The sequence below is a fragment of the Thermosynechococcus sp. NK55a genome (genome assembly GCF_000505665.1).
Lineage (GTDB): Bacteria > Cyanobacteriota > Cyanobacteriia > Thermosynechococcales > Thermosynechococcaceae > Thermosynechococcus.
Window position 1 is genome coordinate 2,267,481 of record NC_023033.1, and the last position, 115,343, is coordinate 2,382,823.

104 protein-coding genes and 2 pseudogenes (2 of these 106 cut by a window edge) are annotated in these 115,343 nt (G+C 53.8%); 49 read left to right on the forward strand and 57 right to left on the reverse strand.

Going from position 1 to position 115,343, the window contains the following annotated elements:
• Positions 1–593: the 3' portion of a serine O-acetyltransferase gene (gene cysE, locus NK55_RS11025; RefSeq protein WP_024125781.1), read on the forward strand. It extends 148 nt beyond the left edge of the window; 593 of the gene's 741 nt are visible here — the last part of the coding sequence; its start codon lies off the left edge, out of view; it ends in the stop codon at positions 591–593.
• On the opposite strand, the gene NK55_RS11030 is transcribed toward cysE, so the two are convergent.
• From NK55_RS11030 to NK55_RS11070, 9 genes are all read right to left on the reverse strand, one after another.
• The gene (locus tag NK55_RS11030) at positions 590–1,108 is read right to left on the reverse strand and encodes a DciA family protein (protein ID WP_024125782.1); all 519 of its coding nucleotides are present in this window, start codon (positions 1,106–1,108) and stop codon (positions 590–592) included. The two genes, cysE and NK55_RS11030, sit on opposite strands and share 4 nt — an antisense overlap.
• A 16-nt stretch (positions 1,109–1,124) precedes the next feature.
• Entirely contained in the window at positions 1,125–2,015 is an 891-nt protein-coding gene (locus tag NK55_RS11035; protein ID WP_024125783.1) for a PRC-barrel domain-containing protein, read from the reverse strand.
• 148 nt (positions 2,016–2,163) lie between these two features.
• Complete coding sequence (locus NK55_RS11040; RefSeq protein ID WP_024125784.1) at positions 2,164–2,634, reverse strand: allophycocyanin subunit alpha; 471 nt, start codon at positions 2,632–2,634, stop codon at positions 2,164–2,166.
• A gap of 49 nt (positions 2,635–2,683) precedes the next feature.
• Positions 2,684–3,157, reverse strand: a complete 474-nt coding sequence (locus tag NK55_RS11045) for an allophycocyanin subunit beta (protein ID WP_024125785.1) — start codon at positions 3,155–3,157, stop codon at positions 2,684–2,686.
• Positions 3,158–3,202: 45 nt separating this feature from the next.
• Positions 3,203–3,889, reverse strand: coding sequence for a V4R domain-containing protein (locus tag NK55_RS11050; RefSeq protein ID WP_024125786.1), 687 nt, complete (start codon positions 3,887–3,889; stop codon positions 3,203–3,205).
• Between the two features lie 161 nt (positions 3,890–4,050).
• On the reverse strand, positions 4,051–6,117 hold the full coding sequence (gene ligA / locus NK55_RS11055; RefSeq protein WP_024125787.1) for an NAD-dependent DNA ligase LigA: 2,067 nt from the start codon (positions 6,115–6,117) through the stop codon (positions 4,051–4,053).
• Positions 6,118–6,122: 5 nt separating this feature from the next.
• A complete protein-coding gene (locus NK55_RS11060; protein ID WP_024125788.1) occupies positions 6,123–7,046 on the reverse strand; it encodes an NAD(+) kinase in 924 nt (307 codons plus the stop codon).
• Positions 7,047–7,054: 8 nt separating this feature from the next.
• Positions 7,055–8,047: an NAD(P)H-binding protein gene (locus NK55_RS11065; RefSeq protein ID WP_024125789.1), complete on the reverse strand. Its 993-nt coding sequence runs from the start codon at positions 8,045–8,047 to the stop codon at positions 7,055–7,057.
• 105 nt (positions 8,048–8,152) lie between these two features.
• On the reverse strand, positions 8,153–8,680 hold the full coding sequence (locus NK55_RS11070; protein ID WP_051372852.1) for a pentapeptide repeat-containing protein: 528 nt from the start codon (positions 8,678–8,680) through the stop codon (positions 8,153–8,155).
• 48 nt (positions 8,681–8,728) lie between these two features.
• On the opposite strand from NK55_RS11070, the gene aat reads away from it, so the two are divergent.
• The 4 genes from aat (at position 8,729) to NK55_RS11090 (ending at position 11,290) form a co-directional block, all read left to right on the forward strand.
• Positions 8,729–9,319 carry a leucyl/phenylalanyl-tRNA--protein transferase gene (gene aat, locus NK55_RS11075; RefSeq protein WP_024125791.1) on the forward strand — a complete coding sequence of 197 codons (591 nt, stop codon included), beginning with the start codon at positions 8,729–8,731 and terminating at the stop codon, positions 9,317–9,319.
• A gap of 174 nt (positions 9,320–9,493) precedes the next feature.
• Entirely contained in the window at positions 9,494–10,369 is an 876-nt protein-coding gene (locus tag NK55_RS11080; protein WP_024125792.1) for a YgcG family protein, read from the forward strand.
• Positions 10,370–10,424: 55 nt separating this feature from the next.
• Complete coding sequence (locus NK55_RS11085; protein WP_024125793.1) at positions 10,425–10,943, forward strand: hypothetical protein; 519 nt, start codon at positions 10,425–10,427, stop codon at positions 10,941–10,943.
• Between the two features lie 86 nt (positions 10,944–11,029).
• Positions 11,030–11,290: a YkvA family protein gene (locus tag NK55_RS11090; RefSeq protein ID WP_024125794.1), complete on the forward strand. Its 261-nt coding sequence runs from the start codon at positions 11,030–11,032 to the stop codon at positions 11,288–11,290.
• 3 nt (positions 11,291–11,293) lie between these two features.
• Here NK55_RS11090 and NK55_RS11095 read toward each other — a convergent pair whose 3' ends face one another.
• The 5 genes from NK55_RS11095 to NK55_RS11115 are packed head-to-tail and all read right to left on the reverse strand — an operon-like array spanning position 11,294 to position 14,867.
• The gene (locus NK55_RS11095; protein WP_024125795.1) at positions 11,294–11,563 is read right to left on the reverse strand and encodes a hypothetical protein; all 270 of its coding nucleotides are present in this window, start codon (positions 11,561–11,563) and stop codon (positions 11,294–11,296) included.
• A 2-nt stretch (positions 11,564–11,565) separates the two neighbouring features.
• Entirely contained in the window at positions 11,566–12,003 is a 438-nt protein-coding gene (locus NK55_RS11100) for a M48 family metallopeptidase (RefSeq protein WP_024125796.1), read from the reverse strand.
• A 12-nt stretch (positions 12,004–12,015) separates the two neighbouring features.
• On the reverse strand, positions 12,016–12,369 hold the full coding sequence (locus NK55_RS11105; protein WP_041429286.1) for an iron-sulfur cluster assembly accessory protein: 354 nt from the start codon (positions 12,367–12,369) through the stop codon (positions 12,016–12,018).
• A 40-nt stretch (positions 12,370–12,409) separates the two neighbouring features.
• A complete protein-coding gene (gene lpdA / locus NK55_RS11110; protein ID WP_024125798.1) occupies positions 12,410–13,846 on the reverse strand; it encodes a dihydrolipoyl dehydrogenase in 1,437 nt (478 codons plus the stop codon).
• Positions 13,847–13,904: 58 nt separating this feature from the next.
• Positions 13,905–14,867 (reverse strand): DUF362 domain-containing protein, encoded by a 963-nt coding sequence (locus NK55_RS11115; RefSeq protein WP_024125799.1) that lies wholly within the window; start codon positions 14,865–14,867, stop codon positions 13,905–13,907.
• 144 nt (positions 14,868–15,011) lie between these two features.
• Between NK55_RS11115 and NK55_RS11120 the strand changes: the two genes are divergently transcribed.
• Positions 15,012–15,416 carry a hypothetical protein gene (locus NK55_RS11120; RefSeq protein WP_024125800.1) on the forward strand — a complete coding sequence of 135 codons (405 nt, stop codon included), beginning with the start codon at positions 15,012–15,014 and terminating at the stop codon, positions 15,414–15,416.
• Here NK55_RS11120 and NK55_RS11125 read toward each other — a convergent pair.
• The gene (locus NK55_RS11125; RefSeq protein ID WP_024125801.1) at positions 15,390–16,847 is read right to left on the reverse strand and encodes a site-2 protease family protein; all 1,458 of its coding nucleotides are present in this window, start codon (positions 16,845–16,847) and stop codon (positions 15,390–15,392) included. The genes NK55_RS11120 and NK55_RS11125 overlap by 27 nt on opposite strands.
• Here NK55_RS11125 and NK55_RS11130 point away from each other — a divergent pair.
• Complete coding sequence (locus NK55_RS11130) at positions 16,846–17,520, forward strand: MBL fold metallo-hydrolase (RefSeq protein WP_024125802.1); 675 nt, start codon at positions 16,846–16,848, stop codon at positions 17,518–17,520. The genes NK55_RS11125 and NK55_RS11130 overlap by 2 nt on opposite strands.
• 243 nt (positions 17,521–17,763) lie before the next feature.
• Positions 17,764–18,201, forward strand: a complete 438-nt coding sequence (locus NK55_RS11135) for an Hsp20/alpha crystallin family protein (RefSeq protein ID WP_024125803.1) — start codon at positions 17,764–17,766, stop codon at positions 18,199–18,201.
• A gap of 100 nt (positions 18,202–18,301) precedes the next feature.
• Here NK55_RS11135 and grxD read toward each other — a convergent pair whose 3' ends face one another.
• The 3 genes from grxD to NK55_RS12550 form a co-directional block, all read right to left on the reverse strand.
• Entirely contained in the window at positions 18,302–18,625 is a 324-nt protein-coding gene (grxD, locus tag NK55_RS11140; protein ID WP_024125804.1) for a Grx4 family monothiol glutaredoxin, read from the reverse strand.
• 48 nt (positions 18,626–18,673) lie between these two features.
• Entirely contained in the window at positions 18,674–18,925 is a 252-nt protein-coding gene (locus tag NK55_RS11145; RefSeq protein WP_024125805.1) for a BolA family protein, read from the reverse strand.
• 69 nt (positions 18,926–18,994) lie between these two features.
• Positions 18,995–22,099, reverse strand: coding sequence for a response regulator (locus tag NK55_RS12550; protein WP_024125806.1), 3,105 nt, complete (start codon positions 22,097–22,099; stop codon positions 18,995–18,997).
• Between the two features lie 121 nt (positions 22,100–22,220).
• Here NK55_RS12550 and petG point away from each other — a divergent pair, with 121 nt between their 5' ends.
• Together petG and der are read left to right on the forward strand one after the other, a co-directional pair.
• The gene (gene petG / locus NK55_RS11155; RefSeq protein WP_011056721.1) at positions 22,221–22,334 is read left to right on the forward strand and encodes a cytochrome b6-f complex subunit V; all 114 of its coding nucleotides are present in this window, start codon (positions 22,221–22,223) and stop codon (positions 22,332–22,334) included.
• Between the two features lie 41 nt (positions 22,335–22,375).
• On the forward strand, positions 22,376–23,725 hold the full coding sequence (gene der / locus NK55_RS11160; RefSeq protein ID WP_024125807.1) for a ribosome biogenesis GTPase Der: 1,350 nt from the start codon (positions 22,376–22,378) through the stop codon (positions 23,723–23,725).
• Here der and NK55_RS11165 read toward each other — a convergent pair.
• Genes NK55_RS11165 through NK55_RS11175 form a run of 3 tightly spaced genes read right to left on the reverse strand, consistent with a single transcriptional unit; the run spans position 23,722 to position 26,140 of the window.
• The gene (locus NK55_RS11165; protein ID WP_051372903.1) at positions 23,722–24,903 is read right to left on the reverse strand and encodes an ABC transporter substrate-binding protein; all 1,182 of its coding nucleotides are present in this window, start codon (positions 24,901–24,903) and stop codon (positions 23,722–23,724) included. The genes der and NK55_RS11165 overlap by 4 nt on opposite strands.
• Before the next feature lie 24 nt (positions 24,904–24,927).
• Positions 24,928–25,446: an acetolactate synthase small subunit gene (ilvN, locus tag NK55_RS11170; RefSeq protein WP_011056724.1), complete on the reverse strand. Its 519-nt coding sequence runs from the start codon at positions 25,444–25,446 to the stop codon at positions 24,928–24,930.
• Positions 25,447–25,495: 49 nt separating this feature from the next.
• Complete coding sequence (locus NK55_RS11175; protein ID WP_024125809.1) at positions 25,496–26,140, reverse strand: J domain-containing protein; 645 nt, start codon at positions 26,138–26,140, stop codon at positions 25,496–25,498.
• A 69-nt stretch (positions 26,141–26,209) separates the two neighbouring features.
• Between NK55_RS11175 and NK55_RS11180 the strand changes: the two genes are divergently transcribed.
• Genes NK55_RS11180 through NK55_RS11190 form a run of 3 tightly spaced genes read left to right on the forward strand, consistent with a single transcriptional unit; the run spans position 26,210 to position 27,904 of the window.
• The gene (locus NK55_RS11180; RefSeq protein ID WP_024125810.1) at positions 26,210–26,761 is read left to right on the forward strand and encodes a shikimate kinase; all 552 of its coding nucleotides are present in this window, start codon (positions 26,210–26,212) and stop codon (positions 26,759–26,761) included.
• Positions 26,755–27,312: a DUF4126 domain-containing protein gene (locus NK55_RS11185; RefSeq protein WP_024125811.1), complete on the forward strand. Its 558-nt coding sequence runs from the start codon at positions 26,755–26,757 to the stop codon at positions 27,310–27,312. The genes NK55_RS11180 and NK55_RS11185 overlap by 7 nt, the downstream gene beginning before the upstream one ends.
• A gap of 43 nt (positions 27,313–27,355) precedes the next feature.
• Positions 27,356–27,904: a pentapeptide repeat-containing protein gene (locus tag NK55_RS11190; RefSeq protein ID WP_024125812.1), complete on the forward strand. Its 549-nt coding sequence runs from the start codon at positions 27,356–27,358 to the stop codon at positions 27,902–27,904.
• On the opposite strand, the gene msrA is transcribed toward NK55_RS11190, so the two are convergent.
• The 5 genes from msrA to NK55_RS11215 form a co-directional block, all read right to left on the reverse strand.
• Positions 27,901–28,560, reverse strand: a complete 660-nt coding sequence (msrA, locus tag NK55_RS11195; protein ID WP_024125813.1) for a peptide-methionine (S)-S-oxide reductase MsrA — start codon at positions 28,558–28,560, stop codon at positions 27,901–27,903. The two genes, NK55_RS11190 and msrA, sit on opposite strands and share 4 nt — an antisense overlap.
• Positions 28,561–28,648: 88 nt before the next feature.
• A complete protein-coding gene (locus tag NK55_RS11200; RefSeq protein ID WP_024125814.1) occupies positions 28,649–29,218 on the reverse strand; it encodes a DUF4340 domain-containing protein in 570 nt (189 codons plus the stop codon).
• 41 nt (positions 29,219–29,259) lie between these two features.
• The gene (gene acs, locus NK55_RS11205) at positions 29,260–31,230 is read right to left on the reverse strand and encodes an acetate--CoA ligase (RefSeq protein WP_024125815.1); all 1,971 of its coding nucleotides are present in this window, start codon (positions 31,228–31,230) and stop codon (positions 29,260–29,262) included.
• Between the two features lie 60 nt (positions 31,231–31,290).
• Positions 31,291–31,767 carry a DUF2214 family protein gene (locus NK55_RS11210; RefSeq protein ID WP_024125816.1) on the reverse strand — a complete coding sequence of 159 codons (477 nt, stop codon included), beginning with the start codon at positions 31,765–31,767 and terminating at the stop codon, positions 31,291–31,293.
• 105 nt (positions 31,768–31,872) lie between these two features.
• A complete protein-coding gene (locus NK55_RS11215) occupies positions 31,873–32,226 on the reverse strand; it encodes a hypothetical protein (RefSeq protein ID WP_024125817.1) in 354 nt (117 codons plus the stop codon).
• Between the two features lie 189 nt (positions 32,227–32,415).
• On the opposite strand from NK55_RS11215, the pseudogene NK55_RS14175 reads away from it, so the two are divergent.
• A pseudogene (locus NK55_RS14175) lies at positions 32,416–32,610 on the forward strand (ATP-binding cassette domain-containing protein); the annotation flags it as partial.
• 129 nt (positions 32,611–32,739) lie between these two features.
• Here the strand turns inward: NK55_RS14175 and NK55_RS11225 are convergent.
• Positions 32,740–33,750, reverse strand: coding sequence for an FkbM family methyltransferase (locus NK55_RS11225; RefSeq protein ID WP_024125819.1), 1,011 nt, complete (start codon positions 33,748–33,750; stop codon positions 32,740–32,742).
• Between the two features lie 176 nt (positions 33,751–33,926).
• Here NK55_RS11225 and NK55_RS11230 point away from each other — a divergent pair, with 176 nt between their 5' ends.
• Complete coding sequence (locus NK55_RS11230; protein ID WP_024125820.1) at positions 33,927–35,279, forward strand: AAA-associated domain-containing protein; 1,353 nt, start codon at positions 33,927–33,929, stop codon at positions 35,277–35,279.
• Positions 35,280–35,286: 7 nt separating this feature from the next.
• On the opposite strand, the gene NK55_RS11235 is transcribed toward NK55_RS11230, so the two are convergent.
• Complete coding sequence (locus tag NK55_RS11235; protein ID WP_024125821.1) at positions 35,287–35,631, reverse strand: carboxymuconolactone decarboxylase family protein; 345 nt, start codon at positions 35,629–35,631, stop codon at positions 35,287–35,289.
• 150 nt (positions 35,632–35,781) lie between these two features.
• Here NK55_RS11235 and NK55_RS11240 point away from each other — a divergent pair, with 150 nt between their 5' ends.
• Complete coding sequence (locus tag NK55_RS11240) at positions 35,782–36,966, forward strand: hypothetical protein (protein ID WP_041429289.1); 1,185 nt, start codon at positions 35,782–35,784, stop codon at positions 36,964–36,966.
• 2 nt (positions 36,967–36,968) lie between these two features.
• Here NK55_RS11240 and NK55_RS11245 read toward each other — a convergent pair whose 3' ends face one another.
• On the reverse strand, positions 36,969–37,775 hold the full coding sequence (locus tag NK55_RS11245) for a 7-carboxy-7-deazaguanine synthase QueE (RefSeq protein WP_225871812.1): 807 nt from the start codon (positions 37,773–37,775) through the stop codon (positions 36,969–36,971).
• 94 nt (positions 37,776–37,869) lie between these two features.
• Between NK55_RS11245 and NK55_RS11250 the strand changes: the two genes are divergently transcribed.
• The 3 genes from NK55_RS11250 to coaE all read left to right on the forward strand — a co-directional run bounded on the left by NK55_RS11250 (position 37,870) and on the right by coaE (position 40,057).
• Positions 37,870–38,793 carry a DUF928 domain-containing protein gene (locus tag NK55_RS11250; protein ID WP_024125824.1) on the forward strand — a complete coding sequence of 308 codons (924 nt, stop codon included), beginning with the start codon at positions 37,870–37,872 and terminating at the stop codon, positions 38,791–38,793.
• A gap of 99 nt (positions 38,794–38,892) precedes the next feature.
• On the forward strand, positions 38,893–39,453 hold the full coding sequence (locus tag NK55_RS11255) for an FxLYD domain-containing protein (protein ID WP_024125825.1): 561 nt from the start codon (positions 38,893–38,895) through the stop codon (positions 39,451–39,453).
• Positions 39,446–40,057 carry a dephospho-CoA kinase gene (gene coaE / locus NK55_RS11260; RefSeq protein WP_024125826.1) on the forward strand — a complete coding sequence of 204 codons (612 nt, stop codon included), beginning with the start codon at positions 39,446–39,448 and terminating at the stop codon, positions 40,055–40,057. The genes NK55_RS11255 and coaE overlap by 8 nt, the downstream gene beginning before the upstream one ends.
• Here coaE and NK55_RS11265 read toward each other — a convergent pair.
• Positions 40,028–42,220: an ATP-binding protein gene (locus NK55_RS11265; RefSeq protein ID WP_024125827.1), complete on the reverse strand. Its 2,193-nt coding sequence runs from the start codon at positions 42,218–42,220 to the stop codon at positions 40,028–40,030. The genes coaE and NK55_RS11265 overlap by 30 nt on opposite strands.
• 157 nt (positions 42,221–42,377) lie before the next feature.
• Here NK55_RS11265 and cobN point away from each other — a divergent pair, with 157 nt between their 5' ends.
• Positions 42,378–46,061 (forward strand): cobaltochelatase subunit CobN, encoded by a 3,684-nt coding sequence (cobN, locus tag NK55_RS11270; RefSeq protein ID WP_024125828.1) that lies wholly within the window; start codon positions 42,378–42,380, stop codon positions 46,059–46,061.
• Here cobN and NK55_RS11275 read toward each other — a convergent pair.
• On the reverse strand, positions 46,058–46,600 hold the full coding sequence (locus NK55_RS11275) for a biotin transporter BioY (RefSeq protein WP_081711829.1): 543 nt from the start codon (positions 46,598–46,600) through the stop codon (positions 46,058–46,060). The genes cobN and NK55_RS11275 overlap by 4 nt on opposite strands.
• Before the next feature lie 74 nt (positions 46,601–46,674).
• Complete coding sequence (locus NK55_RS12555) at positions 46,675–47,043, reverse strand: FHA domain-containing protein (protein ID WP_024125830.1); 369 nt, start codon at positions 47,041–47,043, stop codon at positions 46,675–46,677.
• A 299-nt stretch (positions 47,044–47,342) separates the two neighbouring features.
• On the opposite strand from NK55_RS12555, the gene NK55_RS11285 reads away from it, so the two are divergent.
• The 9 genes from NK55_RS11285 (at position 47,343) to NK55_RS12560 (ending at position 61,095) form a co-directional block, all read left to right on the forward strand.
• The gene (locus NK55_RS11285; RefSeq protein WP_024125831.1) at positions 47,343–48,647 is read left to right on the forward strand and encodes an HlyD family secretion protein; all 1,305 of its coding nucleotides are present in this window, start codon (positions 47,343–47,345) and stop codon (positions 48,645–48,647) included.
• A 175-nt stretch (positions 48,648–48,822) separates the two neighbouring features.
• Positions 48,823–50,658: an NAD(P)H-quinone oxidoreductase subunit F gene (locus tag NK55_RS11290; protein ID WP_024125832.1), complete on the forward strand. Its 1,836-nt coding sequence runs from the start codon at positions 48,823–48,825 to the stop codon at positions 50,656–50,658.
• A 27-nt stretch (positions 50,659–50,685) separates the two neighbouring features.
• Positions 50,686–52,164, forward strand: a complete 1,479-nt coding sequence (locus NK55_RS11295; RefSeq protein ID WP_024125833.1) for an NADH-quinone oxidoreductase subunit M — start codon at positions 50,686–50,688, stop codon at positions 52,162–52,164.
• Positions 52,165–52,175: 11 nt separating this feature from the next.
• Positions 52,176–53,489 (forward strand): CO2 hydration protein, encoded by a 1,314-nt coding sequence (locus tag NK55_RS11300; protein ID WP_024125834.1) that lies wholly within the window; start codon positions 52,176–52,178, stop codon positions 53,487–53,489.
• A gap of 113 nt (positions 53,490–53,602) precedes the next feature.
• Positions 53,603–53,866 carry a glutaredoxin 3 gene (gene grxC / locus NK55_RS11305; RefSeq protein ID WP_024125835.1) on the forward strand — a complete coding sequence of 88 codons (264 nt, stop codon included), beginning with the start codon at positions 53,603–53,605 and terminating at the stop codon, positions 53,864–53,866.
• The gene (gshB, locus tag NK55_RS11310; protein ID WP_024125836.1) at positions 53,866–54,822 is read left to right on the forward strand and encodes a glutathione synthase; all 957 of its coding nucleotides are present in this window, start codon (positions 53,866–53,868) and stop codon (positions 54,820–54,822) included. Before grxC ends, gshB begins: the two co-directional genes overlap by 1 nt.
• A gap of 447 nt (positions 54,823–55,269) precedes the next feature.
• Positions 55,270–56,673 carry a 3-isopropylmalate dehydratase large subunit gene (gene leuC / locus NK55_RS11315; RefSeq protein WP_024125837.1) on the forward strand — a complete coding sequence of 468 codons (1,404 nt, stop codon included), beginning with the start codon at positions 55,270–55,272 and terminating at the stop codon, positions 56,671–56,673.
• A gap of 153 nt (positions 56,674–56,826) precedes the next feature.
• Positions 56,827–57,228, forward strand: a complete 402-nt coding sequence (locus tag NK55_RS11320) for a hypothetical protein (protein ID WP_024125838.1) — start codon at positions 56,827–56,829, stop codon at positions 57,226–57,228.
• A 132-nt stretch (positions 57,229–57,360) separates the two neighbouring features.
• On the forward strand, positions 57,361–61,095 hold the full coding sequence (locus NK55_RS12560) for an EAL domain-containing protein (RefSeq protein WP_024125839.1): 3,735 nt from the start codon (positions 57,361–57,363) through the stop codon (positions 61,093–61,095).
• Here NK55_RS12560 and NK55_RS11330 read toward each other — a convergent pair.
• From NK55_RS11330 to NK55_RS11350, 5 genes are all read right to left on the reverse strand, one after another.
• The gene (locus NK55_RS11330) at positions 61,092–61,541 is read right to left on the reverse strand and encodes a hypothetical protein (RefSeq protein WP_041429293.1); all 450 of its coding nucleotides are present in this window, start codon (positions 61,539–61,541) and stop codon (positions 61,092–61,094) included. The two genes, NK55_RS12560 and NK55_RS11330, sit on opposite strands and share 4 nt — an antisense overlap.
• A gap of 8 nt (positions 61,542–61,549) precedes the next feature.
• Positions 61,550–62,719, reverse strand: coding sequence for a cysteine desulfurase family protein (locus NK55_RS11335; protein WP_024125841.1), 1,170 nt, complete (start codon positions 62,717–62,719; stop codon positions 61,550–61,552).
• A 167-nt stretch (positions 62,720–62,886) separates the two neighbouring features.
• Complete coding sequence (locus tag NK55_RS14330) at positions 62,887–63,252, reverse strand: winged helix-turn-helix domain-containing protein (RefSeq protein ID WP_051372854.1); 366 nt, start codon at positions 63,250–63,252, stop codon at positions 62,887–62,889.
• A gap of 56 nt (positions 63,253–63,308) precedes the next feature.
• Positions 63,309–64,505, reverse strand: a complete 1,197-nt coding sequence (locus NK55_RS11345) for a ribonuclease Z (protein WP_398507776.1) — start codon at positions 64,503–64,505, stop codon at positions 63,309–63,311.
• A gap of 35 nt (positions 64,506–64,540) precedes the next feature.
• Positions 64,541–65,188, reverse strand: a complete 648-nt coding sequence (locus NK55_RS11350) for a DUF3386 domain-containing protein (protein WP_024125843.1) — start codon at positions 65,186–65,188, stop codon at positions 64,541–64,543.
• 162 nt (positions 65,189–65,350) lie between these two features.
• Between NK55_RS11350 and NK55_RS11355 the strand changes: the two genes are divergently transcribed.
• Positions 65,351–65,884: a P-loop NTPase family protein gene (locus NK55_RS11355; protein WP_024125844.1), complete on the forward strand. Its 534-nt coding sequence runs from the start codon at positions 65,351–65,353 to the stop codon at positions 65,882–65,884.
• A gap of 16 nt (positions 65,885–65,900) precedes the next feature.
• On the opposite strand, the gene NK55_RS11360 is transcribed toward NK55_RS11355, so the two are convergent.
• The 6 genes from NK55_RS11360 to NK55_RS11385 all read right to left on the reverse strand — a co-directional run bounded on the left by NK55_RS11360 (position 65,901) and on the right by NK55_RS11385 (position 71,731).
• Positions 65,901–66,773: an alpha/beta fold hydrolase gene (locus NK55_RS11360; protein ID WP_041429295.1), complete on the reverse strand. Its 873-nt coding sequence runs from the start codon at positions 66,771–66,773 to the stop codon at positions 65,901–65,903.
• Positions 66,774–66,938: 165 nt separating this feature from the next.
• Positions 66,939–67,136, reverse strand: a complete 198-nt coding sequence (locus NK55_RS11365; protein WP_024125846.1) for a hypothetical protein — start codon at positions 67,134–67,136, stop codon at positions 66,939–66,941.
• 131 nt (positions 67,137–67,267) lie between these two features.
• A complete protein-coding gene (locus NK55_RS11370) occupies positions 67,268–68,080 on the reverse strand; it encodes a carbon-nitrogen hydrolase family protein (protein WP_024125847.1) in 813 nt (270 codons plus the stop codon).
• Positions 68,081–68,140: 60 nt separating this feature from the next.
• Positions 68,141–68,326, reverse strand: a complete 186-nt coding sequence (locus NK55_RS11375; protein WP_024125848.1) for a hypothetical protein — start codon at positions 68,324–68,326, stop codon at positions 68,141–68,143.
• A gap of 469 nt (positions 68,327–68,795) precedes the next feature.
• The gene (gene queA / locus NK55_RS11380) at positions 68,796–69,860 is read right to left on the reverse strand and encodes a tRNA preQ1(34) S-adenosylmethionine ribosyltransferase-isomerase QueA (protein WP_024125849.1); all 1,065 of its coding nucleotides are present in this window, start codon (positions 69,858–69,860) and stop codon (positions 68,796–68,798) included.
• Entirely contained in the window at positions 69,860–71,731 is a 1,872-nt protein-coding gene (locus NK55_RS11385; protein ID WP_024125850.1) for a PP2C family serine/threonine-protein phosphatase, read from the reverse strand. Before NK55_RS11385 ends, queA begins: the two co-directional genes overlap by 1 nt.
• 343 nt (positions 71,732–72,074) lie before the next feature.
• Between NK55_RS11385 and NK55_RS12565 the strand changes: the two genes are divergently transcribed.
• A complete protein-coding gene (locus tag NK55_RS12565) occupies positions 72,075–74,393 on the forward strand; it encodes a diguanylate cyclase domain-containing protein (RefSeq protein WP_024125851.1) in 2,319 nt (772 codons plus the stop codon).
• Here the strand turns inward: NK55_RS12565 and NK55_RS11395 are convergent.
• Positions 74,388–75,650, reverse strand: coding sequence for a PAS domain-containing sensor histidine kinase (locus NK55_RS11395; protein WP_024125852.1), 1,263 nt, complete (start codon positions 75,648–75,650; stop codon positions 74,388–74,390). The two genes, NK55_RS12565 and NK55_RS11395, sit on opposite strands and share 6 nt — an antisense overlap.
• Positions 75,651–75,707: 57 nt before the next feature.
• Between NK55_RS11395 and NK55_RS11400 the strand changes: the two genes are divergently transcribed.
• From NK55_RS11400 to NK55_RS11415, 4 genes are read left to right on the forward strand one after another with little or no spacing between them, the layout of a single operon-like run.
• Positions 75,708–77,438, forward strand: a complete 1,731-nt coding sequence (locus tag NK55_RS11400; protein ID WP_024125853.1) for an ABC transporter ATP-binding protein — start codon at positions 75,708–75,710, stop codon at positions 77,436–77,438.
• Complete coding sequence (locus NK55_RS11405) at positions 77,439–78,299, forward strand: 3'(2'),5'-bisphosphate nucleotidase CysQ (protein WP_024125854.1); 861 nt, start codon at positions 77,439–77,441, stop codon at positions 78,297–78,299.
• A gap of 28 nt (positions 78,300–78,327) precedes the next feature.
• Complete coding sequence (ftsY, locus tag NK55_RS11410) at positions 78,328–79,707, forward strand: signal recognition particle-docking protein FtsY (protein ID WP_024125855.1); 1,380 nt, start codon at positions 78,328–78,330, stop codon at positions 79,705–79,707.
• Positions 79,704–80,885 (forward strand): LL-diaminopimelate aminotransferase, encoded by a 1,182-nt coding sequence (locus NK55_RS11415; protein ID WP_024125856.1) that lies wholly within the window; start codon positions 79,704–79,706, stop codon positions 80,883–80,885. The genes ftsY and NK55_RS11415 overlap by 4 nt, the downstream gene beginning before the upstream one ends.
• Positions 80,886–80,889: 4 nt before the next feature.
• Here the strand turns inward: NK55_RS11415 and NK55_RS13330 are convergent, their stop codons facing one another.
• From NK55_RS13330 to NK55_RS11430, 4 genes are read right to left on the reverse strand one after another with little or no spacing between them, the layout of a single operon-like run.
• Positions 80,890–81,051 (reverse strand): hypothetical protein, encoded by a 162-nt coding sequence (locus tag NK55_RS13330; RefSeq protein WP_024125857.1) that lies wholly within the window; start codon positions 81,049–81,051, stop codon positions 80,890–80,892.
• A gap of 11 nt (positions 81,052–81,062) precedes the next feature.
• Positions 81,063–81,767, reverse strand: coding sequence for a 3-oxoacyl-ACP reductase FabG (gene fabG / locus NK55_RS11420; RefSeq protein ID WP_024125858.1), 705 nt, complete (start codon positions 81,765–81,767; stop codon positions 81,063–81,065).
• Positions 81,764–82,474: a M15 family metallopeptidase gene (locus NK55_RS11425; RefSeq protein WP_024125859.1), complete on the reverse strand. Its 711-nt coding sequence runs from the start codon at positions 82,472–82,474 to the stop codon at positions 81,764–81,766. The genes fabG and NK55_RS11425 overlap by 4 nt, the downstream gene beginning before the upstream one ends.
• Positions 82,475–82,514: 40 nt before the next feature.
• The gene (locus NK55_RS11430; protein WP_024125860.1) at positions 82,515–84,623 is read right to left on the reverse strand and encodes a transglycosylase SLT domain-containing protein; all 2,109 of its coding nucleotides are present in this window, start codon (positions 84,621–84,623) and stop codon (positions 82,515–82,517) included.
• 160 nt (positions 84,624–84,783) lie between these two features.
• On the opposite strand from NK55_RS11430, the gene NK55_RS11435 reads away from it, so the two are divergent.
• The 5 genes from NK55_RS11435 to mreD all read left to right on the forward strand — a co-directional run bounded on the left by NK55_RS11435 (position 84,784) and on the right by mreD (position 87,959).
• On the forward strand, positions 84,784–85,032 hold the full coding sequence (locus NK55_RS11435; RefSeq protein ID WP_024125861.1) for a hypothetical protein: 249 nt from the start codon (positions 84,784–84,786) through the stop codon (positions 85,030–85,032).
• Positions 85,033–85,084: 52 nt separating this feature from the next.
• The gene (locus tag NK55_RS11440) at positions 85,085–85,444 is read left to right on the forward strand and encodes a YtxH domain-containing protein (RefSeq protein ID WP_051372855.1); all 360 of its coding nucleotides are present in this window, start codon (positions 85,085–85,087) and stop codon (positions 85,442–85,444) included.
• A gap of 195 nt (positions 85,445–85,639) precedes the next feature.
• Positions 85,640–86,680, forward strand: a complete 1,041-nt coding sequence (locus tag NK55_RS11445; protein WP_024125862.1) for a rod shape-determining protein — start codon at positions 85,640–85,642, stop codon at positions 86,678–86,680.
• A gap of 12 nt (positions 86,681–86,692) precedes the next feature.
• Positions 86,693–87,457: a rod shape-determining protein MreC gene (mreC, locus tag NK55_RS11450; protein WP_024125863.1), complete on the forward strand. Its 765-nt coding sequence runs from the start codon at positions 86,693–86,695 to the stop codon at positions 87,455–87,457.
• Entirely contained in the window at positions 87,423–87,959 is a 537-nt protein-coding gene (gene mreD / locus NK55_RS11455) for a rod shape-determining protein MreD (protein ID WP_024125864.1), read from the forward strand. Before mreC ends, mreD begins: the two co-directional genes overlap by 35 nt.
• A gap of 76 nt (positions 87,960–88,035) precedes the next feature.
• Here the strand turns inward: mreD and NK55_RS11460 are convergent, their stop codons facing one another.
• Positions 88,036–88,560, reverse strand: a complete 525-nt coding sequence (locus NK55_RS11460) for an alpha/beta hydrolase (RefSeq protein ID WP_024125865.1) — start codon at positions 88,558–88,560, stop codon at positions 88,036–88,038.
• A gap of 141 nt (positions 88,561–88,701) precedes the next feature.
• On the opposite strand from NK55_RS11460, the gene rlmD reads away from it, so the two are divergent.
• Positions 88,702–90,051 (forward strand): 23S rRNA (uracil(1939)-C(5))-methyltransferase RlmD, encoded by a 1,350-nt coding sequence (rlmD, locus tag NK55_RS11465; RefSeq protein WP_024125866.1) that lies wholly within the window; start codon positions 88,702–88,704, stop codon positions 90,049–90,051.
• On the opposite strand, the gene NK55_RS12570 is transcribed toward rlmD, so the two are convergent.
• The 6 genes from NK55_RS12570 to NK55_RS11495 form a co-directional block, all read right to left on the reverse strand.
• Entirely contained in the window at positions 90,034–90,696 is a 663-nt protein-coding gene (locus NK55_RS12570; protein WP_024125867.1) for a carboxysome structural protein CcmN, read from the reverse strand. The genes rlmD and NK55_RS12570 overlap by 18 nt on opposite strands.
• A gap of 21 nt (positions 90,697–90,717) precedes the next feature.
• Entirely contained in the window at positions 90,718–92,676 is a 1,959-nt protein-coding gene (locus tag NK55_RS11475; protein ID WP_024125868.1) for a ribulose bisphosphate carboxylase small subunit, read from the reverse strand.
• An 18-nt stretch (positions 92,677–92,694) separates the two neighbouring features.
• Positions 92,695–92,994, reverse strand: a complete 300-nt coding sequence (locus NK55_RS11480) for a EutN/CcmL family microcompartment protein (RefSeq protein ID WP_041429302.1) — start codon at positions 92,992–92,994, stop codon at positions 92,695–92,697.
• Positions 92,994–93,335 carry a carbon dioxide-concentrating mechanism protein CcmK gene (locus tag NK55_RS11485; RefSeq protein ID WP_011056790.1) on the reverse strand — a complete coding sequence of 114 codons (342 nt, stop codon included), beginning with the start codon at positions 93,333–93,335 and terminating at the stop codon, positions 92,994–92,996. The genes NK55_RS11480 and NK55_RS11485 overlap by 1 nt, the downstream gene beginning before the upstream one ends.
• A gap of 96 nt (positions 93,336–93,431) precedes the next feature.
• A complete protein-coding gene (locus NK55_RS11490; RefSeq protein ID WP_011056791.1) occupies positions 93,432–93,740 on the reverse strand; it encodes a carbon dioxide-concentrating mechanism protein CcmK in 309 nt (102 codons plus the stop codon).
• A gap of 410 nt (positions 93,741–94,150) precedes the next feature.
• On the reverse strand, positions 94,151–96,355 hold the full coding sequence (locus NK55_RS11495; RefSeq protein WP_041429921.1) for an argonaute PAZ domain-containing protein: 2,205 nt from the start codon (positions 96,353–96,355) through the stop codon (positions 94,151–94,153).
• Positions 96,356–96,491: 136 nt separating this feature from the next.
• On the opposite strand from NK55_RS11495, the gene NK55_RS12575 reads away from it, so the two are divergent.
• On the forward strand, positions 96,492–97,544 hold the full coding sequence (locus tag NK55_RS12575) for an energy transducer TonB (protein WP_051372856.1): 1,053 nt from the start codon (positions 96,492–96,494) through the stop codon (positions 97,542–97,544).
• Here NK55_RS12575 and NK55_RS11505 read toward each other — a convergent pair.
• Complete coding sequence (locus NK55_RS11505; protein ID WP_024125871.1) at positions 97,518–99,452, reverse strand: AarF/ABC1/UbiB kinase family protein; 1,935 nt, start codon at positions 99,450–99,452, stop codon at positions 97,518–97,520. The genes NK55_RS12575 and NK55_RS11505 overlap by 27 nt on opposite strands.
• 62 nt (positions 99,453–99,514) lie before the next feature.
• On the opposite strand from NK55_RS11505, the gene rfbD reads away from it, so the two are divergent.
• The 7 genes and pseudogenes from rfbD to NK55_RS11540 form a co-directional block, all read left to right on the forward strand.
• Positions 99,515–100,408: a dTDP-4-dehydrorhamnose reductase gene (gene rfbD, locus NK55_RS11510; protein ID WP_024125872.1), complete on the forward strand. Its 894-nt coding sequence runs from the start codon at positions 99,515–99,517 to the stop codon at positions 100,406–100,408.
• A 517-nt stretch (positions 100,409–100,925) separates the two neighbouring features.
• On the forward strand, positions 100,926–101,834 hold the full coding sequence (locus tag NK55_RS11515; RefSeq protein WP_024125873.1) for a restriction endonuclease: 909 nt from the start codon (positions 100,926–100,928) through the stop codon (positions 101,832–101,834).
• A gap of 168 nt (positions 101,835–102,002) precedes the next feature.
• On the forward strand, positions 102,003–104,903 hold the full coding sequence (locus NK55_RS11520; protein ID WP_024125874.1) for an SNF2-related protein: 2,901 nt from the start codon (positions 102,003–102,005) through the stop codon (positions 104,901–104,903).
• On the forward strand, positions 104,900–108,076 hold the full coding sequence (locus NK55_RS11525; protein ID WP_024125875.1) for a site-specific DNA-methyltransferase: 3,177 nt from the start codon (positions 104,900–104,902) through the stop codon (positions 108,074–108,076). The genes NK55_RS11520 and NK55_RS11525 overlap by 4 nt, the downstream gene beginning before the upstream one ends.
• Before the next feature lie 73 nt (positions 108,077–108,149).
• Positions 108,150–108,500 (forward strand): four helix bundle protein, encoded by a 351-nt coding sequence (locus tag NK55_RS11530; RefSeq protein WP_255325265.1) that lies wholly within the window; start codon positions 108,150–108,152, stop codon positions 108,498–108,500.
• 71 nt (positions 108,501–108,571) lie between these two features.
• Entirely contained in the window at positions 108,572–111,802 is a 3,231-nt protein-coding gene (locus tag NK55_RS11535) for a DEAD/DEAH box helicase family protein (RefSeq protein ID WP_255325266.1), read from the forward strand.
• A 219-nt stretch (positions 111,803–112,021) separates the two neighbouring features.
• Positions 112,022–112,390 (forward strand): annotated as a pseudogene (locus tag NK55_RS11540) (type III restriction endonuclease subunit R); the annotation flags it as partial.
• 15 nt (positions 112,391–112,405) lie between these two features.
• Here NK55_RS11540 and mfd read toward each other — a convergent pair.
• Positions 112,406–115,343, reverse strand: the 3' portion of a protein-coding gene (gene mfd, locus NK55_RS11545) for a transcription-repair coupling factor (RefSeq protein ID WP_024125878.1). Its footprint extends 503 nt past the window's final position; the window shows 2,938 of its 3,441 coding nt (coding positions 504–3,441); the start codon falls outside the window, past its right edge; it ends in the stop codon at positions 112,406–112,408.

Below are 115,343 nucleotides of genomic sequence, written 5' to 3' on the forward strand. Positions count from 1 at the left end.
CCTTTATCCCTCGGTTTATTTCCCACATTGCCCGCCTCCTCACAGGGATTGAAATTCACCCCGGCGCCACGATTGGCAAGGGGGTTTTCATTGATCATGGCATGGGGGTCGTCATTGGTGAGACAGCGGTTGTGGGTGACTATTGTTTGATTTATCAGGGGGTCACCCTGGGGGGGACAGGTAAAGAAACCGGCAAGCGCCACCCCACCCTTGGTGAAAATGTGGTTGTTGGTGCCGGGGCAAAGGTGTTGGGCAATCTCACAATTGGGAACAATGTGCGCATTGGCGCAGGGTCGGTGGTGCTGCGGGATGTGCCTTCAGATTGTACGGTGGTGGGGATTCCCGGGCGGATTGTCTATCGTGCAGGAGCTAAAATTGCCCCCTTGGAACACGGTCAACTGCCTGACTCTGAGGCGGAAGCCATTCGCTATCTGTTGGATCGCATTGAACTCCTAGAGCAACAGGTGCAAGCCCTGCAACAGCAGGAAAAGGTGCCTGCCCTGGTTCAAGGACATTTACAAGCATCCCAAGGGCAAGCCTGTCGCCTCAGCGATCGCCCCATTGAAGAGTTTCTCAACGGCGCTGGTATTTAGGCTGACCGCGCATAACACAGCCCACAGACTCCCCAGCGCTGCAATTCTTTGACTGGTGTAGGGCACTGACAGCGGGGGCACAGAGGATAGTCTCGCGATCGCTGGCAGACTTGGACTTGCCACCGTTGAAAGGCCTCCTGGGGAGTGGCTGCAGGAGCCACATTGGGAAGATTTCCTACTTTCGGTAAGGCCTCAGGGCGGGCGATCGCCGGGCGTGGGGGGCGCCAGTCTCGATGAGAGAAGCGAATATCCCTGAGGCTAATGCCTAGGGTCTGCTGAATTTTAGCCCTCAGGGGCGATCGCGAGAACGTCAAATGATGTGCCCAAGTACTACTGGCAACTGCCACGAACAAAACCCCTTCAGCGGTGAGTTCCAGTGGTACAGTGTGCTCAGCCACAATCGCTCCCACAAGCTCTGACCAATGCGCCAAGATACGCAAGAAATGGTGTGGCTGTTGCCATTCAGGAGCCTGCTGCCATTGCTGAAGTACTGTGGCCAGTAGGGTATAGGCCATTGCGGACTATTCCCGACTATTCGTGATCGTATTCCTCTTGCTTTTGCCGCTGCTCAAGGCGAATCGGTTGCTGTTCTGCCCAGGGATCGGCCGTGGGTTCTGACTCGGGCAGTTCTACGGGCATGGCTTGAGCTGGAGGTTTAGCTTGGCGCGGCCGCTCTTCGTACTCATACTCATACTCCTCCTCGTACTCCACATACTCAGGCTGGCGCCGGCGTCGCCGCGGAGGGGTTTCCCACTCGACTTCGTCGTAATCGCTGCGGCTGCGTTGGGGAGGATAGACGGGCGATCGCGCCCCTGAGGGCAGTTGATTACTGCTCGGTGTCACAGGTTGATAGTACTCGTCCTCGTCATTTTCCCAGGGGGGTGCCCCCAAGCCAACCCGTTCTAAGAGTCCCACGGTCAATTGCCGCAGGCGGGTTTCTGCCCCTTCAAACACAATAATGCGATCAGGTCCAGTGCTGACAATTTCCTCAATGGGCAACTCGTAGGTGCTGATCAGTTGGGCCGGAATCCAAGGGAAGCCAATGGAAGCCAAAATCAGATCCGTAATGTCACCCGTTTCTGGATCAAACTTAAAGCCCCGTACCTTACCCAGCACTTCGCCGGTTTCCGTCACAATCTCACTATCAATCAGTGTGCTGTAGTTGTAGGTATTAAGAGCCTCGGTGACATCATCATCGTGCTCAACGAGAATGACATCGCCAATTTGGCGAATACTGTCGAGAAGAATGTAGCGTTGCTCCCCGGTAAAGAGGGTATTGCGTACCCCCAAGGCCACCACTTGCCGCTGGTCGATATCGACCCAAACTTGATTAATGACGCCTAACTTCCGACCAGTATCACGGGTAATTACCTGTGTACCGATCAAATCTGCCCGTTGCAGCAACTGCGTCGATATGGTCATGCCTTTGTGTATCCCAATGAATCTTAGTAATACTATAGCGGCGAATACCAATGGTACGCCAAAGGCGATCGCAGGAGTAATCAGTTCCCCAGTGCAATCGGTGCTTCTAGGCTAGCGCATTTTTGCCCCACGGCTCAGTTGAGCTAGCCTATTCCCCAAGAATGGACTGGGTGAGGCTCATCACAGGTTGCATTAAAGGTGCTTCCTCGCTAGAGAGAGCTTGATTGACCACCTGAGGCAGGACTTGGTACGTTACCTGCGCTGCCTTCTCATCCCTGAAGGCTTTAATAATCGTGCGGTACCACAGCAAAAAACCCTCCCGCAGGGCATTCAAATCCCCAAATAACATCGCGGTTGCCCCTAGGCGAAGTACATGCCGGCGATCGCGCCGACACACGGCTGAATAGTCTTGATTGCCCTTACGGAAAATGTAGGGATTTCTAGCTCGCAGTTGCCGCTCTACTTCATCAAGGATTTTCTCCTCGGCATCCCGGATTTTTTCATAGGCACTAATGCGCTGCTCTACTGTGGCTAGATAATTTTTCAGAAACTCCAGCTCCTGGGCACTGGCATAGCGACCATCCGTCTCAAGGCTGAGCTTTTCCAGTTGACGTAGCATCTTTGGGCACCCAGTTCTAAACTTAACTTAATATTGCTAGTTATTGCGATTATTGTGCCAAAATCGAACTGCTGAGAGCAAGGACAGGCTCCATGACCTGTTGCTCTTGCGGCGTGAGTAGTTGTTTCATCAAACTTGGCAAGTACTTGCCGTAGGTGGAAGAGGAGGTCTGTTCGTAGTTAAAGGATTTGACAATGGTGCGGTACCAGAGCAGGAAGTTATCCCGTAGCAAATCCAACTCGGAAAAGAGCATTGCCGCAGCGCACAGGCGAATTGTATCCACCAAGTCACGACGGCAGATTTCCGAGCGCTCGCCATTGACGAAATGGAAACAGCGGGGATTTTCTGCCTTTTGCATAGATTGAATTTTATCCGCCATCATTTCCGCCTCAGCACGGATTTTTTCGTAGGCACTGATGCGAATCTCCACCGAAGCCAGATAATCCTGCAGAAAATTTAACTCCTCAGGACGGGCATAGCGACCATCGGCCACAACGGTTAGGTGATTCAACTGACGGAACATAGGGCAACCCTCGCTAGAAAATAAATGAACGCACTCTCCTATCGCCTATCGTTTCACCAGCTCCCCTTGGCGCAGGCGTTTTTCAATATCCCGTGCCGTAGCTCCTTCGTTTTGCCAGAAGGCAGCAGCATCAATGCGATCCTGTTTACCGACAAGGAACTTACAGTAGGTTTCCCCCATGGCGTAGCACTGCAGCTCAATGCAACCCAGGGGCTTTTGAATCAATCCCGAAAAGAAGCCCGCAAATAGACCAGCATAGATATAGCAGACCGGTTTGCCCACATCCCCCAGGGTGCGTGCTACCACGGAGTCAAAGATATTGATGAACATAAAACCATTCTTTTGCTCCGTGAGATCCACTTCCCAGTTCCCCCAACCTAGGGTTGTAAAGGGCCACCACCAAGCCTCTAGAATAAATGTTAAAGTGGCCTTCCGTAGCTCCCGCTGGTACTCCTGCTCAAAGTGTTGCTTAAAGACAACTGCATCGCGCTTGCCCCACTCTTCGCCAATTTTGTACATGACGAGGGTAGCGGCAGCGCCAACTTCCTCTTCGAGACCTTCCACTAGACCAATAACGAAGTCTTCTGTTGCTAAGGTAATCCGCTGATCATACCAGTCGGTAATGCTGCCCCGTTGGCTATCAAATTGGAGATAGTCCCGCAGGCTATAGTGATTGGTGCGGCTTGGATGGATTTGGTGTAACTGATGCTGATAGCCCTGACCAGTCGTCATAGCATTAGCACTTCCAGCAGGTCGAGACGGCGTGACAGAAACCATAGATCAGCGAATTGCCCCCTATTGTGCTTTAACGTAACGTTAGGTACTAAGCAGCCACATTTTTTAGGCTAAAAGATTTTTCAGAATCGTGACTCCGTACTCCCACTGATTTTTGTCTAACGACACATTTCTATAAGTTCTGTTTCATTGATGCAGGGGATGCCCAATTCTTGAGCACGTCGCAATTTACTCCCTGCTTTTTCGCCCACCACCAGATAATCCGTTTGCCGACTTACACTCTCACTCACTTGGCCGCCGTGCTTTTGGATCAGGGCTTTTGCTTGCTCACGGGTGAGGGTGGCTAGGGTGCCGGTAATCACAAAGCGTTTGCCATCGAGGGATTTCTCTGTAGTCGGGGTAGTTGGCGCAGGCGGAAGTGCTGCAGCCAGTTGCAGTCCCAACCCCTTCAGATCAGCAATTAGAGCCTGGTGATCAGGGTCTTGGAACCACTCCTGAATCGCTTGGGCAATTTCCTCACCAATGCCATAGACCCCACACAGATCAGCGACGGTGGCCGTGGCTAGTTCCTCAACAGACTTGAATCGAGCGGCCAGCATTTGGGCATTGACACTCCCCACATGGCGAATGCCTAAGCCATAGAGCACCGTGCACGGTTGTTGTTTCGAGTCGGCGATCGCCTGCAACAATTTATCAGCGGACTTTTGACCCATGCGCTCGAGGCTCAACAGTTGTGCTGCCGTCAGACGATAGAGATCCGCAGGGGTGCGCACCAATTCCTTCGTCACCAATTGCTGTACCAGCTTTTCCCCTAAGCCTTGAATATCCAGGGCATCCCGACTTGCCCAGTGCAGGATCTGGCCCCGCACGATCGCTGGACACCGAGGATTGACACAGCGACTCACCGCCTCATTGGCAGGACGCACAACTGGCTGGTGGCATTCGGGACAAGCAGTGGGCATTGTAAAGGGTTGAGCCGTTGGCGGTCGCAATTCAGGAAACACCCGCACAATCTCTGGAATGATTTCCCCTGCTTTGTGGATCACGACCTTATCGCCAATGTGCAAATCCAATTCAGTAATGTAGTCTGCATTGTGCAACGTTGCCCGTGATACAGTAGTACCTGCTAATTGCACCGGCACCAGTTCAGCCACGGGAGTAAGGGCCCCTGTGCGTCCCACCTGAACCGTAATTCCCAGCACATCCGTAATAGCCTGCTCCGGTTCGTACTTCCAAGCAATAGAACCTCGGGGAAACTTTTGCGTAAACCCAAGGGCCTGTTGCAGCTCTAAGTCATTGAGCTTGACCACAATGCCATCGGTCAGATAGGGCAGTTGATGGCGTGCGGTTTGCCAGTAATCATAGTAGGCTTTCACGGCCTCTAGGTCAGGGCAGTCGGCATTGTGGGGATTGACCCGAAAGCCAAGGTGTTGCAGCGCATAGAGCACTTGCCGCTGCGATTGAGGTTCCCCTGCTTGGTTCTCCCCCAAGGGAACGCTACCCCCTTCAGGCAAATGCAGGGCATAGGCAAAGAAGTCTAATTGGCGTTGGGCAACAATGCGGGGGTCCAGTTGACGCAGGGTACCGGCTGCGGCATTGCGGGGATTGGCAAAGGGGGACTCCCCCTGGGCTTGGCGTTCTTGGTTTAGTTGATGGAATCGCTCCAAAGGCAAAAAGGCTTCCCCGCGAACTTCAACGACAGGGGGTGGATTTTCAAGGGCTAATCGCAGGGGAATGGTGCGAATTGTGCGCACATTGCTGGTAATATCCTCACCGCGTTGGCCATCGCCCCGCGTTGCTCCCCGCACAAGTAAACCGTTTTCATAGCTTAAGGCAAGAGCCACACCATCCATTTTGAGTTCGCAGACATATTCGGCTGGGGGGAGTGGTTCCTCTTGCCGTAGGGTGCGCCAATAGCGCTGCCAGCGTTCCTGCCACGCCACCATATCGGCAAAGGTAAAGGCATTTTCAAGGCTATAGAGGGGAATGCGATGGCTGACACTCTCGAATTGACTGACAGGCGCTTCACCGATCCGTTGGGTAGGACTGTCGGGGGTAATGTACTCGGGATGAGCGGCCTCTAGTTCCTGAAGCTCCCGATAGAGTTGGTCATAGACCTCATCTTCCATGATCGGCTGATCCAGGGCGTAGTAGGCGTAGCTCGCACGCTGAAGCAGGCGCCGCAGTTGTTGAATCCGTTCAGCTGGGGGTTCCTTCAAGACCATTTGCCCTATGAATCTGTACTATTCCTGGCGCGTGGCTTGGCCACATGGGGCAGTCCCCAGCCCAGTTTTTGTTGCAGCACATGGAAGAATTCTGGCGCCCGCAGGCGAATAAAGCGGGCACGGTAGGGGGCACGTTGCACAAAAACCTGATCCTCTGGCTGAATGTAGCAACCTGCATTGCCATCCACCACAAGAATCAGATGCTTGAAGGGGTTCGCTGGATAGATCCACACCGGTTCGCTGTTGGAAAAGACAAGGGCACGGGAGGCTAAAGAGTGCGGACAAATGGGCACTAATTGCAAAGCTGCCACGCCGGGGGTAATCACGGGACCCCCTGCCGAGAGGGCATAGGCCGTAGAACCCGTGGGGGTAGAGAGAATCAGACCATCGGCAGCAATATCAACGCGGGCATGGGCACCCACATCCACTTCAAAGTGGCACATTCCCGTCAGGGGTTCTTTGTGGATCACCATTTCATTGAGGGAGAGGGCTTCCCAAATGACGGTTTGATCCCGCAGGACTTGAACCGTGAGCATTGTGCGATCTTCAATCGTGTAGTCGCCGCGTAGCACTTGATCCAGGGCCGGTTCTAGATCGGCCACGTAGCCTTCGGTGAGAAAACCCAAGTGTCCAGTGTTGATGGTGAGCAGGGGAATCTCGCAGGGAGCCAACTGCCGAAAGGCAGAAAGCACAGTGCCATCGCCGCCAAGAACAACCGCAAAGGCCATGGAAGCATCAAAGCCGGGGGGCACCAGTTGATCAATAGGGGTATGGCAGACGGGACTATCGGGACGGGAATAGCCAAGAATGCCACCAATTCCCGTAGCCATGTGTACTTCCCAGTCCTGAAGTTCTAAGATTCGGCGGACATGGGCAGCCAACTCGACTGCGAGGGGTTTGCCTTCGTTGTAGATGATCCCCGCCTTCACAGCAACTCCTAGGGGGTGGACTTAAAGGGACTGCGTTTTTTGCGTCCAGATTTTTTCTGTTTGGCTTTTTCGTAATCCAATTCTTTGAGTTTACGCAGAATTCGGGTGAAATAGTCCTGTAAATAGTCCTCAAGGGTCAGGGTTTCCTTGGGATCGAGATCAAAGGTGCGATAGACGTCCTCCATCGGGGCATCGAAAACTTGACCACTGGCAATCACTTCCGTAAAGGCTAGGCGATCGCTAATGTTCCATGTCCACTGAAACCACTGGGTGGCCTGCCGTGCCGCTCGCAAGACGCCAATGGGCAAGCGGGTAATTTTTGCCTGCTGTCCTGAGAGGTGTTCACACAGCTTAATAATTTCATCCGCTGTCCAAGCGCGGGTGCCCGCCAAGTCAAAGGTTTTGCCATAGGTGGCAGGCCGATCAATGGCGCGCACTGCAAATTTGGCCACGTCCTGAGTATCCATGTAGGCAATGGCGGTGGACTCTCCCAAAACCCAAATGGATTGATTTTCCAGAATCGGGATCGCATATTGGCCAATTAAGCCCTGAAAGAAACCGCAGGGACGCAGAATCGTGTAGTTTAGCCCCGATTCGCGCAAGAAGTCTTCGGTACAGTGTTTGATTTGCATCAGCGGCACCTGGGGATAATCCTGCGCCCTCATAATTGAGAAAAAGATCAGGTGTTCAATATCAGCGGCTTGGGCAGCCTGAATCAAGTTGACTTTGCCTTGCCAGTCCACTGCTGCAATGGTCAGCGTATCGGTGGGACGAGTGGCAGAGGCATCAATGACTACTGAGGGTTTGGCGTACTTCAGTGCTTCAAGAATACTGTCGGCGGCACAGAGGTTTCCCTGAAGAATCGTGGCGCCCCACTCCCGCAGAAACGTGGCTTTGGCTGGACTGCGGACAAAACAATACACATGATGTCCTTCATCGAGGGCACGGCGCACAATTTGCCGCCCTAGGGTACCCGTACCGCCAACAATAAAAACGTTCATGAAAAACTCTAGTCATAAATCTTAACTTTTGTAATACTTTATCAGAATTCCCGACAGAGGCGATCGCCCTTGGGGATCATTCTCCCTTGAGCAAACGAAGACGGATTAAGGGGCAAAGTCTTCACAGTGGAGCGTTTCCCATGTTTTGCGCCCCGTTACGGGATTGGTGCCACTGGCAACCTTGCAGAGTTTGCGTTGGGCGTCTTCCCGCAGTTCTACATCGGTAAAGTCAGCACCGGTGATAATGGCATCGTCAAAGTTGGTATTAAAGGCAAAGGCGCCCTCAAGAATGGCATTGGTGAGGTTGGCCTTAGTCAGCCGCGCCGTGTCCAATGTAGCGTAGCGCAGATCAGCACCTTCGAGGTTAGCTGTTTCCATGTTGGCACCAAAGAAGCTCACCCCCTGGAGATTGGTGTGGCTGAGGTTGCTGTGGAAGAGATTCGCTTTGGTGAATTCCGACCCCCGCAGATCCCGTCCGGAAAAGTCCATATTGATCAGGGCTTCTTTCGTATAATCTTCGGCGATCGCTCCTGTGGGGGTGAGCAAAATCCACAGGATGGCCAATAGCAGTGCTACAGACCAGCGCCAGTAGCGGCTAATCGTGGTCATGACAGCCGAGGATAAGAGTAGCATAGGCAACACTAGAGCTAATGCGAAGTGTCTATTGTTTAGATTATCAGTATGGAGATTTCTAAGGCGGACTGGGTACGCAATACCTTTATTGATGATGGCTATGCCAGGGGCTACTTTCTCATGGGGAGGAACAATCACCTGGGGTGGTACACCAGCCGCCAACGAGCCCTAATTCCCTTGGATGAGCGGTTTCGCTATCCCACCTCACTGCGACGGGTGCTCAATCAAAATCGCTTTCAAGTGGCGATTAACCGAGATTTTCGTGCTGTGGTTGAGGGGTGCGCCGATCGCCCGATAACATGGATGACGCCCCGTCTCAAGGAAGTGTACCATCTGCTTTACGCCACGGGTTGGGCGGTGAGTTTTGAAACGTGGCAGGGGAATGAACTCGCAGGGGGTATTCTCGGTATTGTTATTGGCGGTGCATTTATTGGCGAGTCCATGTTCTATCGCATCCCCGACGGCTCAAAAGTGGCGATGGTAAAACTGGTGGAACATCTGCGGCAGCGGGGCTTTTTACTGTTTGATGCTCAACTGCAAAATCCTCATCTTGAGCGCTTTGGGGCATATGTTGTCAGCGCTAGCAAGTATCGGCAGCTATTGGCACAGGCCATTCGTAAGCCCTGTCAATTTCTCTAATGCTTTGAGGCAAGTGCCTGCCTCAGAAATCTATCAAAAACAATTAATCTTTTTTAAACTAAAGTTAATTATAAATTACTCATCAAGGGGGGCATTTTGTGAGTTTTTTTAAAATTTTTGACGAGAAAAGCTCCACTGCTAAACTCTCATCTAAGAAGTATTCCTCTCAAAAAGATGATAACTCTGCGTCGGCAAAAGCCCCTTCTTTTTTTGCTGCTTTCTCTGGTCAGCGGTCTGATTGTCAGCTTTGCTCCATCCCCTGTCCAGGCCTACGTGAATTTCCCGGCCTTGCCGGATACCTATGTTAACGATCTGGCGCAGGTTTTAGATGACTCCCAGCGAGAGCAGGTGCGTTCGCAACTTCAGACCTTTCATCAGCGCACCAATCAACAGGTACTTCTAGTCACTATTAATTCCTATCGGGAGCACAGCAACCAACACGCCAGTTTCGAGGCGTTTGCGATGGAGTTGTTTAATCATCGAGGGGTGGGTAGCCGTTGGCGCAACGATGGTGTGATGCTCTTAGTGGCTCCGGGCGATCGCAAAGTGCGCATTCAATTGGGCAGTGCCTACGGCAGGGATTGGAATTCCCGTATGCAAGCAGTGATTGACAACTACATGCTGCCGGATTTTCGTCGTGGCCAATTGGCGCAGGGGATCATCAACGGTGTGGGCGCCTTACTCAATACATTGCAGACCGACGGGCTAACAAATGCCGCTAGCGGTGTTCCGGCAATTGACCTGTCCAGTTTTCTTAAGTCTTTTTCTGTTCCCCTTCTGCTGCTGTTTATTGGAACTTTCTGCTTTCTTTATCCGATCTTAAGCTTAAGGCTTTTTTTCAAAATTTTCGCGTTCAACTCTGTGCAATCAGGCGATCGCTCTCGCTCCTCCTATCACAATGACGACGATGATCGCTACCACACTTACACCAGCGATGACACTTACTCCAGCTATGAGGGAGTGACAGTTCCTCGAGTAGTAGTGATGAAGGCGGGCGCTCCTCTGGCGGTGGTGCCGAGGGCAGTTGGTAAACTAATTGCCCCCTACTAGAAATGGCGATCAAGATGCTAAAATAGCGTCGTTCCGTAGCACATGAGAGACGCTCTTGACGCAGGCGACAAATCTTCCGGGCATTGATTCCCCCCAAATTGATGAGTTCTTGCAGGAATTAGCGACAATCCAAGACTCTGGCCCTAAACGGATTGCGCTCCTTGGCTCGCGTCATGTCCCCATTACCCATCAGCACCTTATTGAAATGATGAGCTATGCCCTTGTGCTGGCTGGGAATCGCCTGATGACCTCAGGTGCGGTTGGAACCAATGCGGCGGCGATTCGGGGGGCAATGCGGGCAGACCCCAATTTGTTGACGGTGATCTTGCCCCAAAGTCTAGAACGCCAGCCTCGGGAATCCCGCCAACAGCTGGATAAGGTGATGCACTTGGTGGAGAAACCTGAAAATGATCACCTCCCCCTTGCAGAAGCCAGCTCCCTCTGCAATCAGGAGATTATTTCCCGCTGTCAGCAACTGATTTGCTTTGCTTTCCACGATAGCCACACACTACTGCAAACCTGTGAACTAGCGGAAGAGCAGCACAAGGTGGTCACGCTCTTTTACTTTGATTAACTTTGATTAACTAAGGACGGTTTTCCCGACCTAGGGCAATTGCGTCCCTATGCCAGAATAGGGGCAGGATTCAAGGTTGATACTCCATGAGCGGCTTCTACAACTGGTATCGGAAGCTGTTGCGGCATCCTAAGTATCGCTGGTTCATCATTGCCGCGAGCTTGATCTATTTGCTGAGTCCTCTGGATATTTCCCCAGATTTAGTGCCGATCGTTGGCCAGCTGGATGATGTCACGGTTCTGGTCATCCTTGCCAGTGAGCTAACGCAATTGTTGGTGGAGCGCATTAAAAGCCGGCGATCGCCCAACATCACCACAACAGTAGATGTGGAAGCAGAACAGGTTTAAGGATCAATCCCGCGATCGCAAGTCACTGCCGACAGAGCGCAGCAGCCAGCGGTTTTGCACATAGCTGCGGACACCGCTAATCAGTGCCGCCGCCATCAGTAGACCAATGGCGGGCATAAAGAGGGGTTGCCATAGACGCAGCCAGAGATCAAACCCCAAGGGAAGCTCAAAGGACCGACCAGCCAGGGCAATCACAAACCAGCCAAAACTGGCCAGCACAAAGAAGGTATCGGCGACCAACAGCCAATTGATCATATCCCGCAGCCGTACCATGATTACCCCCCCAGTACCCATTGTTTGACACGGGCAAGGCTCTCCCAATCGGGTTTGCGCTTCAGGCCGTCGGCAAAGTTATCGATGACCTCTTGGCGCAGCTCAGCCACAGCGGCAACAACGGTTTGCGCCAATTCAATGTGGGGACGAACGCCCTTTTGTCCGGTTTCTAGCATTGCCACCGCCAGGTTAATGCGCGCTTGCGGGTCTTCGGGGTTGAGCTTGACCGCTTTTTGGGCAGCCTTTAGGGCAGATTGGGGCTTGTCATCCAGAAGGTAGAGCCACGCCAAGCACGTCCAAGCGGCGCTACTTTTTTGAGCACGCTGGCAAATCTCTTTGAAACTGGGAATTAACTCTGAGGCAGGTGCTCCTTCTTTGTAGCGGGCGATCGCTGCCTCAAATTGACGTTCAACGTCGCTCACAAACTGAGATGGGGTCAAGGGCAGGACTCCTTAGGCAGAAAATGAGGTACCACAGCCACAGGTTTGGGTGGCATTGGGATTCATAAACTTAAAGCCACCACCAATAAGGGCGTTGCTGTAGTCCAACACCAAGCCATAGATGTAGAGCATACTCTTGGGATCGGAGACCACCTTGAAGCCATCATAGTCAAAGACTTCATCATCGGCACGAATATTGGCGGGGTCTTCAAAGTCCATCGTGTAGGACATCCCTGAGCAGCCACCCCCCTTGACGCCCACCCGCAAACACAGGTCTTTACCGTGTTTATCGCGGAGCTCAAGCACATGCTTGAGGGCAGCTTCGGTCATCATGATTCCCCTAGCGGGTTGTGTGGCCTGTGTCATCACCCACTCCTAAAAGACTCCAAACTTTATCGTAGCAAGTTCAGCGGTGGGTCACCATCTCGTGGGCACGCTTGAAGGCTTCGTCAAGTACCTCCGAGAGGGTGGGATGAGTGTGGACATTGAAGGCCAAGTGGCTCACCGTCTGGCGATCGCGAATGGCATTAGCCGCCTCTTGAATTAAATCCGAGGCATGGAGACCAAAGATATGCGCCCCCAGTAGCTCGCCAGTATCAGCGCGGAAGATCACCTTGGCTAGGCCATCGGTTTCGGTTTCCGCCAGGGCCTTGGAGTTGCCCTTGAAGTAGGTGCGTGCCACCTGCACCTCAAAGCCTTCTTTTTCCCCTAGCTCACGGGCTTGGGGTTCCGTCAAGCCGACAAAGCTCATTTCTGGGTGGGTAAAGGCCGCCGCAGGAATACTGCGATAGTCCACTTGGCGAGGCCGTCCGACAATTGTTTCAACAACGGCAATCCCCTGTGCCGAAGCGGCGTGGGCCAGCATCATTTTCCCCGTGGCATCACCGATCGCCCACAAATGGGGGACGGGTTTCCCTTTTTTCGTTACTGCCAAATACTCATTGACGGGGATAAAGCCACGCTTATCGGTGGTCACACCCACACTCTCTAGGCCAATGTCTTGGGTAGCGGGAATGCGACCGGTGGCCACAAGGCAGGCATCCACTTCGAGGACATCCACGACTTCTTGTGTTTTCGCATCTGCGAGTTCAATAACCACCGGGCTACCGGGGATGACACGCTTGGCTAGGGTGCCGCTGTAGGTTTCAATATCGCGCGCCGCAATCAAAATCCGCTGTGCCTGTTTGGCAATATCTGGATCAAAGGTGGGCATCAGTTGATCTAGGGCCTCAATCATTGTCACTTCGCTGCCGAGGGCCGTGTAAATATCGGCAAATTCTAGACCAATGTAGCCGCTGCCAATAATGGCCACCCACTGCGGCAACCAATCCAGCTTAATGGCATCGTCACTGGTATAAACCGTCTTACCATCTACCTCCACACCGGGGGGCACCCAAGGCACTGATCCCGTAGCAATGATAATGTCCTTGGCGGTTACGATTTTTTCCCCTGTGGGCGTGGTGATGCTCACTTTTTGGGAACCGGCTACTTTCCCTCGGCCAATGAGCGTATCCACACCGAGACGCTTGAGACTATTGGTGAGATCACTGCGGATCTTTTGAACTAAGTTGGCGGCATGGGCAGCGACGCCGGCGCGATCCACATTTACCTGCCCCAGTTGAATCCCCAAGGCTTGCCAGTGGCTGGCTTGGCGTAGTTCCCGTACCCGTCCGGCTGCCGCCAGGAGTGCCTTTGAGGGAATGCAACCGCGATTGACGCAGGTGCCCCCCATGTCTGCTGCTTCCACTATTGCTGTTTTTAGTCCAACACTGACGGCATGGAGAGCAGCCCCATGCCCCCCGACACCAGCACCAATAATGATGAGATCGTAGTCAAAGCTCAAGGACGCTTCTCCCCAACTGCATTCCCTTAGCTTATCAAAGGGCGTCCCCCCTGAGAACTTAGGCCTTTTGGCTATAGGCAGTTAGGGGTTCTTTGATCCAGCGAATATAGAGATGTTTGAATGTGGATTTGAGAACGCGGGGGGCGCCAAAGTCAATGGGCATCATTTGCTGCGGCAGTTGCCAATCGCGAATTGTTAATTCGTGGGGCTGTGCCAAGGGAAACTCAATCTCACTAAGTTCGTAGTTGTAGCCGAGGGCGGTGGCAGCGCGTTGGGTGGGAATGCGCTCAGGGTCAACATTCAGGATAGCCACAAAGGCGCGATCGAGGGCAAAAACGTCGCGACTGGCACCCAAAACATGCAGTGGTCGTGGCGTTCCACCACTGGGGCCATTGCCTTCATGGCCAATAATGCCATCCATAATTGTGAGGTCGGGGGCGATCGCCCGCGCCGTTTCCACGAGCATACGGCCAAAGCGATCGGCATCCTTACCCGCTTCCATGTGCCACCATGCCTTCATTTTGCCCGGGACACAGCCAAAGAGATTCTTCACCCCGAGGGTGAGGGTCAGTTGCACGTGGGATTTGACCTTGGGCAGGTTAATGACGACATCGGCGGCCATCGCTTCTTTGCTTAGGCGCAGGTGAGCAAATTCGGGATTGTCGGTGGCGTAGCGATCGCCATGGAATTCAATGACGGGCAAATTTAATTCTTGAATATAGGGCAGGTAGCCATTGCTGCGGGCGACCCCCAATGCGGAGCCAAAGGCGGGTCCATCCCCTAGAAAAGGTCTGCCACCGGCGGCTTGCACCATTTTGGCGACGCAATAGACCAGTTCAGGACGGGTAACACATTCCTGCTTTGGCCGTGCCCCCGTGAGTAAGTTGGGCTTGAGGAGCACGCGATCGCCCGGTTGAACAATTGCCGCCATTCCCCCCAAGGGCGCTAGGAGTTCCTCAAGGGAGGCACTGAGATGGTCAAGGTCATAGGAGGTTGCTCGCAGTAAGCTCACACGTGGCATTAGAGGTTCCTCATGGCTTGGCAGTCTTTCCCCACAGTGTGCCACAAAGCATCATAGAGAGACATCCTGTAGCCACCCCCCCGACCCACCTCAATCCCCAGGTGAAAATGAAAAAATAGCCAGAAAATACGATAAGGAGGATAGATGCCCCCCAGGGAGCGATCGCGAATGCCCCAAGGCCTTGAATCAGAATTTCGGCAGCAGGTGGATCGCCTGCATCGCTTGACCGTTGTCATGCGCTGGAGTGTGGTGCTCTTTCTTTGGCTGACTGTCGGCACATGGAGTCTTTGGGGCTTCCGTTATGAAATGAGCCTCATGCGTGAGCATTTTACGTGGGCAGCGCTGCGCTATGGCATTCTTTTCAATCGGCTGCCGGCGATCGGTTTGGCCCTGTGTATTGGCACGACCCTGAGCGTTCTGTACTGGCAGACCCGCAACATTTTCTGGGGCAGATCCCCGCGGTGGCAGCAACGTCTAGAAAAACAAGTCTTGCGCATTCGTCAGCAGGGGCAACGTCATCCCCTATGGCATTGGGTGTGTCGGCAGTAGCAGCGCTGCAAGGGGCGCTGGCACCGGGAAAATAATGAGCAATAGCAACACCAGTGCCATCAGGCCAAGGGCATCGCGCCAGTTGTCCAATTCACTGACATCATTGAGGGCAGGTTCATCAAAAGCGGGCATAAAGAACAGGATCAGTGCCCAAACAAAGAGCCACGGTTGAATAAACGAGAGAATCAGCACCAGTAAACGGCTAACTTGGCCAATGACTGCCCCCGTTCGATGGCCGTAGATTGCATGAACAATGTGACCTCCATCCAATTGACCCACAGGCATCAGGTTCAAAGCCGTCACTACCAAACCCAGCACCCCCGCCACTGCCATCGGATGCAGGTGTAGCGCACTGTTACTCTTGAGGGTGGCGCCAAAAATGGCTTTAGCAATCAGGGCCAAGAGAATCGAAATACGTGGACTCAACACTTGGGGATTGAGGGACTGCTCCGAAGCATTGGCAGGCAGTTGCACCACCTCGGACTGCTGTAACCCCCAAACTAGAATTGGTAGCGTCACGATCAACCCAGCAATAGGACCCGCAATACTAATGTCGAAGAGGGCACGGCGATGGGGAACAGGCGATCTCATCTGGATAAAGGCCCCCAGTGTGCCCATGGCAAAGGGCAGAGGAATAAAGTAGGGCAGCGTTGCCTTCACGCCGTAATACCATGCAGTGGCAAAGTGTCCCAGTTCATGGATGCCCAAAATCAACAGCAGACTCACGCTGTAGGGCAACCCCTGCCAGAGCAAACTGGGATTGAGCCGCAGTTCCGCCGCTGTCAGATCAGGCGCCACAAGTGCCAAGCCAGCAACGGTGGTGGTGAGAAAGGTTAAGGCCAGAAGGCCAAGGCTGAGACCAGGACGAAAAAGCTGTTGGGGCTGGGGCAGGCGATCGCGGGGAATCAGGGCAAAAAAAGGCTTATTACTCAAACCCATTTGAAACATGACCAGAAAGCGATCGCCAAAGCGTTGGGCAATATTGCGCTCCACTGTTTCATAGACTTGGTTGGCATCACCGCGCATTTGCCCACGGCAGATCACCGCCTGTGGACGATACTCAATTTGCTGCAGATAGTACATTCCCCAAGGGAAACAGCTCTGCAATTGCGTTTCTTCCTCCTGATTGAGGAGCTTGCCATTGTCCGTCAGTGGTGGTGGCGGGGGTGTGGGTGGCGCAGCCGGTAAGAAGGACTGGCCTCGGCGCAAGAGCACAAGGTAGAGCACCGAACTGGTGACAAAGATCAGGATCAGCCATCCCGAAGGTACAGGTGTATTCCCCAACAGCAGCAGCCAACCTGCAATAAAAAAGGCCGGCAACATCAGCACTAGCCACAGGAGCCACCAAGGGGTTTGACTGACACGGGCAGCACTCTGGCGGACAATAAAGACCAAGATTAAACCCAATACAATAAGGGAAATCCATGTCATGATTTGGATACCTGTGGCTCAACAACAGAAACTGCCCCGCCTTGTATTACCGAGGGTCTATGGGTTTCCACCCAACCGCGAGACACTGGGAGGTACTGCTTATCTCATTGTAGAAAATGATGGCAATACCCTTATTGATGCGCCCTTTTGGACAGACACAACTCAGGATTGGCTCAGGGCCCAGGGGGGCGTTCAGCGCCTTATCCTTACCCATCGCGGGGCGATCGCCCGCGTCAGGGAAATTCAGCACACCTTCAACTGCGAAGTGATCATCCATGAGCAGGAGGCGTATCTGCTGCCCCAAGTGACGGTAACCCCGTTTAACCACCATCTAGCTATCGGTGAAACCCTCGAAATTCTCTGGACACCTGGTCACTCCCCCGGCAGTGCCTGTGTCTATTGGTCTTGCCAAGGGGGCGTTCTCTTTACAGGTCGTCACCTACTCCCTACCCCTACGGGAGAACTCGCACCGATTAAAACGGCTACCACCTTCCACTGGCCCCGTCAACTGCGCAGCGTTGAAGCATTAAAAGCCTTCTGTCGGCAGAAGTGCTTAAGTTATCTGTGTCCGGGGGCAAATATAGGTTTTCTGCGGGGGACGCTGGCGATCGCCAACGCCCAAGCCGTCCTGCAAGGACTCTCAGTTGATAACCTTCTTTCTAACAAATTTTAATGTTTTCTTAATTTCCTCTCCAGAGTAATTTTCAGCACCCCGGGTTCGGAAATAGGAACTGGGAGAGATCGTTAAACCCCACTTGTATCAAGACTTCCATGCTCTATAGTGAAGGTAGCCAGAGGGAATCAGCCCAAGTCACCAGCAAAAGCAGTACAAGCAAATTTGGTTGTTGGTGCTGTTCTCTCTGTCAACCATCCCGTGGGCAATCTAAAACCTTAAGGAGTACAGGAGGATAAGCGTATGGCACTCGTTCGTTGGGAACCGTTCCGCGAAATTGATGCAATTCAACGCCAAATGAACCGTCTATTCGATGAATTGATTCCCTTGACGGAGCGGCGCAGTGATCTTAGTTTTCTGCCCGCCGCAGAACTGGAAGAAACCCCTGAAGCCCTTTTCTTGAAAGTAGAGCTTCCGGGGATGGATCCCAAAGACATTGACGTTCAAGTTACAGCTGAAGCGGTTTCCATTAGTGGCGAACGCAAATCTGAAACCAAAACTGAAACAGAGGGCATGAAACGTACAGAATTCCGCTATGGCAAATTCCAACGGGTCATTCCTCTGCCAGTTCGGATTCAAAACACCGATGTCAAAGCCGAATACAAAGATGGTATCCTGCGCCTGACCCTGCCGAAAGCGGAAGAAGAGAAAAACCGCGTCGTCAAAGTGAGCCTTGCCTAATCCGCCCCTTTGAGGCCGAACAGTCAAGGTTGTTGAACAAATGATGACGATCCCCCAGCAATGGGGGATTTTTTTGAGCGTCAGTGAATGGCAGAAAAAATTATGAAGCTAAAGCCACCTCAACCAGTTGTTGCAATTCACCACTTTGGTATAGCTCAATGAGAATATCGGAGCCACCAATAAACTCGCCGTTGATAAACACTTGGGGAATCGTTGGCCAGTTGGAATACTCCTTAATCCCTTGACGAATCTCAAAATCCTCAAGGACATCCACTGTTTCATAGGGGACGCCGAGGGCATTCAAAATTTGCACCGCATTGTTAGAAAAACCGCATTGGGGCATCAGCTTGCTCCCCTTCATGAAAACAATGATCTTGTTGCTCTTGACAAGGTTATCAATTTTGGCATGGAGTTCGGGTGTCATCGTTCGCTTTCCCTCTTAAGTTGACAAGTTACAAAATTGCATTCTAAATCACTGACGTTGTGCCCATTGTTGGGGAGTATAGGTCTTCAGGGCAAGGGCGTGGAGTTCATTGCTGGCCATGAGATCCTTGAGGCTGCTATAGACCAATTGGTGCTGCTGCACCAGTCCCTTGCCCTCAAAGGCGGCGGAGACCACTACCGCTTCGTAATGATCGCCACCCCCCGTCAAATCCTGTACTTGAACAAAGGCATCGGGCAAGCTGGATTGAATTAAGGTGGTCAGTTGTTCAGGAGTAACCATAGATCATTATTTATTTTTGCTGGAGGCGACAACCCTCTGAGTCTATCTTTTTTAGTGTATCGCTAGATGTTAAGTTGTTGGGGTCTGAAGGGGCTGACACTGGCGAAGGGCACGCACCAATTCCTCAAGGTGAATAGGCTTGCTCACATAATCGTCCATGCCTGCATCGAGACAAAGCTGGCGATCGCTCTCCATGGCATTGGCGGTCATGGCAATAATTCGCGGACGGGGTTTCTTGAGCCCTTGAAACAGTTGAGTCACTTCTCGGGTAGCCGTAATGCCATCCATCTCCGGCATTTGCATATCCATCAAGATTACATCGTAGGGCTGCCGCTGCACCGCATCCAGGACCTCCAAGCCGTTGGCCGCAATATCACCGCGATAGCCCAACTTTTCCAAAATCCGCAACGCCACCATCTGGTTGACCTTGTTATCTTCAGCCACCAGAATGCGCAGGGGCGGTAATTCGGTTTTTAGCTGTTCAAAGGATGGCGCTGTGGCTGGTTTGGAGGATACGGCTTTCTGCTTTTCGCAAAATAAATTATTCAGGGCATTGTACAGTGTCGATTGTTTCACGGGCTTGCTGATCAGGCTAGAGAATAGGGTCTTCTCTGACTCCGTGAGGGTATTTCCCAAGGAAGTGAGAAGGATCAGGGGCAATTGACCGTAGGCTGTGCGAATTTGGCGAGCGAGGGCAAGCCCATCCATCTCAGGCATCTGTAGGTCTAGAATAGCTACATCCGGTACCCCTTGTTGTTGGAGAAGCGTAAGGGCACTGGCCCCACTATCGGCCACCAGGGGGTGCATGTTCCATTTTTTGGTTTGTAGCGCTAGAATTTGGCGATTGGTCGCATTATCGTCGACAATAAGAACGCGGCGGTTTGCAAGGTGGCAAGTGTCATTAACTGCCTCTGGTGCCGACTTCGGATTGAGCAAAAACCGCACCGTAAAGTAAAAAACTGATCCGCTCTCGGGTATTGGAATTGACTCATAGGCCGCCGGGGGTGTTCCGCCTACGGTGAGGGGTTCTCCCGCCTTTTTGCTTTCTACCCAAATTTGCCCCCCCATCCGCTCCACAAGGCGTTGGCAGATGACTAAACCTAGTCCAGTGCCGCCATACTGACGAGTGGTGGAGGCATCCACTTGGCTAAAGGGCTTGAAAAGGCGATTCATGCCGGCTGGAGAAATACCGATCCCTGTATCCTGAATGGCAAATAAGTAGGAGTAATATGAGGGCATAAATTCATACTGACTCATCGGTGTTGGCATTGCCTTCACGTAGAGTGTGACATTGCCTTTTTGGGTAAACTTGATGGCATTGCCGATGAGATTGACAAGTACCTGTCGCAGCCGTCCCATATCGCCAATGACAGTGCAGGGCACCCCTGCATCAATGTCGGCAGCAAGTTCCACCTCACGTTCGGCGGCACGACTTGCCAATAGATCGAGGACTTCTTCAACGCAAGTGCACAGATTAAAGGGATAGCTCTCCAGCTCCAACTTACCCGACTCAATTTTCGAGAAATCGAGAATATCGTTGATTACCGCCAGCAGAGCATCCCCACTGAGGCGAATGGTATTGACAAACTCCTGTTGTTGGGGATTGAGGGGGGTGTCGAGCAGCAGTCCGGTCAGACCAATGATGGCGTTCATGGGGGTGCGAATTTCATGGCTCATGGTGGCCAAAAACTCGCTCTTGGCACGGCTGGCTTCCTCGGCAGCTTGGCGCGCTGTTTCTAGGAGCTTTTGCTGCTCCATCATTTGGGAGATATCTTCCCAGGTACCGACAAAACTATCTGTGGCGCTGCTTTGCTGGAGGGGAATGATGCGGGCGTTAATCCAGTGACTGCTGCTATCGTGATGGACAATTCGAAATTTCTCATGGAAAGGTACTCTTTGCTGCTGGCATGTTGCCCAGGCTTTCAAGACGCGATCGCGATCCTCAGGATGGAGACGTTCTATCCACCGCTGTTGAGCTTCCTCTAGGCTGTGAACCTGCAACAGTTGCAGTAGCCTCTGGTTAAGAAACGTGGGTTGTCCTTGGGCATCCAGGGTAAAAATCCCCACAGGTGCCATTTCACTGACACTGCGAAAGCGGGCGTTACTGGTTTCCAGTAGCTTCTGTAAGCTCCGTTTGCGTTGGCGATCGCGGGCTATGAGTAGGACAGCTACGGCGGCCAAGAGACAGAGTGCAGTAAAGGAGAGCAAGAAGTCGCGATTTAAGCGCTCCAGGTATAACTCTATGGAGCTGTTGGGTACGAATCCAATCAACCACCAACGAATGTTACTTTGGAGGCGAGATGAATGCGCTGCGCTCTCAGCAGAGACAGAGTCCTCCTTCAACGGAGAAAAACTTTGATAGACAAATAAGCCATCGGCGCTAAACAGGCTGCCCCTCGACTGATGTTGCATTTGCTGCCACAGAAGGGGGTACTGCTGGCGGACAGTGAACTGCCGTCGCTCAGGAAAATGAAATCCCCACTGCTCGCGAATATCTTCCCCAAGAAGCCAATAGCCCTGATTGTTTGCGAGCAGGCACAACCCTCCTTGGGTGTTACATATCCCAAGCAGCGCCTCGAAAAGATGGTTGACTTGGTAACGGAGAAGGAGCACTCCCTTGCGTGTGGACTGGTGGTACAGAGGTACCCCCACATACACCACCGGCAACGGAAAACGCAGGCTTTCGGTCTCTATAATGTCCACAGGGGAGACAAACACTTGATCAGGAGCTAATTCCCGAAGGAGAGGCCAGTAGGGGGGAGTGGCTTGCAGCGGAGAGCGGGGGGTAATCTGGGGCATTGCCCTCCACTGAAAACGGATTCTGCCCCTGCTATCCAGCACATAAAGGAGATCGTAATACTTCTTAAAGTGATGCCACTGCTCCACTGTGTCCTGTGCTTCTTGATCTATGTCCTCCCTCTGTTCCCTAGCGGTGCTATCAACTAACTCGTGCCAGAGATGAAGGCTGGCCAACACCTTGAGATCATTTACAGTATCGCCGAAGGTATTCGCCAGCATCAAGTTAATATTCTCTAGTTTACTTTCTTGTTCTACTCGAAGCTCCTTGAGAAGCGCCTGCCGTTCGCTAAAGTAAAGTGGTGTCAAAAGAGCAGCTATTGCTGCGGTTGTCGGCAAAAGAAGCTGAAGGAGGGAGAGCAAAGGAAAGCGAAACATGAAGATTCTCACCCGCGGTGACGATTCTTTGAAGAGGAAACTGCCGATGCAACACTTATCAAAACAATTATCAAATAGTGTATCGTGGGGAATGAAGTGATGGTTGAGTTCCGATCGAGCGATGATTGAACCTTTACTATGTGGGATTGTTTTAGGGCTGATTCCAGTGACGTTGGCAGGGCTATTCTTTGCTGCCTACCAACAATACAAGCGGGGCAGCCAGCTTGAACTCTAGGGCATTGCCCAAAACACGATTTGCGAAGACCACTCCTGACTATGGCTTTGCCGATTGTTGCTGTCGTTGGCCGCCCCAATGTGGGCAAATCAACCTTTGTGAACCGCCTAGCCGGCGAACGGGATGCCATTGTCCACGATGAGCCGGGAGTAACTCGCGATCGCACCTACCGACCGGCTTTTTGGCAAGATCGGGAATTTTTGGTCGTGGATACCGGGGGCTTAGTGTTTGATGATGATAGTGACTTTTTGCCCCTGATTCGTCAGCAGGCAGAGCTTGCCCTGCAGGAGGCCACGGCAGCGATTTTTGTAGTAGATGGTCAAGCAGGGCCTACGGCGCTCGACTATGAGATTGCGGCGTGGTTGCGCCAGCTTCCTGTACCCATTTTAGTGGCGGTGAATAAATGCGAGTCGCGCCAAATGGGTCAAGTACAGGCGGCGGAGTTTTGGTCCCTGGGGCTGGGAGAACCCTACCCGATTTCTAGTATCCACGGCAGCGGTACGGGGGAGTTGCTGGATCAATTGATTACCTACTTGCCATCGGGGGAAACGCTTCCCGAGGCGCCGGAGATTCAGGTGGCCATTGCAGGGCGTCCCAATGTGGGTAAATCTAGCTTGCTCAATGCCCTAATTGGGAGCGATCGCGCCATTGTCAGTCCGATTTCAGGTACCACCCGCGACGCCATTGACACAGTGATTGAACACGAGGGCACCCAGTACCGCTTCATTGATACCGCTGGTATTCGGAAACGGACTCATGTGGCCTATGGGCCCGAGATGTTTAGTGTCCATCGTGCCTTTAAGGCCATTCACCGCTCCGACGTGGTGCTGTTGGTGTTGGATGCCCTTGAAGACATTACCGAACAGGATCAACGCTTGGCAGGGCACATCGCCGATCAGGGGCGGGCCTGTGTGCTGATTGTGAACAAGTGGGATGCCGTCCCCGACAAAGATACCTATACCATTAACGCTTATCGCGATCGCCTATATCAGCGGTTGCATTTTCTGGAGTGGGCAGATGCCCTTTTTGTCAGTGCCCATACGGGTCAACGCCTTGACAAAATTTTTGCGGCGGTGGATGCGGCGGTTGAACAACACCGTCGCCGCGTCAGTACAGCAGTGGTGAATGAAGTCATTCAAGAAGCCCTACGCTGGCATACTCCCCCCGCCACTCGCCAAGGCCGCCAAGGGAAAATCTACTACGCTACCCAAGTCGCCACCCAGCCGCCAACATTTGCGATTTTTGTCAACGATGCCAAACTCTTCAAGGATAACTATCGCCGCTACATTGAGAGCCAAATTCGTCAGCAGCTAGGATTTCGGGGTACCCCAATTCGCCTCCTTTGGCGGAGCAAGAAACCTCGTGAAGCTGCTGAGTTGGTTGCCCATTAGGGCTGTCGTTCAACTTTTTTCACCAAGCTAAATTTTCCGCTTTGGCCATCATCACTCATCTCAATCTGACCGACGTAAAAGAAGCGTTGCAGCACCTCTCCCTCAGGTGTAAAGCGAATTTCTCCAAGGGGGGTTTCATAGACTCCCTTGAGAATCTCTTGGTTCAAGGCCTGACGCAAATCTGCAAGGGGCAATTCCGACACGTTCTTTTCTTGGGAAAGGCGCGCTAAGGAGTCCGCAAAGACCTGAACCGCCGTAAAGGCTTGGGCACTGAACTGAGAGGGGACTTGGCCATATTTGGCTTCAAAGGCGTTGCGGAACTTGACGTTCATCGGATCGGGGTTTTCGGAATTATAGGCCTGCGCCACCAGAACCCCATTACAGAGACGACGACAGACAGGGAGGATGTTGACGGTATTGACGCCATTGCCCCCCAAAATTAACCCTTGGTAGCCCAGTTCCCGCAGTTGACGAATGAGGTTACCGCCGTCCGCCGCTAGGCCAGAGATGACAATTAAGTCCGGTTTGACACTGAGGGTGGCATTGATTTGGGCTTGGAAATTTGTATCAGTGGTTTGGGTTTGCTGGACACTCACCAGTTCAAGCTTGGGATGCTCACGAATGGCTTTTTGAAAAATCTCGGTTTCTGACCGACTAAAGGCATCATCTTGGGCAAAGAAGACAGCCACTCGGCGAATGTTGGGGTTAATCTCAAGGGCCGCTTGAATCGCCGTGGGCGCCACCACCTCCACCCCTGCGGAGACGCGACTAATGAAGGCACCAATTTCAGGAATGCCACGGGCTGTATTGGAGGGAGCGACAACCGGTACCCCCGCTTGCTCGGCAATGGGATCGGCACTAAAGGCTTGCTGCGAGAGGGTAGGGCCGACAATACCAATCACGCGATCGCCATTGATCAAGGTTTGAAAAACATTCACTGCGCCGGCCTCATCACTGCCGGTATCCTGAATCACCAGCCGCAGGGTCTGCTCCTTGATTTGGCCTGATTGATTAAAAAATTCGGCGGCGACTCGCACCCCCTGGAGTTGCTCTTGGCCGTAGAGAGCCGCATTACCCGTTTGGGCGAGGGCAACCCCAAGGGGCAATGCATTCTTGTTTGCTGAGGGAGACTCGGTTGCCGTACAACTGCTGAGGGCGATCGCCCCCAATGCAAGCATTAACCAGGGATACTTCACCGCCAATTAGACCCGTGCTTCCAAGGACTTCAGGTATTCTGTATTCACCCCAGACTCGCGCACAAGGGCAATTTTACCGGTGCGGGCAATTTCGCGAATCCCAAATTTATTCAGCATTTGTACTAGGGCAACCATTTTGCCAGGGTCACCGGAGACCTCGATGATTAGTGAATCGTCGGACACATCCACCACCTTAGCGCGGAAAATTTGCACCAGTTCCAAAATTTCAGAGCGGGTACTGGCGGTGGCATTCACCTTCAGGAGCATCAGTTCCCGTTCTACACAGGGAATTGTGGTAATATCCTGCACCTTGAGGACGTTGATCAGCTTGTAGAGTTGCTTGGTCAACTGCTCAATGACAGCATCATCTCCAGGCACCACCATCGTAATACGGGAGATGCCAATTTGCTCTGCCGGTCCTACCGCCAAGCTCTCGATGTTAAAGCCACGCCGCGCAAATAGACCGGCAATGCGAGTGAGGACACCCGCCTCATCTTCCACCAAAACCGATAGGGTATGTTTCATAACTGGGATTGAATCTGGCTGCCGTGCTGGGATGCTGATTCTCTTTAGTTTAGCGGACAAGCCGACACTCTGCGAAGAGGCGGTGGGCAATGCGAAAGAGTTCCTGCCCTGTATGCAGATAGCGATCGTCGTAACTGTGGCTAAATTGCTCTAGCTCGTCGAGACCATCCACCAGTTGATTCAAACAGTAATAGAGGTGGGCTGCCACCTTGGCGACAGCTGCGGGGTTGGGTTGGGCTTGAAATGTATAGCGGGCACGGGTAAGGGCGCGGCGACAGTCCTGCAAGTAGGTGAGGAACTGATCCATGAGGTCATCATCAAAGGGATCGGCAGCGAGGGCATCAATCTGCGGGGGGAGCGATCGCAAGACCGCGTCAATAATCTGAGTCACGGGCTTGTAGGTGAGTGCCAGCCATTGTCCTAGCTCGCGATCGGCAGCTTGGAAACCCCGAACATCGAGCCTAGCGTCTTTGGGGTGGACACGGTACTGGGCATCATAGGCTTGCCGAGACTGCTCATCCCCCAAGATTTCATAGGCGGCGTTAATGGCAGCCATTCGCTCGTGGCTGGAGCGATCGCTGGGGTGGTAGTCGGGGTGATACTGCTTTACTAAGCGCCGATAGGCGGCCTTAATCTCGGCTTGGGTGGCAGTAACGGCCACCTGTAGGGTCACGTAGGGATTGGGCTGGGGCATGGAAATTGTGGGCAGACCTCTATATTTAGGTTAAAGTGCTGATTTGGCGGTGTCGAGAAATGGTTATCTATGGAACTGCAAGAACGCCTTGGGGGAGCCAATATCTATCTTGTGGGCATGATGGGTGCCGGTAAAACCACCACGGGTCGCATCCTGGCACAACGCTTGGGCTACGGTTTTGTGGATACCGATGCTGTGATTACGGAGTTTTGCCAACGACCGATTCGCGAGATCTTTGCCCAAGAGGGGGAGCCTGCCTTTCGCAAGTTAGAACAACAGGTCCTAGCACAAGTCTCTAGTTACCATCACTTGGTGGTGGCCACAGGTGGCGGCATTGTCCTTAACCCGATGAACTGGAGCTATCTGCATCACGGTATTGTGGTCTGGCTTCATGTCCCCCTTGCGGTGCTCTGTCAACGCCTGCGCCAAGATCAAGAGCGGCCCCTACTGCAGGAACAACCCCTTGAGGAACGCTTGAGTGAACTGCTGCAAGCGCGTCAATACCTCTATGCTCAGGCAGATTTAGAGCTAAGGATCACGGTGGAAGATACCCCGGAAACAGTGTGCGATCGCCTGTTGGAAACGCTACCCCATATCTTGAAACCAATGGAACCATGCTAGAGGTTTTGGCCATTCTTTCAGCGGCAGCAGCAGGGGGACTACGCCTGGCACTTCCCCTCCTGTTGATAGGTCTATTGCAGGGGGAACAACTCTGGTCACAGGTACCTTTGTTGCGCCATTGTTCCCCCTATTGGGTAGTTGGTGTGCTGGCTGCTTGGTCGTTCCTGGAGATCTTTCTTTCTGGGAACCTCTGGGGCTACCGCTTCATTATCCTTGTGCAACTGTGCTTTAGCCCCCTTGTGGGTGCCCTCCTTGGCATGACCGTGGCAACAGCAACAGATACACCCCAGTGGCTCATTGGTACCTTTAGTGGTCTTTTTGCCTTTGTGTTGCAATTGGTGCAGGTGGGCTGGTTTTATCGCCTAGGGAAGCTACCCCGTTGGGTCATTGTCGGGCAGGATATCCTGTGTGTGCTGTTAGTTTTATTTGCCCTGAGGGCACCCAAGCAGGGCGGGTTGATTGCCTTACTCCTGTTGTGGTTGGCCGTTCGCAGTGCTAAGGATTGGCAGCAACGACATCGGTACTCCCGTCGCCGCAGGTTAAATTCTTAGCACTTGTGCTAGAGTCTCTCTAGCGTGGCAGGAGGAGGTGGATGTGAAGCGACAGGTATTCATCGCAACAGCAATGATGAGTGGGGCGATCGCTAGCCATACCGCCTTTGCCATGCCTTCCCCCATGCAACAACTTCTGCAAACCAATGCTTGTCCCGGCTGTGACCTGCGGCATGTTGATTTGCGCGGCTATAACTTGGCGGGGGCAAATTTGCGGGATGCCAATCTTGAGGGCGCCAACCTCCAGGATACCAACCTCATGGTGGCCAATTTGGTAGGGGCAAATCTGAGTAATGCCAACCTCACCGCCGCCTATTTAGAACGAGCCAACCTAGAACAGGTCAATCTTAGTGGTGCTAACCTTAGCCGTGCAATTTTGCGCCACAGTCGTGCTCGCCGTGCCAATTTCAGCAACAGCAACTTAACGGGAGCCGATGTCCGCTGTGGGGATTTTCGCCGCGCCAATCTCAACGGTGCTACCTTTGAGCAAGCCAATATGCAGTGGGCACGGTTAAACAATGCCACGGTCGGTCAGACCAACTTTAGCGATGCTTACCGTCCCCGTATGCCCTATCGCCGCCATCTCCCCTAAACGCGGGGGGTAGCACTCATCAGTTCGTAGGGAACCTTGGTGCCCCCAAGGCCGCAGTAGCCATTCACATTGCGGTGGAGGTATTGCTGGTGGTAGGGTTCGGCAAAGTAAAATTCAGGTGCTGGCAGAATTTCAGTGGTGATCGCACCGTAACCTGCGGCTTTTAGGGCTGCTTGGTAGCGATCGCGACTCGCCTCGGCAAGGGCTTTTTGCTCAGGGGAATAGTAGTAAATACCGGAGCGATACTGCGTCCCCACATCATTGCCTTGGCGCATGCCTTGGGTAGGGTCATGGTTTTCCCAAAAGACCTTGAGCAATTCCTCATAGGTCACCTTCTGGGGGTCAAAGACCACCCGCACCACCTCATTGTGACCTGTCATGCCCGTACACACCTCTTCATAGGTGGGATTGGGGGTATAGCCGCCCGCATAGCCCACAGCAGTCACATAGACCCCGGGCACCTGCCAAAACTTGCGCTCAGCCCCCCAAAAGCAGCCCATGCCAAACATTGCTAACTCCATGCCTTCGGGATAGGGAGGAGTGAGGGGATGACCATTAACCAAGTGAGCCTTTGGCACAGGCATGGGTTCTGCTCGGCCGGGTAATGCAGTACTGGGGCTAGGCATTGTCAACTTTTTGAATCCAAAGAATCCCATGATTGATGTCCCCTCGATAGTTCACTACGCTTTTATATTCTGACGAGCTTTTGGTGAGTCGTGCTAGGATTGACTGCCGTCTCAAGCTTTAGTTGGCTGCTTGCTGACGTTCCCATTCCCTTAGGGGGCGCTGGAGGGCATTTTTGAGCTCAAGGGGAACAAGGGTCACTGTCATTTTTTCGCGGGGTTCTGAGGGAGGGTCAATTTCCGCGTAGAGCTTGAGGCCGTCAAAGGTGGTGTCCCCCAGGTGTAAACGGTGCTGCTGGCCGTCTTTGAGAGTGATATCCACAGTGGCCAGGGGGGGAGCAAGGCCATAGTCTCTGGCACGTTCAGTAGGTACGTCGAGGGAGCGATCGCGCTGCCCTGTGGTCAATAAGTTGAGTAAGAAGACGACTGTGCCCTCTTCTGCGGGAGTTTGCTTTTCCCGATCAATCACCCAGTTGCCTGTAGCCAACTTTTTCAAGTTCAGGCTGTAATCAGGGGCAATAATTTTCAACGCCACAACCTCCGCCTCTTGGAAATGGAAGAGGGGTTGCTTGGTTTGGGTATCACTGCTGTTGGGGCCGGGCAGTTGTTGCTCAAAAAGCAAGAGACCACCGCCTAAAATGGCTGCCGTTGCTAAAAGAACTAGCGTTTTTGTGCGGATGCCACTTGCCATGACCTACCAACCAATTATAAGGCCATTGATAGGGGAGACGCTCAAGCCCTTTGGCGCAGCCTATCGAGCACTGAGCGATCCTCCAATGTTGAAGTATCCCCAACCACCTCTTGACCTGCGGCTAGAGAACGCAAGAGCCGCCGCATGATTTTGCCTGACCGCGTCTTGGGCAGGGCATCTGTGAAGCGAATCTCCGCTGGACGTGCCAAGGCACCAATTTCCTTGACAACGTGTTGCTTTAATTCCTGTTGGAGGGCATCACTGGGGGTTGCCGATCCTTCCAGAATCACAAAAGCAACGATCTCTTCCCCTTTGACCTCGTCGGGTTTACCCACAACGGCGGCTTCAGCAACGGCAGGGTGGGAGACCAATGCCGATTCAATTTCCATGGTGCCCAAGCGGTGGCCAGAGACATTGATTACATCGTCAACCCGTCCCATTACCCAAAAGTAGCCATCCTCATCTTTGCGAGCGCCATCGCCGGCAAAGTAAAAATACTGACCATTGCGAGGTGGAATGTGCTCCCAATAGGTGCGGCGGAAGCGATCAGGATCGCCATACACGGTGCGCATCATCCCGGGCCAAGGGTGACGAATGACCAGATAGCCACCCTCATTGACGCCGACAGGGTTGCCCTCAAGGTCCACGACCTCAGCGAGAATCCCCGGGAAGGGCTTGGTGGCAGAGCCGGGCTTCATGGGAATTGCCCCCGGCAGTGAGGTGATCATATGACCACCGGTTTCCGTTTGCCACCACGTATCCACAATCGGGCAGCGCTCACCGCCAATGACGCGGTAGTACCACATCCATGCCTCGGGGTTGATGGGTTCACCCACGGTTCCCAACAGGCGTAAGGAGGAGAGGTTGCGTGCCCGGGGCAAATGTTCGCCCATTTTGATAAAAGCACGGATCGCCGTCGGCGCCGTGTAGAAAATGGTGACCCCATACTTCTCAATCACATCCCAGAAGCAACCGGGATTGGAGGCGCGGGGTGCCCCTTCATACATGAGGGTGGTTGCCCCATTGGACAGTGGCCCATAGACAATATAGCTGTGACCCGTAATCCAGCCAACATCGGCGGTACACCAATAGACATCGGTATCTTGGAGGTCAAAGACCCATTGAGTAGTGATGTGGGTGTAGAGGTTGTAACCTGCGGTGGTGTGGACAACGCCCTTGGGTTTGCCGGTGGAGCCGGAGGTGTAAAGGATAAAGAGTAAATCCTCGCTGTCCATAGGTTCGGCAGCACAGTCGGCACTGACCCCCTTTTGCAGATCGTGCCACCAGTGATCGCGGCCGGGCACCATGGTCACTGGCTGTTGAGTGCGCTGCACCACTAGGACATTTTCAACGGTGGGAACCGCCTGATTGGCTAGTGCTTTATCCACTTGCTCTTTGAGGGGCACAATGGCATCTTTGCGCCAGCCACCGTCAGCCGTCACAACCAGTTTGGCTTGGGCATCAATGAGGCGATCGCGCAAGGCTTCGGCACTAAACCCTCCAAATACCACTGAGTGGGGAGCGCCAATCCGTGCACAGGCCAACATGGCAATGGCTGCCTCTGGAATCATCGGCATATAAATACCGACGCGATCGCCCTTTTTCACCCCTAGTTGCTTCAGGACATTAGCAAATTGGCACACTTCGTGGTGCAGTTGGGCATAGGTAAGGGTGCGGCTATCACCGGGTTCTCCTTCCCAGATCAAAGCTGCTTTATTCTTGCGCCATGTCTTGAGGTGGCGATCCAAGCAGTTGTGGGTGATGTTGATTTTGCCGTTAACAAACCACTTGGCATTGGGGGGCTGCCAATCCAGTACCTGATCCCAAGGTTGAAACCACTCTAATTCCTGCTGTGCCAATTCGCCCCAAAAGGCAGCGGGATCAGCTTTGGCCTTTTCGTAGAGGGCATTGTAGGCCTCAAGGGAATTGATCCGCGCTTTGGCCACAAAATCAGCGGAAGGATAAAAAAGGCGGTTTTCCTGAAGAATGGACTCAATCGTGGGATGACTCATCCGTTTTATCCGTGGCAGCAGGATCTATCATAGGGGCGATCGCCCCCCTGCTGAAGAGTCTTACCGTTGAATCCAATCCAAACCAATCCCCCGCGCCATCATCGCTGCCAAAAAGGGAATAGCGCTGAGAAAAGCCAATTCAGCCCGAATCACCCAAGTCAAGCGCTGCACAGTCGGCAACTCGAGGGTGGGTACTTTCTCTTCCCGCAGCGGTTTAATCCACAGTAGGAAAGAAATCGTCGGATACAGCGACAATAACCCCACTAAAATAAATAAGCCCACTTTGAGGTGAAAGACAGGGTTGCCTAAATAATATTCAGTGCCTTTGCCAAAATAAAGAACCCGTAAGATTCCGGTCACAAGAACGGTAACCGCAGCAATGCCATAGAAGGCATCGGCAATCACCAATCGCCAAGCCTGTTTGAGGTCTAAGTCTTTGCGCAGGGTGAGGTGCTCCACCACAAGGGCAGCAAAAGCCACCATAAGGCTGAGGTAGTGTAGATAGGCGATCGCGGCACTGCTCCAAAGGTCATTCATCCAAAGTGTTCCTTGGCAACTGAGAGACTTTGCAAAAAGGGCTGTATTGATCCTAGGGGGCAGCCTTGGGATGCGCAAGTGCCAACCCCCAGAAGTTTTTAGGCTTTAGCCACGGCCTAGATCTTTGGCCATAGAACGGAAGAAGTCCAAGCTCGGATCGCTGCGACGGCGTTCCTGTTCTTCTGCTGGAGGCGTCATGATATCATTGACACTCGGTTCCAGTTTACCTTTGTTTTCTGCTTCTGGATTCACCCTTTCGATGGAGGAGACCAACTCCACCACTTCTACTTCTTCTTTGGCACCGCCAGTTGCAGGGAAGGTTTTTTTCACGACCCTGGGGGTACGCATGTACTCAATGTTGCCGTAGGTCTTGGCTTCATCGGGATCGAGAAAAAAGTTTTTGCTGGGTGGGGCATCAGCTTGCTTGCCCCGACGGAAAAGACCATCAAAGAGTCCCATAGCCGAATTGTTACCTTTTGTGAAAAACCGCTGATCAGTTTACACTAAACAAAAGCTTAAGGGGGGCTATCAGAAATTCCACAAATGAGTGGCGATCCCTAATCCTGGGGGCAGTTTTTGTCCCTTAGGTTTTCTAACTCTAAATCCTCATGGTAGGTTAACGGTGGAAATGCCACAGGATGCAGAACCATGCAAGCCAAAACCAAAGGGGAATCGCTCGTCCGCTTACTGAATGTTGGGAAGGCCTACCGTCAGCCCAACGGTCAGGTCATTAGCATTATGGAAAACATTGACCTTGAGTTACGCACAGGGGAAATTGTTGCGCTGTTAGGGCCCTCAGGATCTGGTAAATCAACCCTGATGCGCATTATTTACACATTATTACAGGTTGGGCAGTAGCCAGCGATCGCAGGGAAAACAATACTTCCAGCAAGCCTTTGCCAAGCAAAACCAAGTCTCGCGAGGCATTCGGGAAGAAATTCAGCAGTTTAGTCACCGCACGCTTGTCCAAGGCTAGCCCCCTGGCTGCAACAAAAGCTGGGCAATTGGCAGCTCAGTAATATCCCTGTCCATCAGAGGCTGTACTTGTTCCAAGATAGAGAAAATTTCTTGGCGACAGTTCCATTGAGGATTCTCACCGTACTCAAGGGTGAGATGTACTAAAATTTCCAGTGCATAGTCAGGGAAGTCTAGGGCATCCGCGATAGCTGCCAGTTTTAGTAGGTGTACTGGCGTCTGCAGGTGAGCATTTTGCGGCTGTTGATCGTGGCTGAGTAAATCTCGCAGGTAGATCGCATCTGCCCATAGAAGTTGGCCCGTTCGCCGTTGAGACCGTAAAGGTGAAAGGTAACGCGGCAAGCGGCACCAGCCGTCATTAGTTAACAGATCAAAGAGCACAAAGCCTTGCCCTCGCAAGTAAGCATCAATATCACTAAAGAGGGGTTGACCTCTATACACCTCTGAGAACTCAACTTCAATAATAATCCCTAAAGTAGTTGCGGCTAAAAGAGCCTCACCCCCTTTCAAAACATCAAGATCTGCACCTTGAACATCCACCTGGAGAACGTCCACGCTCTCCAGTCCTTTCTCTTGGGCAAAAGCGCTCAGGGTAGTTGTTTCCACCTGGACGGTTGCTTCAATGTTCAGACTAGGGTTAAATCCTTGAAAGCGGGATGTATAACTCAAATTGGGCTCATAGAGAGAGCTGCAGTGGGTTGCACGCGTAATATAAAGGGTTGCTTCACCCACTGCTCGGCCAAGGGCAAGAGGATAGTGCCGCTCAAACCAATGGATTCCTTGGGCTTCGAGAGCAGCATTTGCCTCATCACAAGCCTCTGGATCCGCATCAAAGCCATAAATCTTTAAGTTGGGAGCAAAAATATGCCAAGGGGATTGGGCATAGTTATCTTCACGATAGATTTTGCGAGAACCAACAATGCACAGGGTCAAGGAAATGGGGTCAAGCTTTCCAGCAGTCTTTAGCGTGTTGTTAATGAGTCCCATGGCACGATAGAACTTGTACAAGTGAACCAGTGTTCTGAGTCATGTTCCAAGACTGAGTGTATTTTGCTCAATTCTAGTTACCTAGGCCAGGTAGCCGCTCCGACATCATTGATTTTTTCTAATTTTCATTCCTTGGCTCTCCAAGACTGAAGTCCTCATGATAGTTTAACGGTGGAAATGCCACAGGATGCAGAACCATGCAAGCCAAAACCAAAGGGGAATCGCTCGTCCGCTTACTGAATGTTGGGAAGGCCTACCGTCAGCCCAACGGTCAGGTCATTAGCATTATGGAAAACATTGACCTTGAGTTACGCACAGGGGAAATTGTTGCGCTGTTAGGGCCCTCAGGATCTGGTAAATCAACCCTGATGCGCATTATTACAGGTTTGGTTGCACCTACATCTGGGCAGGTCTTGTACCGCGAGCAGCCAATGCAGGGCTTGAATCCGGGGGCTGCGATTGTTTTTCAAAGTTCGGCGCTCTATCCGTGGCTAACGGTTTTGGAAAATGTGGAGTTGGGTCTAAAGGCCTTGGGAGAAGGTCCGCGATCGCGCCGGCGCAAGGCACTGCGGATGATTGACATTATTGGCTTAGACGGGTTTGAAAATGCCTACCCCAAGGAACTGTCGGGGGGGATGCGGCAGCGGGTGGGATTTGCCCGTGCTTTGGCGGTGGAGCCGGAACTCCTGTGTATGGATGAGCCATTTTCGGCCTTGGATGTGCTGACCGCCGAGAACCTGCGTTTTGAACTTCTCGATCTGTGGCTAGAGCACAAAATTCCTACCCAGAGCATTTTGATTGTCACCCACCACATTGAAGAGGCGGTGATTCTCGCCGATCGCATTATTGTTTTGGGGAGCAACCCCGGTCGCGTCCGCGCTGATTTTCCAGTCACCTTGCCCCACTATCGCGATCGCAAGAACCCCGAGTTTCAAGCCACGGTGGATCGCATCTATAAAATTCTCACTAACCCCCATGTGGACGAATTAGAGGAACTGGAACCCAGGCCAACTACCATTGCCAGCCCTCAGGAACCGCGTTACCCGCTGCTTCCCCATGTGCGCATTGGCTCGATCGCCGGTCTATTGGAACTCCTAGAACACCGCAAAGAGGACCTCTACCGCATTGCCCAGGAGTTGCAATTGGAGCTAGATGATATTCTGCCCATTGTCGAAGGTGCCCAGATGATGGAACTAGTGGAACTGAAAGAGGGGGATATCAGTGTGACCCCTATTGGCAATGCCTTTATTCAGGGGGACATTGACCAGCGCAAGCTGATTATTCGTCAGCAACTCCTCAAGCATATCCGCCTTGTGCAGCAAATCCATACTTTCCTGATGGCCAAGCAAAACCACCGCATTCCTGAAAGTTTGGTGCTGGATATTCTAGAGCGACACTTTACGCCGCAGGAGGCCGAGCGCCAGCTCAATACCGCCATTGACTGGGGACGCTATGCCGAACTCTTTGGCTATGACGAACCGTCTAAGGAAATTTTCCTTGAAGTCAGTGAACCTGAAGAGCCACTGCCCCTTGAAACGACTGCCGTTTGACAACCGCCTAGGGAGACTGTTTTTGGCTAAATTCCTCTAGGGCTTCCATGACGTGGGTGGCATACATCAAGGCAGGACCGCCGTCCATGGCCACAGTCACCATTAGGGTCTCCATGATTTCCGCAGCGGTTGCGCCCGCCTGCAAGGCAGCACGGGTATGGAAGGCAATGCAGCCATCACAATGCTTGGCCACACCAATGGCTAGGGCAATCAGCTCTTTGGTTTTAGTGTCAAGGGCACCAGGGGTTGAAGAGGCACGACTCAAGCTATAAAAGGCTTTCATGGCATCGGGCATCGCTGCCGTCAGCTTTGCCGTGTAGGATTTGATGTGGTTAATTTGTTCGGCGTACATTGCTGTTCTCAAACATTTCGTGTTATGCCTATCATCGCCGCTAAACGGCGCTATCCTACTGAAACTTCAACGTTTTTTCTTCTTTGTGTTCCTTTGATGGCAAAAAGCGGTTAGGGAATAAAATAATTTGGACAATTTCAATGTGTACCTATGCGATTCTATTGGCTAAGTGCGGCAGGTCCTCTGAGTATGATGTTCTTGGCAGTGGGGTGTCAAGCGGCAACGGTGCCGTCAGCACCAGCAGCAGTATCTACAACAGTTACACCGTCCCCTGTTGCTGTATCTTCCCTCTACACCGTACTGGATGAGTTTGGCCAACCTCAGTTTCAAGTGGATGGGCGCAAACTGTTTCGCGATCGCCCCCTGCCACCGCACCGCATTAGCACCGCTCCCATGAAGCTACTGCAAGTGTTGCGCAGCACTCGCCAGTATTTTCAAGACTTTAGTGCAACCGACCCCATTACCCAACGGGAAGGCATTCTGGCGATGAAGGGGGTTACGCTGCCCCAAGTCCTCGAGACGCTAGATTTCATGATTGCGACGCTCACGGTAGATATTAGCCGCAAGCGGCCGATTCGTTTGCAGGACCCCGCATTTATTAATCAGCACTTTCGTGTCATTCAATGGCTGCCCCACAATCCCCGCAATCCAAACCAAACTGAAGAATTGCGCCTCACTAACTACGCGGTATTTACCCATCGCGGATCACGCAGCCGCACGCAGACCTACAATGCGGCCCTTTATGCTCTGCCGCCCCATGTTCCCGATCAACCAGAGGATTTATTTTATAAGCAACTCACAAAGCAACAGGTGCTCGCAGGGATTTTTGAACTGGGTGGCTCCCTCTATGGACGGGTGAAGCCTTTGGCCTACCTGACGAGGAGAGGGCTTGAGGATGCCCTGATGCAGGGGACGATTTTGGTGCAATTTACCGATGGCACTGAAGAATTTTTCAATGTGGATCGCCATAATGATATTCCCTTTGCCAAGGGGCTTGATCCCTATGAGCAGCGGCGCTACTGGTATTTTCGCCAAGTGGCTGCCATTAAGGGCTACGGCAGCACCATTGAGAACAAAATTAATATTGAACCTGAAGTGACGTTTGCTGGCGATGTCTGGAATATTGGTCTTGGCCGAGTCGTTGTAGTGGAAGATACCCAGGGCGGTCGGCCTAAACTGCGCCTTGGTGTGATTGCCGATACGGGGGGAGCTTTTATGCCCAATCTCTATCAGTTGGACTTTTTGGCGGGAATTTTTCCTGACCGTGCCAGCTATCAAGCGGCTGCTCGTCGCATACCCCATTACGTCCGTGCCTATATCCTGATTAAGAAATAAGCCTAGCGCTGGCCGAGAAATTTATGGGTTTGGGGAATGACGCGCACGTGGGTCAGCCGTGCCTTGAGTTGCCCTTGCCACTTGAGGACTTGCTCAGGGGTGGGTGGGGGGGTACAGCGACCGGTACCTACGGGCGTCACAGGTTGGAGAAAGACGGGGATATGGGGGTTTACGCTGGCCACAAGGGTACTGAGCCGATCGAGATCGGCCGGATCAGTGGTGCGGGAAATAATCACTTTGCAAAAGACCTCAACAGAGGCGCGATCGCACAGGCGCAAAAAGACTTCATGGGCTGACCAATGGCATTCACCGCTGACACTGGGGAGCTTGATGTCCATACCCACGCTATCGATAGCGGGAAGAATGAGTTGAAGCGCCTCTGGATGATGTCCGCCCGTTTCAAGGTAGAGGGGCAGGGAGCTGTGGGCCTTGAGGAGGGGCAAAAATGGTGCCAGCGTTGCGGCATGAAGCAGGGGTTCGCCGCCGGTGAGGCTAATACTGTCGTGGATTGGCGGAGTATTGAGCTGCTGTACGGCTTCGAGAATATGGGCAGCAGGGACGGGGTTGGGGATGGCTTGAAAGTGGCGATCGCCACTCTGCTCTTCAATCAGGGCATGGGAGGGAACAAACCATGTATGAGCACTGTCACAATAGGTGCAGCGTAGATCACAGCCTGCCAAGCGAATAAATATTTGCCGACACCCCACATTGGCGCCCTCCCCTTGAATGGCTGAGAAGATCTCCACCAAGGGAAGCGCAATCTGCGCAAGGGAGGAATAATCCTTAATTTGCTGCTCTTTTACAGAAATCACAGGGGGTAGGCAAGCTTGATCACAATGGAGCCCTCTTCCCGATAGTACCTTAAAGATAGTTAGTAGTTAGCGTGTTCAGTAGGTAAATGCTATGTCTGCCCACCGTTTTGGCCTTGCGTGGCTACTCCTTGGTACCTTGGCAATGGGGATGGGTGAGCTGCCAGTCATTTTGCCATCGTTACCTGCTGTTGCCCAAAATTCCTCTAACCCAGCCAGTGAGTTTGATCGCTACATGCAGCGGGGGTATCAACTCACCGCCAAGCGCGACTATCAATCAGCCTTGGCCAATTTCCGCCGTGCCCTTAGTTTGCGTCCTGGTAACCGCTATGCCCTCATGGCCATCAGTAATGTGGAGGCCTATATTGCTCGCGATCGCTACGCTGCCCAATCGAGTCATCGCCTCACCTTTGTGCCCTTAAATCGCGGGATGCCGGGGCAACGGGTCGCAGGCGCCACCCGCTTTGGTGAATGTACCCAAGGCTCTCTGGCAAAAATTGTTGCCATTGTTCCCGATAACAACTTGGGTATGACGGCTGTAGACAATCCCAGTCTCTTTTTCTTTGTCCCCCAAAGCACGGCCAAATCTGCGGAACTGATGCTCCTTTCAGAAGCTGGAGATCTGCTACTCGCCCAACAAGTCCCCTTGAATGGCAAAGCGGGGATTTTGCCCGTAACTGTTGATGCCAGTAAGGTAAAGCTACAACCGGGGCAAAAATACCAGTGGATCTTCTCCCTCACCTGTAAGCCCAATGAACCCGATGCCAACCCCTTTGTGACGGGCTGGATTGAGCGGGCTGAGCTAGATAGGAACCTGGCTCGAGTGATGACCACCCTGGCACCGGCGGATCGCCTGCCCCTTTTGGCCACCAGTCAACTCTGGAACGATACCTTGGCCACCCTTGTGGAGTTGCAGCAAAGGAATCCTGATAACCCTGTAATTAAACAGCAGTGGCAGGATCTGCTCAAGAGTGCGGGTATTGAGCCACAAATTGTCAATATGCCGTTGTTGCGATAAATCCCCCTGTGGCGATATTGAGGGCAGCTGGCTGAGGGCAACCCTCACATCCAGTTGCACTAGGATAGAAGGTAGGCTGCATTGTATGGAGTGTGCGCCATGCTAAAAAGACATCCATTGCCATTCCCCCTTTGGTTAACCGGTATTGTGCTCCTTGGAGCGATCGCCCCTCTGCCGGCCTTGGCACAACGGGTTGCGGGTGACATTGTGATTATTGGCAACTCCCCTTCTGAGTGGGGGCGTAACCAGCGCTACTGGAACCACTTGCTCAACCTTTCTGGAGCAGCCGCCGCTTCTGCACCCACCACACCAGGGGCTTCCCAAGAAGTTGATCCCAAAGCTCTAGAACAAGAGCTCCTGCGCAACATCCGCGTCAGTCAACCCCAGTTGGAGCCGGTTATTAGGTTACCGGGGTCTTCAGTGGTGAAAGGCACAGTTACAAACAACAACCGCCAACCCGTGACCATTCAATCTATTAACTATGAAATTGTGGCTGCCAATGGAGAAATTCTCCAAACTGGTGCCGCCACCCCTGAACCCGCCACAGTGGCTCCGGGTCAAACGGTGACATTTCAGCAAATGCTGCCTACCGTGCCGGCAGATAGTGGCGCACGGGTACGGTTAAGCCAGCCCCCAGTACTGCTCCAGGGAGGTGTCTAGTCCCTTTCGGCTCGGTATCACCGGGGGGATTGCCTGCGGTAAATCTGTGGTGGCTGGTTATTTGCAGCAGCAGTATGGGGTGCCCATTGTCGATGCCGATATATTAGCGCGGCAAGGGGTTGCCGTCGGCACACCCATTTATCAAGCCATTGTTGATCGCTATGGTGAGGGGATTTGCCATAATGACGGTACCCTCGATCGCTCCCGTTTAGGGGAAATTATCTTTGCTCAGCCGCAGGAGCGTCAATGGCTAGAGGCCCAAATCCACCCTTGGGTAATTGCCGAGATGGAGCAAGCGATTGATACCTGTGAGCAACCCCTGCTGGCCTTGGTCATTCCCCTACTGTTTGAAGTACATCTTGAAGGGTTAGTGGATCACATTTGGGTAGTAGCGGCTACCCCTGAGCAACAGTTAGCCCGTCTGCAGCAGCGCGATCGCCTCGCTGGGCATGCAGCTGCCCAACGCCTAGCCAGTCAACTGCCCCTAGAGGAAAAAATTCGGCGGGCAGATACAGTGCTCTGGAATACAGGTTCTCGGGAGGAACTTTACCGTCAGGTGGATCAGGCCTTTTCCCTACTGGCCAGAAATGGCAAGGGAAGTTAGCCCCATGGTCACCTGTTGTAGGAAACTTTCTGGATTAATGGGCAAGGGAATGTAGCGCTCAACCCCTTGGTAATTGTCCTTTGACCCCAAAATGAAAATCTTGAGTTGCTCAGGGGTGCAGCGTTGCCGCAACTGATCCACTAACTCCTGCACATTGCCATAGCTAAAGGGTTCTGCCAAAAGAACCGCAATCGGGGTCAGTGCCAGCAAGCGTTCCACTTCAGCATCCACCAGCCAAATCACTTGATAGCCTGCGGTAGTCAAAATCGAGCAGATGAGTGTGGCCGTGGCTTCGTCCTCACTCACAAGAACAATTCGCCCTTCAGGTTCCACCAGCACATCCGTTGTTGCCAGAGGCGGGACATCCAGCTTGAGTTTAGGGGGGTCTGGTGGAGGGTCTGAAGGAATTGCCGGCAGCCCCACCGTGAAGGTACTGCCTTTGCCTTCGGTGGACTCCACATCAATCCAGCCATGGTGCAGATCCACCCACTGCTTGGTGAGGGCTAACCCCAAACCTGCGCCGGTATAGGCGCGGCCAAAGGAGCTATCCAATTGTTGAAATTTTTGAAACAGCAAGGGTTGTAGGTGTGCAGGGATGCCAATGCCATTGTCCTGCACTTGAAAAATGAGTTCATCCTCTTTCCACCATGCCCGTAGAATCACTTCCCCCCTGGCAGGCGTGAACTTGATAGCATTGCTGAGCAGGTTAATGAGAATTTGCTGGATGCGGCGATAGTCTCCCCAAAAGCGATCGCGACTAGGCGGGATCATCAGTTGATGGCGCAGGTTCACCTGATGGCGGTGGGCTTGGGGTTTGGCGACTTCAATGCAGTCCGTACACAGTTGCCGAATTGAAAAGGCGCTGCGATGGAGGTGCGATCGCCCCAATTCTGCCTCCGAGAGATCGAGAATGCTGTTGATTAACTCCAGCAGGTGGGTACCACTCTCATGGATAATTTCCAGATATTCCCGCTGTTTTGCTGTCAATGGGCCAAGAGGCCAGCGCAGTAGGGTGGCGGAAACCCCAATGACACAGGTGAGGGGCGTGCGCAGTTCATGACTCATGGTTGCCAAAAAGTCGTTTTTAATCCGGTGGGCGGCTTCCATAGCACTTAGGGCTTCCCGCAGCGCCTGGGTGCGTTCATTCACCCGCTGTTCGAGGGTGGCCTTTTGCTGTTGTAGTTCGCTGTAGATTTGCGCTTGGTAAATGGCAATGCTTAGGTGTTGACTGAGGTGCGTGAGAAATTCAACCTCCTGGGGTTGCCACTGGCGGGGGCGATCGCACTGGTGAGCAATGAGCACTCCCCAGAGCCTATCTTGAACCATAATGGGCACAATTAGCCATGACTTGATCTGCCAGTGAGCGGCAAAGGACTGGAGGCAGGGCACCTCCGCATAGAACTGTTGAATGTCACTCACCACAATCGCCTCACCCTGACTCAGGCGCTGATAGCTACTGCTAGGTAAAGCTGACCACTGCCAACATTCATCCCATATTCCCAAAACCGAGGGAATTTCGCTATTGCGGCAGGATTCATAGGTGATTTGGCCGTGCAGTTCCCCTTCGGTCTGACCGAATTGCCCCACCAGCAACCGATCCACATCCAAAAACTCGCGAATGCGATCCACGGCTGTTTTCAAGAGTTCAGGCAGCTCCAGGCTCTGGCGAATTTGGGTTGTCACCTGATGCAGCAGCCGTTCTTGGGCTTGGCGTTCATTGAGGGCAGCTGTCACTAGGGGTTGGCAACTTTGGCACTGGGCGGCCATTTCTTCACTGAGAACCGCCATGAGCGCGATCACCAGATCAGCGGGCAACATCTGTTCCTTGGCATTTAAGGGGGTCAGTTGCTGCAAGACAGCGCGGATCAGGGGGCGGCGGTTCACAGGAACTTGGCTACGGATTTTGCGCAAAAAGCGGGCGATCGCCCTAGGGTCAGTGAGAATTTCTACCCGATAGGTACTCATCTGCGGCACGGGTTCTGCCTGCAATAGCAGTGCAAAGGTCTCTGCCACCACGACGAGAAAAGGGGCATCGGCAGACGGGATAACCTCTTCACGGGTGAGGACAGTTGCCCTGCGATGGCTTGCTTCTGCGAGCAGGACTGTGGCAATTCGTTCATAGAAAAATGCTGGTAAAATTCGATCAAAGACGGGCTGGTGCATAGTTTTTTAAGTTCAATCCTTGATCGGTTCATCGCAGGAAGGGGCATCGCCAGGGGCGGTGTGATTACTATCGGCTTTTCCTATTCATTTCTGTTGTAGCGGTTCGGAAGGAACAGGGGAAAAGCCCACCGGTTTTTTTAATGATTGTTGTCAACCTATGCATCGAATTCTTACGTTCAATGATCTGACTATTGCTACAGATAACAGCAATGTTGCATTTCTACAGCAAAGTAGTGCTCCCATTGTTATTTTAACGGGAGCGGATACGGATATTGCTCTGCTGGCCCAAGCCTACCATCAACTGCCAAAGGATTTTCCGTCGCTGCGCCTTGCTAACTTACTGCATTTACAAGCGGCAGCAGCCATTGATGACTATGGCGATCGCGTTCTGGGGAAGGCCGATGTTGTGGTGATTCGCCTCTTGGGGGGACGCAGCTATTGGAGCTATGGTCTCGAGGTGGCACAGCAAATGGTCAGCGATCGGGGGGGACAGTTGATTTTGCTGCCGGGGGACGATCGCCCCGATCTAGAACTGATGAGCCTCTCCAGTTGGCCACTGGCGCAAGTTGATCGCCTCTGGCACTACTTTTGTGAAGGAGGATTGGAGAATATTCGCCGGGCCCTTGAGTTTATTGGCCACTACGGCTGCGGTTGGGGGGCTCCTCCCCGCCCTCCCCAAAGGATTCCCCGCTGGGGCGTTTATCCTATTCAGGGGAAAATAGCAAGGGATTGGCCACAGGTGGGCATTCTCTTTTACCGTGCCCATTACTTGGCGGGCAACACCGCTGTGATTGAGACCCTTGCTCAGGCCTTGATGCAGCGGCAATTGGCGCCTGTTGCCGTGTTTGTCTCCTCGCTCCAAGACCCAGAAATTCAACGGGGACTGCTGGCAGCATGGCAGGGCAAGGTAGAACTGATTCTCAATACAACGGGGTTCGCGATCGCCAAAGCCAACGAGGTCAATCTGTGGCAGCAGTTGGACGTTCCCGTTTTACAGGTCATTCTCAGCAGTAGCACGTTTGAAACATGGCAGCAAAACCCCCAAGGGCTCACCCCCCGGGACTTAGCAATGCATGTGGTTTTGCCGGAGGTGGATGGCCGCATCATTACCCGTGCCGTGTCCTTTAAGGCAATAGCACAAATTCAACCAGAGGTGGAAACCACCGTGACCACCTATGTCCCAGTGGGCGATCGCCTAGACTGGGTCAGTGAACTGGCCGCCAACTGGCTGAAGCTCCGCCGCAAAGCCCCAGCTGAACGCCGCATTGCCCTCATCTTAGCCAACTACCCCTGCCGCGATGGTCGCCTTGCCAACGGCGTCGGCCTTGATACCCCCAACAGTACCGTGGCACTGCTCAGGGCACTGCAACAGGCGGGCTATGATCTTGGCCCTAACCCCTTACCCAAGGATGGCGATGCCCTAATCCAACACCTCAGCCGCTATCGCACCAACGACCCCGAAGGCAATCACTGGCGGCTGCCCCGCTATACCCTCTCCCTTGACACCTACCAGCACTATTTTCGGAACCTACCAAGGGCAGTACAGGCGGCCATTAACCAACGCTGGCCGGCACCCACCACCGATCTCCCCATTGCGGGTGACTGTTGGGGGAACATTTTTGTCGGCGTCCAACCCAGTCGGGGCTACGATCGCGACCCCAGTTTGAATTACCATGCCCCCGATTTGGAACCTACCCCAGAGTATCTCGCCTTTTACTTTTGGTTGCGCCATGTCTTTGGGGCGGATGCAATTGTCCATGTGGGCAAGCACGGCAATCTCGAATGGCTGCCGGGCAAAGGGATAGCCCTCAGTGATACCTGCTTCCCTGAAATTGCCCTTGGCCCTGTGCCCCATTTTTACCCCTTTATTGTCAACGACCCCGGTGAAGGCGCCCAGGCCAAACGCCGCGCCCAAGCGGTGATTTTGGATCATCTGACACCGCCCCTCACCCGTGCCGAGTTGTATGGTGGCCTAGAGACCCTCAGCCACTACATTGAGGAATACTACGCCGCTGAGCAGTTTGATCGCCCCCGCTTAAGCGTCCTACGGCAGCAAATTGAAACCCTGGTTCAAGAACTAGATCTAGATCAGGAGATTCCACCCCCCCGACCGCAAGAAACATGGCTAGAATGGCTGGCTCGCACCGATGGCTACCTCTGTGATTTACGGGATGCCCAGATTCGCGATGGCCTACATATTCTTGGCCAATGTCCCCAAGGGCGGCAGTTGCGAGATCTAATGGTGGCGATCGCCCGCACTCCCAGTGACCAGCACAGGGGTCTCACTCGGGCTCTGGCACAGGATCAAGGGGTGGATTTAGACCCCCTCACCGCTGATCCAACCGCTCCCAGTCCTGTCCCCGGCTACCGCTCCGTGGGCGAGTGGCAAAATGCCCTAGAGGCAGAGGCGGCAAAATGGGTAGAGAGTTTGCTTCTGGGTACCCCTGATTTCCCCTGTGGCCGCGCAACTCAGCAGGTACTGGATTGGATTCGCACGGTCCTCTACCCTGCCCTGCAACAGACCCGCCAAGAAATTGACCACTTCCTCCACGGCCTCAATGGTGGCTATGTTCCCAGTGGAGCCGCTGGTGCCCCCACTCGCGGTCGTCCCGATGTCTTACCCACGGGACGGAATTTCTATGCAGTGGATCTGCGGGCAGTGCCGACAGAGGCTGCTTGGGCATTGGCGGAACGAGCGGCGGCGGCACTGATCGAACGCTATTGTCAAGAGCAGGGCGACTTTCCCCGTACCCTTGGCCTCTCGGTGTGGGGCACAGCAACAATGCGCACCGGCGGCGATGATATTGCCCAAGCCCTCGCCCTTTTAGGAGTCCGACCGGTCTGGGAAGGCGCCTCACGGCGGGTGGTCGATTTGGAGGTGATTCCCTTGTCGCTGTTGGGTCGGCCACGGGTGGATGTCATGCTGCGCATCTCCGGTTTTTTCCGGGATGCTTTTCCCAACCTCATTGCCCTCTTTGATGAGGCGGTGCAGCGGGTGAGCCAACTGCCAGAACCCCCCGATCAAAATCCCCTGGCCGCTCAAGTGGCCAAAGAAACAGAGTATTGGCAACAGCAGGGTCTCCCCTTGGATCAAGCTCGGGAACGGGCATGCTTTCGCATCTTTGGTTCCAAACCTGGTGCCTATGGTGCCGGACTCCAAGGACTCATCGAAGCCCAAAACTGGCAGGGGGATGAGGATCTTGCCCGCGCCTACATCCACTGGAGTAGCTATGCCTACACTGGGGAAGCCCACAGCCACAATGCAGCGGAAGCCCTAGAGCAGCGGCTCAGTCAACTGCAAGTGGTGCTGCAAAACCAAGACAACCGCGAGCACGATCTCTTAGATTCCGATGATTATTACCAGTTTCAGGGGGGCTTGACCGTTGCGGTGCGATCGCGATCAGGGCAGCAGCCCACGGTTTACTTTGGCGATCACTCACGGCCAGAGCAGCCGAAAATTCGCACTCTGCAAGAGGAACTGCTGCGGGTCTATCGCTCCCGCGTCATTAATCCCAAATGGCTAGCAGGCATCAAGCGTCATGGCTACAAAGGCGCCTTCGAAATGGCGGCCACGGTAGATTATCTCTTTGGCTATGCCGCTACGGCTCGCTGTGTACCCGATTATGTGTTTACAGGCATCGCCCAGACCTATTTGCTCGATAGCGCAATGCAAGCCTTTGTGGCACGCCATAATCCTTGGGCACTGCGGGACATGGCTGAGCGACTCCTGGAAGCTGCCCAACGCCAACTGTGGCAGGCACCTGATCCGCAGATGTTAGACCGCCTGCGATCGCTCGCCCTTGAGGCCGAAGGTTTAATTGAGGGCAACAGTGCCCCCTAGTACAGCAAAATCAGGCGCAGCACCCGCGCGACTGCCGCCACCAAGCAGACAATCACCAACTGCCCCGGCAAGGCAAAAAGTGAATACTGCTCTAGTAGCTCCACCAAGGGGTAACTCAACTGCCCTGCAAGAGCCAGAGCACTGAGGTAGAGGGCACCGCAGACATGAATGAGCACCAGTCCCCCTAGGCTGCTCAAGGCAAGCCATTCTAAACTAACCCGTTTTTGGGGGCGAAAGGCCAGCCAACCACAGACCCAGGCCCCCGGCACAAAACCCAAGAGGTACCCGAATGTCGGTTCATGCCAATAGCCTAGGCCGCCCCCTTGGGAAAAAACCTGAAACCCGCTCAGCCCCAGAATCAAATAGGCCACCTGTGAGAGAGCTGCGGCTTGCCGTCCCCCCATACAGCCGACAAAGAGAACAGCGGCCACCTGGTAGGAGACTGGTAACGGCTGCACTGGAACCGCTGCCCATGAGGTGGGTAAAACAAACTGCCCCGCCGCGTTAAAGAAGTTGGGGAGGGCGATCGCTGCTTCCATGAACGTTCCGGCAACGGTTAGGAGGAGGCCTAAAATCGCCCACAAAAATTCATCAAGGGGTGACAAGTCGTTTCTCAAGAGCGCTGCAACACGTTCGGTGTAACTGATGGACTCGTATAGTGAAATGTGAGATCTGTATCCCCCATCATGATAATGTCCCCATGGTGTAATACCCGCTCATCCGATAGAGGAGTACCGTTAACCACTGTACCATTGCGACTATTGTTGTCACGGATTAGATACACTACGGCATTGCCACGAGGCCGCAGTTCAATGGTTGCCTGATGCCGGGAAATATAGGGATCATGAATAATAATGTCACAGTCGCTGCCGCGGCCAATTTTCCAGCACGCTTTTCCTGTGAGGTGATACTTGCCCACCACCACGCCTTGGGAGCGCACAATCAGCCATGCTTGTTTGTCAACATCTGGAAAGCGCATCATGAGGGTTGACCACGAATACTTTTATCATAGGTACTCCATCCGTACTTTTGGAGATGGCTGAGATTTTGAAAATCTATGGGAATCCGAGATTGGATGCTTTTGATCTGCAGATGTCAACTTCAGTATTTTTACGGATAACAAAAGGTTAGGAACTGTGTTTAGATAGAACCAGGGAAAAACTATTTTAAGTAAAAAGTTTTTGGAGTAAGGCTCTCACGTATCAATTTAGATACATACATCAGTGAGACAAAATAGCGAGGTAATTTTATTTGCTTTAACTAACTTGTTATAAGGTTCCTATGAACAAGCCGGCCCCAACTTCTTTGACGGAGATTAAAAATCAGGTTGTACCGGCTCAGCAACTCAAGCTACGGCGATCGCTCCTTGCTAATCTGTTAGTTTTCGCAGCCGGGTGTGGCATCCTTGCCTTTGCAGGCTGGTTTCTCTACCGCCATTTAACAACGGTGCGTAGTCGCGATGCAGTTATTAATGGCGTGATTGTGAACGTGCGTGCTCCAGAAGAAGGAACACTGGAGAAACTCCAGGCGCAGGTAGGGGACTTTATCGAACCCACCGCTGCCCCCTTAGCCCTCATAGAAAATGACTATGTCAGTCAAGGCAACGCTCGAGAAGTTGAAAAATGGTTAGAGCGGCGGCGGGGAGAATTAGAAGCTGCTCAGGCAAAGTTGGCTCAATTGCAAAAACTCCTTGCCTCTGCCCAAAGGGATGAACGCAATCAGCACAGACTAGAGGTAGAGCAAACCAATCGCCAAGTGGCTGCTGCTCAAGCAGAACTCGCAGCAGCTCAGGCCAAGCTTGCGGATGCCAAGGCACGCTATCAACTGGCACAAATTAACTACCAGCGCTTTAGCCAGTTAGCACAGCAGGGAGCAGTACCCCAAGCCCAAGCCGATGCGGCTCTAACGGAGTTGCAGCAAAGCCAAGCCCAAGTGGCTGCTCGTCAACGGGATGTGGAAGCTGCGGCTCGCACCGTTGAGGCGCTGGAGGCCGATGCCCGTGCTGCTGCATTGGGGCTGACACTGCGCAACACTCGCAGTAACTATGACCCCCGCCTACGGCTGCAAGAGTTACAAATTCAGATTAGCGAACAGCAGGCGATCGTCCAAGGGATTCAACGGGAAATCGCTGCCCAACAACGACAGGTTGCCCAAGCCCAGCGGGAGGTTGCTCAGCGCAAAGTGGTGAAGGTGACTGCTCCCATTGCCGGTTATGTCTGGCATGTGGATGCCCGTCCGGGGATGTTTCTCGGTAAAGGGGATCAAATTTTGCAGTTGTTGGATTGTGGGCGTCGTTGGATCGATGTCTTTGTGGATGAACAATCACTGCGGCTCATCCATCCGGGCACTCGGGCAAAGATTGAACTCTATGGGGCCAAAGGGAAAGTTCTTCAGGGCACAGTCACCAATATTCGCTCTGGCTTGGGGCGCCTCAACCCCGGTGATGATCAGGTCATCCCAATTCCCGAAAACTATCCGCGTCAAAGTCAAGTGCGTGTTGAGCTAGATTCTGACCACGATTGGGGTGACGGTAACTTTTGCTATGTGGGCTACACTGCACGGGTGACCTTTCAAATTAGCCCCTAGGCTTTTGTATTTAATCCTCTGGGATAGGCAACCTTCATAGCAACCTTCATAGTTGCCTTTTATCTAGGCAATAAGGGATATTGATGCAACTTTATTCTTGACCCTGTGAAGTGCAGCACCATTCATAGATAAGATTAAATCTAATCAGTCTTATCCATAGCCATAAGCGGGGTTTATGTTGCAATCATTGGCGGACACAGTATGGCTCATTCCCTTCTACTCCCTGACGGGAATGGTGCTGTCCTTGATTTGGTCACCGGGGATTACGCGGAAAACGGGGCCACGGCCAGCGGGCTATTTGAATATCTTGCTCACCTTTTTCTCCTTTGTGCATGCCCTGTTGGCAACGGTGGCGATCGCCAACCAACCACCGCAGTATTTGCACTGGACGTGGCTGGATGTGGCGGGTCTGCACTTTGACATTCCCGTTGAAATTTCGATCTTGACAACTACCGCCCTGATGCTGATCACGGGCTTAAATTTGCTGGCCCAGGTTTTTGCGGTGGGCTACATGGAGATGGATTGGGGCTGGGCCCGCTTTTTTGCACTGCTTGCTCTTTTTGAAGGGGGCATGGGGGCGCTGGTCCTCCTTGACTCTCTCTTTTTCAGCTATGTGGTCTTGGAAATTCTGACCCTTGCCACTTACTTGCTGATTGGACTGTGGTTTAACCAGCCCTTGGTGGTGACGGGTGCCCGCGATGCCTTTTTAACGAAACGGGTAGGGGACTTAGTGCTACTGATGGGAGTGTTGGCGATTTACCCCCTTGCCGGTTCTTGGAATTACGACGATTTAGCGGCTTGGGCGGCAACGGCTCAAGTGAACCCCACCCTTATTACTCTGATTTGTTTAGCGCTAATTGCAGGTCCGATGGGGAAATGTGCCCAGTTTCCCCTGCACCTGTGGCTGGATGAGGCAATGGAAGGGCCAATTCCCGCCTCGATTTTGCGGAATGCAGTGGTTGTGTCTACGGGGGCATGGGTGCTGGTGAAGCTGACACCAGTCCTCAGCCTTTCCCCATTCGCTCTAACGGCCTTGTTGGTGATTGGGAGCGTCACCGCCTTAGGAGGAACCTTGATCGCCATTGCCCAAGTGGACATTAAACGCGCCCTCTCCTATTTGGTGAGTGCCTACATGGGGTGGGTGTTTATTGCTGTTGGCCTCAAGGAGCCGGGCTTAGCTTTTGTCTTTATCCTCACCTATAGCCTGGCCATGGCACTGCTAATGATGAGCATCGGCGGCATCATCTGGAATAGTATTACCCAAGATCTGCGCCTGCTGGGTGGGCTGTGGTCCCGGCGCCCCATTTCAGGGATCTCCTTCCTCGTCGGCTCCGCAGGGCTGCTGGCGGTTCCACCCTTGGCCAGCTTTTTCCCCCAGGCAGAATTGCTGGATACAGCTTTTGCCCAGCTGCCTTGGGTCGGGGTGGTGCTTCTGTTGATGAATACCTTTGCTGCTTTTAGTCTTGGGCGCACATTTTGCCTAGTTTGGGGCGGTGAGGTCCAACCGATGACGGCGCGATCGCCCGAGGTCTTTTGGCCGATGATTTTGCCGATGACCGTTGATCTGGGGTTCGTGCTGCATTTGCCCATTCTCATGGGGCGCTTTGATTGGGTGATTTGGACCCAGCCTTCCTTGACCACCGCTGCTGCACTGACTGTAACTGCTCTTTTGGGCTGGGGTGCAGCCGCATGGGTCTATCTCGGCAAAGCAGTTCCCAAACCCGTGCAGTTCCCCCTACCGTCGGTGCAGGATCTGCTGGCTTACGACTTCTATACGCCAAAGCTCTACAGGGCAACGGTGGTGGGAGTGGTGGATATTATTTCCCGCATTACCGCTTGGTTTGATCGCACGTTTGTGGACGGGACCGGCAATGCCTTTGGCGTGGTCACCCTTTTGGGGGGCGATCGCCTGAAATATAGTACAACGGGGCAATCCCAGGCCTATATCCTCACCATTTTGATGGGCGTTGCCATTCTAGTCATTGCCATTTGTTGGCCCCTGCTGGCCTAGTGCTCCATTCTTTGAGGTTTCTGCCCTATGCTGACACTGTTAATTGTTTTGCCAGTGATCGGTTCCCTCCTGATGCCGCTGCTGCCAGAGCGAGTCCTACGTTCGGTTACTTTAGTTATCGCTGGTGTCACCTTTGCCCTGTCCCTCTGGATGCTGACACAGTTCGATGTCCAGCAGAGCGCACTGCAATTTACGGAATTCCTGCCGTGGCTGTTGCCCTTGGGATTGAACTATTCCCTTGGTGTGGATGGTCTCTCGCTGCCCCTCATTGTTTTGGGAACCTTCTTGACCCTTGGGGTTGTATTGACGGGTGAAAAAAGTGGACAGCGGCTTTTTTATGCCCTTGTTCTTTTGGCCAATGCCGGCATTACAGGTGCCTTGGCTGCCCAGAATCTGCTGCTGTTTGTTCTCTTTTATGAACTTGAGTTGGTGCCCTTTTACCTGTTGATTTTGATCTGGGGTGGGCAGCGTCGTGAGCAAGCGGCGGTCAAGTTTCTCATCTATACGGCAGTGTCGGGCATTCTTGTCCTCGCTGCCTTTTTGGCAATGGGCTGGCTGACCCACGCTCCTAGTTTTGACTGTGCCGATATTCAAATCGCTGGCTTGGCACCCACCACTCAAGGGATTCTGCTGTTGCTGTTGATCTTGGGCTTTGGGATCAAAATGCCGTTGGTGCCCCTCCACAGTTGGTTGCCTGATGCCTATGTAGAAGCTTCAACTCCGACAGCAATTCTCCTTGGGGGGGTATTCGCAAAACTAGGTGCCTATGGCTTGGTGCGTTTTGCCCTAGGCGATTTTCCAGAGGTTTGGGGGCAGTTTTCTGGTCCCTTGGCGATCGTGGCGGCGGTGGGGATTGCCTATGGTGCCCTTGCGGCCATTGCCCAAAAGGATATTAAACGGATGGTGGCCTACAGTTCCATTGGCCACATGAGTTACGTCCTCCTAGGGGCAGCGGCTCATACCCACCTCAGCATGGTGGGGGCGATCGCCCAAATGGTGAGTCACGGCCTCGTCTTGGCACTCCTGTTCTATCTGGTGGGCGTGATTGAAACGAAAGTCGGCACCCGGGAACTGAATGTGCTCAATGGCTTGCTCAATCCGCTGCGGGGGTTGCCGACCACCAGTGCCCTCTTAATTTTGGGTGGCATGGCGAGCGCGGGTATTCCAGGACTTGTGGGGTTTGTGGCGGAATTTTTGATCTTTCAGGGCAGCTATGGAGTTTTCCCCGTGCCAACCCTGATTGCTGTGGTGGGCACTGGCCTCACAGCTGTTTATTTCGTGATTATGATCAACCGCACCTGCTTTGGTCGCCTTGACAATGCCACTGCCTACTACCCGCGCGTGGTGTGGTCAGAGAAAATGCCAGCCCTCGTCCTGACCCTGTTGATTCTGTTTTTGGGGGTTCAGCCCACCTGGCTGGTGCGTTGGAGTGAAACCACCAGTGCTCAGATCGTTGCTGCCGTCCCCAGTGCCAATGAAATTGTTGCCACCTTAGCCAAGCGTTAGGAGAATTTCCCATGGTTCAAGCAATGGAGCGCCCCAGTTCTGCCAAGCTGCCACCCCTAGATCATCCCCTCGCCGATATTATTTACCGCCTTGAGGCAGGAGGTGCCCTGATTCCCGATACCCCCGTGAACCTGATGAAAATTATCGGGATGTACAAGGCCTACTCAATTCCAATGGACTTCTACTGGCGGGACTTGCTCTATCTCGGTGAGCGGGTCTTTATTAATCCCTTTCCCTTCTTTAAGTATTTTCCGACCAAGGAATACTTTGAGTTGCCGAATCACTACGCCGGTGATACTGCCGATCTGCGGATTTGGCGCGGCCCTGCCCATGCCCACCCGGAACTCATGGAATTTATTGAAAAAGGGGAGACCGGCAAAATGCCCCGTCTGCTCCACCACCTCTGGCATGACCGCATCAACATGGAATTTTCCGAAGATTTAGCGCGGGCAATGATGTGGCACCGCATGGGCGGTCAGTTGGATATTTACCTTGACTCCGAGGAGTATAAAGCGGCAGCGGATAAGGCGATTCGTGCCTACTTCAAGCGCAACCCATTGATGCTTGGGCTGTACAAACTCTTTCCCGACCTCTTTTTAGAGCAGGCTCGCCAAGCCACGTACATGAATGTGCTGGGGCTATTTTGGGAAGTGATGGCACCCGTCTTCTTTGAGATTAGCGATCGCTACGATGAGGGCAGTATTACCAGTGTCAAGGATGCCATGAACTTCTTGGTCAATGGAATTTTTGCCGCTGCCGGTCGCCCTATTTACCACCATGTCTATATTGACGATGAGGTTCATGTCCTCGTGCCCAAAGAAAAAGGGTTTATGTGGCTCTACGAGGCGGCCTTCCCCTATGTGGAAGCGGTCTTTTACCGCACTTCTCCTTTCCGCGGCACAAAGTCCTACAATGCCCAAGCCAATCAGGTGCCCACTGATCAGGTGGACTTCCACTATGGTATTCTCTTTGCCGATAAATTCCCTGTGGGGACGGCGGGGATTCCACCAACGCTGCTCCACCAAGATATGTATCACTTCTTACCCCAGTACCTAAGGGATTACTTCCACCAGCACTGTCGCGGTGAGGATGATATTTTGGTGCAATTGGGCATTGCCTTCCAGCACGCTATGTACACCGTGACCTCCGCCGTTTTGCAAGCCACCCGTGCTGCCTTCTACTACCCCTTGGATGATCCCAATCCAGAGCATTTAATGGCGAATCGGCGCTTCTTTGTTGCCCAGATGGATCGCTTTTTGCGGCCCCAGTACGGCATTGCTGAAGCCTGCAAAATCCGCAATGTTCAAGATCCCAATTACTTGTAGTTATTTGTATTTGTAGAAAGTTGTAGGGCAGGAGAAGGGAGAGGGGGTGTATCTCTTCTCCCTTTTTGCTAGGCTGGAAGCAAAGTAAATTTTTGTAACGAGGTGTTACTGCTGTGGCTAAAGTCGAAATCTATACGTGGTCCCGTTGTCCTTTTTGTATTCGGGCAAAGCAATTGCTGACGCGCAAAGGAGTGAAGTTTACGGAGTACGTCATTGATGGAGATGAAGCTGCCCGTAGTGCGATGGCAAAACGAGCCCATGGCCGGCGATCGGTACCGCAGATTTTTATTGACAATGAACACATTGGTGGCTGTGACGATCTCTATGCCCTGGAGGCTCAAGGAAAATTGGATGCCCTGTTGCAAGAGGTCGCTTAGTGGATATTGCCTTTATTATTGACCCGATCGCCAGCCTTGACCCCGGCCACGATACCAGTGTGGCCTTGATGGAGGCTGCACAAGCGGCAGGGGCACGGGTGTGGGTAACGGAAATTTCCCAACTGCTGATCCAAGAAGGTCAGGTATGGGCGGCGCTGACCCCGATCCGGTTGTCGCCAGTGCAACTGGTGGATGGCCAGTGGCAGATTCCCCAACCTTGGTTTCAGCCGGGCGCAGTCGCATGGCGCCCCCTCAATACCTTCCGAGCAGTGTGGATGCGCAAGGATCCGCCCGTCAACGCCGCCTATCTCTATGCCACCTACTGTCTTGATTTAGTCGATCCCCAAACCACCCTTGTCCTCAACTCGCCAGCGGGGCTACGCCATGCCAATGAAAAGATGTATGCTCTGCAATTTACCAGTGTGATTCCCAAGACCATTGTGACTGCAGACAAGCAGCGCCTCCGTGAATTTGTGCAGCAGCAGGGCATGGCGGTGCTCAAACCCTTGGGGGGCAAAGGGGGCGAAGGCATTCTCTTTTTGCAGGCGGGCGATCGCAACCTCAACTCCATGATTGAAATCAGTACCCAACGGGGACAACTGCCTGTGATGCTGCAGGAATACCTACCCGCGGCTAAGGATGGGGACAAACGGATTATTCTCCTCAACGGCCAGCCGATCGGTGCCGTTAATCGGATTCCCACAGGGGATGAATTTCGGGGCAATATGGCCGCGGGTGGGCGCGTGGCAGCCGCAGAGATTACGGAGCGCGATCGCCAGATTTGTCAAACCCTCGCTCCTGCCCTTCAACGCGATGGCCTCTATTTTGTTGGCATTGATGTTATCGGCGGCTACTTAACAGAAGTGAATGTGACTAGCCCCACTGGTGTTCGCGAAATTGATCGCCTCAATGGGACTTGCCTCGCTCAACAGGTGATGACTTGGCTATTCAGTTAATGTTCCATTCATTCAATTCTCTGGATCAGATGGAAATGTTTTTGCAGCAATTGTGCTAACTGCATAGGAGGCTTAGGGAATTCAGGTATAGGTTGAATAGGGTAAATTTTTGCCAATAGAGTTCCTAGATGCGGACCGTTTAACAAGTTGGAGCTTTGGCTGCGGGACAAATCCAGATTGTCAACTCTAATGATTTAAGGATTAACTGTGGCTACTCCCCTAAGCAGTAAATGCCTAGATTGTGTGAGCTATTATGGTCTATTATCTGAATTCTACCCCCGTGAAATCAGTGAAATTGAGGTCAGTTGCAATAGTTTCCAACAGTTCGCGAGTTTTAGCTATAGGGATTAAGGCCCTTTTTACAGGAGCCAGCCTCTTAAGCAAAACTGCTGTACTGAGTCTGCTACTTTTCCCTATAATGGGTAATCTACGTTGTTTAGCATATCTATGAGTCGCGGCACGCTCTTCGATAAGGTTTGGGAACAGCACACAGTAGCTACACTGCCTTCAGGGCAAACTCAACTGTTTATTGGCCTGCACCTGATCCACGAAGTGACGAGTCCCCAAGCCTTTGCCATGCTGCGGGAGCGAGGGTTGCCAGTGCTCTATCCCCAGCGAACGATAGCGACTGTGGATCACATTGTGCCTACAGATACGCTGGCGCGTCCTCTCCAAGACGCCCTTGCCGAAGAGATGCTGCAAGCCCTTGAGGCGAATTGCCGTGCCCACAATATTCCCTTTTTTGGGATTGGCTCCGGTCGTCAGGGCATTGTCCATGTCATTGCCCCGGAGCAGGGGTTAACGCAACCCGGGATGACAATTGCCTGCGGCGATAGCCACACCTCTACCCACGGTGCTTTTGGGGCGATCGCCTTCGGTATTGGCACCAGTCAAGTGCGGGATGTTTTGGCCACCCAGACCCTTGCTCTCAATAAGCTGAAGGTTCGCAAAGTGGAAGTCAATGGCTCCCTTGGGGCTGGCGTCTATGCCAAAGATGTCATCCTGCACGTTATTCGCCACCTGGGTGTCAAAGGGGGTGTTGGCTATGCCTATGAATTTGCCGGTACCACCTTTGGCCAACTTTCAATGGAGGAACGCATGACCGTCTGCAATATGGCCATTGAGGGAGGTGCCCGCTGCGGCTATGTCAACCCCGATGAAACCACCTTTGCCTACCTCAGGGGACGCCCTTTTGCCCCCCAAGGAAAAGCCTGGGACGAAGCGGTGGCATGGTGGCGATCGCTAGCCAGTGATGCGGATGCTGAATACGATGATGTTGTTACATTTGCGGCTGCTGATATTGCACCGACGGTGACCTGGGGCATTACCCCCGGCCAGAGCGTTGCGGTGGATGGAACCTTGCCCACCCTAGAGAGCTTGCCCGAAGCAGAACGGGCGATCGCTGCAGAAGCCTATGCCTACATGGATCTACAACCAGGTCAGCCCATTCAAGGAACCAAGATTGATGTCTGCTTTATCGGCAGTTGTACCAATGGGCGCATCAGTGACCTGCGGCAGGCGGCCAAAGTTGTCGAAGGGCGCAAAGTCAAACCCGGTGTCAAAGCCTTCGTTGTCCCCGGTTCAGAACGAGTGAAAGCCCAAGCCGAAGCTGAAGGCCTAGATGTCATTTTCAAAGCCGCAGGGTTTGAATGGCGCAACCCTGGCTGTTCAATGTGCCTTGCCATGAACCCCGACAAGCTGCAAGGGCGTCAAATCAGCGCCTCCTCCTCCAATCGCAACTTCAAAGGACGCCAAGGCTCTCCCAGCGGGCGCACTCTCCTCATGAGTCCGGCGATGGTGGCAGCAGCGGCAATTGCCGGTGAAGTTACCGATGTGCGAGCGTTCCTTTAGACTCCTGCTGAATTCCCGAGCAGCCCCTTTGCGCTCACTGTTTTGTCAAGGCAGTTCCTCAGAGAGGAGAGACTATAGAGAAATAGTCTCGTCTAGGATCATCATCTAGGATCATCATAATGTGATGTTCGATGTTCTAGACGAGGCGTTCCTATGAAGGTGTTACAGAGTGTGCTGGGTACTCTAGTTTTGGGTGTGGCCTCTGCCCTGCCGGCTGCCGCTGAAACCCTGATTTCCGATAGCGGTCTGACCCGCATTGATAACTATCAGTTCAGCCACGCCCCCGGAGATGTCTTGACCTACACCACAAAGGTCAATGGGCGACTTTATGAGGGCACAATTACCCTAACGGCAATCGGCAATGGATTTGTGCGTGGCTTTTTTAGCGATCGCGATCTAGGGGGTAATTTTGGCTGTAGTGGTGAAGTCACCATTCAATGGGTGCGTACCGATCGCTATATTTCCGTCTGGCGCATTGGTGGCACCTATGCTCCGTACCTGCGGTGTCCACAGGCGGGAACCACGGCTCGCTTAAATATGCGCCGTTATCCCTGAGGGGGAGTGCCAACTGGTGGGCAGTCTCCTCGACAAATAATTAATAAATTAATAATTAGTAACATTCAACTGCGATCATGAATTAAAATAAGTTTTGGCACCTTTGGTGCTGGCAGGGAGAAGTTTTCAAGAATGATCATTGACGAATTTGAGCACTTTACCGAATTATTGGTGAACTACACCGATGATCTGATTTGCTTGCACGCAACCGATGGCAACTACCTATACGTGACTCCCTCCAGTCAAACCCTTTTGGGCTATTCTCCTGAAGAACTGATTGGTAAAAATCCCTATACCCTGTTTCACCCTGAGGATGCTGAGCGAATTCGCAGTGGCGCCCACGCCCTCGCCCTAAAGGGCAGCGCCAATTTGACAGAAACCTATCGCATGCGGAAAAAAAGTGGTGGCTATGTTTGGTTAGAAACCTTCATTCAACCCATTTGTGATGAAGCAGGAAATGTTTTATTTTTAGTGACAACATCGCGGGATATTACGCGTCGCTGTCAACTGGAACTAGAACTCAAAGCGAATCAGAAACTCTTAGAAGCCTTTTTTCAGCAGTCCCTTGAGGCCTGCTTTTTCATGATGTTGGATCAGCCTATTCGCTGGGATGACACGGTCAATAAAGAAGACATATTGGAGTATGTCTTTGATCATCAGCGGATTACCCGCGTCAACAATGCCTTTGCCCAGCAGTATCAATTGCCCCCCCAAGAGTTAATTGGCCGAACACCGCGCCTTTGCTTTAAGGAGAATCTGGAACTGGCTAAACGCTTGTGGCGAGCCCTCTTTGATTTGGGCTACTTTCACACTGAACTTGAGTTGCACCGCCACGATGGTAGCTCTTTTTGGATGGAAGGGAGTTACGTTTGTCTGTACAACGAAAATCGGGAAATTATTGGCCACTTTGGTGTGCAGCGGGACATTAGCGATCGCATCCGTCTGCAGGCGGAAATTGTCCAAAAGACAGCTGAACTAGAGTATTTCTTTGGCTCTTCCCTAGAGCTATTTATGATCGCCGATAGTGAGGGACGGCTGCGGCGGGTGAATCAACATTGGCAAACCTGCCTAGGCTATGACCTACATCAGGTGATGGGGGCAAAGTTTGAGGAATTTCTGCATCCGGGCGATCGCTCCCGCCATCGAGAAATGCAGCAACGTCTCCTTGCCGGCGAGCAAATCACGAACCACACGATTCGCCTGCGCACGCAGCGGGGAGACTACCGCTGGTATGAATGGCAAGGACTGCTGAGCCAGGGTCGAATTTACGCAGCGGCGCGGGATGTGACTGAGCAGCAGCAATTTGGCGATCGCCTGCAAGCGGCCTACAGCCAAGTGAGTGACATTTTAGAGAGCATGTCCGATCACTTCTTTGAGGTCGATCATGATTTTACGGTTATTTATGTCAATGGCAATCTCTGCCGCTTGGTGGGCAAATCCGCCTCACAAATGCTAGGAAAAAACCTCTGGGAGCTCTTCCCCGATGCCCGCAACTCGATTTTTGAGGAGCAATGTCAGCGGGCAATGACACAGCAGACTCCGGTCCAATTTGAAGCCTTTTATGAGGGGCTCAACCAGTGGTTCGCCGTACGGGTATTTCCCACCAGCCGTGGTTTGGCCATTTTCTGCCAAAATACTACACTGCAAGTGGACTCCAGTACCTTGTTGCAGCGGCGGCAAACTCAAGCCGAACTCCTGCATCGTCTGACCATCAAAATCCGCCGCTCATTAGATGTAGAAACCGTCCTCAAAACCGCCCTAGAAGAAATCCGCCAGCTCTTGAACGTAGATCGCACCGTCATTTTCCAGTTCTACGCTGACGGCAGAGGGGAAGTGGTGGCCGAGTCCGTTGCAGCACCCCAGTTTTCCCTCCTCAACCGTACATTTTGTGATCCTTGTTTTCAACGGGAGGCTGCCGAAGCCTACCTGCAAGGGCGAGTGCTGGCGCTTGCGGACATTAACACCGCCACAATAGCTCAGTGTCACCGCGACTTTCTCAACCAATTGCAGGTGCGTGCCCTCTTAGCAGTACCGATTATTGAGGAGGAACGCCTCTGGGGATTATTTCTGTGCCACCACTGCTCTTCGCCGCGGCCTTGGGCCAATGACGAGGTGGAACTGATCCGCCAACTGGGGGAACAACTGGGCTTTGGTATTCACCGTGCTGAATTAGTGAGTGCGCTACATCAGGAAAAAGAGCGCTATCGGCGGGTTCTCGAGGCGCAGACAGAACTGCTCTACCGCTGCACGCCTGAGGGACATCTGACCTTTGGCAATCCCGCCTTCTTTCGCTATCTGGCTGAAGTGGGCGTGAGTTGTGATCTGGGGGAGGTCCTCCAACATCCCTTTGATCCTGTAACCCAGCAACGCTTTCAACAGCATCTGCAAACCCTCAGCCCAACGCAGCCCATCAGCACCATTGAATGCGCTGTGACATTAAGTACAGGACAAAGTACAGGACAGCTTGCCTGGTTTGAATGGACAACACGTGCCTTTTTTGATCACCATGGGCGCTGTGTGGAGTATCAATGTGTGGGGCATGATATTACCCGCCGCAAACAAATGGAGGAGCAGCTCATTCACGATGCTCTCCACGATCCCCTGACGGGACTTCCCAACCGTACCCTCCTCCAGGAGCGATTGCAGCATTGTTGGCGACAATATCAACGCCGTGGCGATCGCCCCTTTGCTGTTGTTTTCATTGATATTGATCGCTTTAAGCGCGTTAACGATAGCTTGGGACACCAAGCCGGTGACCAGGTACTCATCACCCTTGCCCAGCGAATGCAGAGTGTGGTGCGTGAGGGGGATACCTTAGCTCACCTGAGTGGGGATGAATTTGTGGTCCTCTGTGAAGACCTTGATTCTCAACAGATGGTGGCACAAGTGCAAGCGCGGATTGCTGATCTAGAGCGGGTAATTCAGGAACCCCTGATCATTGATGGTCACTTGTTAAGCCTGAGTGCCAGTATTGGTGTGGCCTTTAGCGATCGCGAGGCCGCCTCTGCCGCTACCCTCCTGCGGGATGCTGACATTGCCATGTACCAAGCAAAAAAACAGGGACTGGGGCAGTGTCGCATCTTTGACCCGCAAATGCACACCCAAGCCCAAAGTTGCTTTACCCTTGAGAGCCAACTGCATCAGGCGATCGCCAACAGTGAGTTACAGGTGTATTTCCAGCCCATTGTTGAGATGAATACGGGGGCAATTGTAGGACTTGAGGCCCTCAGCCGATGGTTTGACCCCGAAAAAGGTGAAATTCCTCCCAGTGAATTTATCACCCTGGCGGAGCAGGCAGGTCTCATCGTTAGCCTTGGCCGGCAGGTCCTTGAACGCGCGATCCAGGAATTTAGCCAGTGGCGGCAACAGGACAGCCGTCGCCAGACCATGACCCTGGGTATTAATATCTCGCCTCAACAACTGGTGGATGCCAACTTTGTCGGTGATATTTTGGCGGTGCTGCGCAGTGCCCAATTGCCCCCCCATCTCCTCCATCTGGAGATTACTGAAACGACAATGATCCGCAACCTTGAAGCCACATTGCAGGTGGCCGAGGAACTGCAACAACTGGGGGTTGCCCTCAACATTGATGATTTTGGCACAGGTTATTCCTCCCTGAGTCGGTTGCATCAGTTACCCATCCACGCCCTGAAAATTGATCGCTCCTTTGTCCAGAGCTTAGAGGAAAGCCGAGCGGCACAGGAAATTATTGGTGCCGTGATTGCCCTAGGCAAGAGTCTACGTTTAGATGTGGTTGCAGAAGGCGTGGAAACGGCGGTTCAAGCCGCCCAATTGATGGATCTCGGCTGTCTGTATGGCCAAGGGTACTTCTTCTATCCGCCCTTGCCCATTGATCGCCTGCCTTAGGATTTGCTGCTGGTATCCTCATGGGGAAGAAAGGGGAGGCTTTCCCACCAACTTTGATAGTTTTTGGTGATTTCCTGCCACCAGTCGGCGGGCTGCTGCAGGGCCTGTTGCAGGCGATCGCGCTCCTGTTCGAGGCGTTGAAGATTCATCTCCAGTTGGTGATAGGTGGCTTCTAGGGTGGTGAGTTGATCATTGAGGCTTTGGTGCTGCTGTTGCCAGTAATCGCGCTCTGCTCGTAAGTGTTGATTTTCCGCGGTTATTGCCTGAAGTTGCTGCTGGAGTTGAGTGCAGTAATTTTGTAGCCGTGCCAATTCGGCTTCAAGGGTGGCGTTTTGGGACGGATGCCGTAGCGATCGCAGAATCGTCCACAGCAGAATCAGCGTGGCCACTACGCCGTAGCTAGCCAGTACCCAGGTCCCCTGTGCAGATAATGCCGCCCACACCATGATGCATCCTAGGAAATGGATACCGCTAAGGGGGGAGCGATCGCCTCTGCAAGATATTGCCGCAGCACCATGGCTAACCAATCCACATCGGCAGCGGTGGTCTCTCGCCCCAAGGTAATACGAATTCCTGCTTTGGCGGTTTCAGGATCGTAGCCCATGGCCAAGAGGGTTGGACTTGGTTGGGTTTGGCCACTTTGACAGGCGGATCCCGCACTAATGCCAATCCCTGCCAGGTTGAGTTGCCGGACAAAGGTTTTGCCATTCAAGGGCTGGCCGTGGCGATCGCGCACAATCAAACTCAAGTGATGGGGCAGTCGCTGCCAGGGATGTCCCGTTTGTTCCACTTGGGGATGATTCTGTAACTGCTGCCACAGGCGATCGCGCAATTGAGCAAGTCGCATTGGTTCTATTGCTAGTTCAGTGGCTGCCCACGCCGCCGCTACCCCAAAACCCACGAGGGTCGGCACTGCCTGCGTTCCTGCCCGCAGGCCAACTTCTTGTCCACCGCCGCGCAAGAGCGGTTCTAAGGCCACCCCCGATCGCACATAGAGCGCCCCCGCCCCCTGAGGGCCGTAAATTTTATGACTAGACAGGGAGAGTAAATCTACCCCCAAGCGTCGCACATCCAAGGGAACTCGTCCCGCCACTTGAACCGCATCTGTGTGGAAAAGCACCCCTCCCTCTTGGCAAATGGCTGCGAGTTCAGTAATGGGTTGGAGGGTGCCCACCTCACTTTGGCCGTAGATAATGGAGACCAAAACCGTATTCGGTTGAAGTGCCTGCCGCAGTTGAGTAGGTTCCACCTGTCCCCAGTGATTCACCGGCAAGCGCGTCACCTGCCAGCCTTGGGCTTCAAGGGCAGCAGCCGGTTTAGCCACCGCCGAATGCTCAACCGCCGAAATAATTAAATGCTGAGGTTGGCGGTAGCGCTGGCAAACTCCCCACAGGGCAAGATTATCGGCTTCTGTGCCCCCAGAGGTAAAGATGATCTCATCGGCTTGGGCATGAATCAGTGCCGCCACCTGCATCCGCGCCTGTTCCAGGGCGATCGCCGCCCGTTGTCCCCACTCGTGAGTACTGGACGGATTGCCCCACTGCTGCTCATAGGCCGCCGCCATGGCCGCAAGAGCCTCCGCTCGACAGGGGGTCGTCGCACCATAGTCGAAATACAGTTGCATGGGCCGGAGCAGCTCCCAGAAACCAGTGGTGGAACTGTCTTAAAACTCAGTCCCTTAAGCCCATTGTAACTGATGATTCCCTAGCTCCTTTTTGCTGCCAAAGCGCTGATTTTAGGAAATAACGCTTAGCATCAGCAACAGCTGGTAGAAACCTTTGCAGGGTTGCCTCAGACCCTATCCTGGTCTTGATCATGGTCTTGCAGGTATTGATATCCCTTTTCAGAGATCTCCCAGGTGCCATAGGGGCTGCCGCTCTTGAGAAGACCGTTTTTGACCATGTCGTCCCTTGCCCATCGAGCCGTATCTCGCCAACACGGCTCGTTACCGGAAGGGACGGGCTGAAGGTCCGCCTCTGTCAGGATTTCTTGCACCTCCTCGTATACTTCCTCAAGCACATCTGCAGTCCTGCCAGAACCGCCACGACGAGCAAGGACGCGCAGGATCGGCCGGTAGTACTCACGGTTCGGTGTGCCCTTACCACGGGGCAGCCGACCCAAATTGCCACGGCTCTTCTTTAAATTGTTCTGTGTCACCTCGATATGCCTCCAACTTGAAGGTTTCCAACCAGAACCTGCCTCACGATCGGTCTTTAGAAGAGGACATTTAGGGTGGACCAATCCACTTGGGGATAGAGGCGTTCCAGTTCCCCTAGGCAGGTAAACTTTTGCTGTCGCCGTCGCTCTAAAATCGCATTGGCTGTGGTGGCGTCAATTCCTAATTTTTGTTGCATCTGTTGGCGAGTAGCACGGTTGATGGCGATCGCCGGCCGACTGTTTGGATCGGGAGCAACGGTTTGCGCCTCAAGGGGCCCTAGGGTTGCATCCAAAGTGTCTGTATTAGCCGCAGCAGGACTGTCCTGATGGCTAGAGGGCATTTCCTCGCCGATCTGGCCATCGCGGGGAATCGCGTAGTGGAGAAAATCCCGCGCCAAGCGGGTATTGGGGAAAATGGCTTGTGCTTCTGCCAAAAGATCTTCCACCTGCACAGGGTTGCCGGGGGCGTAGCGGGCGCTAAAGTGGGTGAGGAAAAGCAATTTCACTTGGGCAAAAGCTGCTACCTGCGCCGCCATGGTGGATGTGGAGTGGAGACGGGCAAAGGCCAGATTCGCTTCCTGGTGGGAAAAGGTGGCTTCGTGAATGAGGACATCCGCCTGCTGGGACAATTCCACAGCACTATCACAAAAGACGGTATCGGTACAATAGACCATACTGCGTCCTCGCTGCGGCGGATCGCAGAAGTCGCGACCATCAAAGGTGCGGCCATCCTCTAAAGTGATGGTTTTTCCCTGCTTGAGTTGACCATATAGAGGGCCAAAGGGAATCCCCAGGGCTTGGGCTTTTTCCACATGAAACCGACCGGGGCGATCCCCCTCAGTCACCCGGTAGCCAAAGGCGGGAACGCGATGATGCAGCAGCCGACAGGTGACGGTAAACTCACCATCGCTAAAGACTTCCCCCGGCTCTACCGTATGCACTTGCAACTTGTAGGGCAGTCGCATCACTGACCAGCGCAAACAACTGGCAATGTAGCGATCTAAGGTCGGTGGGCCATAGACATCAATTTGACTCACCGTTCCCGCAAGGCCACAACTGGCCAGCAAGCCCATTAGGCCAAAGATGTGATCGCCGTGCATGTGGGTAATGAAAATCCGGCGAATCTGACTGGTTCGCAGGTCGCTGCGCAGCAATTGGTGCTGGGTGGCTTCACCGCAGTCAAAGAGCCAAATTTCCTTGCGTTGGGGCAGCCGCAGAGCCACACTGGAAACATTGCGTGTGCGGGTGGGCACCCCAGAACTAGTGCCTAGAAATGTAATTTCCACGCTTAGTTGTCTAGGAGTTGCAGATCATCAAAACGGATTTCCACAGTGCTGGTTTGGCCATTTTCATGGGTGTGCACCACCTGCCGACTCATGAGATAGTAGTTGCCCACGGGTACATAGGTATCCTCAAACGCCATTTGCCGCACCACTTCGTTCGTCTGGGGATTGCGGAAGACAGCCACATAGTTGGTGGAAATGTAGCCTGAGCCGGTGTCAAGGGCTTCCTGATGGGTAATGGCAAAGGCGACCCGGCCCATGACACGGCTAACGTAGACAATTTGATTGTCCCTGACTTTGTAGTTGGAGCCCATGGCATCGCCACTGACGAGGATCTCCACGGCACCGCTGGCATCGGTTTGGCCAATTTGAAACGTGTTTTTACCGTGGGCTGCCTCAAAACTGTTGCGTTTGCGGTGAACAATCACATCCCGTAGTTGATTGTAGAGGGATTCCCGGATATGTTCATCTTCGATCCCGCTTACCTCAACGCTGTAGTCACGGCTAACTTTGACCTGCCCTTGGTAGGTGCGATCGCCCTCAATGAGTGTGACCTTTGCCGTAAAGCCGGGAAAATTTTCATCCCATGTGTAACGATTTTCGTAGGCAGCGCGAAAGAGCGCCTGCGCATCAAGGGCCTGTGTTGCTGGCATCGGTGCATCCTCGGTAACAGTTACTGTGTTTTAAGATAACTGATTCTCACCCCCCTTGACGGCCACGTATATCTAGTGTTCACTAGGGTTAAATCACAGCGTACTACACTAGATGTATAACCCCTAGGGGATCGTTCTCCTTTTTGACTGGACAGAAACACTATGGTGGCACAACTCTCGGTTTCCGCTTCTGAGGCAAGCTTGCCCCTAACCTATGGCATTGAGGGAGTGGTGCAGGTGTTTACCTGTCCGCAGCGGCACTTTTTCACCACAGTCATGGCCCAGGCGTTGCGGGTTGCTGCCCAGGGCAGTGAGGTTATGATTGTTCAATTCCTCAAGGGCGGCATTCAAATGGGGGTCGAGCACCCGATTCAGTTGGGGCAGCATCTCACTTGGTGGCGACCGGCGCTGCAACGCTGTTTAGGCCAAGGAGATTCGATCACTCCCCAAGAAAAGGCAGCAGTGCGTGAGCTGTGGCAGCATTTGCAAACCAAAGTGCAGGAGGGACAGCACCGTTTGGTGGTTTTAGATGAGGTAAGTGTGGCCATGCAACTGGGGGTGCTCACTGAAGGGGAGGTACTGGACTTTCTCAAGAATCGGCCACGCACCCTCGATGTCATGTTGACGGGGCCTGAAATGCCAGAATCGCTGCTGGCGATCGCTGACCAAATTACACAGTTACGTCGTTTGATTTAGGTGGAATGATTTAGGTCTAATTGAGGGGGGCAGAAACGGTTTCTAACCACTCGAGCAGATACTCATTCACCAAGTCGGGTTGCTCCTGCTGCACAAAGTGGCCACAGTGGTCCAAGTATTGAATTTTCAGTTCCTTAACGTAGGCTTCCGTGCCGTAGGTCAGTTCAATGCCCAAGATGGGGTCTTGGCGCCCCCAGAGCATCAGCGTTGGTATGTCGAGTACGCCCCACTCGCGACTGTAAAGACTTTGTAACCCCGCACGGTAGTAGTTGAGCATTCCCGATAGAGCACCCCGCTGAGCCGCGGCATCCTGATAGCGGGCAATGTCCAGGGGGCGGATGGCCTGCTGGTTCACAGCTGCCCAGCGAAAGATTTGGGCGATCGCCCCATAGCCTCCCCACTCCAAGAGTATCTCTGGTAGCCACGGCAGCTGAAAGAGCAGCATATAACTACTGCGCAACCATTGCTCAAAACTCAACTGTTGAAACTTGGCAGGATGGGGGCAAGCCAGCACACTCAGGGTTTGAATCCGCTCAGGTGCGGCATAGGCAACCCCCCAGGCAACCATTCCCCCCCAATCGTGCCCCACCAAGTGGCAGCGCCGATAGCCAAGGCCGTCAAGGACACCGACAATGTCAAGAATTAATTCATCAAGAACATAGCTAGCGGTATCTTGGGGTTTATCGCTGAGATGATAGCCCCGCAAATCTAGGGCAACGACTTTGTGCTTTTCCGCCAATACCGGAATTTGATGTCGCCAAGAGTACCAAAACTCTGGAAAACCATGGAGCAGCAGCACCAACTCCCCCTCTCCTTGGGTGACATAGTGCAGACGAATACCATTGGAGACAATAAACTTATGGATCCACGGGCCTTCAATCATATGCATCTTGGGGGCTGGCACTTTCCACTATACCCAAGGAAACCCTGAAGGAGGGTGTTGCCGCAGCCTCAAGAATAAAACCCCCAGCTGGAATGCGCCGTGGGGGTAATATGTGACCTAAGGAGTCGGAATGCTCCTCGTATAGGGGCAAAGCTGACAATTCCTACCAACTTAATAGGCAAGGGTTTCGAGCGCCTGACGCAGGTAAGCGGTAACGCAAGCATCAAGATCCGTGGGCTGCTCAATAACAACACTCGCCTGCTTTTCGCTCAGCCAGCGCTGAAAACCCGAGCTGTGGGCGATCGCTCGCTTTAGGGAGTTCCAAACCTCGGCGGAGGCTTGCGGGTTGGGAACCGTAACACTTTCCATAGATACTCTCCTAGTCGGTTTGGAGTGAGCGGAAGGAATCAGTTATGGTTCTACGATAGCTTAGGAAACTCCCCCCGTCTGTATGGAATGTTACGACTTATTTCACAATTTAGCTAAGAATGAGCTAAGAATCAAAAAAAGACGCGGTGTTGTAGGCAAGGCATCTGTTGACGCACTTGCTCGAGGCGGCTGGGTTCAATGGCCGCAATGGCGAGGCCGGGGCGATCGCCCGCATCGGCGAGGATGGTTCCCCAAGGATCCACAATCAGTGCATGGCCGTGGGTTTGCCGCCGTGCATAGTGAATCCCCGTCTGGGCCGGGGCAATCACATAACAGGTATTTTCGATTGCCCGAGCCTGCAGTAGAACTTGCCAGTGATCCTTACCCGTGAAGGCAGTAAAGGCAGCTGGCACAAACAACACCGTTGCCCCCGCTTGAGAGAGGGCACGGTAAAGTTCTGGAAAGCGGACATCATAGCACACCGACAAGCCAATATTGCCCAGTTCCTTACTGGGATAGACCGAGGGCAACTGCCGTCCAGCAAGCACTGTGCCCGATTCGTGGTAAATATTGCCATCGGGCAAATCGACATCAAATAAATGCACCTTTTGGTAGCGGCTCAATTCTTCCCCCGTCGGCCCAATCAATACCGCTGTGTTATAGACCTTGCCTGCCGTTGCCGGCACCGGGTAGCCACCCCCCACCAGCGTAATCTGAAATCGCTGGGCCATTCGTTTCAAAAAGGCCTCAGTCCGCTCAGCGATCGCTGCCGCTTGGGCAACCTTCTCGCGATCGTCACCCAGAAAGGAAAAATTTTCTGGCAACCCAATCAGTTCTGCCCCTTGTTGCACCGCCAATTCAATGAGTTCTTCTGCCTGAGCCAAATTGGCTTCAAGATTGGGTTGGCTCGTCATTTGGACTGCGGCAGCGAGATAGGATTTCATGCCCGTTGCAAAAAAGACAGCAACCCCTCATTCTAGCGCTGCAATCTGCCTAGGGCAAGTTTAGCGAGAACGCAGGTTCCGCAAGATCGGATTGCGTTGGGTAGGGAGCTGATGCTCATGGGCAGTGCGATAGGCCCAAAAGACATAGCCGGCAATAAAGAGGTTCAACAGCACGACTAGCAGGAGCTTGGTACTGCTAATGGGATGCAAGCGCGGCGTTTTTTGGGGTAGAAATTGGAGGGCCATGGCTGCGCTCAGAACGCAACAGTTCCAGAGTCCACCATCATTAGTCGTTGCTCAGTCTCAATTTGTCTCAGTTTGTCTCAATTTGTCTTCTGTGACCAACAATGGCGAAGTTCCGGTTGCCTCTACTATAGATGCTCCCTCAGGCACAACCCCGCATCTGAAATGTCTTTTAATAGTTGATCATAAAACTATATTATTTATTATTCTCAGACATGCTAAGGTACCCCTAAAAAGCCATCCGCCCCCCAGGAAGGCCTCGGGAGCGGTCTGGTGGTTATCGTGAGTATCAACTCCTAGGAGAAGCGACCTCCTAGATGCTGATTTAAAATCAACAGATGGAGAACAACTCTTCCCTAGAGCTGAGGAACTCCAAAACGACGACCCAAGCGTTTACTACTATCTGCCATGGGCATCACCTCCATCTCCCTAAACGGTAACTTGCAAAACAACTGGCTTTAGGATAGCACACTCAAACGGTGTTGTGGCAAGCGCTGGGCAAAATTAGCATGGCATCGCCAAAGGAATAGAAGCGGTACTGGCGATCGATGGCCTGTTGGTACAACTGCAGCAACCGTTCACGGCCAATAAAGGCACTGACAAGCATCATCAAGCTAGAGCGGGGCAGATGAAAGTTGGTAATGAACCCCTCGACAATCTTGGGCTGATACCCCGGATAAATATAGAGATCGCTCTTGCCGCAAAAGGGCTGAAGGGTGCCTGACTGGGCAGCTGTTTCTAGGGAGCGAATAACGGTGGTGCCGACGGCAATGATTCGTCCCCCGGCGGCTTTGGCCGCCTGAATCCGTTCGACGGTGGCAGCCGGTACCTCAATCCATTCTTCGTGGAGATGGTGGTGACGAATATCCTTGGCCTCCACAGGACGAAAGGTGCCAATGCCCACATGGAGCGTTAGAAAACAGTGATCAATGCCGCGATAGGCCAACTTGCTAAAGAGTTCGGGAGTAAAATGCAAGCCAGCGGTTGGCGCAGCCACGGCACCGGGACGGCGGGCATAGACGGTTTGGTACTGCTCAGTATCCGCAATGGGATGATCAATGTAGGGAGGTAAGGGCACTTCCCCCAGGTGATCCAGGTATGACCACAGGCGATCGCCCGGCGGCAGGTCGAATTCAATCACCCGTCCTCGGGTTTCCTCATCAATGGCCTGTACCGTTGCTTGCAGCGAGCCGATTTGAATCACTGCCCCAGGGCGCAATTTTCGACCGGGTTTTACCAAGGCCAACCACTGGCGATCGCTCAACTCTTCAAGGAGAAACACCTCAACGGTGCCGCCGGCGCCGCCCACTTTTTGACCCATCAGCCGCGCTGGAATCACCCGCGTATCATTGAGCACCAGCAGATCCCCTGGCTCTAACAGTTGCGGTAGCTCATAGAAGTAGTGATCTGCGGCTGTGTTGCGGGTCACCACCATCAGGCGGGAGCGATCGCGGGGGGAAACCGGCTGTTGGGCAATCCGCTCCGCCGGCAAGGAATAGTCGTAGGCATCGAGGGAAAAATCCGCAGGGTTAGGCATCACTTGGGGGCGATCAACGGTGAGGATGAGGGCTTTTCTACAGTATTAGACCGATTCATAGAAGTCATAACAGCCAGAAAGCTAAAGGCAGCAGTGGCAACACCCACAGCAATCAGCAGGAGCAGCCACCCTTGGGAACCAAGTTTATGGACTTGCTGCAGTTGGGGTTGAGGGGATTCCAGAACTTGGGAAACCGTCAGATTGAGTTCTGATGGCTCGGGTGGAGGGACGTAGCCCATTGTAATGTCTGTCACCTCTGGCAGCTCCCCTTGACAGACAATGTTGCTATAGTCCAAGTCAAGGACACCGGCTGTATTCTTTACCCGACAGTGAATGAGCACCACCGTTACATTGTCATGGCCATTGAGGCGATTGGCAAGATCAATCAGTTGTTCAGCAGCAGCAGTAAGGGAAACCCGACCTTGGAGTACAGGCAGCAGGTACTGTCGCCAGTAGGTTTCCACGCGGTTAAAGTCGCTGAGACCGTCGGAACACAGCAGCAGAATTCCCTCTTCATCCAGCAAAAAGCGCTCAACCGTGGGGTGGAGATGCTGGGAGGGTGCCATGCCCAAAGCTTGCACCAAGGAGCCACCATAGGGCAACTCCAGGGCTTGATGGTAGGTACTCATTCCCAAGCGCACATCGCGGCTGGCCACATCGTCATCGAGGGTGAGTTGGTAGCAGCCCCAGCGGTTGATCCAGTAGGCGCGGCTGTCCCCAATGTGGGCAAGGTAAAGATGGGCGTGTTCAATCAGGGCACCGACAACCGTGGTTCCCATGCGCTGGCGCTCGTGGCGCTGCTCCGTATCATTGCGTTGATTGATCGCATCATTAGTGGCGTGAATGGCTGTTTGAATCGCTTGCTCCACTGTGGCGGGAGGGGTCTCTAGAAGATTAAGGGATTTGAGGGTTTCCGCCAGGATGTCAATGGCCAAGCCTGAGGCCACATCGCCGCCTTCATGGCCCCCCACACCATCGCACACCAAGGCCAAAACCCGTGACTGATCGGCAAGGTCAGTCTGGGGCAAGCACTTATCCTCATTGCGACTGCGACTAGGCCCCTGGTCGGAGCGGCTGGCAATATCGTAGTGGTACTCATAACCAAGGTCATCGAGAGCCTGTTGAAAGAGGACCTCTAGGGTTTGGCGCACAGATTCAGGGGCGGCTTCCCGAGGATCCTGCATTTGTTGACACAGGATTGTGAAGGCCTGCTGAAAGTTTTCCCCTTGATCGGTAAAGTTGAAATGGGTTTGCCAGAATTGGCCAAGGTCAGCCAAAGTAGGATTATTGCCTGCTTGCAGTTGCAGAAGCCGCACCAGGGAACCCTCGGCTCGCAAAAGCTGGGGATTGAGGAGTGTGAGAGCTACATTTTCTGCCACCAGCGCTGGCCAAAGGGAGATGATTTGCCATAACCAGTTGAGGCGGCGCACTAAATTGGCTTTGTCCCAGATGGTGGTGAGGGGAGCGGCATGGGTCAGGCCGGGGACAACTTTGGCATCGGCAATGTCAATGCAACTGACGGGGGCATGCTCAAGGAGCAACAGTTCTCCTTCTGGGAGGGAAAGCGCGCCAAAGAGTTCTGGAACATGGGGACGCTTGGGAAATAGACGTAGGTAGGGACGGTAAAGTTGGGCAGTATTGTCCACACTGGGGGCTGGCTCCCCCGGCAATAAGTCCAAGAGCAAGTGTTTGCCTTGCACCAAGTAGCGATCGCCCACCAGCTCACCGACGCTATAGTGATCCAAAGCGGAGCCAATGGCCCACAAATAGCGTTTTAGGAGTGGCACCTGACAGTGGTGACACTCAACTTGGTGAATGGAATTGGCTGTGCCACACTCCGGGCAAATAAGATTAGGGGCAGGTGGATTCATCGCTTCAATCCTGAGATGGCCGCCGCAGTCATAATCACCCGCAGCAGGTATGCATCAAGTTACTGAGCCAGTCATTCGCTAGTTCATAGCAGCGGCAAATAGCATACATTCCAATTCCCTATCCTAGCCTTTCTGCGGCAACAGCGGAATTGTGGGTCAAGCCTATAGGTGCCTACCGCAGCCCCCAGGATAGAATTGAATAAAGCCAATCTTTAGGCAAGGGCATCAAAACCAGGGGTGCAAATTTTTGTGAATTTTAATGTTATTTGCTACAGCGCTTATCAATAAACGCATAAATCATAAATAAAGTCTTAAGGAATCATCGAGTTGAGAGGGATAGACTATGGAGCAATTGAGTTCAGGCTTAAATTTGCAAGCCTTAGTGCAAACGCACTTTGTTTCAATTGCTCCAGGGGATTCCTTCAATAACATTCTCCAAGGCTTACAGGAAAGTCAGGGTTCTGGCCTTGTTGTAGAGGAGCAGGGGCAGTTTCGGGGATTGATCACCCAACGGGAAGTGATCCGCGCCCTTGGCAAGGGCTACTCTCCCCAGGAGATAACTGCTGAGCGGATCATGCTGCCATCGGACTACTGTTTGAGCCTCAAGGATCTGGATCATCTCCTGGGGGTTCTCGGGCGTTTTCGTCATCTGGGCGTGGATGCCCTGGCAGTGGTCAATGACTCTCAAGGGGTTGAAGGACTGCTGACCCGCCAAGCGCTGCGTGAGCGCTTGCGCCCTGCGGATCTGCTGCGGATCAAGCGGGTAGTGGAGGTGATGGTATCTGATGTGGCCACTATTACGGCTGAGGCTTCGTTACAGGAGGCAGTTGTTCTGATGAGCGAACGGGGTGTCACCAGTTTGGTGGTTCCTGAGGAAACATCCTCTGGTGTGCTGCCGCGCGGCATTATTACGGAAAAGGATATTTTTCAGGCACTGCATAGCCAAGGGGGAGTGCTCACAGGAACCGTCGGCAGTATTATGTCCCAGCCCGTGCTGACCGTCAAGCCCGATCAAAGTTTGTGGCAGGTGAATCATTTGCTCCAGGAGCATCAAGTGCGTCGCGTCGTGGTTGTGGACGATGATGGCCACATGGTAGGAATTGTGACCCAGAGCAATCTTTTGGCGGCCATTGACATCACTGAGGCTCAAGGGGTGATTCAGGTGCTAACACAGGAACTCAGCAAGGCAACGGCGGAACTGCGCTGGCAACTGTCGCGGCAACAGGCAATTACGGCGGCAATTACGGAGAGTGAACAGCGCTATAACACCCTCATTAGTCACTTACCTGTTGCCCTCTATCGGCGCGATCGCGATCGCCTGTGGCAATTCAACTATGTCAGCGACCAAATTTACCAGCTCACGGGTTACTTTCCCCAAGATTTACCCGACTGGCGGCAAATTGTCCCACCTCCGGATCTGATCCTGGCTGAACGGGAGATTGAGCAGGCCATTCAGCAACAGCGGGCCTACAGTACCACCTACCGCATTCGACATCGGGATGGCTGTTTCCGCTACTTGAGCGATCGCGGGCAGTTTGACCCCTACAGTCAAATGCTCCATGGCGTCCTTGTGGATGTATCGGATCAAAAGCGTACAGAGGAGCGATTAAAAACTTCCCTAGAGCGGGAAATGATTGTCAGCACCATCATTCAGGACATTCGCCAGTCCATTCGCCTAGAGGAGATTTTGCAGCGGGCGGTAACCAGCATCCAACAACTGCTGCTGAGCGATCGCGTGCTGATTTACCGCTTTTTAGCGGATGGCAGTGGTATAGTTGCCGTGGAGGCCACCGCCCTACCCCAGTACTCAATTTTGGGTCGAGTGATCCACGATCCGTGTTTTACCAAAGAAACAGCGCAGCGGTTTTTGGAAGGGCGCACGCTGACCATTAGCGATGTCAACCAAGCGCAACTCCAGGATTGCTATCGTGAGTTACTGACTAGCTTGCAGGTGCAGGCCAATCTGGTGGTGCCCCTGCTGCAGGGCCAGAACCTGTGGGGACTCCTCATTGCTCACCATTGTCGCAGCCCTCGCCTGTGGGAGCGGGAGGAGTTGTTCCTACTGCAGCGGATTGCTGAACCCTTGACGGTGGCCCTACAACAGGCGGAGATGTACGAAGCCCTAGAGCAGGCCAATGCCAATCTCCAGCAAATGGTGTATATTGACAGTCTCACGGATATTGGCAATCGCCGCTGTTTTGATGAATTATTCCCAAAGGAATGGCGACGCTGCCAACGGGCGCAAAAACCCTTAAGTTTAATCATGGTGGATATTGATTGTTTTAAGGCCTACAACGACCACTATGGTCATTTGCAGGGGGATGAGATTCTCAAGCAGGTGGCACAAATTTTGGAAAGCCATTTACAGCGGGCGGGGGATTTGGCCACCCGCTTTGGCGGGGAAGAGTTTGCTCTGATCCTACCCGATACCGATCACAGGGGAGCTATTCATATTGCTGAGAATATCCAAGCAGCGCTGGCTGCAGCCAATATCACCCATGCAAAAAGTACAGTGGGGCCGAAACTAACGGCCAGTTTTGGGATTGCGACAACCGTCCCTAGCCCTGACCATACCCCAGAAAGGCTCTTGCATCTGGCGGATCAGTGTCTCTATGAAGCAAAAACCCGCGGGCGCGATCGCTGGGTGGCTAAGGAGCTATAGCTGGGTGAGGGGTAGATAAATTCGTAGCCACGCTCCCCCATAGTCAGGATGATTGGCCGCTTCGATATAGCCCCCATGGCACTCAACAATTTGGCGGGCAATGGCTAACCCCAAACCGCTGCCACTGCCCACAGGAGGTAGCTGCCCTTCATGATCCGTGGGAATGACAAAGCGATGCCGCCGTGGCTGTGCCCGATAAAACCGCTCAAAGACATAGGGTAAGTCCTTGGGGGGAAAACCACTGCCAGTATCAATGACTTCGAGACAGAGATACCCCCCCTCGCGATCGCTCAGGAGCCGCGTCAGGACTTGACCGCCTACAGGGCCGTGTTTAATGGCGTTGTCGTAAAGATTCATCAGTAGGCGCAACAGTTGCGATTCATTCCCCCAGTAGGGAGCTTTGTCCGGACCGCTGTACTCGTGCTGGATGTTTTTGTTCTGGGCTAAGGGAGCAAGGCATTGCCAAGCGGTGCGAATGACTTGCACCAGATCCAGAGGGTGCCGCTCCAAACTATCGGCAGGAGTATGGCTAAGGCGGTTGAGTTCCAGAAGTTCTTGCACTAGGAGGGTAAGGCGAATAATTTCTGCGAGGAGGCGATCGACCCAGTGCTGCAGGGACTCCGGTACCCGCTGCTGCAGGGTTTCAGTTACCAGGCGCAGCGAAGTGAGGGGCGTTTTCAGTTCATGGGCCACATCTGCTGCCCAGCGATCGCGCTCATCCCGCAGCCGCACGACCTCTTCGCAGTCCTCAATAAATACCCCCACATGTCCTTCCTCAAGGAAGAGTCCCCGTGCCCGCAGGGGTTTGCGCTTGGTTTGCCCTACTGGTGTGATGTAAGCGTAAAGCCATTCCTGCTCTGTTATGGTTTGCTCTTGGCGCACCTCCTCAATGAGACAGTCCAGTTCATAGGAGCGCACCAGTTCTAGAAAAAGGCGGCCTTCAGGAGACCTTAAGCCAAAAAGCGATCGCGCCGCTTCGTTGCAGCAGACCACACAGTTGGCCTCATCCACCTCCAAATAGGCAATGGGGGCATATTCAAGGATCGTTTGATAGCGCTGGATTTTCTGACGGCAGCGTGCCTGTTCCTGAAGTTGTTGGCTGAGGAGGGTTTGTAAGCGTTGCCACGGTGAGGACTTGAAAGGACGGGCAGCATACTGTTCGAGGAGCGTCTCCACAGCATGGCGCATTTGTCGCCACTGCCAGAACCAAACTATTAGCCCCAACAGCAGACCAACCCCAAAAAAGATCAACTCCATGCGTGAATGCCAGAATTGTCTCTATTCTATGGTTATTCCGCGTTGGTTTGCTCTGCGATGTCATCACCCCTTTTGCGTGTCGAAGCCCTCACCGTTGACTTTCCTCAGACCGATCAAACCCTACGGGCAGTGGATGGGATTTCCTTTCGCTTGGAGCGTGGCCAGACCCTTGGCATTGTCGGTGAGTCGGGTTCAGGGAAATCAGTGACCTGTTTGGCGCTCTTGCAGTTGCTCTTGCCGCCGGGACAGATCAGCCACGGCCAAGCCTGGTTTCAGCCAGAGCCAGAGGGGACAGCCATTGATTTGCTGCGCTGCACCCCCCGCCAAATGCAGCAGATTCGCGGTCGCCAAATCAGTATGGTCTTCCAAGAACCGATGAGTTCCCTCAATCCGGTCTATTCCATTGGCTTTCAACTGGCAGAGGCCATTGATCCGCAGCAACGACTTTCCCAAGGGCAATGTCAACAGCGGGCGATCGCCCTCCTTGAGCAGGTGCATCTCCTCAAACCGGAAGACCCCCTTGAGGAGAAAAAGCGGTTTCTCGGTCGCTATCCCCATCAACTCTCCGGGGGGCAAATTCAGCGGGTGATGATTGCCATGGCTATGGCCGCTTCGCCAGCGCTCTTAATTGCTGATGAGCCCACCACTGCCCTCGATGTGACTGTACAGGCGGCAATCCTACGGCTATTGCGAGAATTACAGCAGCAGTACCCTCTCTCATTGATTTTTGTGACCCATGATTTGAATCTGATTGCGGAATTGGCGGATCAGGTCGTTGTCATGTACCAAGGGCAAATTGTTGAATCGGGGACCCTTCAGCAGGTGTTTCGCCACCCCCAACATCCCTATACCAAGGGGCTACTGGCCTGTCGTCCCCGCTTGGATCAGCGTCTGGCGATTCTGCCAACGGTGGCGGATTTTCTAGGGGCCACCTCCCCGCAATTAGAAGTGATTTCCCCAGGGCAGCAGCGGGAACGCCTAGCCCATTTGGCCAGCCAACCCCCCTTGGTGCAGGTGGAGCACCTCTGGGTTAAGTATCCGGTTGCGGGGGGGCAGCGCTCGCTAACCGCAGTCAGGGATGTCTCATTTACGATTCGCACAGGGGAGACCTTGGGCCTTGTGGGGGAATCGGGCTGTGGCAAAACCACCTTGGCACGCACCCTCTTGCGCCTCCTAGAACCCGCCCAAGGCAAGATTCTTTTTGGCGATCGCGACATTAGCCATTTATCGCCTCGCCAATTGCGTCCCCTGCGGCAGCGCATGCAACTGATTTTCCAGGATCCCTACAGTTCCTTGAACCCACGCATGACCATTGGCGAGTTGGTGGCCGAACCGCTGCGGATTCACCGCCCTCATCACTCGCAACGGCAACACCAAGAGCGGGTGGCCTATCTCCTTGAGCGGGTGGGCATTGATCCCCAAGCTCAGAATCGCTATCCCCATGAATTTTCGGGGGGTCAGCGGCAGCGGATTTGCATTGCCCGTGCCTTGGCCTTGAATCCCGAGTTTGTCGTCTGTGATGAGTCGGTGTCTGCCTTGGATGTGTCGGTTCAGGCGCAGGTGCTGAATTTACTCAAGGAACTCCAGCGGGAATTTCAACTGACCTACCTCTTTATTTCCCACGACCTGAGTGTCGTTAAATTTATGAGCGATCGCCTGATGGTTATGTACAATGGCGAAATTGTGGAAATGGGTGAGGCGGAAGCCGTTTACCAACAGCCCCAGCACGACTATACCCGCACATTAATTGCCGCGATTCCCCGTGGTCTTTCCCTTGAGGCAGCCTAGATGTTCTCCTCCCTTGATCTTGAGAAGACCCTTGCCACCCTGCGCCCCATTCTTTGGCAGGCCCTTGAGCAACTGCGCCAGTTTTACCGCCAGGTGAAGGATCTAACGGTGCAGGATAAAGGCGGTGATCCCGTCACCCTCGCGGATCAGCAAATTGATGCCTTTTTGCGCCGTGCCCTCCAAGAACATTTTCCGGCCTCGGCGTTTGGCTATCTCACAGAAGAAACCTACACAGCAGGTCAGCCCCTATCGCAGCCCTATGTCTGGATCATTGATCCTTTGGATGGCACCTATGACTTTCTGCAACAGACGGGGGAGTACGCAATTCACGTTGCCCTTGTCCATAAACACCGCCCCTGTTTAGCTGCTGTGGTCTGGCCTGAGCAGGAGGTGATCTACACCGCCATTGCCGGTGGCGGCACCTATCGAGAAACCCGCCACAGTTCAACACGCCTGCAAGTTCAGCCCCCCAGCCCTGACCAGCCCCTGCGGGTGGTGATGAGCCGCAGCCATGGGGGCGATCGCCTAGAGGCATTTCTAACCAGCTTGGGATCGGTGCAGCTAATGCCGATGGGCAGTATGGGCTGTAAAACGGCGAGTATTTGCCAAGGGGATGCGGATCTGTACGTCAGCCTCACAGGGGGCAGTGCCCCCAAGGATTGGGACTTGGCGGCACCGGATTTGATCATGCAGGAGGCGGCGGGGGCCTTTACCTATGTCAATGGCGAATTACCCCGCTACAATCGTGCCGATGTGCAGCACTGGCAACCTCTGGTGGTATGTCATCCTGTCTTGAGCCGTTGGGTGGGCGATCGCCTGCAAGCCTTTTTACAGGAAAATCAAGGCTATTCTGGAAAATAGGCAAGTTCAGTCGGATAAAGGACAGGGCATGGTTTTTAATTGGTTTCGACGCAAGTTTGGCGGCAGTGGTGAGGAGCCATCCCCCGCTGCAGAAAGCCCAACGGAAGCGCCACCTGCAGAATCCACCGAATCCACTGCTTCCCCCAGCATCCTCAACTGGGCCAAAACGGCACTCCAGTCGATTCAAGCGCGACAGGCATTGCAGCGTCCTACAACCGTTGAAACCACTGAAGAAACTCAGGAGACACCGACGGCTGAAGCAGTGGCGGCTGATGCCCCCCTTCCTGTCTCTGGGGAGTCTGCCCAGACCGCTGTTGCGGATGAACCTGCTGCTGTCCAGCCCGTTGTTGAAGCTGAGCCTGGGGAACCAGACCCCTCCCCTGTCCTTGATGAGGGCTTTTTGTGGTCGGCGGCGGTCCTTGCCGCCCAAGGCCGGCGCCCAGAGGAGGTGGATATTGAGGAAATTACTTGGTTACAACGCCTGCGCCGAGGTCTGGGCAAAACTCGTCGTGGGCTGGTGCATCAACTGCGGGCGATCGTCGGCCAAGGCCCCTTAAGTCGGGATGCTGTCGAAGCAATTGAGATGCTGCTGTTGCAGGCGGATGTGGGGGTCAAGGCCACAGATCAAATTATTGCGGCGCTGCAAACAAAAATTCGCCAAGAAACCCTCCCTGCCGATCAGGCGATCGCCTACCTGAAGGAGATTCTGCGGGACATTCTTGATCGCCCCTTTCAACAGGGCTACCGCCGCAACTTTGCTCCGAAAAAGGGCACGCTGAATATTTGGTTGATTGCCGGTGTCAACGGCGTCGGGAAAACCACCACCATTGGTAAGCTCGCCCACATTGCTAGCCAGTCGGGCTATCGCTGTTTGATTGCGGCGGCAGATACCTTTCGGGCAGCCGCCACCGAACAGGTGAAAATTTGGGGACAGCGCTCCAATGTGGAGGTAATTGCCAACCCCGGCAAAAATACCGATCCTGCTGCTGTGGTTTTTGATGCTATTGGGGCTGCCCAGGCCCGAGGCACAGAATTGCTCCTGGTGGATACCGCTGGCCGCTTGCAAAACAAGGCCAACCTGATGGAGGAACTCAAGAAAATCCGCCGCATCATTGATAAAAAGGCGGGCGATGCTCAAATTGAATCGCTCCTAGTTCTCGATGCTACCCTCGGCCAAAATGGTTTGCGTCAAGCGCAGATCTTTGCAGAAGCAGCGCAACTGACTGGGGTCATCCTGACCAAGTTGGACGGAACCGCCAAGGGGGGGGTGGCCTTGGCGGTGGTACAGGAATTGGGGCTACCGATTCGCTTCATTGGTGCTGGCGAGGGCATTAAGGATCTGCGCCCCTTCTCCAGTTTTGAATTTGTCGAGGCCTTGCTCTCCAGTGATGTGGAGGTGGCAGCATGAGGCTGGCCGATCGCCTGCGGTATTTCCAAGGCAATGTTTTTGATGCAATGGATCGGGCAAAGGCAGCGGTGGCGGCCACTGGGCGGCCGATTGTGGATCTCTCCCTTGGTTCTGCGGATTTGCCCGTAGCCGATCACATTCTTGCGGCCATTGAAGCGTCGGTGCGCGATGCCAGTACCTATGGCTATCAACTCTTTGCTAGTACGGCGGCCTTTCGCCAGGCAGTAGCCACTTGGTTTGAACGCCGCTTTGGCCTCAGGGTGGATCCCGAGCGGGAGGTGCTGACGCTCATTGGCTCCCAGGAGGGGACGGCGCACTTGCCCCTTGCGGTGATGAACCCCCAAGAGTATGCCCTGGTGCTCGATCCGGGGTATCCCTCCCATGCGGGTGGGGTCTATCTTGCGGGTGGACAAGTGTATCCACTACCCCTGCGCTCAGAAGATCACTTTTTGCCAGATTTGGCAGCGATTCCCCTGATGGTACGGGAGCAGGCCAAACTTTTGATTCTCAGCTATCCCCACAATCCCACCACGGCAGTGGCGCCCTTGGACTTTTTCAAGACGGCGGTTAAGTTTTGCGATCGCTACGGGATTTTACTGGTACATGATTTCCCCTATGTTGATCTGGTCTTTGACGGGGAGCGGGCACCCTCGATCTTTGAAGTGGATCGCGATCGCCAAGTGGGGATTGAATTCTATAGCCTCTCGAAGTCGTACAATATGGGCGGGTTTCGCATTGGCTTTGCCATTGGCCGTGCCGATATCATTGCTGCCCTGCGCCAAATCAAATCGGTGATTGACTTTAACCAATACGCCGGCATCTTGCGGGGGGCCATTGCTGCCCTCACAGGAGATCAAACCTGTGTCCAGCAGACGCGGGAGATTTTTCGGCAGCGGCGCGATGCCTTTGTCCAAGCCCTCGGCGATCATGGCTGGCCGGTGCCCCTCCCGCCAGCGACGATGTATGTGTGGGCGCAACTGCCGGCGCCTTGGCAACGGGATTCCCTTGGCTTTTGTCAAGCCCTTGTTCAGGCAACTGGGATTGCAGCGGCTCCCGGCTCGGGTTTTGGGGAGGGGGGAGAGGGCTATGTGCGCTTTGCCCTAGTGCGCGATCGCCCCTGTTTAGAGGTGGCCGCTGCCCAAATTGCCGAATTTAGCCAAACGGTCCTGAAGGTGTAGGGCTCTAGTCTCCCATGATCCACGCCAACAGCAGGATCAGACCGCCCCAAAGGAGGATTGCAGGAACATGAATGGCGCGCAACACTTCTAGGGGAGTTAAAATGAGCACCTTGGTAAAGAGATTGGTGATCGTACAAAGAAGAACCAGCAAAATGATAAAGAGCATGGCAATTCGCCCTAGGCATTGCCATAGATGGGAATCACGGCGCCACTAATGGCCGCCGCTCCCTCGGAAATGAGGTAGGCAATCAGTTCAGCGATCGCCGCAGGACTCACCCAATTTGTTGCTTGGGCTTCCCCCATCGCCGCCCGATTGGCGGGGGTATCAATAATGCTGGGAAGGATCACATTGGCCGTGATATTTTTGCCTTTGGTTTCAGCAGCGATCGCCCGCGTAAAGGCCACTACTGCGGCTTTGGCGGCGCAATAGGCGGCCAGTTCAGCCGCTGGCTCAACTGCACCCCGTGAGCCAATGGTGACGATGCGTCCGTATTGCTGTGCTTGCATGCGTTTAAGGGCGTGCTTACAGACCAAGAAGGTGGTCTCGACATTGAGGCGAAAACTCTGCTGCCAATCACTGAGGGCAAATTGTGCGGTTGGCCCCATACTAAAGCCACCCACGAGGTGAACCACGGCATCCAATTGCGGCATTCGCTCCAACAGAGCTGCCACTTCACTTTCATTGTTCAAGTCCGCTGCCACAAACCGCACATTGGCCAATTCCGCCGCCGCCAATTGCTTTTCGAGAGCAGCACGGGCAGCCCCATCAATGTAGGGAACTGTCAGGGTATAGCCGTGGCTCAGGAGAACTGGCACTACCCCTTGGCCCAGCCCGCCTGTGCCGCCTGTCACTAAAACCGCCCGATGGCCAAATCCCCTCATGGCTGATCCCTCAGTGTCAGTTGTCGTGCTTTGTAGAAGGTTTGCAAACTGTGGCGATCGCCAACAAATCGCCAGTGCCAAGGTTCATAACTCACTCCCTGAGGATTATTACGGGGAAAGGACAGTTCAAAACTAAAACGAGCCGCATTCTTTCCCAACCAACGAAAGGCAGGGGTATCCTCAAAGGTTTCCTTAAGATGGGTCTGTGGCCGGGTGCCATCACCAATATCAATGGCATAGCCCGTATGGTGCTCGCTATAGCCGGGGGGTGCACTCACCAATGCCCGCTCCCTTGCCCGTTGTGCCCGCTGCTCCTTGACCTCAAAGAAAAGATAGTCCTGATCCTGTTTGGAACGAAATCCAGAAAGCGGTATCAACACCACCCCCTCCTGCTGCGCGGCGGCCACCATTGCCCGAAACCGCTCTGCTGCGGCGCGCCGTAACTTGATTTGGCCATCGCCGCTCACTGGTTCCAGTTCTGCGAGGGGAGCCTCTTCATAGGGCAGATGTCCCAGCAGATTCTCTGTTGGCGTTACCGTTGACGCCGTTCCCCTGGGTGATTCCGCAGGACGATTCAGGAACCAGGCTGCTCCTACCCCCATGAAAGCCACGAGCGCAATGGCGCTGACGATTGCCCCTCGCCGAGGCTCCTCCTTACCCTTGGTGATGGGTTGTAGCCGCTCCGCAACAGGAATATCTTGATCCATGATTCAACCCTGTTCTTTTGTAGAGAATAGACGATTTTTCCTAGGGCTGGGCATAGAGTTGCCAGTAGTTCCAGTAGTTTTCCAAGACACTCTTGACATAGCCATAGGTCTCAGGAAAAGGAATCGATTCCACAAAGCGATCGCTATCGCCAATGTCGAACCGCTCTAGCCACTGACTGACATTGCCGGGACCGGCATTGTAACTGGCCAAGGCTAAGAGTGTGTTTTGATTGTATTGATTGTGGGTGTAGTCAAAGTACCACGTGCCCAAACGGATATTGTGCTCTGGATCCACAAGGGAATAGTCCTCTAGGTTCAACTGCTCGGCAATCCAAGCGGCCGTCTCTGGCATCAACTGCATTAACCCCGTTGCCCCCACCACTGAGCGGATGTCCTTTTCGAAGCGAGATTCTTGGCGAATCAGGGCCATCACCAACAGGGGATTTAAGTTGTGGGTCAGTGACCACTTTTTGACCAATTCCCAGTAGGGCAAGGGGTAAAGGGCATACCAGAAGCGGACATCACGGCGAAGGGGCGCCAAGAATGTGGCCACCTGCGGTTCCCTGGCGGCCCGTGTAAACAAGTTTTGCAGCATAAAGATGCCATCGAGGTATTCCCCCACACCAAGGCGAATCAGGCCATCAGTGAGTTGCTCTGCCGCTGTTGGTGTCACTCGGTTCTGGAATTCCCACTGCCAGCGCTGCCAAGCCTCCTGAAATTGCCGCAGCAGATACAGTTCTTGCAGGGTTGGGCTCCCCGTCGCTAAAGGGAGCAGGGTTTGGCGATCGCCCGCCACTGAGGGGCGCTGCTGTCGCAGGGTTGTAAAGGTGCCCACTGGTTTCTTAAGCAGACTGGCAGCTCGCCAAGCATAGTAGGTGTGGGGATAGCGCTCCGTAACCAGTTGCCAGGTTTGGCGTTGCCCTTGGGGTTGTCCTGCCTCCCCTTGCCATTTTCCTTGCCAAAAGGCGGCTTGGGGGGCAAGCTCACTCTCAGGGTTAAACTTGAGAATCTCCCTAACCCACTGTTGTGCCTGAGACCACTGCCGTTTTTGGGCAGCTCCTTGGGCCAGTTGCCAGCGCAGTTCTGCTGCAGCGCTGCTTTGGGGATAGGCCTTGAAGAGCTGTTGCTGGGTTTGTTGTGCCCCTTTGGTATTCCCCAGTTCCCTATAGGCTTGGTACTGTGCCAGAAGGGCATCAGCAGCGATCGCTGGCGCTTGATTTTGGGTGGCGAACTGAAGACACTTGGCCAGCAAAGGGAGACGTGCCGCCGGTGTTTTGGCTAAGTGGGCAAGGCGCAGTTGGGCAAGGGCGGCTTCTGAACTGTTGGGAAAGCGTTGGATCAGGGCTTGATAGGCAGCAATCGCCCCGGCGGTATCCTCACTCAATTGGCGTCCCCGGCCGACCCGATAGAGATTCAAGGGGGTTGGCGGTGCTTTGGCGTAGGCCGCTGCTGCCGAGGCATACTGCATTTTTTCCCAATAGCCAAAGGCGATCGCTTCCCAATCGGCCGGCGTGAGTTGATCGGCGTAGCGCTGGCGCAAAATTTCCAGGTAGGTACCGTACGCCTGAAGAAAAAGACCGTGGCGTGCCACCAGCTTCAGGTAAGGGACTTGATCGGGATTTTTCTCTAACTGTTGCGCCACATAGTTGACGACGGCAGGATGCTGTGGAAAGCGCGCAATTGCTTCCTCTGGCCGGTTCAGATTCAACAGGGCCACCGCTGCCTCCGGCGCCGTGCCATACTCCCGCAGCAACTGTTGCCACGTTGCCTTTGCCTTGCGGTCATCTCCCTGTTGCTGATAGGCCTTAGCCCGAAGGAGCAGAATCGGTGCAGCCATAGGCCGGTAAGTCTGCTCAAGACCCTCGAGCCACTGGAGAGCCCCTTGGGGCTGATTTCGACGCAGACTGTCTACTGCCAGCAGATAACGGGCGCGATCGCGTTTGAGGGGATCCCCAGAGCGTGCCCACTGCACCAACGCTGGCACACTTTTGGGCGGAGCCTCGCCATTGAGCCTATAGGGAGGCGCCGGCGATCGCCCATGATGCCACTTGACCAGCCCAGCCCCGAGGACGAGCGTCGCCAGCAACAGCGACAGTAGCCAAGGCCCTATCCGTTGGTAACGTTTTACTTTCGAGAGGAATTGGACCATTGCGGTGCCCTCAGCCAGTAACCCTGCTGTCTTTAGTAAACTACGGTGTGGCCATCTGCAAACCAGCCGCGACTGAAGTCCCCGGCTTCCTTTTGCCTTGCGGAGGTGCTATGAAAAGATCAACCCATCATGGTCAATCTCAATGCCCCCGACACCGCGCATGGTTTGGATTGTAATTGGCTGCAATTGCCTGATTGCGCTGATTGCATTGTGGTTGGCCTGGCAGTTGGTGAAGCTGCGGCAGATTCTGCGGGGGGTGTCCCGTGCTCTACTGAATGCCGAGCGGAGTACCCACCGCGTCTTAGGTGGTGCTCCGGAGGTAATCATCATTGGCCAGCGGGGTGTGTCAAGTGTGCGATTGCAATTGCCTAAATGGCGTCGGCAACAGCGCAATGTCCGTCTGTTTTAACCTTGCTAAGCTGGATAGGATGGTATAGTAGCCGCCTACGAAGGAGAAAGCGATGAGTCGGCAACAGAGTGGCGGTGGTACCTTTTTGGGGGGGCTGCTCCTAGGGAGTGCGATCGGCACAGTCGTGGGGCTATTGATTGCTCCCCGCTCTGGTCAAGAAACCCGCCAACTGCTACGCAAATCCGCTGATGCCCTACCCGAACTGCTCGAAGACATTACTGCCAGTTTTGAGCAATATCGCGATCGCCTTTCAGAGACCACCCAGGAGCGCTGGCAGGCAACCCTAGAACGGCTCAAGGAAGCGATCGCCGTCGGTATCGAAGTCACCCAGCAGCAGCAGCAAACCTTTCGGCGTGAAGCCAATGGCATAGCCTTGAGTGACCCTGATGAAGAGGATGTTGTCAATCAATAGCTTCATAGCTTACTTTGGAGTCGTCAGCTAAGGAATATGAGCCAAGAAATTAGGAGTCATCCCCTTAGCCAACAATCTCGACAGAGGGAGAACCCAGCGAGATTTTCCAAACAAAACATAATACAATCTTGCCATCACGTTTTTTGGTAACAGCACTGCTACAACCAACAGGATTCAAAGAAGGGGTACACCATCGTGGGATTATTTAGTCGGCTATCACGAGATATTGGCATTGACTTGGGGACAGCCAACACACTGGTTTATGTATCCGGACGCGGTGTGGTTTTAGAGGAACCGTCCGTTGTCGCCATTGACCAAAACACCAAACAACCCCTTGCCGTTGGTACTGAAGCGAAGCGAATGCTGGGTCGGACACCCGGGAATGTGGTGGCCGTACGTCCACTGCGGGATGGTGTGATTGCCGACTTTGAACGTGCCGAACTAATGCTGAAGCACTTTATGCGCCAAGTGCACGGCGGCAAGAATCTCTTTGCCCCCCGTGTGGTGATTGGTATTCCCAGCGGTGTTACCGGTGTCGAACGCCGTGCCATTGAGGATGCGGCTCGGGGTGCGGGGGCGCGGGAGGTGCATTTGATTGATGAACCCGTGGCCGCTGCCTTTGGCGCAGGTTTACCAGTGGAAGAACCAACGGGCAACATGATTGTCGACATTGGCGGTGGCACGACTGAGGTGGCGGTTCTCAGTTTACAGGGCACCGTTTTGAGTGAATCCGTCCGTGTGGCTGGGGATGAAATTTCTGAGGCAATTGTCCAATATTTGAAAAAAGTACACAACTTAATTATTGGTGAACGCACAGCTGAGGAGATCAAGATTCGCATTGGCTCTGCCTATCCCAATGACAGCTATGACTCCGAATCCATGGAAGTGCGGGGCCTGCACCAACTCTCTGGCCTACCACGCACAGTTGTAGTCAAAGCAGAAGAGATTCGCGAAAGCATGGCCGAACCCCTGTCGGCGATTATTGAAGCGATTAAGCGTACCCTTGAGCGAACCCCGCCGGAACTGGCCGCAGACATTGTTGATCGCGGGATTATGTTGGCCGGCGGTGGTGCCCTGCTACGGGGTCTCGATACCCTGATTAGCCATGAAACCGGCATTGTCGTCCATGTGGCAGCGGATCCCCTGCGGTGTGTAGTCATGGGTACTGGGCGCGTACTGGAAAACTTCAAAGACTTGGCTCGGGTCTTTTCTACACAACCGGCAGTGATTGGTTAAGGATCAGCAGTGATGGCTTTTCTGCTGCGCTGGTGGGGACGATATGCAGGTAGCCTCGGCCTTGTCGCCTTAGTCCTCACAACGGCTTGGATTTTGCGCGCGACCAATGGGGCAGCGATTCGTGAACTCTACCGCCTTCTCAGTTTGCCCTTTCAAGGCGCAGTGGACGATCAGCAAGCCCTGATTCAAGCTCGCACATGGCAACTGGAGCAGCAACTGGCTGCCCTTCAGGCGGAAAACCAACGGTTGCGGCACATGCTGAATGCACCGATGCTCCCCAATTTGAATGGCCGCATTGTGCCGGTGATTGGTCGCAGTTCCGATCAGTGGTGGCGATCGCTCCTCTTAGGGGAAGGCACTCGTCAGGGCTTAACCGTTGGCTCAGTGGTGGTGGGTAACGGTGGTCTTGTTGGCCGCATTACCAGCCTTACTCCCAATACCAGCCGAGTCATGTTACTCACGGATCCCGCCAGTCGCGTGGGGGTTGTGGTTGGTCGAACGCGGCAGATGGGGATTCTGCGGGGACAACTCAACCAGCAGGTGATTGTCGAGTTTTTAGAGAAAGACCCGAAGGTACAGCCCAAGGATGTTCTCTATACCTCAGCCCTGAGTAGTCTTTATCCAGCAGGCATTCCCATTGGTGAGGTGCAATCGGTGGAACTGAGCGATCCCACCCATCCCCATGCCACCGTTATTCTTGGGGCGCCGTTTGATCGCCTTGAGTGGGTGACCGTCATTCCCTATGCTGAACCGACAGACACGTTTACACCGAACTAGTCTCACTAGTCTCAACTGGCTGATTACCATTGGCTCTGTGGGACTCTGTGCCCTGCTGAGCTTTATTCACTTACCTAACTTGCCTCTATTGGTGCCGGACTGGTTTTTGATCTGGGTGGTGGTCTGGAGTGTCAAGCGATCGTGGGGCCAAGGGGTACTGGCGGGTATTGCCCTCGGCTGGATTCAAGATGGCTTGGTCAGTGCTCATCCTAGCCATGCAGTCAGCTTAGCTTTGGTGGGGGGGCTGACCGCCCTGATGCAAAAGCAGCGTTTTGTTTCTGAGGATTTTATTTCCGTTGCTCTGATTACCTTTGCAATGGCCATCCTGCAGCAAACCATCATCGCAATCCAAATGACCCTTGGCAGTGGCTTTCCCCTAGAGGAAATTTGGCAGCACCATCGGCAAGTAGCGCTTAGCTCAGCTATTATGAGTAGTCTTTGGGCACCCTTGCTCTATGCCCCCTTGAATCGCTGGTGGACGTGGCTGCGAGAACAGGAGTAGTTCATGAAAAAATGCAGGAGCTTCCTTACCCCTGCACCTGACTTGTTCATTTTAAATCTCAGTCAATGCTTTGGCGCTATGGGCGTAATTTCCCGAACATACTCATAATGCCGTCTTGTTTCTTGAGCATTTGGTTGAGCTTGCGCAAATCCAAGTTAATGGTTTCACCAGGATAGTTTTTCAAAAACGACATCACGCTCAATCCTTCTGGAGAGGCAGCGGCAGTGAGCATCGCACCCCGAAGGGCAACTTCCCCAGCTTGATCACGGCGAATTGTGACCTGAGAAAATTGTTTGAGTAAATCTTTGCCAATGGGACTGGCTAGAATTTGATCGGTTTGCACAACATTAAAGGGCAGCCGCATACTCAAGAGTTCAAGGAGCTTGGCTTGGCTATCTTTGGGAACCAGCCGCATCAATGCTCGCAATTGACCCGTTGCTTCTTGGGTGGACACAAATTCCTCTAACTCCGACAGGGGGAAGGATCGCTGAAAAGGACCATAGGTGAGGGAGACAACGTTAGCTGCTTTGACAGGGGGGGTGAAAAGGGCACCTACGGGTAGTGCCAGTGCCAGTAACCAAGGTGAAAGACGCTTCAGCATAGGGGATCGACTCCAAAATCACTTCGGTACAAACGTCGGATTGCACCGCTAGCAGTATAGCAGTGAAAATAGAGCTTGCTGGTTCTCCTTAACTTATCCCTAAACTTGTCCTTAACGTTTAGTGACTTTAGACGTAAATTGATGAGCGTTTGGCAGCAGGGCGCCACGATTGAGCTCAGGATTGACTCCTTAAGCCACACGGGGGAGGGGGTAGGACGCTGGCAGGATCGGGTGGTTTTTGTGGCCGATACGGTTCCGGGCGATCGCCTGCGGGTGCGCCTGACCCACGTAAAGCGACAATATGCCCACGGCAAAGTTTTGGAGGTGGTGCAGCCTTCAGAACGGCGGGTGCGCCCAAGCTGTATTGTCGCCGATAAGTGTGGCGGCTGCCAGTGGCAGTGTGTGGCCTATGCAGCTCAATTGGCGGCCAAAGAACAACTGGTGAAGGACGCGATCGCCCGTATTGGTCATCTCGAACCCCAAGCCTTTCTACCGATTTTGGCTGCCCCTAACCCCTTTGGCTATCGCAATAAAGTGACGTACCCCCTCCGTCGCCGCCACGGTGCCGTGGTTGCCGGCTATTACCAAAAAGGCTCCCATCACTTGGTGAACCTGAATCAATGTCCGGTGCAGGATCCCCGCCTCAATCCCCTCTTGGCTGCCCTGAAGCAGGCATTACAACCCTGGCCGATCTACAGCGAACAGACCCATGAACCGGGGTTTCGCCACCTTGGTTTGCGCATAGGTCAGCGCACAGGGGAGCAGCTCATTACCCTCGTGCTTGCCGGGCCATTACCCGCTGGTTTGCAGGCAGCGGCAGAAGGTTGGTTACAGCAGTTTCAAGGGGTGATGGGGGTCTGTGTCAACTTCAATCATCAAGTGGGAAATCGCATCTTTGGCGATGAGACACAGGTGCTGGCCGGGCGGCCCTACCTTTGGGAAGAAATGGCAGGGGTGAGGTTTCAGATTGCCTCGACCACTTTTTTTCAAGTCAACACAGCCCAAGCGGAGCAACTGGTCACCACCCTGCGAGACTGGATTGCTCCAACGGGTCAGGAACGACTGGTGGATCTCTACTGTGGCGTGGGGACCCTGAGCCTACCCCTTGCGGGCGCTGTGGCTGAAGTCATTGGTGTTGAAGTGCAGTCTGCCTCGGTACAGCAGGCGATCGCCAACGCCCAACACAATGGCATTAACAATGCTCACTTTGTCTGTGCCAAGGCAGAGGAGTGGCTACCCCAGTACAATCAGGCCGTGGATGTGCTGATTCTTGATCCACCGCGTAAAGGGTGCGATCGCGCCGTTCTTGAGGCCATTCTCCACAACCGTCCCCCACGCATTCTCTATGTCAGTTGTCACCCCGCCACCTTGGCACGGGATCTGGCTCACCTCTGCAGTACCGGTACCTATCAACTAGCAAACATTCAGCCCCTCGATATGTTTCCCCAAACGGCTCATGTAGAAACCATTGCTTTACTGACGACTGCCTAGGGCAGGATTATCCCCCGTGGGTGGGATGGGCCCCACCTGAAACATCTTGGCAAACATCCTACTAACATAGGCTTGACCATAGACCACGTTTGCCTTAGGCCTTGTCGCAGTGCTTGTCTCTGGTGGAGCAGTGGCTGGACTTTCCTGATGACTAGGGGAAGAGTCGGTAGGGTCCTGCTGCTCTGGTGGGGAATTCTCTGAAGGATGGACAGTTGTTGGTGGCTCTCGCCAAGGATCCTCAGGGAAAACAGCCCCCTGTTGGGGGTGACTCGTTTCTGCGGCGGGCGGCCAACGACGACTCCGATCCCCCAGAAGAGAACCGGCGGCCACCACAGCACCAGCCGGAATCGTTGTTTCCATCACCGTGGTACTGGCGCCAATACAGGCATGGGGTTCAACGGTCACCGCCCCAATCAGCAGCACTCCCGCACCAATGTTGACCCCTTCACCAATTGTGATGGTGCCGCCGTGGGCGTGAATGACGCTACCCATGCCAATGCAGACCCCTGCAGCAATCCGAATCGAAGCCCCTGCTTCTGCCCAAAGCAACACCCCCGGTGCCAAAACGGCTTGGGGATCCACCACCACATCACCCACAATGCGAACCGCAGGTGAAGGGGGCAGAGCTAAGGGCGGCAGGGGCATGGGGGCACCTCACAGGGAGGGCTACTTAGCAGCCTGTTGGAGTAGGATTTCGGCCACCCGCTGCTTGCCGACAGGATTAATACCAATCAGCCGCACATACTCGCCACTGTATTCTTGGAGGCAAGCCTGAATCGCAGCAAGGGCTTCATTAAGATTTTTGGCCTCAATGCGGGGGCCACTTTGCCAGGAGTTGGTGCGGTAGCGACGGGCATCCACATGTTCTAGGCCGAGGGTATAGCCCTGTTGCAGGAGTTGCCGGACTTGTTCAATCACCTCTTGACTGAGGCTATGGGTGCTTGTGCCCCCTTGACTGGAGGCGGTTGGACGCGGTGTGAACCCTTGACTACGGGTGCTATTGCCATTGCTGGCGGCTTTGCCATTGGGACGGTGAATAATGGTTTCCAGGACCCGCTGTTTGGCTTGGGGATTGACCCCCACAAGGCGGATATAGTCCCGCTGGTGCTCAGCAAGGAAAGCCTTCAGATCATTGATTTGCTGGGCAGAGGTAATTTTGATGCCGCTTTGCCAAGAACTGGTACGGAAGCGACGCTGATCGGCATACTCGGTGATGACTTGGCAGCCTTGGCGCAACAGGTCTTGAATTTGGTTTACGAGATCGGCACTGAGAAGCGTGTCATTGCCGTCAGAACTGACGGAGACATGACTAGTAGCCACTGGGGTGGGTGCTTTTGTGGCGATCGCCACCGGTCCCTGTGGGCGCTGAATAATTTGCTCAAGGACGCGCCGCTTTTGCTTTTGATCAATGCCAATAAGGCGCACATATTCACCCGCATGTTCTTGGAGACAGGCCTCAAGGGCGGCCAACACCTCCGGCTCCTGTTTGGATTGAATGGGAGCGCAGCTTGTCCAAGAACTCGTGCGATAGCGGCGGGCATCGGCGTGCTCTGTGCCAATTTGATACCCCTGTTGGAGCAACTGCCGCACCTGAGCCACAACGGAGGCATCCAAGGAACCCACTGGCGCTGCGTTCACCGTTGCACTGGGACGAGGGCTACTGCGACTAGCCACAGGTGCTTGACCGGGACGTTGAATGATTTCCTCGAAAACCCGACGCTTGGCCTTGGGATCGACACCAATCAGGCGCACATACTCGCCCTCGTGTTCCTTGAGTCGTTGGGCGATCGCGGCCATTACCTGAGACTCCTGCTGCCCTGTCAAGGTCGGGCCACTTTGCCAAGAGCTAGTGCGATACCGCCGCGCATCGGCATATTCCAAGCTAATTTGGTATCCTTGCTGCAACAATTGCCGGACGTGAGTCCCATAATCTGTGGTCATGGTGTTCTTTTCCCCGGTGAGCATTTCAACGTGTAGGGTGGGTGGATCTTCTTGACGCTGGAGTTCATTCCGAATCGGGGCAATACAGGCAATATTCTCAGCACACTGGTACCCCGATAGCAGCGCTTCATTAATGCCAACCACGTGCTGGGCAAAGTGAATATCTGACTCTTCCACATTCGGCAGGCGATCGGCTTGCTGCTGCGTCGTGATCACCATTCCCGAAGGCACATATTTTCCCGGTGGAATTTCCACATCCTGAATGAGGACGTGCATCATGACCACACAGCCGGCACCAACCCGTGCATTAAACACCGTCGAGCGAAAGCCAATAAAACAGCCATCGCCAATGTAGGCAGGGCCGTGGATCAGTGCCATGTGGGTAATTGAGGCATTATCACCGATCCAGACAGAATACTCTTGGCCATCATCCCCAATCACCCGTCCCTGTTGGAGGCCGTGGATGACGACGCCATCTTGAATATTGGTGCGGGAGCCAATGTGGAAGGGCGTGCCTTCATCGGCACGGATGGAGGTGCCGGGGGCGATGTGAACATAATCTTTGATGCGGACATCGCCGATGAGGTTACTGAAGGAGTGGACGTAAGCCGTGGGGGCAATCTTTGGCTCCGCTAAATCCCTAGACCACGGCGTCGGGGGTGCCGCATAGCTTTGAACCGCCATAGGGAGAAGTCTCCAATGCTAATACTGGGTACGTTTGCTATAGAGCAAATAATTATCCCGACTTACGGTGTCAATAATGGCGACAACGGCTGCGTCAATGGGTTTGTCGGTGCCATTGATAATATAGCGGGCGGCACTGCCTCGGCTTACCAATACCCACTCATCCTGCCCTGCACCAACCGTATCCGCAGCCACTTCGTAGTCGGGTAAAAATTCGCCGTCCTCACCCAGATATTGCAAGACGAGAAACTTGACTCCCGTTAAGGTTTCTTCTTTTTGGGTACTGGTAACGGTGCCGCACACTCGCGCGATTTTCACTATGGGCGACCCATCGGGCGGATACCGCTAACGCTTTCGCGGAATTGTTCGACCGCTTCGGTGTAGCGAATGGGCAGCACGTATTCGAGGTTTTCGTGGGGACGAGCAATGATGTGGGTGGAGAGCACTTGACCCCCATTCACCCGTTTCACGTTTTCAACCCCCGCCGCGACTGAAGCCTGCACTTCAGAAACATCGCCACGGACAATCACGGTGACCCGACCACTCCCGATTTTCTCGTAGCCCACAAGGGTAACGCGAGCGGCTTTCACCATTGCATCTGCGGCTTCCACCACTGCGGGGAAACCAAGGGTTTCAATCATACCGACGGCAATTGCCATTGTAATAACTCCTAAACGTCAAACAACTCAAGAACTAAAAGAACCAGAGGAGCGATAAGCGATGCAACTGAAAACTCCACCAAACTGCCAAACCCCTTAGTTTCGGAATTGCTCCACTGCCTCGGTATAGCGAATGGGCAATACGTACTCAAGGTTTTCGTGGGGACGGGCAATAATGTGCGTGGACAGCACCTCTCCGCCATTGACACGTTTGGCAGAATCAACCCCGGCAGCCACTGAGGCTTGTACTTCGGAGACATCACCCCGCACAATCACGGTGACCCGACCACTCCCAATTTTTTCGTAGCCCACAAGGGTAACGCGAGCGGCTTTTACCATTGCATCTGCTGCTTCGACGACGGCGGGGAATCCGCGCGTTTCAATCATTCCCACAGCAATTGGCATGAGTAAGCTCTCCTAATTAGAATAAGGGTAAGCAGTACAAAAGCTAGAGTTGCAATCAGAGCGATCGCCACAGAAAATAATGACGGGATAGCCGATTGTTATCGTGACGTTGATCACCGTCTCTTTGTCTCTAAAATCAAGCATAGGGTGAGGGGTTTCTTTTGACAATATAATGATTGATAATCTTTTCTGGTTTTTCGTATTATCAAATCTAATTTGAAGCACCTGATGCCGCTTTCAGCCCAAGATAGGTCAATACAAATCGCCTAATTCATAGAATTTTATCTAAAGATAATTATCTCCTCATGGGCTAATTGCCCGATTCAGAGACTTCTGCCTGCACTTGGGTAGAATGCATAGATTATTTCAATTTTATCCTATATTTTGATAGATTGAGGTCTATTTTGTTGTCAAACCGCAATTAACTTTTCTCGATCAATATTCTGCAAAAGGCTGATCTGACCTATCCGCTGAAACTCCTTACTACTTCTATCGGCCAAGTGCAGTACCCAAGGCAGTCGGCAGGAGCTAAATCCGCTGGCAGGATGCAACTGAGTCAAGTGATAGGTCTGCAGAGCCAGTAGCTCTAAAGGTGTATTGCCATAGTGACGCACAACCCGCAGAGGTCTAGCACTGCCAAGGGAGCCAGTTTTCGTCTTGATTACCTCGGTGGTTTGTAATATAAATGAGTTACTTTCAGAATAAAAAATTACAGTGCCCACTTCAGCGTCATCATAGATTATTTCGGTATTGCCTGAATTAGATTCACGTCCCATCCTCCCTGAGCCACTCTTACGGACACTTAGAATATCGACATCAATACGCTGCTGAGTCAGTTCTTTGATTGTTTGTTCAAACTCCCCTTCTTGAACAAGCCCGTCGCGCATCAGTAGTATCTTCTTAGGGTAGGAACCATAGTTGTCTTGGAATTTAAGCACTAGCTTAGACACAATTTGCCAAATTGATTGACCAGAGAAAGTTTCCCCCCGTTGTATATCTGGTAACTCCCAACCCAAGCTTTGACCATTGGCTAAAATTGCAAAAGCAGACGTACCATAGTACAGCTTTCGGTTTGTACTTGTGTCAAAACCGATAATTAAGTCAGCAGCCTGAGGATCATCTAATGGTTTTAGATAGACAGGCTGCCACTTAGCTTTACACAACAGTCCCAAGGCAACATTGAGAGCTTTGTAGGGATTAGCCTGGGGTGTTGGTATCATGAACTGCGTAGCGATTCCTGCCTTTAATGCCTGAATTCGTAGCCTTGTTTTCTCCTCATGGGGCGACCAAGGCATCACTACTAAAACCGTTTTAATTCCTTGAGCAGCCCATTGTTGCCAGAATCTTTGTTGAGCTAGATCATCTTTTGGATAGTCACTTCCTGTAAAACAGGAGTCTATTTTTATCTGCGTGCCACTACTTCTTGCTATGTCCAGCAAGCATTTGCGCACTTCCTCTGGGTATTCAGGTTTATTATTAAATAAATTTAGGCAACCAAATTGCTTTTCGCCAATCTTGGCACAACCATAGGAGCTAATTCTAGCTATTTGATTGATTTCTTTATCATTTCGAGCTAATAGTTTTGCCCGAGGCATGACAAAACCATTAACTTTCATTGGCTCTGGTTGACTGCTGAGATTATAGATGGTTTTGAAAATAATTTGAGCTGTTTTTTGCGATTCTTGTAAACGCGCGTCAATATTTTTCCTGATGCGGGCAAGCGCATCTTGAATTTGACTTTTTTCTCTTCCTTGTTCAGCAATTTTCGCTAAGATTTCCATTGTTAGAACTGGTGATAATCTTTGAGATAAATGATATAGCGGCTTAGCCTTGTAGTCGCTACTTTTCTTAACAATTACAACACGTGACTCATTTATTTCTTGTTCGGTTGCTCCCTCTCGACGGTGATACTCTGCTAAGCTTATTCCTAGCGCTTCTATTTCTGTTTCATTTGGACTTTTATCCGAAAAATTTTCAAGAACCCATGTTTTCTTGTCTTTGTAGGTATTCCTCACGTACTGGATTTGAATATTAGGATATTCACTGAGCCACCACTCAAGTGTGAATAGAGTATAGAATCGATAGTGAATATCAATTTCTAAGTATAATTTTCCATCTGTTTCTATTGTAAGATCAATTTGTCTGCCTCTATGTACTTGCCAGCCATGACCTGTTTTTTCTAACCCTTCTTGGCTAGGAATCCACCAAATCAACCCTAATTCATAGTCTTTTTCGATGATGGTTTTCTTAAATTTTTCTTTTAACTTTAACTTTAAATTTTCCTCTAGAGTTTTTCTTTCAAAGCTTTCCAGAGCCTTTCTTTCATGAGGGTTTTGACAGCTCAGTTCTCTACATCCTATCTGCTGTAACTGCCAATCCTGAGTTTGCATTCTTCTAGGGTCAATAGGTTCCCTTGTGATAATGCGGCTCCCTAGTCGAACAGCAGTGACTCCTAGTTTGTAGCAAACGCTGGAAAGGGCTTTTTGCTCGCTACCTTGTTCTGGCATTTGAGTAAATTGGCATTGGTATTCATGAAATGTAAGATCTGGTTGACTCAATTTTTTTACAAAAAAACGATTGAGTACAACCTCAACTTCTTGAAATGGGGTGGGCATCACTGATAGGGACAGTATTGGCAGCCAGCCATATTGGGACAGCGTTATTTGTTTATGGTAGCAAGTTTCGCTTGGCATTAGGAATAATCAGCCAAGATAGAATCGTCATGGATATTCACGGGTGTGGAGTTCTTGTATGCTGCGGTTACCAATTCAACCGATTTGGCAGAGGGTTTCTCAATGGCCAGTGTGGGAGCCAAACCGGCTGGCGATCGCCAGTTCAATTCTTTTGCACGCCGTTATCCTCTCCTTTGTGCGTGTCCCCGAACCCACACCCCCAGAGGTGCTCAATGATCAACTGGTGCCCTTGGTCAGCCTTTCTCCAGAACTAGAAGCGGATTTACCGTCTATCAAACCCCTTTTGCCTACAGAACTGCCGCCCCTGGCCACAACCCCACCACCGCCGCTGCCATTGGCAGGCATTGAGCCACCCCCCCTTTCCTTTGCCCCCTTGGCGCCGCTGCCTCCTTTGTCGCCCCCACTCCTCCCCAATCCAGTGCCGGTGCAGCCTTTGCCCCCCCTGTGGCAATTGCCCCCGCCCACCCGCCCCTTGCCGGGCCCCAATGAAGATGTTGCCGTTGCCCCAGAACTGGTCTTACCGACTCCCGCATCCCCACCGAATGAGCCGATCGCCCGTACAACAGCGGAGGCAGCAGCCGCTTTGTCCCGTTGGTTTAATGAAACGCGGTCAACGCTGAATACGACAGATATCCAAGTGAATTTTGGGCAGCGGATTGCGGACTTTTATCCGCAGGAGGCCTGTGGCGATCGCCTACAAGGGGAAACAACGGTTGCGGTGGTAGTCACTCCCCAGGGTGAATTGCTCCCTGCAAATGCCGCTCCAGAAACGGGCTTGCTCACCCGCAATCCCCAGATTATTCGCAGCAGTGGCTCGCCGCTTTTGGATCAGGCGGCTTTAGAACAGGTACGAAAGCAAGCTTTTGAGGCTACAGGCAAATATCAGGCCCTAGCGATCACCTTTGCCTTTGAGTATCGTCCTGAGATGTGTCCGCCCGCTGCTTCACCCCCCCGCCAACAACCCACCGCGCCAGCGCCTAGCCCCTCTGAGGCTCATCAGGCTTCACCCCCAGCTGCTGAGGAAGCGACCCCTGCACCAACACCCCCCCTCCTGGGGCAGCACCACCGGCTGTATCCCCAGAACCTAGCGGGACAGACTCGTCGTCTGTAGCGCCGGCTGCGAGTCCGCCAGCAACATCTCCCGAATAAAGCGAGCGATCGCCCGTTGCAGGAGGCCGTTGACAATGCGCTGACCCATTTGCTGCACCTCTGGGCGCACAATAATCCGCAGAATCGCAGGGATAACTTTGACCCAATCAAAACCGGGGGTATCCTGCAAAATGCTGAAAATGCGGCGCAAATGCTCTAGGGCGTTGGCTTCACTGATGATGTTGGAACTGGCCGTTGCCGGTACTGGGCGGCTGACTAGGGGTAAGAGTTGCACAAGGTTCCATTGCCCCATCGTTGTCCGTGCCCAAGTGTCGAGGCTCTTGACAATTTCATCCGCTAGGCGATCGCGATACTCGGCTCCCCGCTCCGAAAAGAGAAAATCCAAAGCCTGCTCTAGCACCACATTAAAGTCATAGTCACGACTCTCGCGGGCATTGCGCAGCAGATTTTCTAGGCGCGTCCAGCGAAATTGACCATCCTTGAGGAGAAGGTTTGTGAGACTCGTACGCAGCTCCGGGGCAGGATCCGTGAGCAGTCGCTTGGCAATGTAGGGATAGGCGGCACTGAGTACCTTAAAGTTGGGGTCAACGCCCATGGCAATCCCCTCCATGGTCAACAGCGATCGCACAATCAAGGCATAATAGGCGGGCACTTGAAAGGGATACTCATACATCACCTCTGACAGGCGATCGAAAATGCGTTGGATATTCAGTTCCGAAACACTCGCCCCCAAGGCATCCTCAAAAACTAAGGCCAAGGCTGGAATAATGGGTTCCAAATCCGTATCGGGGGTTAGGAATCCTAAATGAACATAGTCGTAGGCAAGGCTTTCGTACTCACGGTTAACAATGTGAACAATAGCATTCAATAAGCCATAGCGCTGCTCTGGGGCAATCTCGCTCATCATGCCAAAGTCGAGATAGGCCAATTTGCCGCTGGGCATGGCCAACAGATTCCCGGGATGGGGATCCGCATGGAAAAAACCATGTTCAAGCAACTGCCGTAGGGAGCACTGCACCCCCACATACACCATATAGCGCGGATCAATCCCCAGGGCCTGAATTTGCTGCAATTGGTTCAGTTTGACCCCCGTTACCCACTCCATCGTCAGCACTCGCCGCCGTGTGTATTGCCAGTAAATTTTAGGCACATAGACATCGGTGAGATGGCCATAGAGACGGGCGAAGCGTTCGGCATTTCGTCCCTCTTGGGTATAGTCCATTTCCTCAAAGAGGCGGCTGGCAAATTCATCGAGAATGGCCACTAAATCACTGCGAATCTCCTTGATCAGGCGTTTTGCCCAATAGGCCACCCCCCGCAGAATGTAAATATCCAAGGTGATACTCTCTGCCAAGCCGGGGCGCTGAACTTTAACGGCCACCTCTTCGCCACTGTGGAGTTTGCCGCGATACACCTGTCCTAACGAGGCAGCTGCAATGGGATGATCACTCAGTTCCGCAAAGAGTTCACTGGGGGGGGCGCCCAGTTCCTCCTCAATAAACTGAAAGGCCACTTCATTGGGAAAGGGTGGCAACTGATCTTGGAGTTTTGTCAATTCCTCCAGATACACCGCTGGCAACAAATCCGGACGGGTGGAGAGGGCTTGTCCCACTTTGATGTAGGCAGGGCCAAGGCGGGTTAGGGTTTCCCGCAGGGCGATCGCCCGCCGCTGTTGATTTTGTTTGCTTTGGCCTGTGACCCTGTCCCACCAACGATTAAAAAGCAGCCAAAACACCGGCCAGAGAATCCGCAACCAACGACTCAAGACCAGTAAAGGCCGCTGCCGATAGTAGGCATCGATAGCCAGCGGATCGTAGGGTTGAAAGCTCTCTGGATCATTGGGAAGGGTTTCAGCCGCGATCGCAATCTCTTGGGGCGCGGCATCGCTGGGGACAATGGCCGTATTCATGGGTAGTGGCGCAAACTCTTAAAGTATTTTAACAATCAGTTCATCACCCAGGAGTGTGGAAAATGCGGCTGGTGATTTTGGGGGCAACGGGGCAGGTGGGCTGGCAACTGGTGCGGCAGGCCCCGCCTAGCATTGAAGTGATTCCCGTGGCTCGCCAAGGTACCGCCGTAACCCTGGACCTGGAAGATGTAGATGCCATTCCTCAGTTACTGAAAACCCTTCGCCCCGATGTGGTCATCAATGCGGCGGCCTACACTGCCGTAGATCAAGCGGAACAGGAACCCGAGCGGGCCCAGCGGATTAATGGCACAGCGGTTGGCCGCTTGGCAGAAACCATGGCCGACCTAGGCGGGCTGCTGATTCACTACTCCACCGATTATGTCTTTGCCGGCACGCAGTCGCTACCCTATCGCGAAACCGATCCCCCTGCCCCCCTCAATGTCTATGGCTACAGTAAGTGGCTAGGAGAGCAGGCGATCGCCAGCCACCACCCCGCCCACCTGATTTTGCGCACCAGTTGGGTCTATGATTTGCGGGGCAAGAACTTTCTGCGGACAATGGTTCGCCTGGCCCAAACCCGTCCTTTGGTTCGGGTGGTTGCCGATCAAATCGGTACGCCCACGGCTGCTCCCTTCATTGCCCAAGTTACCTATCAACTCCTCGAGCGCTGGCAGGTGGATTCTTCCCTGAGTGGCCTCTATCACCTGACGCCCCGCGGTAGCACCAGTTGGTATGGTTTTGCTGCTAAAATTTTTGATTACCTGCGCACCCAGGGCTGTGCAGTGGCTACCCTAGAGGCAATTCCCAGCAGGGAGTATCCCACCTTGGCCCAACGACCCGCCTTTTCCCTTCTCAACTGTGGGAAGCTGGAGGCTGTTTTAGGGATGCCACTCCCCCCTTGGGAAGCGGTTCTTGAACCCCTTTTAGACCAACTAGATCCCCAATCCGTTCTCTAGGGAGTGTCACGACAACTTTTTATGTCATCGGCAGGGGAGGCAGTTCCAACAGATGCCAGATAGGCTTTGAGTCATACCTTAAAAATCTGGCCGTGATTGGCCACTTTCATGTGCAGCAATTCATAGACAATGACCTCACGGCGCAACTCGGAGGTCTAACCCAAGCGATCGATGTCGAAGGTGAGCCGACCCTGCGAGGAGCAACTGGCCCGTTTGCGCTTCATTGGGCAGCAGTGCACCTCGCGTGGGGTTGCCACCCATGTCCTGGCTCAAGCTTTCACTTTAGCCCAGAACGCAGAACCGCTTGCTCCAGCGGCAACCACTGCGGGCTGACGTCTTTTTTTCTCATGTAACGGGCCTCTACCTCAAGCCAATGTTGATGGGTGTGAGAAAGAATCTCAAAGCAATTAGCAAGGACAAGGCGTTCTTTCAGGGCAGGACGCTGACTACAAACAGTAACTATGCATCCTGTTATCATCGTGTTGACAGCCTGATGTTCTGCTAGAAAGATCGCACTATGCCCATCCCTACTTACCAAGCGCTTATGCTGCCTCTGCTCAGGTATCTTGCGGACGGTGAGCAGCAGCGTTTGCGCGACCTGATAGACCATTTAGCCCAGGAATTCTCGCTCACTGTGGAGGAGCGGAGGCAGTTGTTGCCGAGCGGCCAGCAGCCGATTTTCGACAACCGGGTTGGCTGGGCGAGAACGTACTTGAAAAAGGCTGTGTTGCTCGAAAGCCCGCGTCGGGGCTGGGTACAGATCACCGAGCGCGGACGTGATGTGCTCGCGCAGAAGCCTGAGCGCATCACCACAGATTTCCTCAAGCAATTTGAAGAGTTCCGGACTTTCATAGCGCATAGCAGCACCACCACAGTAACGAACGATGTCATGCCTTCCGACAATACAGGTTCGCCAGAGGAGTTGCTGGAACAAGCATACGAAACCCTGAAACAAAACCTATTGGCAGAGCTTTTAGAGCAGGTAAAGGAAGCTTCTGCCGCCTTTTTTGAGCGTTTGGTTGTAGAGCTCCTTGTGCGCATGGGCTATGGCGGTTCGTTCCAGGAAGCAGCGCGGACCATCGGGCGCAGTGGCGATGAAGGCATTGACGGCATCATCAAGGAGGATCGGCTTGGGTTCGATGTGGTCTATGTGCAAGCCAAGCGCTGGGGGCAAACCGTCGGCAGGCCTGAGGTCGAGAAGTTTGCCGGGGCGCTTCAAGGACAGCGTGCCCGCAAAGGTGTGTTTATCACCACCTCCACCTTCACCGAGGAAGCCCGACAGTATGTCGAAAAAATTGACAGTAAAATTGTGCTCGTCGACGGTGAGCGGCTTGCGGAACTGATGTTCGAGCACAACGTGGGTGTTTCCACTGTAACCAGCTATCCGGTCAAACGCATTGATAACGACTTCTTTCTCGAAGAATGAAAGGCCAACGATTTTCAAAGTTTTTCTTAGCCCAACCCCCTTGCGACAGGAAGGAGGAGGCAGCAAGCGCCTGTGCGAGGACAAGTGCTGGAAGTACGCTCTGTTGCCCGCCGGCAATGCCAACTTTGCCTGGGTACAGCCCATTCGATTTCCCAGGAGTTACCAACAATGAGCACCGTCTATCACGCCAAATATTTTGCGCATGAGCTGACCCGCATGGGCGGGACAGGGGTGGAGCGCCTTTCACGGTCTCTTTTCGACGCATGCGTGGATCTCAATCCGCACCAGATCGAGGCAGCGCTGTTCGCCTTCCGATCTCCTGTCTCCAAAGGCGTAATCCTTGCTGACGAGGTTGGTCTTGGCAAAACTATTGAGGCTGGACTCATCCTCTGCCAGCTTTGGGCTGAACAGCGGCGTCGGCTTCTGGTCATTTGCCCCGCCTCCATCCGCAAACAGTGGGCGATCGAGCTTTCCGAGAAGTTCAACCTTCCGACGGTCATCCTGGATGCGAAGGAGTACCGGGAGCGGCAAGCGCAAGGCCTCAATCCCTTTGAGGCAAACAAGATCGTGGTCACTTCCATGAACTTCGCCAGCACACGCGCGTCCGAACTTCGCCCTATCCAGTGGGATTTGGTGGTCATTGATGAGGCCCATAAGCTGCGCAACGCCTACCAACCGTCAAATCGCATGGGGCAAAACATTCGATGGGCCTTCGAGGATCGGCGCAAGGTACTGCTGACAGCGACGCCGCTCCAGAACTCACTGCTGGAGCTGTACGGTCTTTCCACCCTCATCGATGACCACATCTTCGGCGGCAACCCATCCTTCTTCCGAAGTCAGTTCGTCAATGCCAATGGGAATCTGGAAGAGCTGCGGAATCGCCTTCGCACCTTTTGCATGCGTACGCTACGACGGCAGGTCCTTGAGTACATCCAGTACACCGAGCGCCGGCTCATTACGCGGCCCTTCAAGCCGACGGAGCAGGAACACAAGCTGTATGAAGCGGTATCGGCGTTTCTTCAGCGTCCAGACACCTACGCGCTACCCCATCGGCAACGCCACCTAACGGTCCTGATCGTCCGCAAGCTTCTTGCTTCTTCAGCTCAAGCCGTGGCGGCCACACTTGAAGCCATCCGCGACCGCCTGATCGCCATCCGTGACAAGCTTCCGGCTCCCGAAGACCTTGTCGAGCGCCTCATTGCGAAGGAGGAAATTGACGACGAACTGTTGGACGAGATTCTCGACTCGCCTCCGGAACTTTCCGGCGATGAGGGTTCGGACGAGCAAGCCCAGGCAGCCGAGGCCGAACCGGCGGTATCCGCCGTGGACCGGCAGAAGTTGCTCGCAGAGATCGACGAGCTGAACCGCTACGCCCAATCGGCAAGAAGCATCGGAATTGATACCAAGAGCCGTGCCCTCATCAAAGCCCTCGAGATCGGTTTCGAGAAGATGGCCGAGATGGGGGCAGCGCAGCGTGCCGTGATCTTCACGGAATCGCGGAGAACGCAAGCTTACTTGAAGGACTTTCTGGAGACGAACGGCTACGCCGGCCGCATCATCACGTTCAACGGGACGAACAAGGAACCGGATACAACCGCCATCTACGATCGCTGGCTGCAAGCTAACAGGGATAGTGGCCGCGCGACGGGGTCCAGGCCTGTGGACATCCGCACAGCCATCATCGAGCACTTCCGCGATCACGGGCAGATCCTGATCGCCACGGAAGCCGGAGCCGAGGGCCTCAACCTGCAATTTTGCTCGCTGGTCATCAACTATGATCTACCCTGGAACCCCCAGCGGATCGAGCAGCGAATCGGGCGCTGCCACCGTTATGGGCAGAAGCACGATGTCGTCGTCATCAACTTCCTCAACGAGAAGAACGAGGCCGACCGCCGCGTTTATGAGCTCCTTGAGGAGAAATTCAACCTCTTCAGCGGTGTGTTCGGCGCCTCGGACGAAGTCCTTGGCACCATTGAGTCGGGCGTGGACTTCGAACGACGGGTGCTCGAGATCTACCAGCAATGCCGCACGCCGGAGGAAATCGAAGCGGCTTTCACGAGACTGCGTCAGGAGCTCGACGAAAAGATTCAGCTTCGCATGGCCGAGACCCGGCAGAAGCTTCTCGAACACTTCGACGAAGACGTTCATGCGCGTCTGCGCGTGAACCTGGAAGGAGCGCGGCAACAGCTTGACCGTTTTGGGATGATGTTCTGGCGGCTCACCCGGTTCGTTCTGGACGGGCAGGCAAAGTTCGACGAAGCAACGCTAACCTTCGACCTGAAACATCCTCCCCGCGAGGGCATCCAACCGGGGCACTACCGCTTGATCTCTAAGGAGCGCGAGAACGTTTCTGGGCCCTTTCTCTACCGCCTGTCCCATCCCCTCGGCGAGTACGTGGCGGAAACGGGGAAGGCGCTGGAAGCGCCGGTCGCGCATGTGACCTTCGACATCAGCGGCCGCCCGACCCGCATCGCTCTGGTGGAAGCGCTCAAGGGCCGCTCCGGCTGGCTCCACCTGCAGCGGCTCACCATCGACTCATTCGAGCGCGAGGAGTACCTGCTCTTCTCCGGCGTCGACGACGACGGCAGATCGCTTGACCAGGAAACCCTCGAGAAAATGTTCCACTGCGAAGCCAAGGCCGAGTCGCTTCCTTCTCTTCCCTCCGACGTCGAGGCCAGACTAGCCGCGGAGGCCGACCGACACGTCAAGGCCACGATCAGCCGCTCGCTGGAGGAGAACAACCGGCACTTTCAGGAGGCGCGCGAGAAGCTTGAGAAGTGGGCCGACGATATGGTCTTGGCGGCCGAAAAGGAGCTCAAAGACACCAAGGAGCGCATCAAGGCACTCACACGTCAAGCGAGGCTCGCCACGACGACCGAGGAACAGCATGCACTGCAAAAGCAGATTCAGGAACTGGAAAAACAGAAACGCCGCCAGCGCCAGCGTATCTTTGAGGTCGAGGACGAGATCATGGCCAAGCGCGACGAGTTAATTGCTAAACTCGAAAAACGGATGCACCAGCGGACGCACGTGGAACCACTGTTCACCATTCGCTGGAGCGTTGTATGACGGAGAAGCCCATGTCACAGAACCTGGGGAAACTCAGGTCCCTGCTCGCCGAACTCTTTCAGCTCGACCAGGCCGAGCTGGACTTCGGCATCTACCGCATCATGAACGCAAAGCGGGACGAAATTACCCGCTTTCTGGAGAAAGAGCTCCTGCCCCAGGTGCGGGAGGTCCTCAACGCTTACGAGCGGGAGAGCCGCGCGACCCTCGAAGCGGAGCTGGAAAAGGCGAAGCAGCAGGCAAAAGCCCTTGGGTTTGACGATCCTGCGCAAGCCCCAAAGGTGAAAGAACTGCAGGCCCGCTACAATGCCGCCTTTGATGTGGAGGCGGCAGAGCAGGAAGTCTTCTCCCACCTCTACAACTTCTTCCGGCGGTACTACAACGAGGGCGACTTCATTTCCCAGCGCCGCTACAAGGAGGGCGTTTACGCCATCCCCTACGAGGGCGAAGAGGTCAAGCTCCACTGGGCCAACCACGACCAGTACTACATCAAAACGAGCGAGTACCTGCGCAACTACACCTTCAAGCTGCCCTCCGGCAAGCGCGTCCACTTCAAGCTCGCCCAGGCGGACACGGAGAAGGACAACAACCGACCCGCCAACGGCCAAGAACGCCGCTTCATCCTCTCCCAGGAACAACCGCTGGCTGAGGAGAACGGCGAACTGGTCATCCGCTTTGAGTACCGGCCCGACCCCGAGAAGCGCAAACAGGCGGACCTGAACGCCGAGGCGGTGGAGTGCGTCCGCTCGCTGATTGCCAGCTCACCGAGTCTCCAGGTCACCTGGTCTCCCCTTCTGGAAAAACGGCCCACCGAAAAGAACCCGAACCGCACGCTATTGGAGAAGCATCTCACCGACTACACCGCCCGGAACACCTTCCACTATTTCATCCACAAGAACCTAGGCGGCTTCCTGCGGCGGGAGCTGGACTTCTACATCAAGAACGAGGTGATGCACCTCGACGACATCGAAAACGAGACCGCCCCCCGCGTGGAGCAGTACCTGGCGAAGATCAAAGCCATCCGCCGCATCGCCCACAAGATCATTGACTTCCTGGCGCAGCTCGAGAACTTCCAGAAGAAGCTCTGGCTCAAGAAGAAGTTCGTGGTGGAGACCCAGTATTGCATCACGCTCGACCGTATCTTGCGGCTAGAGGACGAGGAGACGCGCGACTGGCTTATCGAGCGGATTATCGAGAACGACGCCCAGCGGGAAGAGTGGGTGCGGCTCTATGGGGACATTGAGACGTGGGGACAAGGAGACAAGGGGACTAGGGGACTAGGGGACGGGGTGACTGGTTCGCTCCCATTCACGCTGTCGTCAAGTCTCCATGTCTCCCTGTCTCCCAATCTCCAAGTCCCCCGGTCGCTCATGGTGGACACGCGGCACTTCGATGAAGCCTTCAAGCTTCGGCTGCTTGCGGCGATTCCGGATATTGACGAGGAAACCGATGGATTACTCATTCACAGCGAGAATTTCCAGGCACTTGCCCTCTTGGAGAGGACGTTCAGGGGCCGGATTGATAGCGTATATGCCGATCCACCGTACAACACCGGGAACGACGGTTTCACCTACAAGGACCGGTACCAACACTCAACGTGGCTTTCGATGATGGTTGATAGGCTGGCACTCATACTCCGGCTCGCCACTGATAGCGCTTCGATGGCCTGTAGTATTGACGAGAACGAATGCCGCCGGCTCAGCGAGCTTTTGGACGTCTGCTGTCCAAGCCTGCTTGGAACAGTGATCGTTCAGAATAATCCCGCGGGCAGGTCTATGGATAAGAATCTGTCCACATCCCATGAATATCTTGTCGTTGCGGCTCTTGGACCTAATGCTTCGCTGCTTGGGCTTCCACGGTCAGACGAATACATTGTTAAATCTTTTTCAGAGCAAGACGAGGTTTCACGTTTTAGGTGGGTGGAGTTGCGGAATACCCATCGTGAATATGGTCGCCATAACCGTCCCAACTTATGCTATCCGCTTTACGTAAAGACAGAAACAGGCGAAGTCTTTTTGGAGCCGCAAATCGATACGGTCGAAATTTGGCCTTTCTGGGAGGATGGATTTGAAGGATGTTGGACTTGGGGGCGTGACTTGGTTGCAGCTCAAACAGAATTGCTGTGTGGTAGGGAAGTTCGAGGAAAGATCAGAATATTCCGAAAAGCACGGGTTATAGATGAGCAAGGAAGAGTGCGTTTGGAACAGCCGAAGACGATTTGGCTAGGCCCTGAAGTCAGGACCGAGAAGGGGCGAAGAACACTTGATGAGATGTTTGGCCGAACTGTGTTTCGTGCTCCTAAGCCCATTGGTTTGATTCAGAAGTGGATCCATCTATCCTTGCCTCCAGTGGGGTATGTTCTTGACGCTTTTGCAGGATCTGGAACCACAGGCCACGCTTGTGTAGATTTGATGCGTCAGGGATATGCACGCTGCAAATACATTCTTATAGAGATGGGGCGAGAGTTCTACGAAGTGCTAATTCCGCGGTTGAAAAAGGCAGTTTACTCGAAAGACTGGCAAGACGGCAAACCCAAGCAGATGCCCACAATGGATGAAATCGAACGCAGTCCACGCATTATGAAGATTCTCCGCCTCGAATCCTACGAGGACACGCTCAACAACCTCGAGCTTAAACGAACCGAAGTCCAGCAATCCATCCTCGAACAGTACTCAGACTTCCGCGAAGACTACATGCTCCGCTACATGCTCGACGTGGAAAGCCGCGGCAGCGCCTCGCTGCTCAACATCGAGCGCTTCGAGGACCCCTTCAGCTACAAACTCAACATCGCCACCGGCACCGCCGGCGAGACGATGCCCACGGTGGTGGACCTGGTCGAGACCTTCAACTACCTCATCGGCCTGCGCGTGAAAACCATTGACCACATCAGGGGCGTGCGCGTGGTCACGGGCGTTTTGGGACTGGGAGACGGGGGGACCGGGGGACAAGGGGAAAAAGTGCTCATCCTTTGGCGCAACACCCGAGAGATGGACAACGACAGGCTGGATGATTGGTTCAAGAAGCAGGGCTACAACACGCGGGATCAGGAGTTCGACATCATCTACGTAAACGGCGACAACAACCTGGAGAACCTCCGCAAGGCGGACCAGACCTGGAAGGTGCGGCTCATCGAAGAGGAATTCCAACGGCGCATGTTTGACGTGGCTGACGTGTGACAAGGCGATAGGGAGACAGGGCGACATGGCGAAGATAGCCTCACACAAGGAGTTAGCCGTTTGGAATAACGCCATGGATGCCGCGATGAAGATTTTCGAGATGACGAAGTCATTTCCGGTCGAGGAAAAGTACAGCATGGTGGATCAGATGCGGCGCAGCTCGCGTTCCGTCGCGGCAAATCTTGCGGAGGCGTGGCGAAGGCGACGATACGAGGCAGCCTTTACAGCGAAGCTTAACGACGCAGAGGCGGAAGCAACGGAAGTCCAAACGTGGATCGAGCTTGCATTTCGTTGCGGTTACGTAGATCAGAATGCGGCGGCCGAATTGGATCAAGCTTACGAACACATCATCGGGCAGATCGTCACCATGATTCGCCAGCCCGAAAAGTGGACCGTGGGTGATCGAACCGGAGGCAAAGGCTGATGGCCCGAAGGCGCGCATCACCTGGTCGCCAAGTCTCCCAGTCTCCTGCTCTCAAATTCGAGCAGCGGCTGGTGCTTCACCAGTGGATGCTCGATCTCTTCGGCGTGAGCAGCTTCGAGCGCCTGGCGGCTAACCTAAAGGCCCCAGAGTTAGAAGGCTTCGATGAAAACAACGTCACCCGCTTCCACCACGTTTTGCGACTAGGTGACATGGAGACAAGGGGACAAGGCGACCGCTCCCCGTCGCCCCGTCGCCAAGTCTCCCCGTCCGAGCTTTTGGCCTACGACCAAAACATCGTGCGCCACTGGCGGCGGATCACGGAGCGGCGGAACCATGCGGGGCCGTTCCTGTATCCCAAGTACTTCCAGTACCTAGCACTGCTCTTTACCGAAATCTACCTTGACCGGTACTTCCGCGACCCGGAGGGCCTGCTCACCGAACTAAATGCCCACGTGGGCGCCTTCAATGCGCGACTAGGTGACATGGAGACAAGGGGACAAGGCGACCTCTCCCCGTCACCTCGTCGCCAAGTCTCCCCGTCACAGATCGAGCCGTACACGAGGCAGGACCTGAACAAGGTCGCGTTCTGGATGGCCACCGGCAGCGGCAAGACGCTGCTCATGCACATCAACATCCTCCAGTACCAGCACTACTTGAACCTGCACGGCGGTAAGCCGGTAAACCGCGTCATCCTGCTTACGCCCAACGAGGGGCTCTCCCACCAGCATCTGGCGGAGTTCCAGCTTTCGGGCATCGAGGCCGATCTGTTCTCCAAGGAAGGCTGGGGTCTCTTTACCGGCCGCGCGGTGGAGATCCTCGATATCCACAAGCTGCGCGACGAGATGGGCGAGAAGACCGTGGCCGTGGAGGCCTTCGAGGGTAACAACCTGGTCCTGGTGGATGAAGGTCACCGCGGCACCAGCGGCACAAAAGAAGGTGCCTGGATGCAAAAGCGGAACCTGCTCTGCGAAAACGGATTCTCATTCGAGTACTCGGCGACCTTCGGCCAGGCGATGAACGCCAGCGAGAACCGCGAGCTGGAGCAAGTCTACGCCAAGTGCATTCTGTTCGATTACTCGTACAAGTACTTCTACGGCGACGGCTACGGCAAGGACTACCGCATCCTGAACCTGGCCGATGACTCAGACGAAACGATCCGCCGCCGGTATCTAACCGCTTGCCTTCTCTCGTTCTATCAGCAACTGAAACTTTATCGCGAAAAGGCACAGGAGTTTCGGCCCTTGATCGAACGCCCGCTCTGGGTCTTTGTGGGTGGGAGCGTCAATGCGGTGCGCTCCGAAAACAAACGCAAAGTTTCCGACGTGGTGGACATTCTTTTGTTCTTGGCCAGTTTCGTGCGGGAGCGCAACACAAGCGTCGGGACGATTGAACGGCTGCTCAAGGGAAACTCTGGCTTGCTTGATCAACAGAACCGGGACATCTTCGCCGGGGCGTTTCAGTATCTGAACACCCTTGGCTTGACGCCCGACCAGGTCTTCGACGATATCCTGCACGTCCTCTTCCATGCTTCCACGACCGCCGCACTGCATGTGGAGAACTTGAAAGGTACGGATGGTGAGGTGGCGCTACGGCTGGGGGACAACGAGCCCTTTGGCGTGATCAACGTCGGCGACGTCTCGGCCCTTTGCAAGCTCTGCGAGGAACAGCAAGAACTTGTGGTCACAGAGAAGGCGTTCTCCGGTTCCCTATTCCGCACCCTGAATGATGAGGCGTCCACGATTAATATCCTCATTGGGTCCAAGAAGTTCACCGAGGGCTGGTCAAGCTGGCGGGTCAGCACCATGGGGCTGATGAACATCGGGCGGAACGAAGGCCCGCAGATCATTCAGCTCTTCGGGCGCGGTGTCCGGCTCAAGGGGAAGGACTTCTCGCTCAAGCGCAGCCGGCGGCTGGAGCGACAGGCCGTACCAAAACACATCGAGACCCTGGAGACGCTCAACATCTTCGGCATCCGCGCGGACTACATGCGCCAGTTCAAGGAGTACCTCGAGGACGAGGGCCTGCCGGCGAACGAGGACCGGATCGAGTTCGTGCTCCCCGTGATCAAGAACCTTGGGAGCAAGAAGCTGAAGATCGTGCGGCTCAAGGAGGGCGTCAATTTCAAAACAAATGGTCAAAAGCCGGTGCTCGACGGCGAACCGCCCGAGTTTTTGAAAAGGTACCCGGTTATCCTTGACTGGTATCCCAAGTTGCAGGCCATGGCCAGCGGCGCCGGTCGGACGAGCACGCAGTTGGCAGAGCGGGATCGGTGCTACTTCGAACAATCACACCTGGCGTTCTTCGATTTCGACGCGATCTACTTCGAGCTTCAACAGTTCAAGAACGAGCGTGCCTGGCACAACCTCACTCTTCCGCGCAAGAGCCTCCCGGCTCTCCTCGGGCGGAAGGACTGGTACGTCCTATTCATTCCCAAGGAGGAGATGCAGTTCTGGTCGTTCCAGCAGGTCCAGCGCTGGCAGGAGATTGCGGCGGCTCTCGTCAAGAAATACCTGGATCGCTACTACAAGTTCAAGAAACAGGAATTCGAGGGCGACCACCTGGAGTACCAGCAGCTGTCCGCGGACGATCCCAACTTCGTGAGCGAGTACCGATTGCTCATCGAGCAGTCGCGCGAGGACATTGTCCAGAAGCTGGAGGCGATCAAGAGCCTTATGGAAAGCGGACGCCTCAAAGAAGCAGAATTCTCTAAATTGGCTTTTGAGCAAGATTCCTTCAGAGCAATAGTTTTTGCTGGTCACCTTTACCAGCCGCTCATCTACGTCGGCAACAACCTGATCGAGGTTAAGCCTGTAGTGCTGGAGAATCAGGGTGAGCGCGATTTTGTTTTGGATCTTCAGAAGTTCTGCGAATCGAGTGATGGTGAGAACTTTCTTAAGGGCAAGGAGCTCTATCTGCTCCGCAACCTGAGTCGTGGTCGCGGCATCGGCTTTTTCGAGGCGGGTAACTTTTATCCTGACTTCATTCTTTGGCTTCTGGTGGATGGCAAGCAATATGTCTCATTCATCGACCCCAAGGGGCTACGGAATCTGGAGGGCCCGGAGGACCCGAAGATCCGATTCCACCTGACGATCAAGGAATTGGAGCGCCAACTGGATGACCCGACGGTGGTCCTAAATTCCTTCATCGTGGCCAGCACGCCCTTCAATCAGGTCAAATGGTGGAATGGCGGTATGACCAAGGAGGAGTTGGAGAAACGGAACGTTCTTTTCCAGCAGGAGGACAGGGATACCTACGTCAAAATACTTTTGAACAAAATACTTTTGAATACGTGCTTGCAATAGGGCACAATATCGCCGTCATTGCCGACGAGGTGTACCGCTGGCCATGCCAGTAGCCGTTGAATTTGGTCGTGGCTGATCCCTCCACCCAGGAGAGAAAACAACCCGGTAGTCGTCGTCTGCCCAAAGGCGCTAATTAGGTAATCGCTGTACAGGTCAAGAAATTTGCCATTTTGCATGCGCCAAGTTTACTCAAAACTGCGTAAGGTGAGTTAAAACTCAGAACTGACCAAGGCGGAGCAGGCGGAACCCCTGCAGCAGACCGGGGACACGGTGGGCAAGGCGGGACAGCTGGTTGAGAAGATTCAGAAGGTCATCTCCGTTGGCGTGCTCTCCGAGGGCTGGGATGGCAAGACGGTCACGCACATCATAGAGCTTCAAGCCTTCACATCGCAGCTTCTGTGCGAGCAGGTGGTGGGCCGCGGCTTGCGGCGCAGGTCTTACGAAATCAACCCGGAGACGGGAGTGTTCGAGCCGGAGCATGTCGGAGTAGGTCAATATCGTTGGCCTGCTCTTTACCTTCTTGCCGCGTGAAGGCGCGCAAGACGGCCCTCTCCCCCACCTAAGACCGTTGCTGAACCGGACCCGGCCATTCCCCTGTTGCCCTTAGGCGACAGCACCCTGGGCCCGTTTGTTTATAGTTTTCATTTGCCTGAACCAGTCAATCAGTTGCTCTAGCTGTTTCTCCATCGGTTGGATCCCCAGACCCCGGACAGTAACTTTCCCTTGGCTATAGACAAAGCGGCTCTGCAGGTGGCTAGGGAGTTGCTCTAGGAGCAGCTTCCAAGCGGGTTCTGCCATGGGAGTTTCCAAGATCACGTGTTGCTTGCCTTCGGGACGAATGCGACGAATGCCGCACTGGCGGGCCAGTTGTTTAAGTTCCACTACCCGCAGCAGTTGTTGGACGGATTTGGGGAGAGGGCCGTAGCGATCGCTCCATTCCGCTGCCAATTGCATCAAGTCTTCTTTTGTTGCGGCAGCGGACACGGCGCGGTAGGCGGCCATCTTTTGCGCTAAGTCAGGCATATAGTCAGCGGGAATAAAGGCGGTGACATTTAGATCCACCTGGGTATCGTCTACCGTGGGAATCTCTTGACCGCGAATTTCAGCGATCGCCTCCTCTAGCAGCTCCACATAGAGATCAAAGCCGACGCTGTCTAGTTGACCATGCTGCTCGACCCCCAAGAGATTGCCAACACCGCGAATCTCCATGTCCCGCATCGCCAGTTGGTAGCCCGATCCCAGTTGCGTAAATTCCTGAATGGCCCGCAGCCGTTGACGGGCGGCATCGGTGAGCACCTCTTGACGGGGGTAAAATAACCAGGCATGGGCCTGAATCCCAGCGCGTCCGACCCGCCCCCGCAGTTGGTAGAGTTGAGCCAAACCAAATTGCTGCGCATCCTCCACCAAAATGGTATTGACGCGGGGAATATCCAGGCCGGACTCAATGATGGTCGTACAAACAAGAAGATCGGCCTCGCCATTGCTAAAGCCAAGCATCGTGGATTCCAGTTCGCCTTCCGGCATCTGGCCATGGGCAATGAGAATCCGGGCACCAGGCACCATTCCTTGGAGCTTTGCCGCCACCTCCTCAATGCCCTCAACCCGCGGGACAACATAGAACACTTGACCCCCCCGATCCAATTCTTGGCGAATGGCACTGCGCACTGTTTCTGGATCATAGGGGGCAAGGTGAGTTTGAATCGGACGCCGCGAGGGGGGAGGTGTGGTAATCAGGCTCATTTCCCGAACCCCCGACAGGGCCATATAGAGGGTGCGCGGAATCGGTGTCGCACTGAGGGTGAGGACATCCACTTGGGTTTTGAGGGTTTTGATTTTCTCCTTTTGGTTGACGCCAAAACGTTGTTCCTCATCCACCACCAGCAGTCCTAAGTCCCGGAATTTGACCGTTTTGCTCAGGAGTTGATGAGTTCCCACGACAACATCAATTTCGCCAGTTTTGAGTTTTTGTAGAATGTCTTGGCGCTCCCGCTCACTGCGAAAGCGGTTGAGTAGCCCCACTTGAATGGGATAGGGGGCAAAGCGTTCCTTGAGGGTATGGTAATGCTGCTGCGTCAGGATCGTGGTGGGGGCAAGAACGGCCACCTGTTTGCCCGCCATTACCGCCTTAAAGATGGCGCGAATTGCCACCTCGGTTTTACCAAAGCCAACATCCCCGCACACCAGCCGATCCATGGGGCGATCGCTCTCCATATCAGCCTTAACCTCTTGGATAGCCTTGAGTTGATCGGGGGTGGGTTGATAGGGGAATGAGTCCTCCATCTCCTGCTGCCACGGTGTATCCGGCGGGAAGGCAAAGCCCTGTTGTTGGGCACGTTGGGCATAGAGTTGCAGTAGATCCACCGCCACTTTTTGGATGGCCTTGCGCACCCGGGCTTTGGTCCGTTCCCAAGTGTTGCCCGTTAATTTGTTGAGTTGGGGCGCCCTATCTCCCTGGGTGCGGTAGCGGGAAAGACTGTTGAGTTGATCGGCAGCAACGCGGAGAATGCCATCGGCATACTGCAAAACTAAGTACTCGCGAGTTTCATTGTTAAAGGTAAGCGTCTCTAGGCGCAGAAACTGACCAATGCCGTGTTGGCGATGGACGACGTAGTCCCCCGGCTGCAGCTTGTTGAGATCCACCTGTTTGGCAGCAGCCCGGCGGCGTTTACGCACATAGCCCAGGTTGACAAGGTTCTGCTGGCCAAAGAACTCGCGATCGCTCACCAGCACCGTGCGAAACGTGGGCAAGATAAAGCCACTGATTTCCGCGAGACCGCTGGCCTTCAGGGCAATGGGCAGTCGCTGCTGTTGCAGCTTATCAATGGCCAGAAAATCCTTGGGATTGGGCACAAATTGGGCGGGGCAATCATGCTCCTGCAAAAGCGCCACGGAGCGACTCGGCTGCGCAGACACCAACCATACGGTATAGCCCTTGTCCCGTTCCTCCCGCAGCGTTGCCGCCAAGCGGCCAAATTGGTGAGGAATTGCTGGAACCGCCCGTGCTGACAAATTGAGACCTAGCCCCTCACTGGCCAGTTCATAGAGGTGCAGCCGTTGAAACCGCTCGAGGGCTTGGGCACTGGCAGACCAGGGGCGATGGATGGGGGGCGGTGGTGTTTCAAGGCTTTGCCAGTAGGTGTGAGTCTGTTCATACCAGCGATCGCCATGGGCAGCACACAAGGGAGGCTCATCCACAGCAATGAGGGTTTGGGCAGGCAAATAATCCAAGAGGGAAGCTGGCTCCGGAAAAGCCAACCCAAGATAGCGCCGCAGTCCCTCCTCATCCTCTGGAATCAGATGGGCGTGATCCGCTGCCCGCAGGGCTTGGGCAATCAGGGGGGTAAAGCTAATGGGTGTCAGTGTCACCTGCTCAAGGACATCCAGGCGATCGCCCTCGGCGTGGAGCGAGCGTTGAGTGGCCGGATCAAACTCCCGAATGGACTCAATCTCATCGCCAAACCACTGCAAGCGTACTGGCAGTTCCGCCGAGACGGGGAAAATATCCACAATATCGCCGCGCCGACTCCACTGACCCTCCGTT

Bases quoted from the DNA above. Each gene is read 5' to 3' on its own strand.
- NK55_RS11295 (WP_024125833.1), top strand. From the start codon at position 50,686: ATGCTGACACTGTTAATTGTTTTGCCAGTGATCGGTTCCCTCCTGATG.
- NK55_RS11365 (WP_024125846.1), bottom strand. From the start codon at position 67,136: ATGGAAAGTGTTACGGTTCCCAACCCGCAAGCCTCCGCCGAGGTTTGG.
- NK55_RS11135 (WP_024125803.1), top strand. From the start codon at position 17,764: ATGGCACTCGTTCGTTGGGAACCGTTCCGCGAAATTGATGCAATTCAA.
- NK55_RS11415 (WP_024125856.1), top strand. From the start codon at position 79,704: ATGAGGCTGGCCGATCGCCTGCGGTATTTCCAAGGCAATGTTTTTGAT.
- NK55_RS11250 (WP_024125824.1), top strand. From the start codon at position 37,870: ATGTCTGCCCACCGTTTTGGCCTTGCGTGGCTACTCCTTGGTACCTTG.
- NK55_RS11050 (WP_024125786.1), bottom strand. From the start codon at position 3,889: ATGACGACTGGTCAGGGCTATCAGCATCAGTTACACCAAATCCATCCA.
- NK55_RS11395 (WP_024125852.1), bottom strand. From the start codon at position 75,650: ATGGAGTTGATCTTTTTTGGGGTTGGTCTGCTGTTGGGGCTAATAGTT.
- NK55_RS11045 (WP_024125785.1), bottom strand. From the start codon at position 3,157: ATGTTCCGTCAGTTGAATCACCTAACCGTTGTGGCCGATGGTCGCTAT.
- NK55_RS11300 (WP_024125834.1), top strand. From the start codon at position 52,176: ATGGTTCAAGCAATGGAGCGCCCCAGTTCTGCCAAGCTGCCACCCCTA.
- ilvN (WP_011056724.1), bottom strand. From the start codon at position 25,446: ATGAAACATACCCTATCGGTTTTGGTGGAAGATGAGGCGGGTGTCCTC.
- NK55_RS11070 (WP_051372852.1), bottom strand. From the start codon at position 8,680: ATGCTACTCTTATCCTCGGCTGTCATGACCACGATTAGCCGCTACTGG.
- rfbD (WP_024125872.1), top strand. From the start codon at position 99,515: ATGCGGCTGGTGATTTTGGGGGCAACGGGGCAGGTGGGCTGGCAACTG.
- NK55_RS11430 (WP_024125860.1), bottom strand. From the start codon at position 84,623: ATGGTCCAATTCCTCTCGAAAGTAAAACGTTACCAACGGATAGGGCCT.
- NK55_RS11230 (WP_024125820.1), top strand. From the start codon at position 33,927: ATGCAAGCCAAAACCAAAGGGGAATCGCTCGTCCGCTTACTGAATGTT.
- msrA (WP_024125813.1), bottom strand. From the start codon at position 28,560: ATGGGATTCTTTGGATTCAAAAAGTTGACAATGCCTAGCCCCAGTACT.
- rlmD (WP_024125866.1), top strand. From the start codon at position 88,702: ATGAGCGTTTGGCAGCAGGGCGCCACGATTGAGCTCAGGATTGACTCC.
- NK55_RS11165 (WP_051372903.1), bottom strand. From the start codon at position 24,903: ATGCTTGCATTGGGGGCGATCGCCCTCAGCAGTTGTACGGCAACCGAG.
- NK55_RS12565 (WP_024125851.1), top strand. From the start codon at position 72,075: ATGGAGCAATTGAGTTCAGGCTTAAATTTGCAAGCCTTAGTGCAAACG.
- NK55_RS11125 (WP_024125801.1), bottom strand. From the start codon at position 16,847: ATGACATGGATTTCCCTTATTGTATTGGGTTTAATCTTGGTCTTTATT.
- NK55_RS11530 (WP_255325265.1), top strand. From the start codon at position 108,150: ATGGATGCCGCGATGAAGATTTTCGAGATGACGAAGTCATTTCCGGTC.
- NK55_RS11240 (WP_041429289.1), top strand. From the start codon at position 35,782: ATGCGATTCTATTGGCTAAGTGCGGCAGGTCCTCTGAGTATGATGTTC.
- NK55_RS11440 (WP_051372855.1), top strand. From the start codon at position 85,085: ATGAGTCGGCAACAGAGTGGCGGTGGTACCTTTTTGGGGGGGCTGCTC.
- NK55_RS11330 (WP_041429293.1), bottom strand. From the start codon at position 61,541: ATGGTGTGGGCGGCATTATCTGCACAGGGGACCTGGGTACTGGCTAGC.
- NK55_RS11320 (WP_024125838.1), top strand. From the start codon at position 56,827: ATGAAGGTGTTACAGAGTGTGCTGGGTACTCTAGTTTTGGGTGTGGCC.
- NK55_RS11235 (WP_024125821.1), bottom strand. From the start codon at position 35,631: ATGTACGCCGAACAAATTAACCACATCAAATCCTACACGGCAAAGCTG.
- grxD (WP_024125804.1), bottom strand. From the start codon at position 18,625: ATGACACCCGAACTCCATGCCAAAATTGATAACCTTGTCAAGAGCAAC.
- NK55_RS11520 (WP_024125874.1), top strand. From the start codon at position 102,003: ATGAGCACCGTCTATCACGCCAAATATTTTGCGCATGAGCTGACCCGC.
- NK55_RS11145 (WP_024125805.1), bottom strand. From the start codon at position 18,925: ATGGTTACTCCTGAACAACTGACCACCTTAATTCAATCCAGCTTGCCC.
- NK55_RS12560 (WP_024125839.1), top strand. From the start codon at position 57,361: ATGATCATTGACGAATTTGAGCACTTTACCGAATTATTGGTGAACTAC.
- NK55_RS11290 (WP_024125832.1), top strand. From the start codon at position 48,823: ATGTTGCAATCATTGGCGGACACAGTATGGCTCATTCCCTTCTACTCC.
- NK55_RS12570 (WP_024125867.1), bottom strand. From the start codon at position 90,696: ATGCCCCTGCCGCCCTTAGCTCTGCCCCCTTCACCTGCGGTTCGCATT.
- NK55_RS11370 (WP_024125847.1), bottom strand. From the start codon at position 68,080: ATGAAATCCTATCTCGCTGCCGCAGTCCAAATGACGAGCCAACCCAAT.
- queA (WP_024125849.1), bottom strand. From the start codon at position 69,860: ATGCCTAACCCTGCGGATTTTTCCCTCGATGCCTACGACTATTCCTTG.
- ftsY (WP_024125855.1), top strand. From the start codon at position 78,328: ATGGTTTTTAATTGGTTTCGACGCAAGTTTGGCGGCAGTGGTGAGGAG.
- NK55_RS11490 (WP_011056791.1), bottom strand. From the start codon at position 93,740: ATGCCAATTGCTGTGGGAATGATTGAAACGCGCGGATTCCCCGCCGTC.
- NK55_RS11425 (WP_024125859.1), bottom strand. From the start codon at position 82,474: ATGGATCAAGATATTCCTGTTGCGGAGCGGCTACAACCCATCACCAAG.
- NK55_RS11495 (WP_041429921.1), bottom strand. From the start codon at position 96,355: ATGCCCACCCCATTTCAAGAAGTTGAGGTTGTACTCAATCGTTTTTTT.
- NK55_RS13330 (WP_024125857.1), bottom strand. From the start codon at position 81,051: ATGCTCTTTATCATTTTGCTGGTTCTTCTTTGTACGATCACCAATCTC.
- NK55_RS11130 (WP_024125802.1), top strand. From the start codon at position 16,846: ATGATTTGGATACCTGTGGCTCAACAACAGAAACTGCCCCGCCTTGTA.
- NK55_RS11275 (WP_081711829.1), bottom strand. From the start codon at position 46,600: ATGGAAGCAGCGATCGCCCTCCCCAACTTCTTTAACGCGGCGGGGCAG.
- ligA (WP_024125787.1), bottom strand. From the start codon at position 6,117: ATGGTCTTGAAGGAACCCCCAGCTGAACGGATTCAACAACTGCGGCGC.
- NK55_RS11210 (WP_024125816.1), bottom strand. From the start codon at position 31,767: ATGAATGACCTTTGGAGCAGTGCCGCGATCGCCTATCTACACTACCTC.
- NK55_RS11180 (WP_024125810.1), top strand. From the start codon at position 26,210: ATGGAACTGCAAGAACGCCTTGGGGGAGCCAATATCTATCTTGTGGGC.
- aat (WP_024125791.1), top strand. From the start codon at position 8,729: ATGGAGATTTCTAAGGCGGACTGGGTACGCAATACCTTTATTGATGAT.
- NK55_RS11185 (WP_024125811.1), top strand. From the start codon at position 26,755: ATGCTAGAGGTTTTGGCCATTCTTTCAGCGGCAGCAGCAGGGGGACTA.
- NK55_RS11460 (WP_024125865.1), bottom strand. From the start codon at position 88,560: ATGCTGAAGCGTCTTTCACCTTGGTTACTGGCACTGGCACTACCCGTA.
- NK55_RS11255 (WP_024125825.1), top strand. From the start codon at position 38,893: ATGCTAAAAAGACATCCATTGCCATTCCCCCTTTGGTTAACCGGTATT.
- NK55_RS11360 (WP_041429295.1), bottom strand. From the start codon at position 66,773: ATGCATATGATTGAAGGCCCGTGGATCCATAAGTTTATTGTCTCCAAT.
- NK55_RS11105 (WP_041429286.1), bottom strand. From the start codon at position 12,369: ATGACACAGGCCACACAACCCGCTAGGGGAATCATGATGACCGAAGCT.
- NK55_RS11355 (WP_024125844.1), top strand. From the start codon at position 65,351: ATGGTGGCACAACTCTCGGTTTCCGCTTCTGAGGCAAGCTTGCCCCTA.
- NK55_RS11265 (WP_024125827.1), bottom strand. From the start codon at position 42,220: ATGCACCAGCCCGTCTTTGATCGAATTTTACCAGCATTTTTCTATGAA.
- petG (WP_011056721.1), top strand. From the start codon at position 22,221: ATGATTGAACCTTTACTATGTGGGATTGTTTTAGGGCTGATTCCAGTG.
- der (WP_024125807.1), top strand. From the start codon at position 22,376: ATGGCTTTGCCGATTGTTGCTGTCGTTGGCCGCCCCAATGTGGGCAAA.
- NK55_RS11090 (WP_024125794.1), top strand. From the start codon at position 11,030: ATGAGCGGCTTCTACAACTGGTATCGGAAGCTGTTGCGGCATCCTAAG.
- NK55_RS11285 (WP_024125831.1), top strand. From the start codon at position 47,343: ATGAACAAGCCGGCCCCAACTTCTTTGACGGAGATTAAAAATCAGGTT.
- NK55_RS11120 (WP_024125800.1), top strand. From the start codon at position 15,012: ATGCCCCCCAGGGAGCGATCGCGAATGCCCCAAGGCCTTGAATCAGAA.
- NK55_RS11035 (WP_024125783.1), bottom strand. From the start codon at position 2,015: ATGACCATATCGACGCAGTTGCTGCAACGGGCAGATTTGATCGGTACA.
- NK55_RS11030 (WP_024125782.1), bottom strand. From the start codon at position 1,108: ATGGCCTATACCCTACTGGCCACAGTACTTCAGCAATGGCAGCAGGCT.
- NK55_RS11200 (WP_024125814.1), bottom strand. From the start codon at position 29,218: ATGGCAAGTGGCATCCGCACAAAAACGCTAGTTCTTTTAGCAACGGCA.
- fabG (WP_024125858.1), bottom strand. From the start codon at position 81,767: ATGAGGGGATTTGGCCATCGGGCGGTTTTAGTGACAGGCGGCACAGGC.
- NK55_RS11115 (WP_024125799.1), bottom strand. From the start codon at position 14,867: ATGCCACGTGTGAGCTTACTGCGAGCAACCTCCTATGACCTTGACCAT.
- NK55_RS11435 (WP_024125861.1), top strand. From the start codon at position 84,784: ATGGTTTGGATTGTAATTGGCTGCAATTGCCTGATTGCGCTGATTGCA.
- cobN (WP_024125828.1), top strand. From the start codon at position 42,378: ATGCATCGAATTCTTACGTTCAATGATCTGACTATTGCTACAGATAAC.
- NK55_RS11525 (WP_024125875.1), top strand. From the start codon at position 104,900: ATGACGGAGAAGCCCATGTCACAGAACCTGGGGAAACTCAGGTCCCTG.
- NK55_RS11215 (WP_024125817.1), bottom strand. From the start codon at position 32,226: ATGGGACTCTTTGATGGTCTTTTCCGTCGGGGCAAGCAAGCTGATGCC.
- NK55_RS11385 (WP_024125850.1), bottom strand. From the start codon at position 71,731: ATGAATCCACCTGCCCCTAATCTTATTTGCCCGGAGTGTGGCACAGCC.
- NK55_RS11335 (WP_024125841.1), bottom strand. From the start codon at position 62,719: ATGCAACTGTATTTCGACTATGGTGCGACGACCCCCTGTCGAGCGGAG.
- mreD (WP_024125864.1), top strand. From the start codon at position 87,423: ATGCTGAACCGACAGACACGTTTACACCGAACTAGTCTCACTAGTCTC.
- NK55_RS11065 (WP_024125789.1), bottom strand. From the start codon at position 8,047: ATGAACGTTTTTATTGTTGGCGGTACGGGTACCCTAGGGCGGCAAATT.
- NK55_RS11375 (WP_024125848.1), bottom strand. From the start codon at position 68,326: ATGGCCCTCCAATTTCTACCCCAAAAAACGCCGCGCTTGCATCCCATT.
- NK55_RS11400 (WP_024125853.1), top strand. From the start codon at position 75,708: ATGTCATCACCCCTTTTGCGTGTCGAAGCCCTCACCGTTGACTTTCCT.
- NK55_RS11350 (WP_024125843.1), bottom strand. From the start codon at position 65,188: ATGCCAGCAACACAGGCCCTTGATGCGCAGGCGCTCTTTCGCGCTGCC.
- NK55_RS12575 (WP_051372856.1), top strand. From the start codon at position 96,492: ATGCTGCGGTTACCAATTCAACCGATTTGGCAGAGGGTTTCTCAATGG.
- NK55_RS11485 (WP_011056790.1), bottom strand. From the start codon at position 93,335: ATGGCAATTGCCGTCGGTATGATTGAAACCCTTGGTTTCCCCGCAGTG.
- leuC (WP_024125837.1), top strand. From the start codon at position 55,270: ATGAGTCGCGGCACGCTCTTCGATAAGGTTTGGGAACAGCACACAGTA.
- NK55_RS11080 (WP_024125792.1), top strand. From the start codon at position 9,494: ATGATAACTCTGCGTCGGCAAAAGCCCCTTCTTTTTTTGCTGCTTTCT.
- NK55_RS11405 (WP_024125854.1), top strand. From the start codon at position 77,439: ATGTTCTCCTCCCTTGATCTTGAGAAGACCCTTGCCACCCTGCGCCCC.
- acs (WP_024125815.1), bottom strand. From the start codon at position 31,230: ATGAGTCATCCCACGATTGAGTCCATTCTTCAGGAAAACCGCCTTTTT.
- NK55_RS12555 (WP_024125830.1), bottom strand. From the start codon at position 47,043: ATGATGCGCTTTCCAGATGTTGACAAACAAGCATGGCTGATTGTGCGC.
- NK55_RS11175 (WP_024125809.1), bottom strand. From the start codon at position 26,140: ATGCCCCAGCCCAATCCCTACGTGACCCTACAGGTGGCCGTTACTGCC.
- NK55_RS11505 (WP_024125871.1), bottom strand. From the start codon at position 99,452: ATGAATACGGCCATTGTCCCCAGCGATGCCGCGCCCCAAGAGATTGCG.
- mreC (WP_024125863.1), top strand. From the start codon at position 86,693: ATGGCTTTTCTGCTGCGCTGGTGGGGACGATATGCAGGTAGCCTCGGC.
- NK55_RS11515 (WP_024125873.1), top strand. From the start codon at position 100,926: ATGCCCATCCCTACTTACCAAGCGCTTATGCTGCCTCTGCTCAGGTAT.
- NK55_RS12550 (WP_024125806.1), bottom strand. From the start codon at position 22,099: ATGTTTCGCTTTCCTTTGCTCTCCCTCCTTCAGCTTCTTTTGCCGACA.
- NK55_RS11475 (WP_024125868.1), bottom strand. From the start codon at position 92,676: ATGGCGGTTCAAAGCTATGCGGCACCCCCGACGCCGTGGTCTAGGGAT.
- NK55_RS11095 (WP_024125795.1), bottom strand. From the start codon at position 11,563: ATGGTACGGCTGCGGGATATGATCAATTGGCTGTTGGTCGCCGATACC.
- NK55_RS11040 (WP_024125784.1), bottom strand. From the start codon at position 2,634: ATGCTACGTCAACTGGAAAAGCTCAGCCTTGAGACGGATGGTCGCTAT.